Origin of the sequence: Rhodopseudomonas sp. BR0G17 (assembly GCF_010907025.1) — a bacterium.
GTDB lineage: Bacteria > Pseudomonadota > Alphaproteobacteria > Rhizobiales > Xanthobacteraceae > Rhodopseudomonas > Rhodopseudomonas palustris_H.
Window position 1 is genome coordinate 1 of record NZ_QUML01000022.1, and the last position, 89,245, is coordinate 89,245.

The following is an 89,245-nucleotide window of genomic DNA, read 5'->3' on the forward strand; positions in this document are numbered from 1 at the left end:
GGCCGCGGCGGCTCCCGCTCGGCCAGACCGACAGCCAGCGCGTGCTCGCCGCGTTGGAGCCCGCGGTGATCGCCACCGGCAGCCGTGCGCTCGCCGCTTCACTCGACGACCTCGGCAGCGCCACCTTCCGCGCCGACCTCGCCAGCCTGCGCCACGAGACCCAGTACACCCGGCTGTTTCGGTCGTAGGACCAGGTTGTCATTCCGGGGCGCGCAGCGGAGCTGCGCGAACCCGGAATCTCGAGGTTATTTGCGTGTCAGCTTCCAGGTTCGCGCCTGGCGGCGCGCCCCGGAATGACGCGGGGGGGTGATAAGAACTCGCCGCAGGACGGCGAGTGATCGAACTACCCAACCATCCGGTCGCGTCCCGCCCAGAAGCCGGCGCGCAGCACTTTCTTGTCGATCTTGCCGACGCCGGTCATCGGCAGTTCGGGGACGAACTTGACCTGCTTCGGCGCATGCGCCGAGCCCTTGCGGGTCTTCACCAGCTCGATCAGTTCGCGCTCATCGGGCTTGGTGCCGGGCTTGGCGACCACCACCGCGGTGACGGCTTCGCCCCATTTGTCGTCGGGGACGCCGACCACCGCGACCATCGCGACGTCCTGATGCGTCGACAACACGTCCTCGACCTCGCGCGGGAAGATGTTGAAGCCGCCGGACACGATCATGTCCTTCTTGCGGTCGAGAATGTACATGTAGCCGCGGTCGTCCTGCTTGGCGATATCGCCGGTGTGCAGCCAGCCGCTCTTCAGCGTTTCGGCGGTCTGCTCCGGGCGCTTCCAATATTCCGCCATCACGTGCGGCGCGCGCACGCAGATCTCGCCGGCCTCGCCGAGCGGCACTTCCTGATCGTTCTCGTCGAGAATCCGGGCATCGCAGGCCGCGATTGGGAAGCCGCACGACAAGAACAGCTCCGGCTGCTTCGGATCGTGATCGGCCTTGCGCAGCACCGACACCGGATAGCACTCGGTCTGGCCGTAGAGTTGCGAGAACACCGGGCCGATCCGCTCGATGCCTTCGACCAGCCGCGTCGGCGACATCGGCGAGGCGCCGTACAGCACTAGATCGAGCGACGACAGATCGGTCTTGGCGAGCGACGGATGATCGAGCAGCACATAGACCATCGTCGGCACGAACAGCGTGAAATTGATCTTCTCGCGCTCGATCGTCTGCAGCACCGCTTCGGGATCGAACCCCTTCATCATGTGGATGGTGCCGCCGCGGATCAGCGACGGCAGCACCTTGGTGCCGGCGACATGGCTGATCGGCGCCACCGTGAGATAGCGCGGATCGAACGGGATCTCGAAATCGGCCAGGATCGCATTGGCGAAGCCGGCGTTCTCGCGATGGTGGCGCAGCGCGCCCTTGGACTTGCCGGTGGTGCCGCCGGTGTAGTTCAGCACCGCGACGTCATCGAGCCGCGCAAAGTCGCGCGCCGTGGCGCTGCCGGCCTGATCCAGCGCGATCAGCAGATCGAGCCCGTAGTCGGCACGACCGACGGTGAAGACGTGCCGCAGGCCGGTCGCCTGGGCGGCAAGCTCGCCGCCGCGCTCCAGGAAGGCTGCGGCGTCGACGATCAGCACCGCGGCTTCGGAGTCCTCGATCTGATCGAGCTGATCCTGGCGCGAGCCGAGCGGATGCAGCCAGGTGATGGCGAAGCGGCAGAGCTGCGCCGCAACGCCGGCGCACCAGGTCTCGGCGCGATTGGCGGTGAGCAGCGCGACGCGCGTGCCGGGCTGCAGGCCGAGCCCCATGAACACCTTCTGGATGCTGCCGATCATGTCGGTGGCGCCGCGATAGCTCAAGCTGCCGCCGGGCCAGGCGAACGCGGTGCGCGACGGATAGCGCGCCAGCGCTCGCAACGTTTGCGTGCCTGCGGTCGGAAAAGCGTTGAGCTCGGCAGTCATGGCGTCGTGTCTCCCTTGTCTTTGTCATCGGCTGTTGGGCGTGCCAATGTTCGGCAACGACACTAGCACGGCAGACCCGTGCCGATGCAAACAGAGCAGGAGGAAACTGCCGTGAAATCATCCGACCGTCTGGCGCGCTTCGGCGATCGTCTCAGTTTGCCGCTGATTGCAGCACCGATGTTTCTGGTGTCGGGCGTCGATCTGGTGGCTGCGGCATGTAGTAGCGGCGTGATCGGTTCGTTTCCGACGGTGAATTGCCGCACGACGGAACAACTCGGCGATTGGCTCGGCGAGATCAACCGCCGAATCGCGGCGCACGAGCAGGCGAGCGGCCGGCGCGCCGCACCGTGGTGCCCCAACCTGATCGTCCACCGCTCCAACGTGCGGCTCGGCGACGATCTGAAACTGCTGCTGCAGCATCGGCCGGAAGTGGTGATCACCAGCGTCGGCTCGCCGCAGCCGGTGATCGCGCCGCTGCACGATGTCGGCGCGATGGTGCTGGCCGACGTTGCGAGCATTCGTCATGCCGAACGCGCGGCAGCGGCCGGCGTCGACGGCCTGGTGCTGCTCACCGCCGGTGCCGGCGGACAAACCGGGTGGCTCAATCCGTTCGCCTTCGTGCGTGCGGTGCGGCAATTCTTCGACGGCGTGATCGTGCTCGCCGGCGGCATCAGTGACGGCGTCGCGCTGCGCGCCGCGATGACGCTCGGTTGCGACCTCGGCTACATGGGCACCAAGTTCATCGCCACCGAAGAGAGCGTTGCCGATCCGCGCTACAAGGCGATGCTGGTGGAGGCGAGCGCCGATGACATCCTGCTCACCAAAGCGTTCACCGGGCTGCAGACTAACATGCTGCGGCCCTCGATCGTCGCCGCAGGGCTCGATCCAGACGATCTGCCGGAGCGCGGCGGCATTGATATCGGCAAGGACATCGATGTCGGCGCACGGGAGGATCGGCCGAAGCGGTGGCGCGACATTTGGAGCGCAGGCCATTCGGCGTCGGGCATCGGCGGCATCGTGCCGATCGCCGAGCTGGTGGCGCAGACCGCGGCCGAATTCCGCAACGCGGCGTAAGCTGCGCCGGCCATCGACGACCGTGCGGCGCCGTGGCATGCTTCGGCGATAAACAAAAACACTCTCGGGAGACTACGCCATGAGGAGCTTTCGCGTCACCGATTTCGGCAAACCGCTGAGCGAAGACAACCGGCCGACGCCGGAATTGACCGGCACGCAGGTGCTGGTGCGCGTCAAGGCCGCCGGCATCTGCCACAGCGATCTGCACATCTGGGAAGGCGGCTATGAACTCGGCCACGGCCGCAAGCGGCTGTCGCTGCAGGACCGCGGCGTCGCGCTGCCGCTGACGATGGGGCACGAGACCGTCGGTGAGATCGTCGCCGCCGGTCCTGATGCCAAGGACGCCAAGATCGGCGAGGTCGCGCTGGTGTATCCGTGGATCGGCTGCGGCGAATGCGACGTCTGCAAGGCCGGTGACGAGAACATGTGCCTGAAGCCGCGGTTTCTCGGCGTGTATTGCGACGGCGGCTATTCGGATGAGCTGATCGTGCCGCATCCGCGCTATCTGCTCAGCCTCGATGGTCTCGATCCGGTCACCGCGGCGCCCTATGCATGCTCCGGCATCACCACCTACAGCGCGCTGAAGAAGCTCGACTTCTGCCTCGACGGCCCGATCGTGATCTTCGGCGCCGGCGGACTCGGACTGATGGCGCTGGAGCTGCTCAAAGCAATGGGCGGCAAGGGCGCCATCATGGTCGATATCGACGCAGCCAAGCGCGACGCGGCACAGAAGGCCGGCGCGCTCGGCACCGTCGATGCTGCGGCCCCCGAGGCGCTGGCGCAGATCGCCGCCATCGCCAAAGGCCCGGTGCGCGGCGCGCTCGATCTGGTCGGCAATCCGCAGACCGCGCAGCTCGGCTTCGATTGTCTCACCAAGGGCGGCAAGCTGGTGATCGTCGGCCTGTTCGGCGGCGGCGCCCCATGGGCGCTGCCGTTCATCCCGATGCGCGCCATCACCATCCAGGGCAGCTACGTCGGCAATCTCGCCGAGACGCAGGAATTGCTCGACCTCGTGCGCGCCAAGAAGGTGTCGCCGATCCCGGTCACCAAGGTGGCCTTGCCGCAAGCCTATGACGCGCTGCTCGATCTGCAGAAGGGCAAGCTGGTCGGCCGCGCGGTGCTGACGCCGTAGCGACACGCACCGCTTCCGTCATTGCGAGCGAAGCGAAGCAATCCAGCCCAGTGCTCGGTGCTGGATTGCTTCGTCGCTACGCTCCTCGCAATAACGGGGAGATGGCCTGCTATTTACCGCCCGCCGCGATGCGTTCGGCTTCCGCGACATCCTCCGGCGTATTGGCATTGAAGAACGGATCGAATGGCGTCACCGGCCATTCCACCACGGCACGCGGATAACGTGCGGTGAAGCGTTCAACCTTGCGGATGTCCTCGTCGACCAAGGCGGTTCGCAGCGCCTCGCGCAGCGCGACCGGCCACAGCGCGATCACCGGATGCTGGTGGCCGCCGGATGCCGCCACGGCGATCTCGGCATTCTGAGCGAGTCGGGCCTGATCGAGCCGGGCCACCAGATTGCGCGGCAGAAACGGACAATCGCCCGGCACGGTCAACACGTGGGGCGCGTCCGGCTGCGCCGTCGCCGCCCAATCCATCGCTGCCAGCACGCCGGCGAGCGGGCCGGGGAAGTCGTGCACCGTATCGGCGATCACCGGCAGGCCGAACGGGCCGAACCGGCTCGGGTCGCCATTGGCGTTGAGCGCCAGCACGCCGCATTGCGGCTGCAGGCACTCGATCACATGAGCCAGCAGCGGCCGGCCGGCGATCGACTGCAGTGGTTTGTCGCCGCCGCCCATCCGGCGGGCAAGGCCGCCGGCCAGGATGACGGCGGGTGGTCGAACATCAGCCATTGCGCACTCCGCGCCACGTCGTCACTCGGCAATGCCCGTGGTTAGCTCACCATGGCGCGGCTCGGCAATAAGAACGAGGCCGAAGGCAATTGACCGCGCGCCGCGGCTTCGTCATCGTCCGCCGCCATGGCCAAGACTGTTCTCGATCTCACCGGGCTGAAATGCCCGCTGCCGGTGCTCAAGACCCGCAAGGCGCTGCCGCGTTTGCAGCCCGGCGATGTGTTGGAAGTCCGCTGCACCGATCCGATGGCGCTGATCGATATTCCGGTGCTGATCGGCGAGACCGGCGATCGCATCACCTCGAGTGAACGCAGCGACGAGATGATCGTGTTCGTCATCGAGAAGCTCGCCAGCGCACCGGCTGTGGACGGTGAGCAGGACTGATAGCTCCGCCAAGGAACCATCGCCGACCGGCATCATTGATCTTCGTTCCATAGGGAGGAGATTATGGCCCGGAAATATTCCAAGAAAGCGTCCGCCAAGGTCGGCCGCGCGATGAAGAAGCGCAAGGCCGGCACGCTGAAGAGCGGCGGCTCCGGCAGGAAGGTCAAGAGCCGCAAACAAGCGATCGCGATTGGTCTGTCGGAAGCCCGCGCCGAAGGCGCGAAGGTGCCAAAGAAGAAAACCGGCAAGAAGGCCGCAAAGACGTCGACCAAGAAGGCCACTAAGTCCGGCCGCAAGACAACCAAGAAGACGACGAAGAGGACGACGAAGTCCAGCAGCAAGCGGGCCGGGACGAAGAAGTCATCGGGGCGCAAGTCGTCGAAGTCATCCAGTACGCGAAAAACATCCACCGCGCGAAAATCGTCTAGCCGCAAATCGTCGTCGCGCAAGTCTGGCAAGAAGAAGTCGTCGGACTGAACACGTACCACTCAAGCACGGGTCATTCCGGGGCGCCGCGCAGCGGCGAACCCAGAATCTGGAGGTTCAGGGCGCTGACGGTTCGGCCGCGCAGCCGCAAACAACTTCGAGATTCCGGGTTCGCGAGCTGGCGCTCGCGCCCCGGAATGACGGTGTGGAGCAAAGCTTCAAGGCGTCCTAAGCTATCAGAGCAGCATGACGCGCCGCGCGAGCTGAGCCAACTCACCCCGCCTTGCGCTGCCTTGCGTTGGAGCGGCGGGCTTTGGTGGTGGTGCGGGAAGAGCGGGAGGCTTTGCGGCGGCTATGGGCCTTGCCGGTTTTGGTGCCGGATTTGCCGCCTTCAAGACTCTGCTTCAGCGCGTCCATCAGGCTGACGACGTTGCTCTCCTTCTCCTCGGGTTCGGGGAGCTTGATCGACTTGCCGGAGGCCTTGCGCTTGACCAGCGCCTTCAGCGCGGTTTCGTAGTCGTCCTTGAACTTCTTGGGATCGAAATGCGCCGCCTTGGTCTCGAGGATGTGGCCGGCGAGTTCGATCATGTCCTTGGAGATTTTCGGCGACTTGATGCCGTCGAAATACTCGTCCGCATCCCGCAGCTCGTAAGGGTAGCGCAGCGTGGTCGCCAGCAGTCCCTTGCCGAACGGCTCGATCGCCAGCACATGCTCGCGGTTGGTGAGCACGATGCGGCCGAGCGCGACGCGGCCTTTGTCCTTCATCGCGTCGCGGATCACCGCGAAGGCGTCGACGCCGGCCTTGCCGTCCGGTACGATGTAATACGGATGATTGAGAAAGCGCTGGTCGATTTCATCGGCCGGCACGAAGCTGTCGATGTCGATGGTGTGGGTGCTCTCGATCTGAACCGCTTCGAGTTCGTCCTTTTCGATCTCGATGTACTTGCCCTTGCGCACCTCGTAGCCGCGGGCCTTCTGATCCTTCTCCACCACCTCGCCGGTGTCTTCGTCGATCATCTGCTGCTTCAGCCGATTGCCGGTTTCCGCATTGATCATGTGGAAGCGGGTCTTCTCGACGCTGGTCGTCGCCGGATATAGCGCCACCGGGCAGGTGACGAGGGACAGCTTCAGCGTGCCCTTCCAGTAGGCGCGAGGCATGGGAATTCTCCAAGGGCTCGAGCAGTCGCGACCGGGCGGTCACGTCGATGCTATCATGGGTGGAACTTGAACGGGCATCCCGGGTTTTGGTTCCGACCAAGCCCAGCCTGTCGGCGGTGAGTAAGGAGCGACGGTGGCCAGCAACAAGCTCAGCATCTACCGCAAGAAACGCGATTTCGAGCAGACCGCGGAGCCGCGCGGCGACGCCAAGGTGGCGCCATCGAAACAGCGACGGTTCGTGATCCAGAAGCACGATGCCACCCGTCTGCACTACGACCTGCGCCTGGAATATGGCGGCGTCTTCAAGTCATGGGCGGTGACCAAGGGACCGTCGCTCGATCCGCACGACAAGCGCCTCGCCGTCGAGGTCGAAGATCACCCGCTCGACTACGGGGACTTCGAAGGCACGATCCCGAAGGGCCAGTATGGCGGCGGCACGGTGCAGGTCTGGGACCGCGGCTATTGGGAGTGCGACGATCCCGAGCGCGGCTTCAAAAAGGGCGACCTGAAGTTCACCCTGCACGGTGAGAAGCTGCATGGCAGCTGGGTGCTGGTGCGGATGCGGCACGACCGCAATGGCGGCAAGCGCACCAATTGGCTGCTGATCAAGCACCGCGACGATGACGCCCGCGAGGGCGCCGCCAACACCGTGCTGGACGACGACCGCTCGGTCGCCTCGGGACGCGCCATGGCGACGATCGCGGAAGGCAAAGGCAAGGCACCGAAGCCGTTCATGCTGCGCAAGGCGGCCGCGAAGGTGACGGCGGATGCAGTGTGGGATTCCAACACCGGGCTCGCGGCCGATCAGCGGGCGGAAACCGGCGCTGCGAAGAAGACCAAGGCCAAGCCGAAGACGCCTGCCAAAGCGAAACCTGCGAAGTCCGCGAAACCCGCGGTGCGGAGCAAGTCAGCTGCTCGTGGCACGCGCGCGGCCATGCCGGATTTCGTGCCGCCGCAGCTCTGCACCTCGGTGGAACGGCCGCCCGGCGGCGAAGGCTGGGGCCACGAGATCAAGTTCGATGGCTACCGGATTCAGCTCCGCATCGAGCACGGGCAAGCCAAGCTGCTGACACGCAAGGGCCTCGACTGGACGGGCAAATTCAGCGCGATCGCGGAAGAAGCGGCGTCGCTGCCGGACGCGATCATCGACACCGAGGTGGTGGCGCTGGATTCGCACGGCCAGCCGGATTTCGCCGCGCTGCAGGCGGCGCTCTCCGACGGAGATACCGACAACTTGATCTGCTTTGCGTTCGATCTGCTGTATGCGGAGGGCGAGGATCTGCGCCGGCTGCCGCTGTCCGAGCGCAAGGAGCGGCTCGCCGCTTTGCTGAAGGCCGGACGTGGCCGTCGCAAGGAAGGCCTGATCCGCTACGTCGAGCATTTCGAAACCGGCGGTGACGCCATTCTGCAGTCGGCCTGCAAGCTGTCGCTCGAAGGCATCGTGTCGAAGAAGCTCGATGCGCTGTATCGCTCCGGCCGCAGCGGCGCCTGGACCAAGGCGAAGTGCCGCGCCGGCCACGAGGTGGTGATCGGCGGTTGGAAGACCACGAACGGGAAATTCCGTTCGCTGCTGGTCGGCGTTCACCGCGGCGATGACCTCGCCTATGTGGGCATCGTCGGCACCGGGTTCGGCCAAGACGTCGTCAAGCGCATCCTGCCCGAGCTGAAGGCGCATGAAGCCGATCGCAATCCGTTCAGCGGCGCCAATGCGCCGAAGAAGACGCGCGACGTCCACTGGGTGACTCCAGAGCTGGTCGCCGAGATCGAATTCGCCGGCTTCACCGGCGGCGGCATGGTGCGTCAAGCGGCCTTCAAGGGGCTGCGCGCCGACAAGCCGGCTGCGGAGGTCGAAGCCGAGGAGCCGCAGCAGGTCGAGTTGGCCGAACCAAAGCCGAAGCGCCGGGCCGCCAAGACGGCGAAGCCGCGAAAGGCTGCGGGCAAGCGCGCCGCGCCCCGCCGCGCGGATGCAGCCCGCTCCGAGGTGATGGGCGTGGTGATCTCCAAGCCCGACAAGGAGCTGTGGCCGGAGAGCGACATCAGCGGCGCCGTGACCAAGCGCGATCTGGCCGATTACTTCGCCGAAGTGGGCGACTGGCTGATCCCGCACATCAAGGGACGGCCGTGTTCGATCGTGCGCGCGCCCGACGGCATCGGCGGCGAGCTGTTCTTTCAGCGGCACGCCATGCCTGGCATGTCGAACCTGATCGAACTGGCCAAGGTTTCCGGCGATCGCAAGCCGTATGTGCAGATCGACCGCCTGGAGGGCCTGATCGCCGTGGCGCAGATCGGCGGCGTCGAGTTGCATCCATGGAACTGCGCGCCGAACCGCTACGACGTGCCGGGACGGCTGGTGTTCGATCTCGATCCGGCGCCCGAGGTCGGGTTCGACGAGGTGATCGTGGCCGCCAAGGAAATGAAGCAGCGCCTCGAAGCGCTGGGGCTCGCGACGTTCTGCAAGACCACCGGCGGCAAGGGCTTGCACGTCGTGGTGCCGCTGAAGCCCGACGACAGTGTCGACTGGAAGGCGGCCAAGACGTTTGCCCAGACGGTGTGCGCGCAGATGGCTGAGGATAGTCCCGAGCAGTATCTGCTCAACATGTCGAAGCAGAAGCGCACGGGAAAGATTTTCCTCGATTACTTGCGCAACGACCGGATGTCGACGGCGGTCGCGGTGCTGTCGCCGCGGGCCCGCACCGGCGCCACCGTGTCGATCCCGGTGACGTGGTCGCAGGTGAAGGCCGGTCTCGACCCCAAGCGCTACACCATCGAGACGGTGCCCGCGTTGATGAAGCGGTCCAAGGCGTGGACCGACTACGACGAGGCGGCAGCCCCGCTGAAGCCGGCGATCAAGGCGCTGACGTCGGGCGCATCGTGAGCCCGGCGTGACGCTGCTCCGCGTCGCTGATCTACGCCTCATACGTGGATGCCCGGGACGAGCCCGGGCATGACAGCGTCGATCGGCAGATCGAAGTTAGGTTGCGTCAGATCTTGCCGAGCAGCAGCAGGATCAGCAGGATCACGATCACCAGACCGAGGCCGCCGCCGCCGTAATATCCGGTGCCGTAGAACGGTCCGCCGCCGACGCCGGTGAAGCCGCCCAGCAAGGCGATGATCAGAATGATGAGGATGATTGTGCCGATGGACATTTCCGCTCTCCTTATCGCGGCGGGTCGCCCGAGTGCTCCGCCTGCTGGGAGTGAGAACACGGCGTAACAACGAAGGTTCCGAAGCGGAAACTTGAGATGTGGCGCGCCGCCCTGTTGTTTTCGCAATGCTCACTTAGATAGGGGAGTAATCAACCCACGCAGTGACGAGGACGCCCCAATGTCAGCTCCGCTTGTCGTATCGATCCCTCATCGCCTCGGCCGCGACGAAGCGCGCCGCCGGCTGCAGACCGGCCTCAGCCGCGCAGCGATCAACGTGCCGATCCTGAAGGTGGATGAGGAGACCTGGCGCGGCGACCAGATGCTGTTCCGCGTCCGCGCGCTGGGCCAGGTCGCGGCGGGCCATGTCGATGTCGCCGAAGATCACGTCCGGCTCGAAGTGCGCCTGCCTTGGCTGCTGCAGAAATTCGCCGATGCGGCGCGCGTCGTGATCCAGAAGCGCGGACACCTGATGCTCGAGAAGAAGTAACAAGTTGCGTGCATCGCACCAAATTATGGCGCTGCAGCAAGTAGTTATCGGTAGATTGCATTAAGTTGTAAGTAACCGAATCTTGGAATCCTGGTCGTGCGGGTGAGGGAACCGATTTCCTGATCGGCACAAACCCCGTCAGGCCGTCCGGCTCCAGCTCCCGGGCGGCCTCGGTGTTTGTGGGAGGCCGCGATTGTTCGCCGCTGTCGATGCTGGAGTCTTGCACAGTCTCTCCCCGAGTCATTCCGGGGCGCGCGCAGCGCGAACCCGGAATCTCGCAGCGAGCAGGGCTTTGCGGGAGTCGGTGCCCGCGCCAGATTCCGGGTTTGCTCGCTACGCGAGCGCCCCGGAATGACGGCGTAGAGTTGGTGGGACTGCTCTTATGACCCGCGGTCTGCTCAGCCGCGCCGGATGCGCTTGGTACCTGTCAGGCGCGCGCGGTGAACGGCGACGGGGAGGTGGCGGAACAGGTCGCGGAGCTGCAGTTCGCCCGACGCGTTTTCGCCATCGCCGATTTCGACCGCGTAGCCTTTGGTATCGATCGCGCCATCATACGCATCGGCGGTCGGCCATTGCCGGCCATCATCGGACAACGCAGCGAGGCCCTTCGCCACAACGACGATCACCGCTTCGCTGCCGCGGGTGCGGGCGAATGCGACGATGCGGTCGCGGTGTGCGCCTTTCACGGCGAGCGGCCGATAGTCGCCGTCGGCGAACAGCTCGGCATGGTCGCGCCGCAGCCGCAGCAACTGATGCGTCCAGGCCAGCTTGACGCGGCCGTCGCTCCAATTCGCGGTGAGGGTTTCCCAGTCGGGCTGGCCGTGCAGAGACTCCAGCGCCGCGGAGCGCGCATCAAAATCGACCGGACGGCGGTTGTCGGGATCGACCAGCGAGAAATCCCAGAACTCGGTGCCCTGATAGAAATCCGGCACGCCGGGCATCATCGCCTTCAGCGTCACCTGACCGAGCCCGTTGAGCGCACCGAGCAGCGACAGCCGGCGGTGCAGCGTCTCGACCGACTCCAGGAACGCACCCGACAGTGCCGGATCGAGGATGCGGTCGATGAAAGTCCGCACGCCTTCCTCGTAAGCGAGGTTCGGATTGAGCCAGTTGGTTTCCTGCTTGCCCTCGCGGGCGGCCTTCAGCGCGAAGCCCTGGAAGCGATCGGCGAAATCCGGATCGGGCGTCAGCGGCCAGGCGCCGAGCAGCGCCTGATACAGCATGTATTCGAACGCGGGCGAGGGGGCGCGCATCTCGCCGTCGACGACGAGGTGCGGCGCGTTGAGCAGCTTCCACTTGCCGACGGCGCTCGCCCATTCGCCGGGGATTTCGGCGAGCGACAACAGTCGCGCACGCGCGTCTTCGCCGCGCTTGGCATCGTGGGTCATCGTCGCGGTCATGCCGTGCGGCCAATCCCGGGCGCGGCTCTGCATCGCGGCGTGGAATGCGGCGGTCGGCATCTCCGGCGCAGCCGGATCGCCGCCGACCTCGTTCAGGGCCAGCAGCCGGTGATAGCGATAGAACGCGGTGTCCTCGAGCGACTTCGCCATTGTCGGCCCGGTGAACTGCTGCACTTTGAGGGCGAAGCGGCGCACCCGCGGCTTGGAGTGTGGCGCGCGGCCCGGCTTCACCAAGTCCATCGTCAGCACGTCTTTGAGGAATTCGAAGATGCCGTCGTCGGCGCCGAACCAGTCGGCCCGCGCCTTGGCGATGGTGTCTTCGATCAGCCGGCGATCGAGCTGGGTCGGGCTGTTGCCGGTCAGATAGGTGCGATACACCGGGAAGTGCAGCACGTAGAGCTCGAACGCTTGCCGCAGATTGTCGGCGGAGAAATCGCGGGTCGAGTAATGACCTGATGCGATCCGCGCCAGCAGCCGGGTGAGCACGGTGAACTCGCTCAGCAGAAGCGTCTCCAGCACGCGGCGCTTGGCGGCCTTGAGCACCGGATCGAACGCCGGCGACAGATTGCTGGCCTGGCGCCAGGTCTCGTCGAGCGGCTTCAGGCCATTGCCGTCGAGCAGCACGCGGGTGATGACGTTGAGCCATTCATAGCCGGTGGTGCCGTGGACGCCGGCGAACCGATGCAGCGCCTCGCCTTCGCCGAGGATCTTCTCGATCACCGTGTAGAGCGGCGGAGCGTTAGCGCCTTGCGCCTCGCGGGCCAGCCGGCGGAGCCGCTGGAAGTATTGCGCCGGGTCGCGCAGGCCGTCGATGTGATCGAGCCGCAGGCCCTGCAGCTGGCCGTCGGCCAGCAGCTTCTTCACCCGGCTGTGGATCGCCTCGAAGGTGCCGGCGTCTTCGACCCGCAAGCCGGCGAGGGTGTTGACGTCGAAGAACCGCCGGTAGTTAATCTCGCTCGACGCCAGTTGCCAATGACCGAGCTTGTAGTGCTGGCGCTCCAGAAGGTTGTGCAGCGTCTGGATCTGCTGGGTGCGGCCTTCGCCGGCGCGGTAGGCCTCGAGCCCGCGCGCGATCACGTCCGCAGCGCCGGAGATCGTCTGCAGCGCCGCCTTGAATTCGGGCGCTTCCTTGCGCGTCGGACGGCGCAATCCGGTGTAGCGCGCCGCAAGCTCCAGGATCGCGCGGCCGGCGTCGGTCTCGGCGGCGTCCGCCTCGCGCACGATGGTGCGCAGGATTTCGCTGTAGCGCTGCGGCGCGATCGGCAGCCGGTGTTCGTAGTACCAGGCCGAGAAGCTGCCGTCGGCAGGATCATAGCGTAATTCGATCTCGCCGCCTTCCAGCGCTTTGCCGTAGGACGATCCGATGATCGGCAGCAGCACGCCGCCGCGGGCGCGGAACGGCAGCATCTCCCAGTCGATGTCGAACGACGCCGCATGCGGTGAGGCCGGGCCCCATTCCAGCACGTCGAGCCACCACGGGTTGTCGGCGTAGTGCACGCCGACGTGGTTGGGCACGAAGTCGAGGATCAGGCCGATGTCGTGCTGCTTCAGCGCCGCGCTCAGCCGGGCGAATCCTTCTTCGCCGCCGAGCTCGGGATTGAGTTGGGTGTGATCGACGATGTCGTAGCCGTGGGTCGAGCCCTTGCGCGCCTTCATGAACGGCGACGCGTAGAGATGCGAAATCCCGAGGCGCTTCAGATAGGGGACGATTGCGGCGGCGTGGTCGAAACCGAAATCGGCGGTGAGTTGCAGACGGTAGGTGGCAGTCGGAATGACAGGAGGCATTTAGGATTGCTCGAGGCGCCAGGTCACCGCCCACGGCGGAATGATCCGGTTCCAATCGTCGCCCCACAGAATCGTTCCAACGCCTGCGCCATCGGCGCCGGCCTCCAGCTCGCTGTTGGTCAGATTTGCCGTGAGCCGCAACGTCGATCCATCGCCGAGCCGCCACGTTGCGGTCAGCATCCCATCATCGGCAACCGCCGCTGTGTCGAACCGTGCACCCGCGAGCCGCGGCACGATCATGTTGCGGCGAATCTGCAGCAGCCGCGACACCAGCGCCAGCCGCTGCGCCCCAGCGCCGCCGTCGCGCTCGCGCCAATCGAGCACGGCGCTCTTGAACGCGTCCTCGCTCAGCGGATCGGGGACGTCATCGCCATACTTCTCGTAGGCGCCGGCGAACTCCTTGCGGCGGCCGGCACGGACCGCTTCGGCGAGTTCGCCGTGGAAATCGCAGAAGAACGGGAATGGTGCCTGCGATCCCCATTCCTCACCCATGAACAGCATCGGCACCATCGGTGCCAGCAGCGTGATCGCCAGCGCCGCTTCGATCGCTTCGGGCTTGGCGAGGCTCTCCAGCCGATCGCCGAGCGCGCGATTGCCGATCTGGTCGTGGTTCTGCAGGAAGTTGACGAAGGCCAGCGGCGGCAATTTGCCGCTCGGCTCACCGCGCGGCGTGCCGCCGCGATGCGCTGAAGGTTCGCCCTGATACGCAAAGCCGGAGCCGAGCGCGCGGCACAGATGACCGAGCGGCGCATCGGCATAATCGGAGTAGTAGCCCTGGCGCTCGCCGCTCAGCGCGACATGCCAGGCGTGGTGATAATCGTCGTTCCACTGCGCCCGATACTGCCCGCGCGGTGGATCGGTGACCGGATCGAGCACCGCGGCGATATTGTCATCGTTCTCCAGCACCAGATGGATGTGCCGGCCAGTCTCGGCCGCGAGCTTGCCGGCCTCGCGGGACAATTCGTGCAGCATCGGGATCTCGCCCTGATCCGGGATCGCATGCACGGCGTCGAGCCGTAGCCCGTCGAACCGATAGTCGCGCAGCCAGTGCAGCGCGTTCTCGATCGCGAATGCGCGGACTTCGGAAGCGTAGTAATTGATCGCGTTGCCCCAGGGCGTGTGCGAGTCCGAGAAAAAGCCCGGGGCATAGCCGCCGAGGTAATTCCCTTCCGGTCCGAAGTGATTGTAGACGACGTCGAGAAACACCATCAGGCCGCGCAGATGCGCTTCGTCGATCAGCGCCTTGAGATCCTCCGGGCGACCGTAGGCGCTGTCCGGCGCGTACCACAGCACGCCGTCGTAGCCCCAATTGCGCCGGCCCGGGAAATCCGCCAGCGGCATCAATTCCAGCGCGGTGATTCCGGTCGCGACCAGATGATCGAGCTTGTCGATCATGGCGCGGAAGCTGCCCTCCGGCGTGAAGGTGCCGACATGGGTCTCCAGCAGCACGGTCTCGGCCCACGGCCTGCCGCGCCAATCCGCGGCGCGCCAGGCGTAGGCGCCGTGGTCGATCACTTCGCTGGGCCCGGCGATATCCTCGGGCTGAAACAGTGAGCCGGGATCAGGGACCTCGAGATCGCTGTCGAGGCGGAAGCGATAGCGCGCGCCGGCGCCGATTCCGGCAATCTCGGTTTTGTGCCAGCCGTTGTCGTCGCGCTGCATCGGATGCGTCGCGCCGTCCAGCATCACTTCCACTTCTTTCGCGTTGGGCGCCCACAGCCGAAATTCGGCGCCGTTCGCAGTGAGACGCGGACCGAAGCTGCGTCCGGTCATGCGATCGTCCCGGCGAAGGCCAGCACCGAGCGGGGCGGCGCCGCACTCGCACTGCCGCACTTCAGCGGCGCGACCTGCACGGTGTCCTTGGTGGTGTCGAACAGCTGGTGCCAGACCGGATAGTCGCTTGTCTTCGGCAGGTGGAAATCGATCGCCTCGACGCCGGAGTTCAGCACGATGAAAATCGCATCGCCGCCAAGCTCGCTCGGGCTCAGCATGTAGGCCAGGAAGCGGCCGTCGGGAAACGCCCAGTCCTGCTCGGTCATCTCGGCGGCCGACGGCGTCAGCCACAACACGCCGTACGAGCCGTCCGCGCGGCGACCGTCGAGCCAGCGCCGCGAGCGCAATTGCGGGAAGCGGCGGCGGATGTCGGTCATCAGTCCGACGAACTCCACCATGTCGTCTTCGGTGTTGGCGCCGTCCCAGCCGACCCAGCCGATTTCGTTGTCCTGGCAATAGGCGTTGTTGTTGCCGGACTGCGAATTGCCGACCTCGTCGCCGGCGAGCAGCAGCGGTACGCCCTGCGCCAGGAACAGACAGGCGAGCTGGTTCTTGCGGAGCTGGCGACGCATCCCGAGAATCTTCGGATCGTCGGTCGGACCTTCGACACCGCAGTTGTTGCTGTGATTGTCGTTGGAGCCGTCGCGATTGTCCTCGCCGTTGGCGATGTTGTGCTTGTGCTCGTAGCTGAACAGGTCGGCGAGCGTGAAACCGTCGTGCACCGTCACGTGGTTGATGCTGGCGCGCGGCATCCGGCCATCGTGATTGAACATGTCGGACGAGCCGGTCATCCGCCGCGAGACTTCGCCGATCAGGCTGCCTTCGCCGCTCCAGTAGCGCCGCATCACGCTGCGATAGCGGTCGTTCCACTCCGACCATTGCGACGGAAACGCCCCGACCTGATAACCGCCCATGCCGAGATCCCATGGCTCGGCGACCAGCTTGACGCCTGCCAGGATCGGATCCTGGCGGATCGCGGTGAAGAAGCCGGAGTTGCGATCGAAGCCGTTCGGGCCGCGCGCCAGCGTGGTGGCGAGATCAAACCGGAAGCCGTCGACGTGGCAAACTTCGACCCAGTAGCGCAGGCTGTCCATCACCATCTGCAGCACCCGCGGATGGGTCAGGTTCATCGAATTGCCGCAGCCGGTGAAGTCGTCGTAGTAACGCGGATTGTCCGGCTTCAGCCAGTAGTATGAGGCATTGTCGATGCCGCGAAACGACAGCGTCGGGCCGAGATGATTGCCCTCGGCGGTGTGGTTATAGACGACGTCGAGCAGCACCTCGATCCCGGCATCGTGCAACCGCGCCACGGTGGTGCGGAACGAGTCCAGCGGATTGTCCTTGTCCGGCGCGTAGCGGACCTCGGGCGCGAAGAACGAGATCGTGTTGTAGCCCCAGTAATTCACCAGCTTCTTCTCGACCAGGATGCGGTCATCGACAAAGCCGTGAACTGGCAAAAGTTCAATTGTGGTGACGCCCAGCCGCTTGAAATGCGCGATCATCGACGGGCAGGCGAGGCCGCCGAATGTGCCGCGCAGCCCGGGCGGCACATCTTCGCGCTGCTGGGTCAGGCCTTTGACGTGAGCCTCGTACACGATGGTGTCTTCCCAGCGCACGCCGGGCCGGGTCTCGCGCCGGCCGCTGCCGACGGTCTCGTCGACCACCACCGCCTTCGGCATGCCGCGCGCGTTGTCGCGGCGGTCGAACGACAGGTCTTCGCGGGGCGAGCCGGTGCGATAGGCGAAGTGCGCCTCGCTCCACACCAGCCGGCCGTTCAGCCGCTTGGCGTAAGGGTCGAGCAGCAGCTTATGGGCGTTGAAGCGGTGGCCGCGATCGGGATCGTAGGGACCATGCACCCGATAGCCGTAGAGCTGGCCGGGCGAGACGTCGTTGAGGTAGCCGTGCCAGACGTCCTCGGTGCGTTCCGGCAGTTCGATCCGTTCCAGTTCGCGGCGGCCCTGGGCATCGAACAGGCAGAGCTCAACCTTGTGGGCATTGGCGGAGAACAGCGCGAAGTTCGTGCCGCGCCCGTCCCAGGTCGCTCCGAGACGGGAGTCGGTTCCGGCGGTGAGGCGCATAGCGAGTGTCCCGATCACGAAGTTCGCATAGCCTGCGACTGTCTTTGTTAGCGAACTTCGAAATCGAAGAACACTAGTAAATCTGCCATTCTGACGTGGCTTTGTGCAAAACGATGCCCGATCGCGCGGGCATCGCCAAACCGTCACACTTGCGCGTGCGGGATTTCACGAGACGGATACTCGCCAATCGTTGCCGGACCGCGCGCGAGCTTGGCGCCGCGCGCGGCACAGGCGTCAATCCTCCGGCGTCAAGAAGATCGCGGCCAGCGGCGGGATCGTCAGGCTGAGCTCCGGCACCAGACCTTCGAGGGTGCGGACCTCGCCGCCATTGCCGACATTGCTGCCGCCGTAGCCGGCCGCATCCGAATTGAACACCTCGCGCCAGCGACCGGGGAACGGCACGCGCACGCGATAGTCCTGGTAGACGTTGGGCGAGAAGTTGACGATCACCAGGCAGCGGGAGCGGGTATCGTTGCCCTTGCGCATCCAGGCGAACACGTTGCGATTGGCGTCTTCGGTGATCAGCCATTCGAAGCCGAACGGATCGCAATCGAGCTGATGCAGCGCCGGCAGCGACCGGTACAGCTGGTTGAGGTCACGCAGCAGCGCCTGGATGCCGGCGTATTTCGGGTATTCGAGCAGGTGCCAGTCGAGCGAGCGATCGTGGCTCCATTCGCGCTCCTGGCCGAACTCGCTGCCCATGAACAGCAGTTTCTTGCCGGGATGGCCGAACATAAAGGCGTAATACGCGCGCAAGTTTGCAAAGCGCTGCCACTCGTCGCCCGGCATCCGGCCAAGGATCGAGCGTTTGCCGTGGACCACCTCGTCGTGCGACAGCGGCAGAATGAAATTCTCCGAGAAGGCGTAATGCAAGCCGAACAGGATCTGGCCGTGGTGATATTTGCGGTGGATCGGATCCTTGCTGATGTAGTTCAGCGTGTCGTGCATCCACCCCATGTTCCACTTGTAGCCGAAGCCAAGCCCGCCGAATTCCACCGGGCGTGACACCTGCGGCCAGGCGGTGGATTCTTCCGCGGCGGTGGTGGCGTGCGGGAAATTGGCGAACACCTGGCTGTTGAAGCGGCGAATGAAATCGATCGCCTCGATATTCTCGCGGCCACCAAACTTATTCGGGATCCAGCCGCCGGCGGGGCGGCTGTAATCGAGATACAGCATCGACGCCACGGCATCGACGCGGAGGCCGTCGATCCCGTAACGCTCCAGCCAGAACAGCGCGTTGGCGGTGAGGAAATTGACGACTTCGGTGCGGCCGTAATTGTAGATCAGCGTGCCCCAATCGAGATGCCGCCCCTGCATCGGGTTGGCATGCTCGTACAGCGCGGTGCCGTCGAAATTGCCGAGGCCGTGCGGATCGTCCGGGAAATGGCCCGGTACCCAGTCGAGGATCACGCCGATGCCGGCGGCATGGCAGGCGTCGACCAGCGCGCAGAAATCTTCCGGCGAGCCAAACCGCGAGGTGGGGGCATAGAGACCGGTGGGCTGATAGCCCCACGAGCCATCGAACGGATGCTCGCTGACGGGGAGGAATTCGACGTGGGTGAAGCCCATGTCGCGAACGTAGGCCGGGAGCTGCTCGGCGAGCTCGCGGTAGGTCAGCCACTGATCGCCGTCCTTGCGGCGCCACGAGCCAAGATGCACCTCGTAGATCGACATCGGCGCCGACAGCGCGTTGATGTTCTCCGGGGCCGGCCGCGGCTTCGGCAGCTGGGTGGCATCGACCACGATCGAAGCGGTCTTCGGCCGTATCTCGGCGGCGAAGGCGAGGGGATCGGACTTCTGCGGCAGCTGCTCCCCATGCGGGCCGGAGAGGTCGAATTTGTAGTGATCGCCGGCGCAGGCGCCGGGGATGAACAGCTCCCAATAGCCGTTGCCGCGCACCCGCATCTGGTGGCGTAGCGGATTCCAATAGTTGAAGTCGCCGACCACGCTGACGCGGCGCGCATTCGGCGCCAGCACCACGAAGCCGACGCCGGCGACGCCTTCCAGCTCCATCGGATGGGCACCGAGCTTGTCGTACAGCCGCTGGTCGGTGCCTTCACCGAGCAGGTAAAGATCGAAGTCGGTCAGGATCGGCGGGAAGCGGTAGGGGTCCTGCAGCTCGATCGTCGCGTCGCCGAACCGGGCGCGCAACGTGTAGCGCGGCGAGCCGCCGGGCAGCTTGCCGGTGAACAGTCCGGCCGGATGCGCCTGCTCGAGCGGGGCGGATTCGCCGTTGTCGCCGACAACGTCCACCGCCGCCGCATCGGGCAACAGCACGCGCACCACGGTGCCGCCATCCTCCGGGTGTGCGCCGAGATAGCGAAACGGATCGGCGTGACGGCCTTCGAGAACTGCGTAGGCTTCGTCGCTCAGTTGCACGGTCATGGAAGCTCCTCGGGAGGCGGCGACAGGATGCGCAGGAGGCCGGCAAGCGGCACACGCACCCAGTCGGGACGATGTGCGATCTCGTAGTCGATCTCGTACAGCGCCTTTTCAATCAGGAAGAAGTCGAGCACGCGGTCCGCGGCTGCGGTATCCGCCGGCCACACCGGGCTGTCGCCCATGGTTCGGCGATAGCCATCGAGGAATGCCGCGGTGGCGCGAATCCGCCATAGATCCAGGGCCTCGGTGAGCCGGCCGGACTCTTCGGATGCGGCCTTCAGCGCGCGATCGAGCGCCGCGGTGGTCGAATAGTCGATCGAGCGCACCAGGCCGGCGACGTCGCGCGCGGCCGGCGCCTTGGCGCGGCGCTCGGCCATGGTCCGGCGCGGCTCGCCTTCGAAGTCGATGATGTAGATGTCGTCCTTGACGATCAGCATCTGACCCAGATGGAAGTCACCGTGATGGCGGATGTTGAGCCCGCCGTCGTCGCCAAGCAAGCCATGGATACGCGACATCAGCGTTTCGCGAGCTGCCAGCAGTTCATCGACCAGCGGCCGATCGGTATCTTTCAGCGTGTCCCGACGCCGGCGGAGTTCATCGAGCACGCGCTCGGCGGACGCCGCCACGGTCTCGGCCCAGCCGCGCGAGGCTTCGGCGCTGATCGGCTCCGGTGCGAAGTCGGCCACTTCCGGATGGCTGGCGAGCGCGATGTGCATCTCCGCCACCCGCTGGCCGGTCCGCTCCATGAAGTGCAGATAGGGCGTGAGCTGATCGCCCTCGGCCTTCTCTTCGCTTCTGACCAGCACCCGCTGCTCGTCGATGTAGCGATCGAGATAAGCGGAGGTGACGGTCCAACCGTCGCCCTGATTGCGGGCGAATTCGTGCACCACCGCCACCGCGCTGGTCTTGTCGCCTTCGATCAGCTCGACGCTGCCGAGCAACGCGGGAGTGTTGGTATAGCCGGCGACTTCAGTGAGGAAACGCCCCATCTCCAGCTCCGGATTGATGCCGGTCTGCAGGCGCCGATACAGCTTGACCACGTAATCACCGTCGACCAGCGCAGTCGAATTCGACTGCTCCGTCTCCACGGCACGGATGTTCTGGAACGGCCCGGCCGGCCGCTCTGCCAGCTTGGAGCCGGGCCGGAATTCCAGCCGGTCGCCGTTGTCGCCGGTCACGGTGAGGGAGGCGCGGACGTTCTCCAGCAGGAGAGCGATGAACGACGGATCGGCCGCGACATCGAGCAGGGTGCCCTCGCGGGCGCCCTGACGGACCGCGGCGTAGGCCCGCGGATTGTAGCGCTCGCGGTCGAACCGCACCCAGTCGATCTGCATCGGCAACAGATAGCGCGAGGTGGTGCCGCGTTGCGTCGCCTCGAAGAAGGCGAGCCACGGCCGGTTGTCGCCGTCATTGGCGAACGGGATCGCCGAAGTGAGCCGCGGATGGATCGCGCGCGGATTGCGCTCCGGAAACCAGCGGGTGCGGGACAGGAAGGTCGGCAGCACTTCGTGCTCGAACATCGAGCGGGTGCGGCCGAGCGTCATCCAGGTCGAGCCGAGCGGCACCACCAGCGTCACGAATTCCGGCACGGCCGACACCGGCGCGACGTGCGGCGCGGTGCCGGGCTCCTGCAGCTTGAACCAATAGAAACCGAACGGCGCCAGCGTGATCATGTAGGGCAGTTCGCCGATCGGCGGGAATTTAGTGCGGCCGAGCATTTCCTGCGGCACGCGCTCCTTCCACGGCGACAGATCGAGCTCGGTCGCCTGCGCGGCGCGCGACAGGTTGGCGACGCAGAGAATGACTTCGTCCTCGTACTGCCGGACATAGGCCAGCACCGCGCGGTTGCTCGGGCGGATGAACGTCATGCTGCCGCGGCCGAAGGCCAGCGTCGACTTGCGCACCGCGATCAGCCGCTTCATCGCGCTGAGCAGCGACGACAGGCTGCGCTGTTGCGCTTCGACGTTGACCGAGGCGTAGCCGTACACCGGGTCCATGATCGGCGGCGCATACAGCCGCGCCGGATCGGCGCGCGAGAAGCCGCCGTTGCGGTCGGGCGACCACTGCATCGGGGTGCGCACGCCGTTGCGGTCGCCGAGATAGATGTTGTCGCCCATCCCGATCTCGTCGCCGTAATAGATGATCGGCGTGCCGGGGAACGACAGCAGCAGCGAGTTCATCAGCTCGATCTTGCGGCGGTCATTGTCCATCAGCGGCGCGAGGCGGCGGCGAATGCCGACATTGATCCGCGCCCGCGGATCGGCCGCATAGGTCTTCCAGAGATAGTCGCGCTCGACGTCGGTGACCATTTCGAGCGTCAGCTCGTCGTGGTTGCGCAGGAACATCGCCCACTGACAGTTCGCCGGAATCTCCGGCGTCTGTCGCATGATGTCGGTGATCGGGAAGCGGTCTTCCTGCGCGATCGCCATGTAGATCCGCGGCATCAGCGGGAAGTGGTAGGCCATGTGGCATTCGTCGCTGTCGCCGAAATACTGCTGGACGTCCTCCGGCCACTGATTGGCTTCGGCAAGCAGCAGCTTGCCCTTGGCATAAGCGTCGAGCTCTGCGCGCAGCTGCTTGATGACCGCGTGGGTCTCGGGAAGATTCTCGTTATTGGTGCCGTCGCGTTCGCACAGATACGGAATCGCGTCGAGCCGGAATCCGTCGACGCCGGTGTCGAGCCAGCGCTTCATCACCTTGACGACGGCGCCGACCACGCGCGGATTGTCGAAGTTCAGATCCGGCTGGTGCGAGAAGAACCGGTGCCAATAATACTGGCCGGCTTCCGGATCCCAGGTCCAGTTCGACTTCTCGGTGTCGGTGAAGATGATCCGGGTGCCGAGATATTTCTGGTCGGTGTCGCTCCAGACGTACCAGTCGCGCGCGCTGGAATTCTTCGGGCTGCGCCGGGCCCGCTTGAACCAGGCATGCTGGTCCGAGGTGTGGTTGATGACCAGCTCGGTGATCACGCGCAGATTGCGCTTCTTGGCTTCGACGATGAAGCGGCGGAAATCCTTCATCGTGCCGAAGTCGGGATTGATCGAACCGTAGTCGGCGATGTCGTAGCCGTCGTCGCGCTGCGGCGACGGATAGAACGGCAGCAGCCACAGCGTGTTGACGCCGAGCTCCTGAAGATAATCGAGCTTTTCGGTCAGGCCGGCGAAGTCGCCGATGCCGTCATTGTTGCTGTCGGCGAACGCCTTGACGTGCAACTGATAGATGATGGCGTCTTTGTACCAGAGCTCGTCCGAGGTTTCCGCGTCAGATCCGTCGATCGTCGTGATCGGTGTCATTTCATTCATGGCTTCCGCACTCACGCCAGGCAGCGGAACAGCAGCGCCGGGTCCCGATGTGGATCCATCCGCAGGTTGATCCCGCCCCAATCGAGCGCGTGGCGTTCTCCCGTCACCAGGTTCTCGACCGCAGCGACCGGCCGGCGTTCGCCGGCGACCTCGATCTGAACGTCGCCGAGGGGCAGCCAGAATTCATGGTAGTCGCTGCTGAGCGCGATCGCGACCGCGACCGCATTGGTGCCGTCAACCGAGGTTTTGACGAAGCCGGTCACATTCGGGTCCTGCACGTCGAGGAAGCGGAGATTGCTGGTCTGCTGCAGTGCCGGATTGACGCTGCGGATGCGGTTGATGTCGCGAATGTAGGGCTTGATGTTGCCCGGCTTGTCCCAGTCGCGCACCTTGATCTCGTATTTTTCGGAATCGAGATACTCCTCCTTGCCGGGGATCGGTTCGTGCTCCAGCAGTTCGAAGCCGTTGTAGATGCCATAGGTCGATGACAACGTTGCGGCGAGAACGAGGCGCGACTTGAACATCCACTGCTCGCCACCCTGCAGATGGAAGGGCAGGATGTCGGGCGTGTTGGTGAAGAAGTTCGGCCGATAGAAGTCGCGCTCCGGATAGTCGGTGAGTTCGCGCAAATATTGCTCGATCTCCCATTTCTGAGTGCGCCAGGTGAAGTAAGTGTAGGACTGCGTGAAGCCGAGCTTGGCCAGTCCTTTCATCAGCTTCGGCCGGGTGAAGGCTTCGGCCAGGAAGATGACGTCGGGGTGACGAAGCTGCACCTCGCGGATCAGCCATTCCCAGAACCGCAGCGGCTTGGTGTGGGGATTGTCGACCCGGAAGATCTTCACGCCGTGATTGGCCCAGAACAGGATCATGTCGCGGAGCGCATTCCACAGCGAGCCGGCGTCTTCGCAGGAGAAATCCGGGTTGACGATGTCCTCGTATTTCTTCGGCGGATTCTCGGCGTATTTCATCGAGCCGTCCGGCCGGCGCTTGAACCAGTCCGGATGCTGCTTCAGCCACGGATGATCCGGCGAACACTGCACGGCGATGTCGAGTGCGACTTCGATGCCGACCACCTCGCAGGCGTCGACGAAGGCGCGGAAGTCCGCCAGCGTGCCGAGCTCCGGATGCACCGCATCGTGTCCGCCTTCCTCGGCGCCGATCGCATACGGGCTGCCGGGATCACCAGGCTCGGCCTTCAGCGCGTTGTTGCGGCCCTTGCGGTTGGTGTGGCCGATCGGATGGATCGGGGTGAAGTACACCACATCGAAGCCCATCGCGGCGACGTCGGGCAGCCGCGCGATGCAATCGCGGAAGGTGCCATGGCGGCCAGGCTCGGTGCTCTGGCTGCGCGGCACCATCTCGTACCACGCGCCGTAGCGGGCGCGCGGCCGGTCGATCATCAGCGGCAGCGGTTCGGTGCGGGTGAGGTCGTGCCGCGCCTGGCTGCTGGCCATGGCGTCGCGCAGGTCCGGCGACAGCAGCGGCGTGATATCGCCGGTCCGTAGATATTCCTCGCAGCGCTGCTGGATCAGCCGCAACACGTCAGGATCGTCGGTCTGCGCTTTGGTGAGCAGCCCTGCGCCCTCGAGGGCGTCGAGCGACAGTTCCTGGCCGGCTTTCAGCTTGAGTTCGGCACCATGTCGCCAGGTCGCAAACTCGTCGGTCCAGGCTTCGATCGCATAAACGTGACGGCCGATCTGCTGCGGCGTGAACGTCGCAGACCAGCGGTCATTGACGGCGTGCACCATCGGCTCCCGCTGCCAGGTGCTGTCCTGCTCACGCCGCCAGACCAAAGCCGCGGCAATGACTTCGTGGCCGTCGCGGTAGATGTCGGCCCACACCTCGATCGGCTCGCCGACAATGCGTTTCACCGGGAATCGTCCGCCGTCGATCAGCGGATAGATGTCTTCGATGTGAAAGGCGCCGCGAGTGGCGGCGGTTTGAAGCGCTTGTGTCGACTTGTTCACAATAGCCCACGATCGATTGAGTAAGGTGATGCCCACGATCTAGGACGCACGTCCCATAGTGAACCGGGCGGTTCTCGATTACAAAGCTTCCAGGACGCGCTGGTTCCAATGGAACTCACCCTACGCAATCGCGTTCGATATGACTATCCTGTCGGCGGACAGGCGGATTCGCGGCGCACCCCGCGCGGCGTGTAGACAGCGTGCCTTATGGATTTATTCACCAAAGCTGCTGAGCTGGGCATCCAGACCGAATTTTATGACGGTCAGGGCCGCCGCCACGTCACGCCGCCAGAAGCCCTGGGGCTGATCATCGACGCGATCCCGGAGGCGGCGGAGCGGCGATTGCTCGATCGGATCGTGGTGATCCGGCAGGGCGAGCAGAACCGTTCCGAGCTGGGGGCGGGCGCAGCCCTCCCGGTGCGCTGGGTGATCACGGCCGCGGCGGCGACGCTGGCCGAAGGCACCGCCGAAGATCGATCCATTGCATGGCCGCAAGATCTGCCGAGCGGCAGCTATCGGGTGCGGCTGACGGACGCATCAGGCCACGCCGAAGAGGTGCCGCTTTTGGTCGCGCCGCCGCATGCGTTCGGCGGCGCCTTCGATCGCTCCTGGCTGGTCGCCGTGCAGCTCTACAGCCTGCGATCGGCACGCAACTGGGGTATCGGTGACTTCACAGATCTGGCCAACCTGATCGAACTCGCCGCCAGCCTCGGCGCCGGCGGCATCGGCCTCAATCCGCTGCATGCGTTGTTCGACGATCGGCCCGGCGATTGCAGCCCGTATTCGCCGAACAGCCGGCTGTTTCTCAATCCGCTCTATGTCGACGTCGAAAGCCTGCCGGAGTTTTCCGGAAACGATCGGCCGGTCGATGCCCAGACGCTGGCGTCGCTGCGCGATGGCGAACTGATCGACTACGCTGCGGTGGCGGCGGTGAAGTGGCGCGGGCTGCGCGCCGCTTACGAGACGTTCCGCACCTCGGCGTCGGCCGCTCGGCGTGACGCGTTCGAGGCGTTTCGCCGCGAGCGCGCGCCCCTGCTGACGCGGTTCGCGTGTTTCGAAGTGCTCCGGCACAAATTCGGCCACCCGTGGTGGGAATGGCCGGAGGAGTGGCGACAGCCGGATGATACGCGCTGCGCGCAGTTGCGCGCCGGGACAGACGGCCCGGAGGTCGAATTCTTCGAATTCGCGCAGTGGTGCGCCGACGATCAGTTGCGCGGTTGCCGCGATCTCGCGGCCGCCCGCGGCATGAACGTCGGTCTTTATCTCGACGTCGCGGTCGGCGTGCAGAGCGACGGCTTCGATGCCTGGAATGAACCGGCCGCGATCTCGCGGCTGCTGTCGGTCGGCGCGCCGCCCGATCCGCTCAACACCGCGGGCCAAAATTGGGGCCTTGCCGGGTTCAACGCGCCGGGGCTGGAGCTGACCGGCTTCGCGCCGTTCCGCGACATGCTGCGCGCCTCGATGCGCTACGCCGGCGCGATCCGGCTCGATCACGTGCTCGGGCTGAACCGGCTGTATCTGGTCCCGCACGGCTTTGCCGCGAATCAGGGCGTCTATGTCCGGATGCCGCTCGAGGCCCTGCTGGCGGTCACCGCGCAGGAAAGCGTCGCGCATCGCTGCGTGGTGATCGGCGAAGACCTCGGCACGGTGCCGGACGGCTTCCGCGACCGGTTGGCCGCGTGGGGGATCTGGTCGTATCGGGTGATGATGTTCGAGCGCGACTTCCACCAGGGCTGGTTCTTCGGGCTCGATCACTATCTGCCGAACGCACTGGTCACCTTCAACACCCACGACCTCGCGACCTATTCGGGGTGGCGTGCCTCGACCGACCTGCATCTGAAGCGTTCGATCGGGGTCGATCCCGGCGAGAGCGACGACAGCCGCCGCCATGCACTGGCGATGCTCGGCGATGCGCTCCGCAATCAGGGAATCGAGCACGACGATATCTACGCGGTGCTGACGTTCCTGGCGCGCACGCCGTCGCGCCTGTTGGCGATCGCGCTGGAAGATCTGCTCGGTGTGCTCGATCAGCCGAACGTGCCGGGCACGGTGTCGGAACATCCGAACTGGCGGCGGCGGCTGCCGAAGGCGATCGAAGACATCCCCGCCGTGATCAACCGCCAAGCGCTGCTCGCGGCGACCGCCGACCGCCGCACCGCGGGGTGACGTTTTGCCGAATCCGATCGAAGACTACGCGCTGATCGGCGACTGCGAGACCGCGGCGCTGGTCGGCCGCGACGGCTCAATCGACTGGCTGTGCTGGCCGTCGTTCGATTCCGAAGCCTGTTTTGCCGCGCTGCTCGGAACCGAGAATAACGGCCGTTGGCGGATCGCGCCTGCGGGCGAGGTCGTGCGCTGCAGCCGGCGCTATCGCGGCGACAGCCTGATCCTGGAAACCACGTTCGAAACCGCGACCGGCAGTATCACGCTAATCGACTTCATGCCGCCGCGTGGCTCGGCATCCGACGTCGTCCGACTGGTGCGCGGCGATCGCGGCCGGGTCAAGGTGGCGATGCAGCTGGTGATCCGGTTCGGCTACGGCGCGGCGATCCCATGGGTGCGACGCGGCGACGACGGCGCGGTGCTGGCAGTCGGCGGTCCCGACATGCTGGTGCTGCGGACGCCGGTGGCGACGCACGGCAAGGACATGACCACGGTCGCCGAATTCGAGGTCGGCGAGGGCGATCAGATCCCGTTCGTGATGACTTACGGTCCGTCGCATCTGCCGGTGCCGGACTCGATCGATCCGATCGCGGCGCTGAAGGACACCGAGGAGTTCTGGGCCGAATGGTCCGGTCGCTGCACCTATCAGGGCGATCATCGCGATCTGGTGATGCGGTCGCTGATCACCCTGAAGGCGCTGACCTTCGCGCCATCGGGCGGCATCGTTGCGGCGCCGACCACGTCGCTGCCGGAGCAGCTCGGCGGCTCGCGCAACTGGGACTACAGATTCTGCTGGCTGCGCGACGCGACCTTCACGCTGTTCGCGCTGATGAACAACGGCTACACCGAAGAGGCTGCGGCCTGGCACGACTGGCTGCTGCGCGCGGTGGCGGGTGATCCGGCCGGCATGCAGATCATGTACGGCATTTACGGCGAACGCCGGCTGCTGGAATGGCAGGCGGATTGGCTGGCTGGTTATCAGGGCGCCCAGCCGGTGCGGATCGGCAACGCCGCGCACGCGCAGCTGCAGCTCGACGTCTATGGCGAACTGATCGACGCCTTCCACCAATGGCGCAACGCCGACCTCGCGCTCGACGGCGAGTCCTGGGCGCTGGAATGCAAGGTGCTGCAGCATCTCGCCAAGATCTGGGACCAACCCGACAGCGGCATCTGGGAGCTGCGCGGACCGCGCCAGCATTACGTCTCCTCCAAGGTGATGACCTGGGTGGCGTTCGATCGCGGCATCAAGAGCGCGGAGAAGTTCGGCCTCAAGGCGCCGGTCGCCGAGTGGCGCGCCTTACGCGAGAGGATTCACGCCGACGTCTGTGCCAACGGCTTCGATCCCGAGCAGAATGCCTTCGTCGAGCATTACGGCGCCAAGGTGCTGGACGCTTCGGTGCTGCTGATCCCAGCGGTCGGCTTCCTGCCGCCGGCTGATCCAAGGGTGCTGGGCACGCTCGAGGCGATCGAGCGCCATCTGATGAGCGATGGCTACGTGATGCGTCACGATCCGCGCGCCAGCAAGGACCCGAGCGTGCCGGCAGAGGGCGCGTTCCTCGCCTGCAGCCTGTGGCTCGCCGATGCCTATGTGCTGGCCGGCCAGATCGATCGGGCGAAGGCGCTGTTCAATCGTGTCGCCGGCATCGCCAACGATCTCGGCCTGCTCGCCGAGGAATACGACACGGTCGAAAAGCGTCAGACCGGCAACTTCCCGCAGGCGCTGACCCACATTGCGCTGATCAACACCGCCAACAACTTATCTGCCGCTAAAGCCGCCACCGAGAAGCCGGCGGTGCAGCGCTCGAAGCAGACTTAGCCGGCCAGACGCGAATTGCGCTCCAGGATGAAGTCGATCGCGGCGGCGAAGCCGTCGTCGTCGTTGCGGCCGGTGACGTGCGCGGCCTGCTGCTTGATCTCGTCGGCAGCGTTGCCCATTGCGATCGACAGGCCGCTGACGCCGAACATCGGCAGGTCGTTCTGCATGTCGCCGAGCGTGGCGATCGCGGCCGTCGGGATGCCGAGCCGCTCGGCCATCGCCGCGACGAACGTTCCCTTGCTGCGGCCCGGCGGGGTGACGTCGAGATAGTAATCCTGCGATCGCACCGCCAGCGCGCGGTCGCCGAGCGCAGCCTGCAGCTCCGGCTCGCAGCGCTTGAGCAGTGCGAAGTCGGCGCTGACGCCGACGATCTTGCAGGCCTTGCCGGCGAACGACGTCAGGTCCGCCTCCATGGTCGGCGAAAACCGGATGGTGCGCTCCTCATGGGCGACGTATTTGCCGTCGTCGCGGCGGATGTACCAATTGTCGTTGGTGAACAGCCAGATGTCGATGCCGCTGCGCTCGAACAGCTCGATGCTGGTCGTCACCGCGCTGTCCGGGATCAGATGCTGTTCGAGCACGTCGAGCGTCGGTGTGACGATCGAGCTGCCGTTGAACGGACCGAGCGGCAGCGTGATGCCGAGCGGATCGCTGTACATTCGCATCCCGACCGGGGGCCGGCTCGAGGTGAGGGTGAAGCCGACACCGCTGGCTTCCAGCCGCGCCACCGCATCACGGGCACGATCGGTAAGCCGCTTGTCGGTGGTGACCAGGGTGCCATCGACGTCGGAGATTACGAGCTGGATGCGGGTCATGGATCGAACCTCAAAGTGGAGCCTTCGTCATTGCGAGGAGCGAAGCGACGAAGCAATCCAGAAATCGTGCACGGAGCTTCTGGATTGCTTCGCTTCGCTCGCAATGACGGTGAGCATCGAATTATTCGCGGATGGGCGTCGGAAGCTGACCGACGATGTCGTCGACGATCGCCTCAACGGGCTCGTCGATCGAGGCAATGATTGGGCGCTCGTCTGGGCCGGGGCGCTCCAGCGTGGCGAACTGGCTGTCGAGCAGGCCGGCCGGCATGAAGTGGTTCTTGCGCGCCGCCATCCGGCCGCCGATCAGCTCGCGGCTGCCGTCGAGAAACACGATCCGAATGTCGTTGCGGCCGTGCACCAGCACGTCGCGATACGCCCGCTTCAGCGCCGAGCAGCCGAACACGATCGAGCCACCGTCCGCGATGACGCGGTCGATCTCGGCAGCGATCGCCTTGAGCCAGGGCCAGCGATCGTCATCGCTGAGCGGCTGGCCGGCGCTCATCTTGGAGACGTTGCTTGCAGGGTGGTAGGCGTCGGCGTCTTCGTAGCGCCAGCCGAGGCGCTGGCCTAGCGCTTCGCCCACCGTGCTCTTGCCCGAGCCGGAGACGCCCATCACGATCAGCGCGCGCGGCTGCGGCTCGGAAGTCATCGGCTCAGCCGACACCGGCATTCTCCGGCAGCGCATCCTGAGTCACCAGCCACACCGTCTCGCCCCGCGAGCGGGCGCGGGCGGACGGCAGATCCTCGCCGGCGAATACGCGGGCAAGGATGCCCCGCTTGGCAGCGCCGTGTACCAGGAAAAGCATCTCGGCGCAGGAGGCGAGCGCCGGCAGCGTGAGGGTGACGCGCGGCACCAGCGGCTCGACCGGGGCCGTGTCGACACCCGCGACCCAGCGGTCCTGGATTGCGAGCTGCGGTCGCCCCGGAAACAGCGACGCGGTGTGACCGTCCGGCCCGACACCGCCGAGCACCAGATCGAACAGCGGCCGGCCAGGTGTGAGCTGGTCGCTGCCGTAGAACGCTTTCAGCTCGGCCTCGTAACGGAGGGCCGCCTCGTCCGGTGTGGCTGCATCGGTGGGAATGGCGTGAACGTGTGGTAGCGGCGCGCGGCCGTCCAGAAACGCGCGCTTGGCCGCGCGGATATTGCTGAGCGGGTCGCTCTCCGGCACGAAACGTTCGTCGCTGATGAACCAGTGCACGCGTTGCCACGGGATCCGGTTCTCGAACTCGCCGGCGAGCAGTTCGAACATCTTCTGCGGCCCGGAGCCGCCGGTCAGGCAGATCGCCGGACGCTCGTGGTTGAGGTCGATCCGGGCAATCAGCCGCTGCGCGGCGAGGCGGGCCTGCGCATCGGCGTCGGCCGCGACCACGAGGTGATGATCGGTGCCGCGCATCGGTTAGCCTGGCTTGCGCCAGTCGCGGCCGTCGCGGGCCAGCAGCTCGTCGGCGTCTTCGGGGCCGTCGCTGCCGGCGCGATAAATCTGCAGGCCGTGGGCGCCGGCGTTCTTCCAGGCATCGAGGAACGGCTGCACCACGCGCCATCCGGCTTCGACGCCATCGGCGCGCTGGAACAGGATGTTGTCGCCGATCATGCAGTCGTGCAGCAGCGTCTCGTAGCCGTTGCTCGGCGCCACTTTGAAGTAATCCTTGTAGCGGAACGTCATCTCGACGCCGTCGATGGCGATCACCGGGCCGGGCACTTTGGTGTTGAACTGCAGCGAGATGCCTTCGACCGGCTCGATCCCGATCACCAGGTAGTTCTGCGACAATTCCTGCACCGGCGTGCAGCGGAACATCGAGAACGGCGCTTCCTTGAATTTGATCGCGACCTCGGTGCGCTTGCCCGACAGTGCCTTGCCGGTGCGCAGATAGAACGGCACGCCGGCCCAGCGCCAGTTGTCGATCGACAGCTTCAGCGCCGCGAACGTCTCGGTGGTGCTGTCGGTCGCGACATCCTTGGCGCTGCGATAGTCCGGGATATCGGTATCGCCGATCCTGCCCGAGGTATATTGGCCGCGCACCGAATTGCGCAGCGCTTCCTGTTCGGTCTGGATCTGGATCGCCGCGAGCACGTCGGCCTTTGCGGAGCGAACCGCGTGGGCGTTGAAATGCGCCGGCGGCTCCATTGCCACCAGCGACAGCAGTTGAAACAGATGGTTCGGCACCATGTCGCGCAGCGCGCCGGTCTTGTCGTAGAAGCTGCCGCGATGGCCGACGCCAAGCTTTTCCTCGACCGTGATCTGGATGTGGTCGATGTGCTCCCGGTTCCAGATCGGCTCGAACATGCCGTTGGAGAACCGCAGCACCAGGATGTTCTGCACCGTCTCTTTGCCGAGATAGTGATCGATCCGGTACAGCTCGTGTTCGGAGATGATGCTGAGCAGATGATCGTTCAGCGCCTTGGCCGAGGCGAGGTCGGTGCCGAACGGCTTCTCCACCACCAGCCGGCGCCAGGCGCCGCTGGTTTCTTCGAGCAGTCCGGCGCGGCCGAGCTCGCTCGCGATCGGTGCGAACGCATCCGGCGGGGTGGCGAGATAGAACAGCCGGTTGCCGCCGGTGTTACGGTTGGCTTCGAGCTTCTCCAGTCGCTCACGCAACTTGTCGAATGATTGGGGCTCGCTGGGATCGGCGCTGACCGCGGTGACGCAGTAGAGCAGCTGATCGGCGACTTTGTCGTCGACCGGGCGGGTGGCGTATTTGCGCAGTCCCTGCATCAAGCTGTCGCGCAGACCGTCGCTGGACATCTCCTTGCGGGTGACGCCGACGACGCAGAACTTCTCGGGCAGCAGCTTGGCTTCGGCGAGATTGTACAGCGCCGGAATCACCAGCCGATGGGTGAGGTCGCCGGTGACGCCGAAGATGACGAACGCGCAGCCCTCGGGGACCTGGTTGCTGTTGGCTTGCGTGGTCACGCGCGCTCCGATTTCGGTTTCAGTTTCTGCTGCGGAGCCGCCTGCTGCGCCGGCTCGGGATGCTGCTGCGGCTCCTTGTGGCCGCCAAAACCAGCTCGCATCGCCGAGAGAATTTTCTCCGCGAACGTATGTTCCCGGCGCGAACGGAAGCGCGCGAACAGCGCGGCGGTGAGGACTTCAGCAGGCACCGCTTCTTCGATCGCGGCATTGATGGTCCAGCGGCCTTCGCCAGAATCCTCGACGAAGCCCGAGTAGTTGTCGAGCTGATCGTTCTTTGCGAGAGCCGTTGCTGTGAGGTCGAGCAGCCATGACGGGATCACGCTGCCGCGCCGCCAGACTTCGGCTATGTCGGCGATGTCGAGATCGAAGCGGTGAGCGTCGGGCAGGACGTCGCTGTTGGCATTCTTGAGGATGTCGAAGCCCTCGGCATAGGCCTGCATCAGACCGTATTCGATGCCGTTGTGGACCATCTTGACGAAGTGGCCGGCGCCGACGGGACCGGCGTGGAGATAGCCTTGCTCGACACGCGGATCGCGCTCTTCGCGGCCGGGCGTGCGCGGAATATCGCCGATCCCCGGCGCCAGCGTCGCGAAGATCGGATCGAGCCGGTCGACGACGGCTTTGTCGCCGCCGATCATCATGCAGTAGCCGCGTTCAAAGCCCCAGATGCCGCCGGAGGTGCCGACATCGACGTAATCGATGCTGGTCTCCTTCAGCGTCTTGGCGCGGCGGATATCGTCCTGCCAGAAGGTGTTGCCGCCATCGATGACGACGTCACCGGCGGCGAGTAGCTTGGCGAGCTGTTCGATGGTGGTCTCGGTAATGTGGCCCGCCGGAAGCATCACCCACACGGCGCGCGGCGCGTCGAGCTTGCGCACTAGCTCCTCGAGACCGCCGGCCCCGGTCGCGCCTTCGCGCGTCAGCGCTTCGACCGCTTGCGGGTCCCGGTCGTACACCACGGCATGATGGCCATCCTTCATCAGGCGCCGGACGATGTTTCCGCCCATCCGGCCGAGGCCGATCATGCCGATCTGCATGCGCAAGTCTCCGTGATTTCTTCTGGGCTGTGCTCGGTGGCGCAGTCCCATTGTCGGTTAGTTACTCCTCGATCTCTCCGTCATCGCGAGGAGCGAAGCGACGAAGCAATCCAGATGCCTCGCTCGGAGCCTGGATTGCTTCGCTTCGCTCGCAATGACGGCGAGATGTCGTCTCACTCCAGCGCTTGTTTGATCGCCGCGCCGAGCGACTTCAGCCCGGCGCCGAGATCGCCCTTGAGGTGAACCCGCAGGGCGCGGCGGCCGCGTTCGGTGAGAACGTCGAAATCGCCGCGCGCCTGCGCCGCTTTGATGATGCCGAAGCTGGCGGTCTGGCCCGGCACCGGCAGGTCGGCAGCATCGTCGGCGGTGATCTGCAGGAAGACGCCGCTGTCGGGGCCGCCCTTGTAGGCCTGCCCGGTCGAGTGCAGGAACCGCGGGCCGAATTCGGCACAGGTCGCCACCCGGCGCTGGTCGCGGACGCGCAGCCGGATGTCTTGCAGCGCGTCGATATGCGCGGCGTTGCGCTCGATATAGGCGAGCAGGGCGAAATAGTCGCCGGCATTGACGCGCGACAGATGCGCCTTCAGCCAGGACGCGACCGTGCCGTCGGCACCCGCCTTGCGCAGCGCCGCGGCGTTGGCGGCGTCGGTGTAGAGATCGGCTTCGGCGGTCGACAGGGCAGGGGTCTCCGCGGGCAGCGCACCGGACTTCTCGAACGCCGCAGTGAGTTCGCGGGTCTTGATCTTGGCGCTTTCGACGTCGGGTTGATCGAACGGGTTGATACCAAGCACGGCCCCCGCGACGGCGGTCGCCAGTTCGAAGCGGAAGAACTCCTGGCCGATCGCCTCGGTCGATTTCAGCACGATCCGCACCACCGGATGGCCGGCCGCTTCCAGCGCCGCGAGCTTCGACTCATGGGCCGCATCGGTCTCGGCTTCGGTGCGCAGATCGATGAACAGCCGGTCGTTGCCATAGGCCGACGGCTCGGCCAGCGGCTCGCCGTCGATCGGGATCAGACCCTTGCCTTCCTTGCCGGTCGACTCGGCGATCAGCTGCTCGGCCCAGGCGCCGAAATCCGAGATCGCCTTCGACGACGTGGTCGTCACCTTGTCGCGGCCTGCGAGCCCGGCGCAGCCCATCACCAGACCGAGCTGCACCGCAGGGTTCTGCTGCGGCGGCACGTCGGTGCCGCAGGAGCGGACCATCGCCAGCGTGGTGTCGAGCAGCTTGGCAAGGTCGAGGCCCGCGGCCGCAGCCGGCACTAGGCCGAACGGGGACAGCACCGAGTAGCGTCCGCCGATGGTCGGATCGCCGTGGAAGATCTTGGCGAACTTCTGCTCAGTCGCGACCTTCTCCATCGACGAGCCGGGGTCGGTGACGGCGACGAAGTGGCGACCGACCTGATCGGCGCCGATCGCTTCGGTGACACGTGCGAAGAAGTAAGCCTTCATCACGTTCGGCTCGGTGGTGCCGCCGGACTTCGACGACACGATGAACAGCGTCGAGTCGAGCTTGACGCTGGCTTCGAGCGCGCGGACCTGCGCCGGATCGGTCGAGTCCAGCACGTGCAGCTTCGGGAAACCGTCCTGCCGCGGGAAGGTCTCGGCGATCACTTCGGGGCCGAGGCTGGAGCCGCCCATGCCGAGCACCACCGCATCTGTGAAGCCCTGGCTCTTCACCCATTTGGCGAAGTCCTGATATTCGGTGAGCTTGGTCTTGGCGACCGACGGCGCATGCAGCCAGCCGAGCCACTTGGCTTCGTCGTGATCGGTCCACACGGCTTCATCACGCGCCCAGATCTTGCGGATCTTGCCGGCGCTGCGCCACGCTTCGGTCTGCTGCTTGACGCTGTTGCCGAGTTCGCCGGGCAGCGACAGCGTCTGCTTGCCGACGCGGCCGGCCAGCACGGTCTCGCGCTTGAACGCCACCGCGCCGAGCAGCTTGTCGAACGCATCGGCAAACAGCTGCACGCCTTCGGTGACCAGCTTGTCGGTGATCGCATCGAGCGACACGCCGGCACTGGCGAGGCCCTTGATCACCGCGCGGGCGTCGTCGATGTCCTTCTCCAGGCTGTCCTTCGGCTTGCCGTGATCGCGGAAGGCGTCGAGCGTTGCCGGCGGGACGGTGTTGACGGTGTCCGGGCCGATCAGCTCTTCGATATACAGCACATCGCTGTAGGCCTTGTTCTTGGTGCCGGTGGAGGCCCACAGCAGCCGTTGCGGCTTGGCTCCGCAGGCTTCGAGCTTCGCCCAGCGGTCGCCGCTGAACAGCCGCTTGTAGTCCTGGTAAGCGAGCTTGGCGTTGGCGATCGCCACCTGGCCCTTCAGCTCTTCCAGCCGCTCCTTTTCGGACGGATCGTTCGCCTTGGCGATCTTGTCGTCGAGCGCGGCATCGACCGCGCTGTCGATCCGGCTGATGAAGAAGCTGGCGACGCTGGCGACATGCGCCGGATCACCGCCGGAGGCGATCAGCGCTTCGAGGCCGGCGATGTACGCCTCGGCGACCTGGACATAGACCTTCTGCGAGAACAGCAGCGTGACGTTGACGCTGATGCCCTTGGAGACGAGCTGCTTGATGGCGGGCAGGCCTTCGCGGGTCGCCGGCACCTTGATCATCAGGTTTTCGCGACCGACCGCGCGCCACAGCCTTTCGGCTTCCGCCAGCGTGCCTTTGGTGTCGAGCGCCAGATAGGGCGAGACTTCGAGGCTGACGAAGCCGTCGCGGTGCTCGAGTTTGTCGTAAACCGGACGTAGCACGTTGGCGGCGTTCTGGATGTCTTCGACGGCGAGCGTCTCGTAGAGATCGCCGACCGAGCGGTCGCCCTTCTTCAGCGCCTCGCCGATCGCGCCGTCATATTCGTCGGTCGCACCGATCGCCTTTTCGAAGATCGAGGGATTGGATGTGACCCCTTTCACCCCGTCGGTCTCGATCAGTTTCTTCAGGTCGCCCTTGGCGATAAAGCCGCGGGCCAGGAAATCCAGCCAGATCGCCTGGCCGTGTTTTTCGAGCGCTTTGACGGGATTCATGGTGCCTTGTCTGCTGGTTCGGTGCGATGACGGCCTCGCTCGCATTTCCGTCCGGGGATCGAGGCTTGTCAACACGTCCTGACCGGCGCCTTGCACGCCGGCCGATTACCGCCCAATGCGAAGATGACGTCTGAACCGGCAAACGGTTCCCTGACGCCAATCTATCGCAGGGATGTGATGCCAGGATTACAGGCAAAACCAGGCGAAATTCGCTCTTCAGCGATCGAGATCGGCCTTGGCCAAATCCCACAGCAGCGCATACGTCCCAGCCGCAATCAGCTCCGCGCCGGCGGCGGCAATCGCGGCCTCGAACCGGCTGGCAAGCGCCGCCTGGACAGCCGCAGCGCTGGTGCCGTCGATCAGCACGAACCAGTCTGACGCGCCCGGGCTGGTGACGCCGGGCGGATCGGTCAGCGGCTTCGACAGCGTCGGATCATTTTCGAGCAGGTGCATCGAAATGATGCCGTCGAGCGGTAACGGATCGAGCTTGGCCGACAGCCCGGTGCGCAAGGCGTCCTCCCGGCCCGCGACAGGACGGATGCGGACGAGACCAAGCACCGCACCGCGGCCCTGGCCGCGGCTCAGCGTGATCCGTGCGACTCCCCGGATCATGTTCTTGAATTTGGCGATATTGCGTTTCGACCACTCGGTCTGATTGGCCAGCGCCGTTCGATACGCATCGCTGCTCAGCACGTCGAACCGCTCGGTCGAATACAGCCCGAGATATTTCGGCGCTGCTTCGAGCGCGACGTAGCGGCGCGCCTCGACGAAGCCCTCGATCGCGACTCGCTCGGCGATGTGTTCGCGGTCGTACCAGCGATTGAAATCGGCTTCGTCCTCCGGCGCGATGTCCATCGAGGTCAGCAGCATGCCTTGTCCGGCAATCGGCATCACATAGTCCCTTGAGTTGCTATTGGGCGAGCTTGCGCCGCTTGCCCGGCTTGACGGCGTCGCGCGGCTTCAACGTGGTCTGGTGGGGCGCGAGCAGACGGCCGTCCTCGGCGTGAAGCTCGAGCTTCTTGACCGGCCTGCCGTGCTCGACGTCGACAAGGACGGTCGCGATCTCGGTGGGATGGGCGTCGAATTCTTCGCTCCATTGCCGCAGCGCGACCAGCACCGGAAACACACCGCGGCCTTTCGGGGTGAGCACATATTCGTGATATGCGCTGCCGTCCGATGCTGGCGCCAGCTCCAGGATGCCGTGTTCGATCAGCGCGCGTAGCCGCACCGACAGAATGTTCTTGGCGAGGCCGAGTCGCGCCTGAAATTCGTTGAATCGCCGCACGCCGAACAGCGCCTCGCGAATGATCAGCAGCGACCACCAGTCGCCGATCGCGTCCAGCGCGCGCGCCACCGGGCAGGCGTCGTTCTCGAAGCTGGTTCGCTTCACCATGGTGAGACCGTCCCGATCACGCTGTTGTGTGGTTGCATTATAAAACTATCCGGCGTAAGTGCCAATCAGTTTAAACATGCAACCAGACGAGGCGAGCATGACTGAGCGGCAAGACGGCCTTGATCACCGGCGGCAACAGCGGCATCGGTCTTGCGACTGCCAAGCTGTTCGTGGCCGAAGGCGCACGCGTGACGATCACCGGCCGTGATCGGGCGAGGCTGGATGCGGCCGCGCACGAGCTCGGCGCGCAGGCGCTCGCGGTCGAGGCCGACGTCACCGACATCGCGGCGATCGAGAACGCGGTCGCCCGCGCGGCGGAGCGGTTCGGCAAGCTCGACATCGTGTTCGCGAATGCGGGTATCCCCGGCGCGACGCCGCTCGGCGGCACCTCGCTGGCGGCGTTCGAGCAGGTGATCCGCACCAATCTGACGGCGGTGTTCTTCACTGTGCAGGCTGCGCTGCCGTATCTGAACGACGGTGCCTCGATCATTCTCAACGGTTCGGTGATCTCGGTGCTCGGCAATCCGGGCTTTGCGGCCTACGCGGCGAGCAAGGCCGGGCTGCGCGGAATGGCGCGGGTGATGGCTTCCGAACTGTCGCCGCGCAACATCCGCGTCAACGTGGTGGCGCCGGGCGGCGCGCGGACACCGATCTGGAAGGACGCCGCGCCGACCGATCAGGCGATGGCGGTGCTCGAACAACGCATCGCGGCGGCGACGCCGCTCGGCCGGATCGCCGAGCCGGAGCATATCGCCAAGACCGTGCTGTTTCTCGCCTCCGACGATGCCGCCCACATCCAGAGCGCCGAGATTTTCGTCGACGGCGGTGCCACCGGATCGCCCGCGGGCGTGCCGGCGTTTCGCGGCTGACGCGCGACCTCAGCCGGCGATCTTGGCCGCGACGTCGGAGATTCCGGCGATCACCGCGTCGCGGATGCCGGGGTCGTAGAGCAGGTGGCCGGCGGCATCGATGGTGCGCAGCTCGGCCTCCGGCCATCGCGCCGCGAGGCGCTGCGCGGTGGACGGTGGGCACAAGAGATCGTAGCGGCCCTGCACGATCACGCCTGGAATGACGGCGAGCTTTGGTGCATCGCGCAGCAGCTGGTCCGGCTCCAGGAAACAATCATGGGCGAAGTAGTGCGCCTCCATGAACGGCGTCATCGGGAGCGGCCCGTTGCCTGTCAGCGCAGCGCGGTCGAGCCGGGTCCGCCGTGGCGAAATGGTCGAGAGAATGCCTTCGGTCTCTCCCCAGGCGCGCGCCGCGGGCGCATGCACGGCGGGATCGGGGTCGAGGATCCGGCGCCAATAGGCGCCGAGCGGATCGGCGCGCTCGGCTTCGGGAAGCATGCTCAGGAAGTCGTCATTGAGCGCCGGATAGAACCGCGGCAGCGTCGACAAAAACGCGGTTTCGAGCTCCGCGCGGGTGCCCAAAAACGTCGCGCGCAGCACCAGGCCGGTGACGCGCTCTGGATGCGTCTCGGCATAGGCCAGCGCCAGCGTGGCGCCCCACGAGCCGCCGACCACCAGCCAGCGTTCGAAGCCGTAGTGGCGGCGGATCGCCTCCATGTCGGCGATCAGATGCGGCAGCGTGTTGGCGTCGCGCCCGCCTTTGGGGCGGCTGCGGCCGGCGCCGCGCTGATCGAACAGCACGGCATGAAAGCGTTGCGGATCGAACAGCCGGCGATGATCGACCTGAGAGCCGCTGCCGGGGCCGCCGTGCAGATACACCGCGGGGATGCCGTCGGCGCGGCCGTTGCTTTCGACATAGAGTTCGTGGCCGTCGCCGACCGCGAGCATCTGCGAGGACAGCGGTGCGTCAGCGCCGGGGCGCTGGCTGGACGGAGCTTCAGCTTCCGGATCGAGCGGCATCCGAACCTGTTAGCGCGAAACCGCCCGGTTTGCGAGCACCGCACGGCGCAGCGCGCGAAGGGCAGGGCTGCGCCACGAGGGTTGCGGATCGGCGCCGTGATGGCCACCTGTCAGAGGTGTTCAATCGGGAGCCGGAATGCCGCGATATTTCTTCAACACCCGGATCGGCGAGGAACTGATTCCGGATCCGGAGGGCGAGGAGCTGCGCGACGCCGACCACGCCTGGGAAGTGGCGCGTGCCACCATCCGCGAAATCGTCAAGACCGAGAGCGCGCAGCTCGACCTGATCCGCGCCAGCCTCGAAGTCACCGACGAGGAGGGCGATGTGCTGCTCGAATTTCCCTTCAGCGAGGCGATGCTCGATCTGCCGGAGTCGCCGCGGAACAGGCATTGAGCGGCTGCTGAATTGGCGGTGGCGCGCCGGATCCTGCCACGCTATCACATCTGTCTCGCAACGGAGTGATCATGCAGGACATCTGGCGCCTTCCCGCGACTGAACTGGCCGATCTCGTCCGCAGCCGCCGCGTCTCGGCGCGCGAAGTGGCCGAGGCCGCGCTGCACCGGCTCGACGCCGTCAATCCTGCGATCAACGCGGTGGTCGATCACAAGGCAGAAGACGCGCTGGCGCAGGCCGATGCGGTCGATGCCGCGCTCGCCAAAGGCGAGGCGCCCGGCGTGCTCGCCGGTGTGCCGGTGACCGTGAAGGTCAATGTCGATCAGCAGGGCTTTGCCACCACCAATGGCGTGACGCTGCAGCGCGACTGGATCGCCAAGACCAACAATCCGGTGGTCGACAATCTGCGCAAGGCCGGGGCGGTGATCATCGGCCGCACCAACACGCCGGCGTTTTCTTATCGCTGGTTCACCTCCAACAAGCTGCACGGCGAGACGCTGAACCCGCGCGATTCCTCGATCACGCCGGGGGGCTCCTCCGGCGGCGCCGCTGCTGCGGTTGCAGCCGGGATCGGCGCGATCGCGCACGGCACCGACATCGCCGGCTCGGTACGCTATCCGGCCTATGCCTGCGGCGTGCACGGACTGCGCCCGACCATCGGCCGCGTCGCTGCTTACAACGCGTCGTCGCCCGAACGGCCGATCTGCCCGCAGATCAGCGCCGTCTCTGGTCCGTTGGCGCGGACGATCGCCGATGTGCGGCTTGGGCTGCAGGCGCTGGCGCAGCCAGACGCGCGCGATCCGTGGTGGGTTCCGGCGCCGCTCGAAGGCCCGCCGCGCGACAAACGCGCCGCGCTTTGCATCGCGCCGGACGATCTTGCGGTGGTGCCGGAAGTCCGCGAAGCGCTGAAAGATGCCGCGCGCCGGCTCGAAGCCGCCGGCTGGATCGTCGAGGAGATCGCTAACACGCCGCCGCTGCGCGAGGCTGCCGAGCTGCAGGCGCAGTTCTGGCTCGGCGACGGGTATCAGGCGATGCTGGATGCGGCCGAGCGCGAGGGCGACGAAGGCGCGCTGGCGTGTCTGCACGGCAATCGCGACAAGGCGATCGGCGACCTCGCCAGCTACTCGAAGCTGCTCACCCGTCGCGCCACGCTGACGCGCGACTGGCAGACCTTGTTCGAGACCTATGCGGTGCTGCTGATGCCGGTGTGCGGCGAACTGCCGTTCCCGCAGCGGCTCGATTTGAAGGACGAGGAGTCGTTCAAGCGGGTGTGGGCGGCGCAGATGCCGCAGGTCGGCTTGCCGTTCATGGGCCTGCCCGGCCTCACCGTGTCGACCGGGATGGTCGGCCGCGTGCCGGTCGGCGTGCAGGTGGTGTCGGGGCGCTATCGCGAGGATTTGTGCCTGCTCGCGGGTGAAGCGATCGAGGCCGGCGGCGCGCCGCCGTCGCCGATCGATCCGATGGCTTGAGACGGAAGCGAGGGGACAATGGCGTCGATCTATGATTTCACCGCCAAATCGCTGGCGGGCAAAGACGTCGCGCTGAAACAGTTCGAAGGACAGGTGCTGCTGATCGTCAACACCGCCAGCGCCTGCGGCTTCACTCCGCAATACAAGGGCCTTGAAGCGCTGCAGCAGAAATACGGCCCGCGCGGCTTTTCGGTGCTCGGCTTTCCCTGCAACCAGTTCGGCGCCCAGGAGCCCGGCGACGAAGCCCAGATTGCGCAGTTCTGCTCGACCAATTACGGCGTCAGCTTCCCGATGTTCGCCAAGATCGACGTCAATGGCGCAGGCGCGCATCCGCTGTACAAGTTTCTGAAGGACGAAAAGGGCGGCTTGCTCGGCTCGGCGATCAAATGGAATTTCACCAAGTTCCTGGTCGATCGGTCCGGGCGCGTGGTATCGCGGCATGCGCCGACCACCACGCCGGAGGCGCTTTCGAAAGAGATCGAGACCTTGCTATGACCGACACTCAGAACATTGAACTGCCCGATCGTCTGTCGATCGAGCCCTCCAGCCCTTACTACAACGCCGATCTGCTCGAGCTCGACGTCGGCGTCCGCTTCAAGGGGCAGGACAAGACCAACGTGATCGAATACTGCGTCAGCGAGGGCTGGATCCGCGTTGCCGCTGGCACTGCCAAGGATCGCTTCGGCAATCAGCTCGCCATCAAGGTCCACGGCCCGGTCGAGCCGTATATCCGCCCGCGCAGCTGAGCTTCGCGTCCCGGCTGGCGCTCCGCGTTCGGCCGGCCTTTTCTCGCCATCTCGCAGCAATGCCGCCCGCTGGTGCGCTTCCGCGCGCCGGCGTGCGTTGGCGCGTCCGGTTTGTGCTTGGACGTTAACGATGTGGAGGCGCGGATGATCTCTCGCGAGAACATCGCCGCACAGATGTTGCGCGCATATGCGATGGCGGGCGGCAAGATCTGGTGTCGGCACTGCGCGAGCACCTGATTCGCGCTGATTCGTCGGTGCTTTGTTCCGCCCGCGTTCCAAAGCTTAAGATCGAGCACGGCGAGTGTCGCATCCGGGGACAACGCCGGTGAGGATGCACGCACGCACTCGGTGACGATCTATGCAACGCCGGCAAACGACGTTCGCCGTGCACCGCTCGGCCGCGCGTTAAGGACTTTTGCCGCGATCAGCGCGATCACGTGAACACGCGCGCGCAGGTGTTGTGCCGGATCGTCTCGGCGTCGCCGATATGTAGTGAACTCGCAACCGTAAATGCTGATTCGCAGTGATTCGGGCTGGCTTCGTTCTACCCACGTTCGAAACGTTAAGGTCGTGCAGGCGCGGTGTCGCATTCGGGGACACGCGATCCGGCCGATTGCTCGTGCGTCGTCGCGTGCAGCCTCGACGAGGAGGTCGGCTGAGGTCGAGCGCACGAGCGCGAGTATTAACCCATTTGGCCCTAGTCGCGGCTTCGCGCGCTAACAGTCGCAGCAGGTGTTGTGCCGTCGCTATGCTAGCTCGCACGAGATCTGGTGCGGAGTTCGTGTCGCAAGCTGATTCGCAGTGATTCGGGCCCGCTTCGTTCAGGCCGCGTTCCAAAGGTTAAGATCGGTCACGCGTCTTGTTACGCGCTGGGACAGCTTTGCGGGCTTTCGGCACCTTAGCGACACGCGCTTGTGCTTCGGCGGCGAGGCGGCGGCGGAAGGCGCGGTCGCGCTTGAGATGCCACTCGCGACTCATCGCGTCGCGGCGGCAGGTGAAGCGCTCTGAATGGATCAGCACCCAGGCGCGGCCGCGGGTCGATCGCGCGCCGGTGCCGGCATTGTGCTGGGCGAGGCGGCGGTCGAGATCGAGCGTCCAGCCGACATAGGTGAGATAGCGGCCGGCGCTGGCGCAGCCGAGCACATAGACGAAGCACTCTTCTTCGGCGGAAGCCTCCTGCATGGCGCGAACCTCGCACGGCTGGCCTGGGTCCGGCAATCCGCCGCGGGATGGAGCGGTTGACGGCCGGTGCGCCAGCGGCTTCGCTGCCACCTGACGCAAACGAAGGAGACGACGATGGCCGGCAAACCGATGATCGCACTGGCGCTGCTGGCGCCGCTGCTGTTGAGCCCGGCCGCGACTGCCCAGGACGTGCCGGGCATCGAGATCTGCACCGTGGAGAAAACCATGGAGCGGCGCACCAGCTGCCTGCAGAGCAATGTCGACTTCCTGCACAAGAGCCTCGACAAGGCGCGGCTCGATCAGCAACAGAAGCTCGATGCGGCCCGTGCGCAGATCGCCGCGCTGAGTGCCGCGGTAGCGGCGCTGCAGAAGCAGCTCGCCGAACTACAAGCCGCGCAGAAGCCTGCCAAAAGCGAGCCTGCACCGGCCAAGGATGCGACGCCGTCCAAGGATGCAGTGCCGTCGAAGGACGCGACGCCGCCGAAGGCCGACGCGAAGTAGTTCCGCGCCGTCTTCTCCGGCGCCTGCCGCTCGGTGGAATTATCGCGCTTGCTTGGCAAGCCGCGACGACATGACTTACAACTCGTTCCCGAGACAATAAGCGCTGGGAGTCATCTCCCGCGCACAACAAACATCTCGGGAGAAAACCATGTCCAACGTCCGTGTTCTTGCCACCGATCTGGCGTTTCCCGAAGGTCCGGTGGTGATGCCGGACGGCTCGGTGGTGCTGGTCGAGATCCGCGCCCAGCAACTGACGCGGGTGTGGCCGGACGGGCGCAAGGAAGTCGTCGCCAAGGTGCCGGGCGGGCCGAACGGCGCGGCGCTCGGCCCTGACGGCAAGATGTACATCTGCAACAACGGCGGGTTCGGCTGGTTTCCGTCGCGCGGCACGATGATGCCCGGCGCGCCGGCGCCGCACGAATACATCGGCGGCTCGATTCAGCGGGTCGATCTGCAGAGCGGCCAGGTCGAGACGCTGTTCGACAAATGCGGCGAGCACCCGCTGAAGGGGCCGAACGATCTGGTGTTTGATCAGCACGGCGGCCTCTGGTTCACCGATCTCGGCAAGCGCCGCGCCCGCGATATGGACGTCGGCGCCGCCTACTACATCAAGCCCGGCATGACCGAGATCACCGAGCAGGTGTTCGGCACGCTGCCGCTGAACGGCATCGGCCTGTCGCCGGACGAGGCGACGATGTATGCGGCCGAAACCCCGACCGGCCGGTTGTGGGCGTTCGATCTGTCGGCGCCGGGCGAGGTAAAGCCGCGCGACGTGATCTATCGCGGCGAGAAGGGCAAGCCGATCTGCGGGCTTGGCGGCTATCAGATGTTCGATTCGCTTGCAGTCGAGGCCGGCGGCAACGTCTGCGTTGCCACGCTGGTGTCCGGTTGCATCTCGGTGATCGCACCGGACGGCACGCTGGTCGAGCAGGTGCTGACCGGCGACCGCGTCACCACCAATATCGCGTTCGGCGGCCCCGATCTGAAGACCGCCTACATCACCCTGTCCGGCAAGGGCGAACTGATCGCGATGGATTGGTCGCGGCCCGGTCTTCCGCTGAATTTTCTGAACAAGTAGCGAGTCGTCGTCATTGCGAGCCACGGGGTTTGGCCTTTCCGGCCCGATGACAGGCTCCGCGAAGCAATCCAGCGCTGCGCACGGAGCTGGATTGCTTCGTCGCTTCGCTCTTTGCAATGACGTATGAAAGGCATCGCTGCCAATTCTTGAAGAGGACCTGACATGCCCTGGCTCAAACCGGTTACCCTCAGCGGCCCGCACGCGACCTTGGTGCCGCTGGAGCCGGCGCATTGCGACGGTCTGACCGAGGCGGTGCGAGACGGTGAGCTGTGGAAGCTCTGGTACACGTTCGTGCCCGCTCCGGAGAAGATGGAAGCGGAGATCGCGCGGCGGCTGGCGCTGCAGGCGCAGGGCGCGATGCTGCCGTGGACGGTCAAGGATGCGGCCGGCAAGATCGCCGGGATGACCACCTACATGAACGTGGATGCCGGCAATCGCCGCGTCGAGATCGGTTCCACCTGGTACGCGTCCCGCGTGCAGCGGACCGGACTCAACACGCAATGCAAGTTGCTCCTGCTGCAGCACGCGTTCGAGAAACTGGACTGTATCGCGGTCGAGTTCCGTACACACTTCTTCAACCATCAATCCCGGCGCGGGATCGAGCGGCTCGGCGCCAAGCAGGACGGCATCCTGCGCAATCACCAGATCGCACCGAATGGAACGCTACGTGATACCGTGGTGTATTCGATCATCGCCGCGGAATGGCCGACCGTGAAGGCGCATCTGAACTATCAACTGTTCGACAAGCCTGGCCGCTGAGCCCGCGGGGCGCGGGTTCCCTTGATTTTTATCAAGATTCTGCTTGCTAATCGGCTGATGATCAAAAGAATAGCGCCCCCAATGGGTCTCGTTTGATCTGCGTCATTTTGCGAGGCCTTCGCCGACGCCATTCTACTGCTATGCCGTTCTATCGATTTCATGTCCGCGATCCGATCAACCGCGTCGATGGCCCGGGCCACGACGGCGCGGCGCTCGCCGACGATATCGATGCGACGCTGTTCGCCGCCGGGGTGATCCAGCGGCTGGTCCAGGTGCATCCGGAAGTGCCGCGGACCTGGTCCATCGAAATCATGCAGGATCAGCGCCGCGTTGGACTGCTGCCGTTCGACAAAGGCTGCCAGGTGATGCTGCGACCGGATTGGGTCTGTGATCAGCCGATCGACGTCCACGAAGGCTGGCGCTGAGTCTCAGGTCGGCGGTTCTCGTCGTTGCGAGCCGAAGGCGAAGCAATCCAGGGGCTCCATGCACGGGGCTCCTGGATTGCTTCGTCGCTTCGTCTCCTCGCACTGACGCGAGAGATGCGCTGCTACGCAGCCCCCGGCAACTGATCCGGCCGGTACAAGGTGTCGATCGTCACCGTGCCGCGGGCGCGGGAGACGCAGGCGCACATTTTGCCGCTGTCGTGCTTCTGATGTTCGCTGAAGAACACGTCGCGGTGGTCGATCTCGCCGTCGACGGCGGTGACATCGACGGCGCAGATGCCGCATTCGCCACGTTCGCAATCGGAGATGACCTCGAAGCCGGCGGCGTTGAGCGCGTCCAGCATCGAGCGGTCGCGCGGCACCACGATCTCGCTGCCGGTGGCGGCGATGCGGACGCGGAATTCGCTGGTCGGCAGCCGGCCGCTGGAGCCGAAGGTCTCGAAGCACAGATCGCTCGCCGGGCGGCCGGCCTGATGCCAGGCGTGGCGGGCCGCCTCCAGCATCCGCAGCGGGCCGCACAGCACCGCCACCGCGCCCTCGGGAAGCGTGCGGAAGGTGGCGTCGAGGTCGAGCCGGGCGCCTTCGTCGCCGGCATGGAGCCGCAGCCGGTCGCCAAGCAGGCTGCGCAGTTCGTCGTGGAGCGCGGCGTCGCTGCGCGATTTCACCGCGTAGTGCATCGTCAGCGCAGTGCCACGCCGGGCAAGCGCCGCTGCGACCCCTAGCATCGGTGTGACGCCGATGCCGCCGGCGATCAGCGTGTAGTGCTTGCGGCTCCAATCGATTTCGAACAGCGAGGTCGGATGGGTGATGTCGATCCGCTGACCCGGCTTCAGCGCCCACATCGCTTGCGATCCGCCGCGGCTGTCACCGGCGAGCCGCACCGCGATCCGCAGCCGTCCTTGCTCCGGCGCGCCGACCAGCGAGTAGCTGCGCTTGTCGGGCTGGCCGTCGATCAGCAGCGCGACGTTGATATGGCTGCCGGGCGCGCAGGTGGTGACTGCGACGTCGGGCTCGAGCACGATCTCACGGATCGACGGCGTCAGGTCGCGGGTCGAAACAACGGTGCTGCTGGTCCACTGTTCGGCGAAGCGCATCGCGGGCTCCTGTCGATAAGGGGTAAGCTGATTATTTGTCGGCGGCCTGCGTCACCAGCGTCAGCGCCGGCAGCAGGTCGAGATGGGTGCGGCTCCTCAGCGCCAGCCGCAAATTGCGCACCGCGAGCCGGGCGTGCTCGCGCATCACCGCTTCGGCGCGTGCGCCTTCGCGGTTCTCGATCGCGTCGATCACGGCGCGGTGGTGATCCTGCGCAATCAGCAGGATCTGGTGCGCCTCCGGCAGCCCCGATTGCGCCATCACGAAAGCGCTCGGCGAGGCGAAGGGCAAGGCGGCGACGCGATCGATCTGCCGCATCACCGGCGCCGAACCGCACAGCTCGTTGAGCAGCGCGTGAAACCGCGCATTCAGCGCCACATAGGCCGAGAATGCGTCGACCGAGATCGGGTCCTGCCGCACTAGGTCGTCGATATCGCCGAGGCATTGCTTCAGCGGCTCGAGCTGCCGGACGCTGGCGCCGCGCTCGGCGGCGAGTCGCGCGGCGAGGCCTTCCATGGTGCCGCGCAGTTCGATCGAGTCGAGGATGTCGCGTTCGGAGAACGCTTTCACCATGAAGCCGCCGGATGGGATCGCCTGCAGCAGGCCTTCGTCCTCCAGTCGCACCAGCGCCATCCGCACAGGCGTGCGCGACACCCCGGTGATATCGACCGCCTGCAGCTCGGAGATCCGCTCGCCGGCGCGGAGCTGGCCGGACAGCACCATGTCGCGCAGCGCGAGCTGCGCGCGCACGGTCTGCGACATCGAGCGGTCGGCGGCCTTGTCGTTCATCGCTTACTCCGCCGCCTGCAGTTTCGGCGCGTTCTCCTGTGCGACCATGCGGTCGATCAGCTTACGTGACCACATCGCGCCGGCGTCGATGTTCAGGTTGTAAAACACTCGGTCCGGGTTCTCGAGCATCGCGCGCTGCTGCGCTTCGAGGATGATCTCGTCCTCACGGAAGATGCCGGAGACGCCTTCGCGGATCTCGGTGGTGAGCCGCTGTTCGGTGAGCCGGTAGTTGCGCACGAAGGCCCAGAAGTAGTGGCAGGTGGTGTCGGTCTCCGGCGTCATGGTGTTGAGCACGAAGCCGTTGACGCCCTGCGAGCGATCGCCCTCCGGTGCGCCGGTGCCGGCCGGCGCCACGCCGACGTCGATCGTCACCGTGCCCGGCGCTTCGAACCGGATGATCTGCCAACGATCGACCGGGCCCGGCTTGCCGAGCTGCGCGGCCCAGAACGGCGGCGGTTCGATGCCGTGCATCCAGCGCGTCACGGTGACAGTGCGGTCGCCATGGGTGACATCGAACGGCGCCTCGGCCACCGCCTCGTTGCCGATCGACGAGCCGTGCACATAGGTCTCGTGGGTGAGGTCCATCAGATTGTCGACGACGAGGCGCCAGTCGCATTTGGCGTAGATCGTCTTGCCGTCGCCGGCCCAGGCTGGATCGTTATTCCAGTGCATGTCGGGGACGAGTGCCGGATCGGCCAGCGTCGGATCGCCCATCCACAGCCAGACGAAGCGATGCCGCTCGACCACCGGATAGGAGCGCACGCAGGCCGACGGATTGATCGTCTCCTGCGACGGCATGTAGGTGCAGCGACCCTGCGGATTAAACTTCAAGCCGTGATAGCCGCAGACCACGGTGTCGCCCTCGAGCCGGCCTTTCGATAGCGGCACCAGACGGTGCCAACAGGCGTCCTCCAGCGCGGCGACGCTGCCGTCCGCCTTTCGATACATCACGACATGCTTGCCGCAGATCGTACGCGGAAACAGCGCGTGCTTGATGTCGGCGTCCCAGGCCGCCGCATACCAGGCGTTGAGCGGAAAGGCGGGCATCGTGGCCTCCCTGTGCATTATTGATTGGGTTCAGATTGTATACAGGAAAGGTCGGATGACAAGGACAAGATACAAAATCCGCCGCGTATTGGGTGATTGATGTATACAGAAGGCCAGTCGGGGGGCGTTGCTCGGCTGCGCTGGCAAGGCGGTAAAGGACTGAGCCGACAACTAAAATGGCCGGGACAAGCCCGGCCATGACGCAAATTCTGATGGATTGATCTTGAGTCTGCCGCCTCAGACCGCGCGCCGGCTCAGCGCGTCGTAGCCCGCGTGAGCATGGCGATATGCGGGGCCGCCCGAGACCCGCATGTCGCGATGCTCATGCGGGCTACCTGTTCGGGGGACCGCTGCGCGCAGGCCATCTCGGGATTCCGGGCTCGCGCTACGCGCGCCCCGGAATGACGGAGCGAGGAACAAGCTCTCTCTTGTCATTCCGGGATGCGCCGCGCAGCGGCGCAGGCCCGGAATCCATACTCCGTGGACTCTCGATAGGCGGGACCGTCGCGACCTCCTGCCCAACAACGGGCGCAGGGCTTATGGATTCCGGGTTCGCGCTGCGCGCGCCCAGGAATGACGACGGGAGAGGTTGCTACACTTCCCGCCGGCTGAGGAACGCCAGTCGTTCGAACAGATGCACATCCTGCTCGTTCTTGAGCAGCGCGCCGTGCAGTGGCGGGATCAGTTTGCGCGGGTCGCGTTCCTTGAGCTGCTCCGGCGTCATTTCCTCGTTGAGCAGCAGCTTCAGCCAGTCGAGCAGTTCGGAGGTCGACGGCTTCTTCTTCAGGCCGGGCACGTCGCGGACTTCGAAGAAAATCTTCAACGCTTCGGCGACCAGGCGCTGCTTGATGCCGGGGAAGTGGACGTCGACGATCGCCTGCATGGTGTCGGCGTCCGGGAACTTGATGTAGTGGAAGAAGCAGCGGCGCAGGAAGGCGTCCGGCAGTTCTTTTTCGTTGTTCGAGGTGATCACCACGATCGGGCGCTTGGCGGCCTTGATGGTTTCGCCGGTCTCGTAGACGTGGAATTCCATCCGGTCGAGTTCGAGCAGCAGGTCGTTCGGGAATTCGATGTCGGCCTTGTCGATCTCGTCGATCAGCAGCACCGGGCGGTGCTCGGCGGTGAACGCCTCCCACAGCTTGCCGCGCTTGATGTAGTTCTTGATGTCGGAGACGCGCGGATCGCCGAGCTGACTGTCGCGCAGGCGGGACACCGCGTCGTATTCATACAGGCCCTGCTGCGCCTTGGTGGTCGACTTGATGTGCCAGGTCAGCAGCGGCGCGTTCAGCGCCTTGGATACTTCCTCCGCCAGCACCGTCTTGCCGGTGCCGGGCTCGCCCTTCACCAGGAGCGGCCGTTCGAGCACGATCGCCGCATTGACGGCAACCTTGAGGTCGTCGGTCGCCACATAATCCTTGGTGCCGGTGAACTTCATGCGTTTCAGCCTCGTCTGATCCGGCGCGCGCGCCGTTGTTGTTGTTTGTTGATTGGTGGTGGTTGGAGGAGAGGGAGCGGCCGCAGGCGGCGACCGCTGACAGGCGGTGTCGGTATCAGGCTCTGCGGATCATCGCCAGCAGCACCAGCACGATCACGGCGCCGATTGCGGAATTGATGATCGCGCGGAAAATGCCGACGCCGAGATTGACGCCGAGGAACGGCAGCAGCCAGCCCGCGACCACGGCGCCGACGATGCCGATCACGACATTGCCGACCAGTCCGAATCCGCCGCCGCGAACGATCAGTCCCGCGAGCCAGCCGGCGACCGCGCCGACCAGAAGCCAGACCAGAATGGAATCGATCCCCATTGCGCTCCTCGTCCTTGTTCGTCTCGCTGCCGGCGCCATGCACCGGCAACAGGCGCGACTTTAGCGCGCATCCTGCGGGACAGGCTACCGATTTTGCAGGCTGCGGCAAGCGGCGGGCTGCGCGCGCTGATTGCAGTGATCGCTGGTGGCCGCGCTACGAGGTCGCGTCGGCGTTGGCCGAGTCATGATCCGGCTGCAGCGGTGCGGCGTCCTCGACGAAGGCGGCAGCCGCGGTGACGCAACAGTCGCGGCCGCGCCGCTTGGCTTCATACAGCGCGATGTCGGCGTCGCGCAGCAGCACGGTGGAGTCGCACGGGGCGGCGCCGCAGGCGATGCCGACGCTCACCGTGACGCAGCCTCGGGCCGACGCTGGATTCCGGATCGCGAGCGCGCGCACTGCGGCCTGCAGGGTCTCGGCGAAGTCCATCGCAGCGGCCGCATCGGTGCCCGGCAGCACGATGGTGAATTCCTCGCCGCCGTAACGTGCCGCGAAGCCGTGCACCCCCGCGACCAGGCCGGCGAACAGATGGCCGAGCTGCCGCAGCGCGTCGTCGCCGCCCTGGTGGCCGAAATGATCGTTGAAGCCTTTGAAGTCGTCGACATCGATCATCAGCACCGACAGCGTCGGCGCCGACGTGATGACACGGCCGACGAAGCCGTCGAGCGATCGGCGGTTGGGGAGGCCGGTGAGGCCGTCCGTCCGCGCCAATTCCGCCAGGCGGGTATTGAGGTCTTCGACTTCTTTTTCGATCGCCTTGCGCCGCGTGACGTCCCGCAAGGTGCTGACGACGCAATCGGTGGGGCCGTCCTCGTTCCGGGTATAGGCGAAGTTGGCTTCGAGCCAGACCAGCCGTCCCTCGGGACAGCGCATCCGGAACTCGACGCACAATCCGGCCGGCGTATCCGGCAACTGGGCGCCGACCGCCTCGACTAACGGCACATCGTCAGGGTGCACCAGCACGGTCCAATACCGGCCGACCAGCTGATCGGGCTTCAGGCCGAGGACGGTCTCGACCGACATCGATACGAACCGCAGGATGCCGACCTCGTCGCTGAGCACGATGACGTCGCCCATGTTGGCGTCGATCAGCCGATAATGCGCGTCGCGTTCGCGCAGCAGGTTCTGCACTTCCTGGCGGGTGCGCAGTTGCGCCGCAAGGCCGGCCGCGAGCAGCACGACGCAGGCCAGCATCGCAGTTGCGACCGCAGCGTCCGAACGCACCGCCTCGCGCCATCCCGCCAGCACTGCCTCTTCGGTGCGCGCTACCGTCACCACCAGCGGATAGCGGGTGATCTGCCGGTAGGCGAGATATTTGGACAGGCCATCGAACGGCGAGACCGTGAGATAGAAGCCGTCGGGACTGTGGGGGAGCGCCTTCTGGAACAGCACCGAATTCGACATGTCGCGGCCGCTCTGCAGCGACGGCCACTGGATCAGCAGTCGTCCGTCGCTGTGCAGCAGGCTGATGCTGCCGCCGATGCCGAGATCGATGGACTTGTAGAAATCGCGGAAGTAATCGCCCGCGATGGTCGCCACCACCACACCGGCAAAGCGGCCGTGCTCGGTCTCCAGCCGGCGGCTGACGGCGAAAATCGAGTGCCCCGAGGTGCGCGACTGGATCGGGCCTGTGATCAGCAGCTGATTGTCGTCATGATCGAGGTGGTAGCGGAAGTAGCTGCGATCGGCATTGTTGAGCTGCGGCACCGGCGTGACGGAGGCGTATTTGATGTTGCCGGCGGCATCGGTGATCGCGACGTCAGTGAGTTGCGGCAGGTTGTCGACGAGGGCGCGCAGCCGTTCGTTGAAGGCCTCGCCCGGATTCGGCCGCCACTTCAGGAACGAGACGATGTCGTCGAGCACCACGTCGGCGCCCTGAAAGGTGTGGGTGGCGTGCTCGGCGAGCGAGTGCGCTAAATTCCGTATCTCGGTTTCATTCTGCGCCAGCGCAATCTTACGGGAGTCGTAGCCCTTCCACACCACCAGCCCGAGCACGCTGGCGCTGAGCGCGATCACGAATATCGCGACGACCAGCGTCGCGGTGGAGACGCGGCCGATCCAGCTTCGGAACAGGAGAGGGCGAGGGGACATCGACAAGGCCATTCGTAAGGCGCCTGTGCTTGCACCTCGGATGCTTTACTGAGTCATAATTCCATTGCTCGGATTTGCGCCTATCGGGCGCATCCGGGCGAGTTTTCAACAGTCGCAACGGAGGTATTCTGTCTTGACGGGGCTGCAGGGTCGGGCAATCTGTCGTTCATGTTCCTGCAATTCTTCACGTCGCTGCGCGACGCCCAGGTTCCGGTCACGCTCCGCGAATATCTGACGCTGATGGAGGCGCTCGACGCCGACCTCGCCGATCAGAGCGTGGAGAATTTTTACTACCTGTCGCGCGCCGCGCTGGTGAAGGACGAGCGCAATCTCGACAAGTTCGACCGGGTGTTCGGGGCCACCTTCAAGGGCCTGGAAAACCTGCTCGACGCGATGGAGAAGGCGGAGATCCCGGCCGAATGGCTGAAGAAGCTCGCCGAGAAGTATCTCAGCGAGGAGGAGAAGAAGCAGATCGAGGCGATGGGCTGGGACAAGCTCATGGAAACGCTGAAGAAGCGCCTCGAGGAGCAGAAGAAGCGCCACCAGGGCGGCAACAAGTGGATCGGCACCGCCGGCACCTCGCCGTTCGGCGCGGAGGGCTACAATCCCGAAGGCGTGCGGATCGGCCAGGAGAAGAGCCGGCATCAGCGCGCCGTGAAGGTGTGGGACAAGCGCGAGTTCAAAGATCTCGACGGCAACGTCGAACTCGGCATCCGCAACATCAAGGTGGCGCTGCGCCGCCTGCGAAAATTCGCCCGCACCGGGGCGCCGGACGAACTCGATCTCGACACCACGATCCGCGAGACCGCCAATCACGGCTATCTCGACGTGCACATGCGCCCCGAGCGCCGCAATGCGGTGAAGGTGCTGGTGTTCTTCGATATCGGCGGCTCGATGGACAGCCACGTCGCTCAGGTCGAGGAGTTGTTCTCGGCGGCGAAGAGCGAATTCAAGCACATGGAATATTTTTACTTCCACAACTGCCTGTACGAAGGCGTGTGGAAGCAGAACAAGCGCCGGTTCACCGACCGCACGCCGACCTGGGACGTGCTGCACAAGTTCCCGCACGACTACAAAGTGGTGTTCGTCGGCGACGCGTCGATGTCGCCTTACGAGATCATGGTGCCGGGCGGCTCAGTCGAGCACGTCAACGAAGAGGCCGGTCACGTCTGGCTGGAGCGGGTGCTCCGCACTTATCCGCACGCGGTGTGGCTGAACCCGGTGGCGCAGCGGCACTGGGACTATTCGGAATCCACCACCATTATCCGCCGCCTGTTCTCCGAGCGGATGTATCCGATCACGATCGAGGGCCTCGAAGGCGCGATGCGCGAGCTGGTGCGCTAGGATTCGATTGCGCCGCCATTCCGGGGCACGAGCGACAGCTCGCGACCCGGAATCTCCCGGATCTACACAGCGAGATTCCGGGTTCGCGCTGCGCGCGTCCCGGCATACCAACCAAAACTGATAAGAAACGAAAACAAGGAACGACCATGCCCCAGACCATCACCCGCGGTATCAAGACGATGCTCGACGAGGCCAATTCGTCGATCGAGACGCTGACGACCGCGGACGCGATCGCGTTGCACAAGTCCGGCGCCAGCGACGTAGTGATCGTCGACATCCGCGATCCGCGCGAGATCGAGCGCGACGGCAAGATTCCGGGCTCGTTCTCCTGCACCCGCGGCATGCTGGAATTCTGGATCGATCCGCAGAGCCCGTACGCCAAGCCGATCTTCCAGGAAGACAAGAAGTTCGTGTTCTATTGCGCCGGAGGCTTGCGCTCGGCGCTCGCCGCCAAGACCGCGCAAGACATGGGACTGAAGCCGGTGGCGCATATCGAGGGCGGTTTCGGCGCCTGGCGCGACGCCGGCGGTCCGATCGAAGCCTGGGCGCCCAAGAAGAAGTGAGCGCGGCGCATTGGGAGTCGATCTCCGCTGTCGGATCGTCACACGCGGGCTTGACCCGCGTGTCGCTTGCTTTCTTCGTCATTGCGAGCGAAGCGAAGCAATCCAGCTTCGTGCACTGAGCTGGATTGCTTCGTCGCTGCGCTCCTCGCAATGACGGGGTGGGCTTGATTTCCTTCGACCTCTCCGAGGCCCTCCCATGACCACTCACACCGATCCCTTGGTCTCCACTGATTGGCTCGCTGCGCGGCTCGGCGATCCGACCGTCAAGATCATCGACGCCAGCTTCAAGATGCCCGGCGTGCTGCCGTTGCCGGCGGACGACTATCTCGCCGCGCACATTCCGGGCGCGGTGTTCTTCGACGTCGATGCGGTATCGGATCACAGCAGTTCGCTGCCGCATATGTATCCGAGCGCCGACCAGTTCGCGCGCGATGTCGAAGCGCTCGGCATCTCATCCGGCGACACCGTGGTCGCTTACGATGCGGGCGGCTGGGTCGCGGCGCCGCGGGCGTGGTGGATGTTCCTGTCGTTCGGCCATGCCGACATCCGGATCCTCGACGGCGGTCTGAAGAAATGGGTGGCCGAGGGCCGGCCGACCGAGGCGGGCAAGCCGACGATTACGCCCGGCCGGTTCAGCGCCAAGCTCAATGCGTCGTTCATCCGCAGCCGCGATCAGCTCGTTGCCAATCTCGATAGCGGGGCCGAGCAGGTGATCGACGCCCGCGCCGCGCCGCGATTCGAGGGCAGCGTCGCCGAGCCGCGTCCCGGCCTGCGCGCCGGCCACATCCCGGGCAGCCGCAATCTGCCCTACAACGAGCTGTTCGACGCCGCGACCGGCACGATGAAGCCGCTGGCCGATCTGCGGCAGGCGTTCGAGCGGGCAGGGCTCGATCTCGGCCGGCCGGTGGTCACAAGCTGCGGCTCCGGTGTTTCGGCGGCGGTGCTGACGCTGGCGCTGTATCGGCTCGGCGTGCGCGGCTCGGCGCTGTACGACGGCTCGTGGTCGGAGTGGGGCCTTCAGGACGGTCCGCCGGTCGCAACCGGTCCAGCGGCGTAACCGCAGCTTCTCTTACAGACCGGTACCCGATCCCGACTGCGGCTGCTCGGCGCGCGGCGTACGCCACCGCGCCACTGGCGGCGCTTCTTCAGCGGGCGCCGGACCACCGGCTTCGGGCGGGCCACCGGCAGCGGCGTCGCGTCCGGCGGCGGCAGGGTTTCGCCGATCGATCCAGTGACATCGGTGGTCGGAGTGTCTGCGGCAGGGGCCGCAGGCGTGGCCGCGCTGGGTGCTGTGGTGGTGTTGGCGGCGGTCTTGGTCCTGTCGCGCGGGTCGCGGCGCGGCGTCGGGATTGGCCCGGACAGGGGTGCAACCTCCGGCAGCGCCTCGGCGGCAGGTTCGGTCGCCGCCGGAGCGGCCGGTGCCGCGGGCGCCGACGTCTCGGTTGCGGCGGTTTGCGTGAGCGCCGCCGGAGTGGTGGGTTTCTCGGCGCCGGCCTGCGGCTTGTCGTCGGGCTTTGGCGCGTCGGCTGAAGTCGTCGCAGTCGTGGTGGCCGGCGGCGCCGCCGGAGCCACAGCGTCAGGCGTGGCGGCCGGCTGCTGCTGCTGGGTCGAACTGGTTTGCGGCGCCGGGTCCGGGGCGGCCGGTGTCGGTTCAGCTTGCGGCGGCTGTGCTGCCGGTGCGGCGGGGGTGTCGGCCGCAGCAGGCTGCAGCGCGGCGGTCTGCGCCGGCTCGGGGGCTTTGGTTTCGGGTTTCGCGCCTTCGTTGCCGAGAGCCGCGACGTCTGCTGCGGCCGGATCGATTGCACTCGGGCTTTGGCTGGCGGTCGCAGCCGGCGGTTCAGCGGTGGGTGCCGGCGGATCGACCCGGAGCATGCTCAGGCTCGGCGTCGGAGCCTCGGGTGCCCGCGCCAGCAGCGTGATGGCCGGCGGACGCACCGTGTGGACGTTCACGAATTGCTCGTGCGCAGCCCGGAGCAGGGCGGCGGCACCGAGACCGAACACCAACAACGAGACCGCAAGCGTCATCGCCGCGAACAGAAACCGGAAACCGGGAAGCATTTCGGATGTATTCCGTCGTCGCACATCGGATCGCGACGACACTTATGACCCACACCAACGCGGCGACCACTACGACATCGGTTCGCGGCGCACTCAAAACCAGCCGCGAATCAAGCCATCTGAGAATAGCGCAAAACGAGTCGCATCACGCGCCGCGAAACGACTCAGCGACTCGATCGCCGCATATTGCGGCCGAAGGTTGCTGGCGGACGGTCGCAGTCGCGCAGCGCGTGCGCCGAGAGGGTTCGGGCATCCGCACGCGGCAGTCTCCAAGGCCCTCTCGGGCTGCAAACCCTTCGCGGGCGGCAAATATCGCCAAAATTCGCGTGATTGTGCCGGCCTCGTCTTGAATGCGCCGTGATCCTCCGGCATTTCCGGCCCCGTTAACGGTCCGGTTGCCGCTCCGACTTACAAACGGGTTATGATGAACAAGCGCTTACTGACGTTGCTGGCGTCCGCTGCCGTGGTCGCCGCGGGAACCTCCGCCGCGCTCGCGCAGAGCTATCCCTCGACCCCCGGCGCTTATATCGGGCAAGCCGGCGAGGACCGTCCCGGCCTGCCGAATTTCGACAGCATCGACGATGAGGACGCGCCCACCGCGCGCCAGTCCGCAACGCTGCCGCCGCCCGGTCCGGTAACCTCGCCGGGCGACCCGCGCTACGGCGGTTCAGCCGCGCCGACCTATTCCAATGCCGCCCCGCAAGGCCCGGTGCTGTCGCCGGACGATCCGCGCTATGGCCGCCCGATGGGCGCCCCGACCTATTCCAACGCGGCACCGGCCGTCGGCCCGCAGGGGCCGGTGATGTCGCCGGACGATCCGCGTTACGGCCGCCCGACGGGCGCCACGAGCTATTCGAATGCGGCACCGGGCGCCGCGCCGCAGGGACCGGTGATGTCGCCGGATGATCCCCGCTACGGCCGTCCGATGGGGCCGCCGTCGGTGATCTATTCCGATCGTGGCGACGGTGGAATGCGTCCGCCGGCTGGTGTCGGCGGCGGAGCGCCGTCGGCTCAGCCCGGCGCCGATGGCCGGCCGATGCAGGTCTCGGCGTTGCCGCCGGAAGAACAGCCGGACGTCGATCAGACCGTGCAACTGCCGCCCAATCTGCGCCGGCAGGAGGTCGACTTCGCCACCAAGGAGCCGGCCGGCACCATCGTGGTCGATACCGCTAACACTCATCTCTATTACGTGCTCGGCAATGGGCGTGCGATCCGCTACGGCGTACGCGTCGGCCGCGACGGCTTCACTTGGAACGGCGTGCAGAAGATCACCCGCAAGGCGGAGTGGCCGGATTGGCATCCGCCGGCCGAGATGATCGAGCGCCAGCCCTATCTGCCGCGCTTCATGGCCGGCGGTCCGGGCAACCCGATGGGCGCCCGCGCGATGTATCTCGGCTCGACCGTGTACCGCATCCATGGCACCAACCAGCCGTCGACGATCGGCAAGTTCGTGTCCTCGGGCTGCATCGGCATGCTGAACGACGACGTCAGCGATCTGTTCGAGCGCGCCAAGGTCGGCACCCGCGTGGTGGTGCTGCCGGGCTCGCCGCCGAAGAACACCGCAACCGCTCAGGCGCAGCCCGCCATGGCGCCGGGTGCGCAGTCCCCGGCGTTGCCGCCGGCGCCGCTGCCGGGTGCGCAGCCGACGTCGGTAGCCCCGCTGCCGGCACCGGTCACGATCCGCTAAGCGCGACCGATTCCAGATTTGAAACGCCCGCTGGTGGTTCACCGGCGGGCGTTTTGCTTTTGCGATGATGGTTCGAGACTTAGTGCCGCGTCGGCTTGTGGCCGTGCTTGGCGTGCCAAGCCGGGCCGGGGCCGCGCATGTAGTACATCTCCGGCCGGTAGGGATTGAACGCCTGGACGAAGAACTGCCGCCAGAACAGCCGGATCTCGCTCAGCAGGCTGGTGTCCGGGCCGGCCTGCTCGTCGTGATGCACTTCGGTGGTCGTGGTGAGGCTCGCCATGCTGATCGCCCCAAGGGTCGGCGCCGCGCCGACTCGGCGGCGCATCCGTCGCCGCTGTGAGGAGACGAGTGTTGGACGAGGTCGTTAAAATTGTCTTCGAATCGTTTGTGCCTCGGAAACGCACGAGAACAGGCTTAATCGCCTCTTAACGTCGCGCGTCCTCGGGTTGCCCTTTGCGGGCCGCACCGTTACATCAGCGGCAACCGATTTTCCCCGCACGCACCGCGTTCAAGGACCACGATGGCTCGCCAGTTCGTCTATTTCATGCAGGGTCTGACCAAGGCCTATCCGACCCGCAAGGTGCTGGATAACGTTCATCTGTCGTTCTACCCGGACGCCAAGATCGGCGTGCTCGGCGTCAACGGCGCCGGTAAATCGACCCTGCTGAAGATCATGGCGGGGATCGACAAGGAATATACCGGTGAAGCCTGGGTCGCCGAAGGCGCCCGCGTCGGCTACCTCGAACAGGAGCCGAAGCTCGATCCGGCACTCTCGGTTCGTGAAAACGTCATGCTCGGCGTCGCCAAGCAGAAGGCGATCCTCGATCGCTACAACGAGCTGGCGATGAACTACTCCGAGGAGACCGCCGACGAGATGACGGCGCTGCAGGACCAGATCGAGTCCGCAGGGCTGTGGGATCTCGACAGCAAGGTCGATCAGGCGATGGACGCGCTGCGCTGCCCGCCGGACGACGCCGACGTCTCCAAGCTGTCGGGCGGCGAGCGTCGCCGCGTCGCGCTGTGCAAGCTGCTGCTCGATCAGCCCGACCTGCTGCTGCTCGACGAACCGACCAACCATCTCGACGCCGAGAGCGTGTCGTGGCTGGAAAGCCATCTGCGCAATTATCCGGGCGCCATCCTGATCGTCACCCACGATCGCTACTTCCTCGACAACGTCACGAGCTGGATCCTCGAGCTCGATCGCGGCCGCGGCATTCCCTACGAGGGCAACTACTCGTCCTGGCTGGTGCAGAAGCAGAAGCGGCTGCTGCAGGAAGGCCGCGAGGATGCGGCCCATCAGAAGACCCTCGAGCGCGAGCAGGAGTGGATTGCGTCGTCGCCCAAGGCCCGGCAGGCCAAATCCAAGGCGCGCTATCAGCGCTACGAGGAGCTGCTCGCCAAGGCCTCGGAGAAGCAGACCCAGACCGCGCAGATCATCATTCCGGTGGCGGAGCGGCTCGGCAACAACGTGGTCGATTTCGAGCACCTCACCAAGGGCTTCGGCGATCGGCTGCTGATCGACGATCTCACCTTCAAGCTGCCGCCGGGCGGCATCGTCGGCGTGATCGGCCCGAACGGCGCCGGCAAGACCACGCTGTTCCGGATGATCACCGGGCAGGAGAAGCCTGACTCCGGCACCATCACGGTCGGCGAGACGGTGCGGCTCGGCTATGTCGATCAGTCGCGCGACGCGCTCGATCCGAAGAAGACCGTCTGGGAGGAAATCTCCGAAGGCAACGAGCTGATCCTGCTCGGCAAGAAGGAAGTCAATTCGCGCGGCTACTGCTCGGCGTTCAACTTCAAGGGCGGCGACCAGCAGAAGAAGGTCGGCTCGCTGTCGGGCGGTGAGCGCAACCGCGTCCACCTCGCCAAGATGCTGAAGTCGGGCGCCAACGTGCTGCTGCTCGACGAACCGACCAACGACCTCGACGTCGACACGCTGCGCGCGCTCGAAGAGGCGCTGGAGGATTTCGCCGGCTGCGCCGTGATCATCAGCCACGACCGCTGGTTCCTCGACCGTATCGCGACTCACATCCTGGCCTTCGAAGACGACAGCCACGTCGAGTGGTTCGAAGGCAACTTCCAGGACTACGAGAAGGACAAGATGCGCCGGCTGGGTCAGGATGCCATCATCCCGCACCGCGCCAAGTACAAGAAGCTGACGCGGTAATTCAGCGGCGCCGGGACACCCGGCTTCATCAGGCGGCGGAGGGCATCGATGGCCTCCGGACTATCAGGCGGAAACTTCGCATGGCGCGCCAGTTGGCGCGTGGCGGTGTTTTTGCTCTTGATGTTCGGTGTGCCTCTGACGCTCTACACACTCGATCGCTTCGCCGGCAATGTTGACGTCTCACTGGCGGAAGCGATCCGGCTGACCACCGGCACCATCGTCGGGTCGTTTCTGTATCTGCTGTTCGCTCTGGCGTTGGTCTCCCCATGCTTGCAGCGCGTCGCCACGCTTGGTCTGCCGCGCTTGCTCGGCCTGTTCGTTCCGCTGCTGATCCTGCTCGACTTTCCATTTGTCGTGGCCGGCGATGCGCCGACGCCGTTCGGCAGTTCGATGGGCTGGCCGGGCGGCACCGTACCGATTTATCTGATCACGGCGTTCGGACTGATCGCCACGATGGCTTTGGCTCATCCTATCCTACTTCCCTTGCGTCCCCTGCAGCGATGGCTCGGCGCTGCCGCGCTCGGGATCGCAATCATTGTCGTTCTGGAATTCGGATTAGTGGTCGGCATCGCCAGCTGGATGGCCTCGATCGTGGCGAATTTGCCGGCTGACGAAGCGCCGCCTGCGGCGTTTGTGCCGCTGCTGATCGCGAGCGGCTGGGTGCCGTGGAGCACGCCGCTGTTGTGCGTGGCTTTGCTCGGGCTGGCGACGTGGTGGGGTGTGGCTTCGCGCCGGATGGAGAGACCCGCGGTCTGAGCATCGGCCGCGCGACGAACCGCCTGGGGATTGCAAAATCCAGCAGGATCAATAGCTTTTCCCTCGCAGACTCGGGGGCGCAAGGGACGCTGGATGGCTGACTGGAATGCCGAGCAATATCTGAAATTCGAAGACGAGCGGACCCGTCCGGCGCGGGATCTGCTGGCGCAGGTGCCGACCACGGCGCCGCGCAAGGTCGCCGACATCGGTTGCGGGCCGGGCAATTCAACCGCGCTGCTTGTCGAGCGCTGGCCCGAGGCGTCGGTGATCGGCGTCGATACCTCTGCCGACATGCTGCGCCAGGCCCGCGAGCGGCTGCCGCAGCACAAGTTCATTGAGGCCAATGTCGCGCATTGGGCGCCGCCGGCTGGCACCGACGTGCTGTTCGCCAATGCGGTGTTCCAATGGGTGCCCGACCATCTCAAGCAGCTCAAGCGCCTGCTGTCGGCTCTCGACAGCGGCGGCGTGCTCGCGGTGCAGATGCCGGACAATCTCGACGAGCCATCGCACATCATGATGCGTGAGGTGGCGCTGCAGGAGCCGTGGCGGCATCAGCTCTCCAAGGCCGCCGAATTGCGCGACACGCTGCCGAAGCCGAGCGTGTACTACGATGCGCTGAAGCCGTTGTGCAGCCGGCTGGAGATCTGGCACACGGTCTACAACCACGCGCTCGACGGTCCCGAAGCGATCGTCGAGTGGGTCAAGGGCACCGGGCTGCGGCCGTTCATCGATCCGCTCGAGCTGCCGGAACGTAAGACCTATCTGGCGGCCTATACGGCGCGCATCGCCGCGGCCTATCCGGCGCAGGCCGACGGCAAGGTGCTGCTGCGATTTCCGCGGATCTTCATCGTCGCGGTGAAGTAACTGCCGAGAAGCAGCGTCATGGCGGCTCCACGCAGGCGCGTGGTGTTATGCTGCCGTTCCGTTCCGTTCGCTGCCACGAACTGCGGTTAAACGCCGCTCCTCTGCGTCTCGACAGAATCGGAGGGAGTTCCCAAGTGACTGTTCGCCCAATTCAGCTGTTCGGAGCTTTCCTACATGTCGATGACACCCGAGACGCCGCTGCCGCCGAAAGGACTGGGGCTGCGGCCGATCCCCATGCTGATCTTCGGTTCGCGCTGGCTGCAATTGCCGCTGTATGTCGGCCTGATCGTCGCGCAGGGCATCTACGTCATTCTGTTCCTGAAGGAGCTGTGGCATCTGTTCCAGCATTCCTTCGACTTCAGCGAGCAGCAGATCATGCTGGCGGTGCTGGGGCTGATCGATGTGGTGATGATCTCGAACCTGCTGGTGATGGTGATCGTCGGCGGCTACGAGACCTTTGTGTCGCGGCTCAACCTGCGCGGGCACCCCGACGAGCCGGAGTGGCTCAGCCACGTCAATGCCAGCGTGCTGAAGATCAAGCTGGCGATGGCGATCATCGGCATCTCGTCGATCCATCTGCTGCGCACCTTCATCGAAGCTGGCAACCTCGGCGCGGTCGGCAAGGTGAGCGGCTACACCGAGACCGGTGTGATGTGGCAGACCATCATCCACACCGTGTTCATCCTGTCGGCGATCGGCATCGCCTGGGTCGACCGGATTTCGAATCTGGCGACCGAAGAAGAGAAGGCCAAGGGGCATCATTGATGCGCCGCCTGGCCGCGCTGGCAGGTACCGTCGTCGCAGCCGCATGGCTGACGCTCGGTGCCGCGCCGGCGCGAGCGGCGGATGCCGGCTTCGATCGCTTCCTCGCCGAGCTGTGGCCGGAGGCGCGCGAAGCTGGTGTGTCGCGCGCGACGTTCGACGCCGTCACTGCCGGGCTCGAGCCGGACTACAAGCTGCCCGACCTGATCCTGCCCGGCCGACCGAAGACCGGCGCGCCGCGGCAGGCCGAATTCGTCCAGGTCCCGGCGGACTATCTGAAGGAAGCGCGGATCGAGAGCCTGGCCGCGCATGGCCGCACGTTGCTGCAGCGTTATCGGCCGACACTGGATGCAATCGAGCGCAAGTTCGGCGTGCCTGCCACGGTGGTGCTGGCGATCTGGGGCCGCGAGACCGACTACGGCCGCTACAAGTTGCCCTACGACGCGGTGCGGGTGATGGCGACGCAGGCCTATGTCGGCCGCCGCAAGGACCAGTATCGAACCGAATTCATCTTGGCGATGAAGATCATCGGCGAGGGTGCGGTGACGCGGCAGGGGATGCGTTCGTCCTGGGCCGGCGCCACCGGCCTGACGCAGTTTCTACCGTCCGAGTACTACAAGCACGGCGTCGACTTCGACGGCGATGGACGTGTCGATATCTGGCATTCGGTGCCGGACGCGTTGGCGTCGGCCGCACAGCAGCTCGTCAACAAGGGCTGGCAGAGCGGGCTGCGCTGGGCCTACGAGGTCAAGGCGCCGGCGCGCGTCGACTGCACCGAAGGCGTGCCTGAAGTCACCAAGCCGATCGGGCAATGGCTGCGTGAAGGCTTCACGCTCGCCCGCTCGGATCGTCTGAGCGCGGCCGAGCGCGAGCAGCCGGCGTCATTGCTGCAGCCCGAAGGCATTTACGGTCCGGCGTTCCTGACCACGAAGAACTACTTCGTCATCAAGGAATACAATTTCTCAGATCTGTATGTGCTGTTCGTCGGCCATCTCGCCGACCGGATGACTGATCCGCGCCCGTTCGCCACCCCATGGTCGGCCACCAAGCAGCTTCGCACCACCGACGTCGAGGCGATGCAGCGCGGATTGGAGCGGCTCGGCATCTATCGCGACAAGATCGATGGCAAGGCCGGGATGCTGACCCGTGCGGCGCTCGGCGCTTACCAGAAGCGCGCCGGACTGCAGGTCGATTGTTGGCCGAGCGAGACGGTGCTGCGATCGATCCAGGCGGCTCGCTGAGGGCAAACAAAAACCCGGCCGATTGCTCGGCCGGGTTCAGCATTCAGACGGGCGCGGGCTGTGCGCCGCGACAGGATCAATCGCAAACGCGGACGCGGCGCGAACGCCACACGCCAGCGTAGTCGTCCCAGAAGCGCTCGCGGACCCAGTGGCAGTCCGGCTCTTCGACATAGACCGGGGCAGGGGCGGCATAGGCGGGGCGGCTGGCGGCGATCGCGCCACCCAGCAGGGCGCCGCCGATCAGGCCACCCGCAACGCCGGCGGCGATCCGGCCGCCATCGGCCTTCGCGGCCGGGGCGACGCCGACCAGCGAACCGGCGATGGTCGCGGCCGCAAGCAGGACGGTGACAGTCTTCTTCATTTGAGAGGCTCTCCTGAGATCGCGCCGCGCCCGGCGCTGTTGAACGAACCGGTAGTCCCCGACGGCACAGCATCAAAAAAGCGCAATGTCGTCAATTGTCGCGTATCGGCTGGCGGATCAGTGTCGCGCAAAAACGGTGTTTTTCGGGCGATACCGTCGACGCCCGGAATCCGGGCGTTCAGGCTGTTGGTTGGTCGGACGCGGCGGTGAAAGGTTCACCGTCAGTCGCAGACTCGGATCCGGCGGATTCGCCAGCCGTAGCCGTCCCAGAACCGCTGCCGCTGCCAGTAGCAGCCGCCGTAATAGCCCGGCGACACGACATAGGCCGGAGCCGGCGCGTAGCCGTAATAGCGCGGGCCATAGCTGTAGTAGCGCGGGCCGTAGCCATAGCCGCCGCCGTAATAGTAGCCGCCGGGGCCGTAATACGGCGAGGACAGCGCGCCGCCGATGAGCGCACCGCCGATCAGACCGGCGGCGATTCCGGCGCCGAAGCCGTCATGCGCCTGGGCCGGCGCGGTGGACCCGACGGCCGTCACGGCCATCGCAGCGGCCGCGGCCAACGCCATCATCGACTTTCTCATGGCATCACCTCTCGAACGAGCACCGGACCCGATGGGCCGCGGGCGCGACCCCGCCATGGTCCAGCACCCGTAACCTTTCACCAATCGATTGAACGATCCATGAATGCCGCCGCCGCAGTGCTGCCATGGTCGGTTCCGCGCGGGCGGATCGTGCCGTTGGAGGCGCGGGTAGGGGCGTGGCTCTCGGACGTCTGTGCGACGTCCTGCGGTTTTAGATCAGCGCGGAGATGCCCCGTTTTCCCCGCCGTAAGGGGCGTGCAAGTCGGGGACGCGCGATCTCGATTGAGCAAAATCAAACGGCCAGTTGCAGATTGGAATAGCTTGAAGTTGCACGTTTTCCTTTTGCGTCTGCGAGTGCATCTCACTATCCAAAAGCTTGTTACTGCTGGATCGAGACCGATGATCGTTTGTTCTTGCAACGTCCTGAGCGACCACGATGTGCGGGCCACTATGCACAGTGAAGGTGGTCCCGCGCGGAACCCCGGTGAGGTTCACCGCTGCCTCGGCTGCAGCCGAAAGTGCGGCCGCTGCATGCACACCATCAAGAACATCATGAACGAAGCGCTGTGCGGCGCGGCAGAGCGTCGCGCCGGCTCCTAAGTGTTTTGATGGGCTGTTGATCGGGTGAGCCGGGATTGCATCTCACCCGCGTTATGATCTAGAATTATTCTAATTCTAAAGCGGCCAGCCCTGGCCGCCGATTGCAGGAGTGACGGATTCACATGAAGGGCGATGCCAAGGTCATCGAATATCTCAACCGCGGTCTGCGCAGCGAACTGACGGCCATCAATCAGTACTGGCTGCACTATCGCCTGCTCGACAATTGGGGTCTGAAGGATCTCGCCAAGACCTGGCGCAAGGAATCCATCGAAGAGATGGTCCACGCCGACAAGCTCACAGATCGAATCATCTTCCTCGACGGCTTCCCGAACATGCAGGTGCTCGATCCGCTGCGGATCGGCCAGAACGTCAAGGAAGTGCTGAACGCCGACCTGCAGGCCGAGATCGACGCGCGCGCGCTGTATCAGGAAGCCGCAACCTACTGCCACAGCGTCAAGGACTACGTGTCGCGTGACCTGTTCGAGCAGCTGATGAAGGATGAGGAACATCACATCGATTTCCTCGAGACCCAGCTCGATCTGGTGAACCGGATCGGCGTCGAGCTGTATCAGCAGCACCACATCGGCGAACTCGATCACGACTGATCGGTTCGTGCCGCGCACTCCGTCGGCCGGTTCGGCCGACGACCCGCGCGGGTCCTCACGTCGTCCGGCGCTGCTGTTGCGCCGGCGACAGCGGGCAGTCCCGATAGGCTGCCTCGATTGCCGGCTCCGAGCCGTCGACCTTGAACAAAGCCGTGCTGGTGCCGGCGTTCAATGATCTGATCCGCACAACAAGCTGGGTCGACTCGCGCAGGTCGGCGATGAACTGCTGCAGCGCCGCGGGCTCTTCGACGACGATCACCTGATGTCCCAGCAGTACCCGCGACTCCACCGCATCGCGCCCCGGCTTATCGTCGAACCGATACCCCAGGCTGGTGTTGCGGTCGCTGCCGATCTTGAAGCCGAAACCGACCTTCACGATCGGCCGCTTCTCGAAGCAAGTGAGCTGGAGCGTCGCCAGCGAGACCAGCAGCGGATCGGTGCTGTTCGACGCCCGGTTGGTCAGGGTAATGGCGCCGGCCACCGGCGCGCCAGTGATCAGGTCTGGCCTCTGATCGATTCGCCAGCTGCCGGATTTCAGCGACCCGTCGCTGACGCATCCGGCCAACACCACGGCGATGACGCAACTCGCAACACGCACTGCAACCTCCCCCGGCCGCAGTTTTAGTCTGCAACTTAGACGTGCGTAATGCAAGCGCGACGCGTACGGTCGAAATGCGAAGGCCCGGCTTCGGGTGAAGCCGGGCCTTCGCCTTAGGTGAGGGTGAGGCGGTGTTACGCCGCGCGCACCGAGCTGAGGAAGCGCGCCACTTCGGTCTTGAGCTGCGCGCTGTCGGTCGACAGCGACCGCGCCGCCGCCAGCACCTGCGACGACGACATCCCGGTCTCGGCCGCGCCGCGCTCGACGTCGGCGATGTTGGCGCTGACCTGCATCGTGCCCTGGGCGGCCTGCTGGACGTTGCGCGAGATCTCCTGGGTCGCCGAGCCCTGCTGCTCGACCGCCGAGGCGATCGCGGACGAGATTTCCGACATCTGGCCGATCGTGGTGCCGATCTCCTTGATCGCCGACACCGACTCTTCGGTCGCAGCCTGCATGCCGGAAATCTGCTGGCTGATTTCGTCAGTCGCCTTCGCGGTCTGCTCGGCGAGCGCCTTCACTTCCGCCGCGACCACCGCGAAGCCGCGGCCGGCTTCACCGGCGCGTGCCGCTTCGATCGTGGCGTTGAGCGCCAGCAGGTTGGTCTGGCCGGCGATGGTGTTGATCAGGTCGACCACGTCGCCGATCCGCTGCGCCGCAGTGGCGAGCTGATTGATACGGTCGTTGGTCTTGTTGGCCTGCTGCACGGCCGAACTGGCGATCCGCGAGGAGTCCTGCACCTGGCGGCTGATCTCGTGGATCGAGGATGCCATTTCCTCGGTGGCCGAGGCGACCGACTGCACATTGCTGGTGGCGATCTCCGAGGCGCCGGCGACGGCGGCGGTGAGCTTCTCGGCCTCCTCGGCGGTGTGCGCCATCTTGCTGGCGGAAGCCTCCAGTTCGGTCGATGCGCTCGACACCGCTTCGACGATACGGCCGACCGCGCCCTCGAAGGCATCGGCGAGCTTCTGCATTTCCTGCTTGCGCTGCTGTGCCGCCACTTCGTCCTGATGCGCCTTCTGCTCGGCTTCCTCGCGGGCGCGATGATCGGCATTCTCGCGGATCACCACCACGGTCTTGGCCATGTCGCCGATCTCGTCGCCGCGCGCGGCGCCGGGGATTTCGACGTCGAGCTGGCCGCCGGCCATCTTGTCCAACGCCCCGTTCAGCCGCATCAGCGGCCGCGAGATGCCGAAGAAGGTGAACACCATCGAGATTACCAGCGAGATCATCACCACCATGCCGAGGGCGAAGTTGATCCGGTTGGCGCTGGACAACTCGTCCGCGGCCTGGGTCTTGGTCGCCTTGGCGGCCTTCTCGGCGCGCTCCACCGCTTCGCCCATCAGACCGAGCGCCTGCGTCGCGACCGAGTGGGCCTGGCTGATGAGCTGATCGCGCTTGGCCTTGTCGGCATCGCTGGCGCCGCCTGACTGGCCGGATTTGGCCAGCTTGCCGACTTCGGTCATCGCGCCATCGTATTGCGTCGTCAGCGCGCCGATCGAACGCAGGCGTTCCTTGTCGGCGCCGTCTGCGATCTGTGCCACCGCGGTGCTGATCCCACGATCGATCGTTTCCCGCGCGTCGTGCAGCCCGGTGAGGGCGCTGTCGACCTGCGCCGGCGTTGAGGCGAGGCGGAGCTCGGCTGCGGCAAGCTGCATCCGGCGCAGTGCGACGTTGGCTTCGAGACCGTGATCGGCGACCATCTGCTGCGCATCGGCGCGAGCGTTGACGGCGTTGATCGACCGCTCAGTGGTCAACTGATTGGCCGCCATACCGAGCGACAGCGCGATACTGGTCAAGCTCGCGAGGCCGAGCTTCATTCCGATACTGTTCAGTCTCATGTCGAGAACCTTCGCGTTGGGGGCGGTTCGCCTTCTTTTGGGCCGCGCTGAAATCGTCAGGTGCGCCTCGGGCGCATCGCCGGCAGCACTACGCCTCACCTCGTGAAACCACGGTTAACACTGGGGTTCTGGAATTACCCCGCGCGGCAAATAGTTACCTGTAATCAGGCAGATACGACGCAAGTCGTGTGCTGAGATGCCTTACGTAGTTGTCCGGATGTCGTCCGCGGGTGCTCGGCCACCGTGCGCCTGGCCGCCGACGAAGCCACGCTGTCGCCACCATGTATTCAGCGGCGGTTCAGCAGCCCGGCGCGCATCATCCCGGCACCACACGATCAAGCGGGATGCGGCGATGCGAACCAACACGGCCGGACGGTGGAACGCACGAGGATCGGCAATCCTGGTGATCGGCATCGCCGCCATCATCACCGGCGCGGCGGCTCAGGCTGCTGAGATCTCACCCCACGATCTGGCGCTGATCGATCGGCTGACCTGGGGCATCAACGGCTCCAGCGTCGCGCAATTCCAGAAGCTCGGCGCGGCGCGCTGGGTGGATCAGCAACTGCACCCTGCGGCGGACAGTGCGCTGCCGCAGCCGATCGTCGCGCAGATCGAGGCGATGCCTGATGCGGCCGGCCTGACACCGGCGGCAATCAACGCGTTTCAGGCGCAGGGCAAGGATGCCGATCAACTCACCGACCCGGAGGCGCGCAAGACTGCGAAGCAGGCGTACCAGCAGGCGCTCAACGACCGCGCCAAGCAGGCGGCGAGCCGGTCGATCCTGCGCGCGCTCTATGCCCCCGATCAGCTCCGCGAGCGGATGACCTGGTTCTGGCTGAACCATTTCAACGTCCACCAGAGCAAGGCCGAGCTTCGCCTGCTGGTCGGCGACTATGAGGACCGGGCGATCCGCGCCCATGCGCTCGGCAAGTTCGGCGATCTGTTACGCGCGACGCTGCGGCACCCGGCAATGCTGCGCTATCTCGACAATGCCGGCAATGCCAATGGCCATCTCAATGAGAACTACGCCCGGGAGATCATGGAGCTGCACACCATGGGAGTCGGCAGCGGCTACACCCAGGCCGATGTGGAGTCGCTGGCCAAGATCCTGACCGGCGTCGGCATCGACTTGAAGCCCGAGGACCCGAAGCTGAAGCCCGCGCTGGCTCCGCAGCTGGTCCGCGACGGCGCGTTCGAGTTCAACCCGGCGCGCCATGATTACTCCGACAAGACCTTCCTCGGCCACACCATCCGCGGCAGCGGCTTTGCCGAAGTCGACGAGGCGCTTGACCTGATCGTGCACAATCCGGCGACCGCGCAGCATGTGTCGCGCAAGCTCGCGACCTACTTCGTGTCGGACGAGCCACCGCAATCGCTGATCGACAAGATGGCGAAAGCCTTCATCGCCTCCGACGGCGATATCGCCCAGGTGCTGGCCGCGATGATCGCTGCGCCTGAATTCGATGCGTCGCTGAAGACCGCGGAACGCTTCAAGGATCCGGTCGGCTATGTGTACTCGGCAGTGCGGCTCGCTTATGACGACAAGGTCGTGCTCAACACCGTGCCGATCCAGCGCTGGCTCGGCCGGCTCGGCGAAGGGCTGTATCAGCGCCAGACCCCGGACGGCTATCCGCTGACAGCGAGCGCCTGGAATGGCCCGGGCCAGATGATGCTGCGGTTCGAGATCGCACGGCAGATTGGTTCCGGCTCGGCGGGATTGTTCAAGCCGGAGCAGGCCGACGCCAAGGATCGCCCGGCGTTTCCGCTGCTGCAGAACGCGCTGTATTTCGGCGGGCTCAGCCGGACGCTGAGTTCGACCACGCGCGGCGCGCTCGATCAGGCAATCTCGCCACAGGATTGGAACACGCTGTTTCTGTCCTCGCCCGAATTCATGGTTCGTCAACGCGCGGAGGCTCCGCATGAACCGTCGTGATCTGCTGAAAGCCGTCGCGGCCCTCGCTCCGGCCGCACTGACCACCACGATCGCCGGCCGTGTCTGGGCTGCGCCGGCCACCGATGCCAAGCTGCTGGTCGTGTTCCTGCGCGGCGCTTACGACGCAGCCAACGTGCTCGTACCGGTATCGAGCAGCTTCTACTACGAGTCCCGGCCGAACCTTGCGATCGCCAAGCCGGACGTCGGCAATCCGAACTCGGCGGTCGCGCTCGATGCCGATTGGGGACTGCATCCGGCGTTGCGCGACAGCCTGGCGCCGCTATGGACGAGCCGCGAGATCGCGTTCGTGCCATTCGCCGGCACCAGCGACGACACCACCCGGAGTCACTTCGAGACCCAGGACACGATCGAACTCGGGCAATCGACCAAAGGCTCGCGTGACTATCGCTCCGGCTTCATGAGCCGGCTTGCGGCTGAATTGACGCGGGTGAAGCCGATCGCCTTCACCGAACAGCTGCCGCTGATCTTTCGCGGGCAGGCGGAGATTCCGAATATCGCACTCGGCAATGTCGGTAAGCCCGGCGTCGATGACCGCCAGGCCGAGCTGATCAAGCAGATGTACGCCAAGACCAAGCTCGCGTCCGCGGTGGCCGAAGGTTTTCGGGTGCGCGACGAGGTGGTGAAGTCGATCGCCGACGAGATGACAGAAGCTAATCGCGGCGCGGTGTCGCCGCGCGGCTTCGAGCTGTCGGCGCGCCGGATCGGCCGGCTGATGCGCGAGCAGTTCAACCTCGGCTTCGTCGATGTCGGCGGCTGGGACACCCACGTCAATCAAGGTGCGGCGACCGGTTATCTCGCCGATCGGCTCGGCGAGCTCGGCCGGGCGCTCGCCGGTTTCCGCGAGGAGATCGGGCCTGCGGCTTGGCGCGACAGCGTGGTGGTGGTGATTTCGGAATTCGGCCGCACCTTCCGCGAGAACGGCGATCGCGGCACGGATCATGGCCATGGCAGCGTGTACTGGGTGCTCGGCGGCGGGCTCAATGGCGGCCGCATCGCCGGCGAGCAGATCAAGGTGGCGCAGCCGTCGCTGTTCGAGAACCGCGATTATCCGGTGCTGACCGATTATCGCGCGCTGTTCGCCGGTCTGGTGCAGCGCATGTACGGGCTGGATGCCGCGGCGCTGCAACGGGTCTTCGCCGGCGTGCGTCCGGCCGATCTTGGTCTCGTCTGACTAGCGGGTTCGTTTGATCAGCGCTTCGCGACTTCCACCGCCGCTTCATTGCGGCGGACGAAGGGAAGCGTGAACGGCGCATCGTAGAATAGGCCGTAGGGCGCGCCGACCGGCTGCCATTGCGTCTTGGTGAGCGCGGCGATCAGTTGCTGCTCGCGCTCGCGCAGGTCGCGCCCGGTGCCGGAGAAGCGTAGCGTCGCGATGGTCTGCTCCGGTACGGTGACGATCTGCACCCGCGCGTCATCGGGCTTCGGCGCAGTCTCGGCCGAGAAGGCGGCCGGCAGGAAGAAACGCATCCGCGTCATGCGGTCCTGCGTCGCGGTTTCGACTGGCGCGGTCATCGCGATCTTCTCCGGCCGTGCGACGTCGACGGGCACCGTCATGGCCACGCGTTCGGACGCGCCCGAGCCGCCGAGATTGGCGCCGGCGATGTAGTTGAACAGCAGCGTGAAGGCTTGGCCGTTGGCATTGCCGCGGCGTTCGAGATCGACCTCGGCAGCGACTCTCGGCGCGTATCGCCTGATCTCGATTGTGTCGCTCGGCCGGTCGAGCACGGTGTAGGCCGGCTCCTCGTACAGCCGCAGCCCGACGATGCCGAGGACGGATTCGGCGACCAGAACCGTGTAGTACCAGATCGCCGAAGCCATGCTGCCGTCTCCGCGCCGCGCTGTGTTGCGCTCCCTGACGTCAGCTAATCATCGCACGGCCATCGGCAAGGTTTTATGTCGCGCGGTTCCGTGTTGTATCGCGGGTGGATGCGATTACCATCGGCGGTCTGTCGAAGCCGAAAGGTGCCGCTGCATGTGCCGGAACATCAAGACGCTGTTCAACTTCGAACCGCCGGCAACCGACGACGAAGTTCGCGCCGCCGCGCTGCAGTTCGTCCGCAAGCTGTCGGGGTTCAATGCGCCGTCCCAGGCCAACGCCGCCGCGTTCGATCGCGCGGTGAGCGAGATCACCGACGTGGCCCGCACGCTGCTGATATCGCTACAGACCCAGGCCGCGCCGCGCGACCGCGAGGTCGAGGCGGCGAAGGCGAGGGAACGATCGCGCGCGCGGTTCGGCTGACCGCGCGGGCTCATCGAACGAGACGGATCACGCTGTGGCGCGATCAGTCCTTGTGCTTGCGCTTCTTCTTTTTCTTGCCGCCCTCGGCATGGGCCTCGTCGTCGAGCGCGATCTCGGCCTCGGCATTCGCTGCTTCGATCGCGGCAGCGACTTCACGCTCGGCAGCTTCGCGCGCCGCCTGCTCGAGAGCTTCGGCGGCAAGACGCTCTTCGAGCTCGCGGGCTTCGCGGGCGCGCTGCGCCTTGTAGTCTTCGTAGGCGTCGAAGATCAGGTGCAGCCAGGGCATCACCTGCTCGATCGAGGGGAGCGCACCGGCGGGGCCGGGCTCGCCGCGCGGGCCCTGTTCGCCGCGTGGACCTTGCGGGCCTTGCTCGCCACGAGGACCTTGCTCGCCGCGCGCGCCTTGTTCACCACGGGGACCTTGGGGGCCGGGCTTGCCTTGCGGGCCGATCGGACCGGGCTTGCCATCGGGGCCCGGCTTGCCGGCGACGCCGGGTTTACCTTGCGGACCAGCCTTGCCCTGCGGGCCGGGTTTGCCGACCGGGCCTTGCTTGCCGCGGGGGCCCTTTGGGGCCGGGACGGCCCGGATGTCCTTGTGGTCCTGGTCGGCCCGGTTCACCGGGACGTCCGCGCGGGCCCTGCGGCCCCGGACGTCCGCGGCGGGTGGATTCAGCTTCAGCCACGCAACGCCCCCAAACGATTCCTGACGGCGTGACTTTACCAGAGCTTGCGTGACGGCTTCAATTCCGCGGCGGTGCAGCGGTGCTTCGCACGAACGTGTGTCGCACGCAGCGAAACAGCGCTACTCGGCGGCGTCGCTCCGCGCCACGCTGTCGCTCGGCGCAGCCTTCGGGGCCGCTGCCGCCGGAGCCGGCGATGCTGATTGCGCCGAAGCGGGGGCAGCGTGCGAGGCGGGGCCGGCCGCAGACGAGAACACCAGACCGTCGTCCTTGCGGCAGATGCCGTAGGTGCCGGCGCTGTTCGAGGTCAGCGTGATGACCGGCTCGTTGCACTTCTCGCACACCAGCGTGCCTGCGCCGTTGACATGGCCGGGCAGGCGATCCTGCTTGCTGAGCAGGGTGCATTGCTGGCCGAGCGGATCGATCGAGACCTTGGCGCCGCAGGAGAAGCAGTAGCGCGTCTCCGAATGTTGCTTGCCCTGATCGATATTCGCCGGAATTTTGCTGGCGCATACCGGGCAATTCACCGACACCGCGCGGGTGAACTGCGAGGCGCCCGGCATCCGTAGGAAGATGTTGCCGCTGGTCGAGCGGTGGGCGTGGAAGCGCTGGCCGCAATGCGGGCAGGTCGGCTTGGCGCTGTCGCCGGGCAGGCTGCCGACCTGGAATTCGACCTGCTTTTTGCAGGCCGGGCAGTTCTCGGTCTCGGTGACCAGCTTGCGCTCCGGGGTGCGGCCGTCGGTGATCCGCGCCTCGATCTGCAGCGTATCGCGTGCGGTCAGCATCTCGATCACGTCGAACGGCAATTGCCGGCCGGTGATCTCGCCGAGCTCGTGGGTGACACCGATCAGATTGTCGATGCACTGCTCGATCTGCGCCAAATACACGGCGGCGGGAATCGACTCGTCGCGGCCGCCCTTCACCGATTTGTGGATCTGGCTGATCGAAGTCTCGAGCTGGCGCGCCAGCACGTTGAGGTTGGCGGCCATCCGCGCTTCGGCGGCGCGCTGGCGCAGCGTCCACACCACGGCAAGGGTCGCGAGGCTGGCGCCGCAGATCGCCGACACCTGACCCCAGAACCAGATCCAGCCCGATTGGGTGCCGAGCGCGAAACCGAGCACGATCATGAACAGACCGGTGCAGGCGGCAATCGTCTCGACCGGATGGGCCGAAAACACTTTCATGAAAGCTTTGCGCAGCACCGCCTAATCCTCGGAAACCTATTGCCTCAACCTATCGTCAATTCCGCCGCGCCGGAAGCCGGACCCCGTAAAATGGCAGGGTTTTACCCATCGAACCGGCCTCGACCATGGTCGGTATCAGGTGAGCGGCGCTGCATGTGAGTTGCATGAAGCTTATCGCTGCCTCGCGGATCGCTGGCGTCGCGCATCATCCAAGACTGGAAAGCCTGCCTTGGAGGCTTCATCGGTATTCCCGCATTGGTTGTGTTGAGTTGAATCTCAACTATGATCCGCCGCCGTGCATCTGCAACGGCACATGGAGAACAACCATGCGTAAAGCTCTGGTGTTCGGTGTGTTCGGGGTCTTCGCAGTTCTGCTGGCGGCAGTTTCGCCCGCGCGTGCGCAAGCGGAAGTCCTTCTTCCTTATCCTGCTCTCACGATCTTCTTCAGAACGGCCAATCTCGAACCTCTGTCTCAGAGCCAGTTCGTTCTGAATCTCGCGGCGCAAAGTTCGACGAAGGAGCCGCAAGCCAACGTCAACCTGTTCGACGATTTCTATCTGATCAACGGTCAGTGGAGCGGATCGCCCGACAATCTGATCGTCCACTTCAACGGCAGCCTGCAGAACCTCGGACAGCGCGTGATCCCGACATGGATCGGCGTCGCGCAGTTCTCGAACCATGCCATCACCTACGACCTGCAGGCCGGCTTGCAGCAGGTCAAAGCCAAGTACGGCATGCCGGCCGCGCGGGCCACCAGCGTCGTGGTGTACCGCACGATCAACACCGGTCAGATCGTGTACGACTACCGGATTCCGATCGCAGGCGGGCGCTGCCAGGAGTATCTGTTCATACCGGATAGCGGCGGCTTCCAGCTCGGCATGCAGGGCGGCTGCTACATCTCGCTCGCGGCGGCGGGGCGCAGCCGCGCCGGACATCGCTGAGCGTGCCGATGATGGATGCGGCGCGGCCGCATCCATCACATAAACGCCGATCGCATGCGGCGCGGCGCTTCACCGATTCAGTTCGGCCCGCGCCGTACCGTCGAGGAAATCCGATCGACCGACCGAGCCGTGGTCGGCCTCTCAGAAGCCTGCGCCGCGATTGTAGGAGTCGACCAGCTGATTGTAGTCGCGCAGCAGGCGCGGCGGCGAGCCTTCCACCATCCATCCCGAGCCGGCGTTGCTCAGCATCATCTTCTCGCCGCTCGAATACGGCGTCTTGTCGCGCTGGCGGCGCATCAATTGCTTGGCGGTGACGAGAAACGACTTGGCGTTCGACATGAACATCGAGCCGATCTTGGCGTTTCGCTCGCCCTCGGTGAAAGCCTCGTTCGCCGCGACGGTCTTGCCATAAGCGTCGATGGCCGCTGTCAGCGCCGCCAGATCGGGCTTGTCGGCCTCGGCCGCGCGGATCACGCGCTTGGCGTCGATCATGGTGGCTTCGATCTGGTAGCGCGCCTTGCGGCCTTCGCTGCGTTCGATTGCCGCCAGCTTCTCGGCTGACTGACGGTCCTTGATGACCTCGACGCCGCCGCGCAACTTGCGGTCGGCGTCCGCGAACGCATCCCAGGCGGCGACCAGACGGGGATGCAGGGCTTTGCCTTTCGCCATCTTGTCGTCCTTGTAGTTCTCCTGCGTGTAGTAGTCGTCGGTTTCCTTCAGCAGCGGCTCGAGCTTGCCGACCGCGTCCGCATAGGCAGAGGCCGCGGCTTCGAGCTCGGGTTCGTGCGGCTCGATCGCGTTGGCCTTCTCGACGGCGGCGCGGCAGTCCTTGGTGTCGTAGATCGTGTAGGTGCCGTAGACGATCCGTTCCTTGCCGGTCGGGCCGGTCTTGGCGGCCCAGGAGAAGTAGCGCGCGCGGGAATCGAATGCGCGCGCCGACAGCCGATTGAGGCAGCCGATATAGGCATTGAGCTTTTCGGTGAGAGCGTCCGACGAGTTCGGAGTTTCGGCCGCGAGTGCGGGTGCCACGACGACAAGACACATCAGACTGCCGACGAGCAGTCTGACAGCGGATCGGCGGGTGGCAACCATTCGATTCTCCTTATTGTTGTATCGGTACAGCGTCGCGGTTCGTTGTCGCCGCGAGCGATGCACCGGTTCAGCACAAGCTGCAGGTCCGGTGTCGCCGCCGTGGTGGTTTCACCGTCATGGCGCCCGAATCGCGATGGTAGTGCTAGACGGGAATGATGATGCCCGTAAGGGGCGAGCGATAAAGGAGAGCGGGATGCGTGGATTGCTGGGGACCGTGATTGCCGTGCTGATCGGCCTCTTTGCACTGGGCGCGCCCGCCCAGGCGGACGAAGGACGGATCACGCTGACGATCTACAAAGGCGGCTGGGTGATCGGCGGGTCCGGCGGCTCGGGCACGTTGAACTTCCACGGCAAGCGCTATCCGTTGTCGATCGGCGGCCTGTCCTACGGCCTGGTGTTCGGCGGCTCGAAGGCGCAGCTCGCCGGGCGCGTCAGCAACATCCGCTCGCCGCGCGACGTCGCCGGCGTCTACGGCGCGGTCGGGGCCGGCGCGGCGGTGGGTGTCGGTGCCCGCGCCATCGTGCTGCGCAACGAGAAGGGCGCGGTGCTGGAACTGAGCGGCTCGCAGGTCGGCCTGATCGCCGATCTCGATCTGTCGGGCCTGGCAATCGGGTTCAAATAGTCCGGCCACGGCGCGCTCCTGAACAACCGCGCCGCGACGCCAGCTTGCGGCGCTCGGTCTGCGCGCCGCAGTGCCCGCAAGGCGCCGGCGCGTCGAACAGCTCGGCGAGCCGCGCATCCTGCAGCGCGATCGCGTCGTACAACGCGAAGGCCTCCGCGGCGCGCGGCGTGCCGATGATGTCGTCGCGCCGCAGTGCGCGCGCCGCCAGCCGGTCGAGACCGTCGGCGAGGCTGGCATCCTGAACCATCACCCACGGTCCGGTCGCGGCGATGAAGTGATGCAGGCGCACGACGAAGCGGTCGGACGGGCTGGCGCCGTCGCCCCAGCGCCCGCAGATCAGGTCGATCTCTGCGCCGTGTTCGGCGATATGGCCGACCGTCCACCACACCTGATAGGCCGCGACCGCGGCGCCCTCCGTCGAGATCGTGCCCGAGACACGGCGGCTGATCCGGCCGCAGCAATCGCAGCGGCCTGTGACGTGATCGGCTTCCGGGCTGACCTGGAGCGCGTCCGGGGTGGTGGCGACGCCTTCCTCCGGACTAATCACGACCGGGCATCCTGTCGGGGGCGGGCAGGGCGGCGATCCGCTGCGCTGAAGGCCAGGAAACCACACCGCATCGACGCCTCCCACCGCAACCCGGCCGATCGCTCCGCAATTTCTGATTGCAGAATGGTCCTGATATGTTCGATTTCGTCAAGCGGCATCGTCGCGGCGAAAGCCGAATACCGGTCGCGCCGAGCCCGCACCCTGTCGGCCGCCCTTGCTTGCCTCGCCGGGCGTTGCTGGCTACAGCAAGTCGCAATCACAAGCGGGTAGGACGTCCTTCTCATGAGCGACAGAGTCATCATCGCCGGCGGCGGCATTGGCGGGCTTGCGGCGGCGTTGACGCTGCATCAGATCGGCGTGCCTTGCGTGGTCTATGAGGCGGCGCGCGAGATGCGCCCCCTCGGCGTCGGCATCAATCTGCAGCCGAACGCGGTGCGCGAACTGCTCGACCTCGGCATCACCGAAGCCGATCTCGACGGCGTAGGCCTTCCGGCGAAGGAATGGGCGCTGGTCGGACTCAACGGCAACGACATCTATGCGGAGCCGCGCGGCAAGGCCGCCGGCTATCGCTGGCCGCAATATGCGGTGCATCGCGGCCGCTTCCACATGCTGCTGCACGCGCGCGTGGTCGAGCGGCTCGGCGCCGACGCCGTCCAGCTCGGCCGCCGCGTCACCTCCTATCGCAAGACAGCGGATGGCGTCACGGCGACGCTGGAGCATGCCGATGGCGGCAGCTCGGAAGTGACCGGCGCGCTGCTGGTCGGCGCCGACGGCATTCACTCCGCGGTGCGGGCGCAGATGCATCCGAACCAGCCGCCGATCCATTGGGGCGGCGCGGTGATGTGGCGCGGCACGACTTGGGGCAAGCCGACCCGCAGCGGCGCTTCGTTCATCGGCCTTGGTACGCATCGCCACCGCGTGGTGATCTATCCGATCTCGCATCCGGATCCGGCGACCGGACTGTCGATGCTGAACTGGATCGCCGAGGTCACGCTCGACAATGCCGAAGGCTGGAAGCAGCAGGGCTGGTTCCGGCAGGTGCCGACCTCCGAGTTCGCGCATCATTTCGACGGCTGGGTGTGGGACTGGCTCGACGTGCCGGCGATGATCCGCGAGGCCGACTCCGCCTACGAGAATCCGATGATCGACCGCGATCCGGTCGAGACCTGGCGCGACGGCCCGGTGGTGTTGATCGGCGACGCCGCGCACGCGATGTATCCGACCGGCTCGAACGGCGGCACCCAGGCGATCGTCGACGCGCGCGAACTCGGCGCCGCGATGGTCGCGCATGGCGCCACCGAAGCCGCGCTGGCGGCGTTCGACGCCAAGCTGTGCGGCCCGATCTCGCAGCTGATCCTGCGCAATCGCGGCGCCGGCCCGTTCGGCCTGCTCAACTTGGTCGACGAGCGCTGCGGCGGCACCTTCGACAACATCGACGACGTGATCCCGCCGGCCGAGCGCGCCGCCTTCATGGCCGGCTACAAGGCCGCCGCCGGTTTCGCGATCGATCACCTCAACGCCGCGCCGCCGACGATTCAGCCCGGCGCGCGGGTGAAGGAGCCGGCCGCAGCGTAAGCTGCGGCGCGACGGACTCAGCCTTCGCGGGCGCGATCATCCGTCGCGTGATCGTCATTTGCCGCAGGCGGTGATGAGGTCACAGCCGTCGGCCGCGCCATTGGACGGCGGACGCGGCTGTTGATCTGAAACAGCGTGTGCACCTTGCCATTGGCGGTGGCGCAGCCGCCGCGCATGTTCGGAAGTATCAACGTCGCTTCGCTCATCGCATCTCTCCATTGCTGTGATGCGATACTAATCGCGACGACAATTGTCTGGTTCGCGTCAGCGTTTTGGTATCGTTAAGCGATCGTTAACGCCGTCCGTCCGGGGCCGCAGCGGCGCGCATCGCTGCCGTAGTCTTCGGTTCGCGTGCGCGCCGTGCCGCCGCCGCCGGCTTAGCCGCCCCAGTTGATGCCGCAGCCGTGAGTGTCCGACGCGCAGCGGCTGATCGAGGCGACGTGGAAGTACTCCGGCCCCTGCGTGCCGGTGACCGTCACCTTGGTGGCGAGATAGGGCCGCAGCTTCGGCTCGTCGTTGAACGGACGGGCATCGATCGCGATGCGCTGCTCGCTGTCGTCGAAATGCTGCAGATAGTAGATCGGCGTTTCGCTCTTTGAGCCGATCGCGGCGAGCTTGGCGAACAGAAAACCATGCAAGGTCTGTACGTCGGATGCGGGCATGACCAACGTTCCTTCAGGTTGTTAGTTCGTCGCCGAGCTTAGGCGCCTGCCGGCGCGCAGCATTGATCGGGCACAATCTGAAGCTGAGTGTGCGCCGAAATCGCGCCAGCGGTGCGTTCGACAATGATGACGAATGCACCGTTTGTTGCACATGCCGGTATGATGGAGCGTCGTTCGGCACGAGGGCGCGCCACGCTTCGGCCGGCCCGATGACAGGCTCTGCACGAGCCCGGAGTCCATAACCACCGCACCTGCGGCGGAGTGAGAACGCCGATCCGAAAGACCGAGACATTGCAAGGCTGCGTCTCGGATTTCGCGGCGCTCCATCCAGCCGGGCAGTGACCGTGTCGCTGGCGCGATCGCCGCATCTAACTTCGCTGCTCGATGTCAGTCTCGCGAGCGATCACTTTGCGGGTTGGGTTGGCGAAACGATCCGTCCTGCACGACGACGCTTAGCACCGCGAGGTTCGCTGACGGGACGCAGGCAAATCACTTTGTGTCAGGAATAAAATCCAAAGAATGTTGCGATAGGAAAAAATGCAGATATGATGAATTTGACGAAGCGCGGAGCTGATGAGCAATGTCGTTGTTATTCGAACAATGGAATCTGTCGCGGTGGAGAGCCGAACTTGCGGCGATCAGAGTCGAACTGAGAGAACGGCGGCTTTCCCGTTCCACGATCAAAGCCGGCTTCAGAGAGGAGCAGCCTCGTAACGAACTTGGCAGATGGACGCTCGAGAGTGGTGTCGAGGTGTCGACCTCGACCGGATTCTTCACTGGCATCGCGGAGATTGATGAAACATCGGTGGCGCTGAGTGATACGCTCGCTCGCGTCATGGGGGCGTTGGAATACTTACCGAAAATGTCGCCTGCGTTGTACGGCACCGCCGTCCACATTGCGTTCGGGGTAGCGTTAAGGCTCCAGGGGCTTCCAGGCGTGGGAGACATCGAACGGAGTTTCAGTCTCGACACCGTTGATCCCTACTACGGGCTCGCCGGAACGATCAGAACCGATGCAACGCTCCGTAATGTGCAAGGGGATATTATCGCGATCTATGATGTCAAAACCGGTGCCCAGACGATATCGCGGGCCCGAGCGGACGAACTTCGGGCGAAGACGCGGGCCGCGCCGGACACGCCCGTCTTCGAACTGAATGTCGTCCGAGGAATCTCGCGAAAGCAGATTGTTCTAAGCATTTTCAGGTCGCGTTTGCGGGCGCGCCCGATTACCCGAGGGATTTGACATGTCGATGGAAATCTACGTGCTGTCGGACCAGAAGCTGAACTCGATGGCGGACTGGCAGAGTGTCATCGACGCAAAGGGTTTCCCGCTACGGCTGTCGGCCGCGACCCCGTTTGCAAGCAGCCACGGCGCGTTGCCCGTCGTGCTTCGCGATCGGCCGTCGGCGTTCGAGTGCGATCATTGGGACGCGAAGGTCCTGATGTCCGAGACGCCGAAGGTGACGTTCGAGCGGTACTGGCGATACGCGCTCGCGTTTCGCTGGGGCGGCGACATCGACGCTGGAGTGTCCGCCTATCTCGCCGCAGCCGCCTACGCCGAGGCGACGGCCGGCCTCGTGCTCGATTGCGCGGAGGGCAAGCTGATCTCGCCGGCCCGCGCCGCCGAGGTTGCCGCTGAGCTGGAGAAGAGCCGGGCGTTGATCGAGGAAGCCGTTCGGCGGGCGCTTGAAGGCTTTCGAAAGCCGTGACAGGCGAGGGCGAGGATCTCGCGAGCGGCGGTTGGCGAGGGGCACGCAGCTCGCAGACGCGGCTTTGCCGATCCGGTCCCCTCAGGCGAACCGATATCAGCGCGGAGCGGATAGCTCGTCGGACGGCTTGAGCGCTGCGAACGCTGCGGTTGGGGGAGGGCGTCGTGTCGATGCGGCCTGCGCCCGATCCGGCGCGCTTGGGCCATCCACGCGAGGCCCTGCGACCTTCGGCGATCGTGCGCTCAGATCAATGCTGCGCTCGGCGGCCTTGGTAGGTTGCCCCTGTTGTTCTGCACTGGAGGTTGCCATGATCGCGCGTCGTCGTCTTGCTGGTTTGGCTGTCGCGTTGCCCGCGCTCGCCGCGGCGGCGTTGGCGCCGCCGTCGCAGGCGCGCGCCGGGGACGGGCTGGAGCCGTACGCGCCGCTGCTGGTCGAGCTGCCGGGCTGGAAAGCCGGCAAGCTCGGCGGCCTGGCGATGCAGGACGGCGGCAGCCGCATCGTCGTGGCGCAGCGCGGCTATGAGCGCGGCGAGATCCATGTCAGCGTCCAGCTGCTCGCCGGCGCGCCGGCACAAAGCCGGCTGGCGGCCGGCGGCACCGGGATGAAGACCGAGGCCAGCCACGGCCCGGCCACGACCACCACCATCGACGGTTTCAAGGTGACGCGGACGTTCCAGGCCAGCGACAAGTCCGGCACCATCCTGATCGCGCTCGGCCCCGCCGCCGCGCTATCGCTGTCGTTCAAGGGCCTCGGCGAAGACGAAGCGCTGGCGACGGCGAAAGGCTTCGACTGGAAAGCGATGCGGGCGGCGGTGAAGTAGCTGCGCCCAATCGTAGGGCAGGTTAGCCGAAGGCGTAATCCACCGGGCCAACGTGACGGGTGCCTTGGCGCAATGGGGGGTACGCTACGCTAATCCGCCCTACGGCTGCGTGATCCCAGTAGATCATGAGTTGCAGGGCAAATCGGTGTGGAGGTGGAACTGCTTCGGCTTTGCGGGATCATCATACGGATGGCGTCGCGCGACTGAGCGAAGCGTCATCCGCCATGTTCAAATAGGATGATCCGATGACCCCCGCCGAACTCTCCGAGATCTACCGCGGTTACATCGCCTGCCTGAACCGGCAGGATTGGCCGAAGCTCGACCAATTCGTCGGCGAGGATGTGTCCTACAACGGCGAGCGGGTCGGGCTGACGGGCTATCGCGATCTGCTGCAGCTGGATTTTCGCGCGATCCCCGACCTTCATTTCGACATCCAATGGCTGGTGTCCGAACCGCCGCGGGTCGCGAGCCGGCTGTGGTTCGACTGCACCCCATCGGGTGAGCTGTTCGGCCTTGCCGTCAATGGCAGACGAATCCGCTTCGCCGAAAACGTGTTCTACGCGTTTTCCGACCGCCGCATCGTGGAAGTCTGGTCGATCATCGACAAAGCCGCCGTCGCAGCGCAGCTCCCATCCAGGCCGTAGAGCTGGAGGGCGCGGAAGGGCACGTAACACCGGTGTGCGACCGTAGGGCGGGTTAGCCGAAGGCGTAACCCGCCGCGCGGCAGTTGGGCTTGTGTCGAAGGAACGGTGGATTACGCTACGCTAATCCGCTCAACCGGCTGGGAGATCGAGGATGGAATTCGACACCGGCAAGATTGACGATGCGACGCTGGCACTGCTGTATCTGACATTGCATGACGGCACCCGCGCCTGGAAAGGCCACGACTGGAATACGCTGGACCGGCTGCACGACAAGGGCCTGATCGAAAACCCGGCCGGCAAGGTGCAGTCGGTCGTATTCACCGACGAAGGCCTTCGGCGTGCCAAAGAGTTGTTCGAGACGATGTTTGCGAAGAAGGGCGCGTAACGCAGGTTGTGAGCGTAGGGCGGGTTAGCCGAAGGCGTAACCCGCCGGGAGGCGGCTGGGCTTGCGTCCGTGTGGTGGCGGATTACGCTTCGCTAATCCGCCCTACGGGCTGTCCAGCCCGCGCGCTTCCTATTCGGTCCTACGTACGAGCTTCTTCACCCTGACCGTGAATTCACGGCCAAAGATGACGGCGCGAATAAGCCAGTTAGGCATGCCGAGGTGGGCCAGTGCTTCGACGCCGCCCGACACGTACCGCGCCTCGAGTCGGCAATCGCTGAATTCATCGGAGTTCGCGTACCAACTGAGGGTCTTCTCGATTTCGTCGCGTAGTTTGTCTTGATCCGGCAGTCGCGCAATGAATGCCAGCTCTCGTCTGAAGCAGATGGCTTCAATTCGTGCGCGTCGATCTTCCTCATATGCAATTCCGTAGCGCTCGATCCTTGCATGAGTTGCTTCATGCACGATAGTCGATGCGATTTGCTCGGTCGTCGTGACAGGGTCAGCCAAGAAGCGTTCATCGAGCACGCACGCTTTGAGCGAGTGCACGTATTCGGCGAGGCCATGGAATGACAGGTTTACCCAGATGCGGTCGAGTTCTCTGACGATCCGAGCATGATCCAGCGGACTATGCTTCTTGATCAGATTCAGCGCTCGCTCTGCTTCATCGAATAATTCGGAGTTTCGACTCCAGCCTCCGATCAAAACGCCATCAACTTGCCGCCATACCGATAGCGCCATTCCAAGTCTGTCGACAATGCGAGGTCGGAGGCGTTCGGGTCGTGCGCGTCGCATCGGCTTTCACAGCAATCGCTTCCGCTAAGCTCGATCGAACCTCCATCGTTGGCAAGTAAAATCGGCCGGGCTTTCGCCCGGCCGCTTCTTTTCCGATGGATGCCCGGGTCGAGCCTGGGCATGACGTTGTGCTTGGGGAGCGCGCGCTGCCTTACGACAGCGCTTTGTTGCTCTCTTTCACCTTGTCCGCGTCGAGATACACGCTGCTTCCCATCTCTTTGAACTTGGCGCTCATCTGGGCCATGCCGTCTTCGATGGTGCCGGAGATGGTCATGCCGGCGTGGCCGACCGGGTAGAGGGCGGCTTTCTCGTTGTCGCCCAATCCCGCGGCGTAGTCGCGGACGTCCTGCGTGATCTTCATCGAGCAGAATTTCGGGCCGCACATCGAGCAGAAATGCGCGACCTTGTGGGCGTCCTTCGGCAGGGTCTCGTCGTGGAAGGCTTGCGCCGTATCCGGATCGAGGCCGAGGTTGAACTGATCCTGCCAGCGGAATTCGAACCGGGCGCGGGACAGCGCGTCGTCGCGGAGCTGCGCGGCGGGGTGGCCCTTGGCCAGATCAGCCGCGTGGGCGGCGATCTTGTAGGTGATCACGCCGGTCTTGACGTCGTTGCGGTCGGGCAGGCCGAGATGCTCCTTCGGCGTGACGTAGCACAGCATCGCGCAGCCGAACCAGCCGATCATCGCGGCGCCGATGCCGCTGGTGATGTGATCATAGCCCGGCGCGATGTCGGTGGTCAGCGGCCCGAGGGTGTAGAACGGCGCCTCGCCGCACTCCTTGAGCTGCTTGTCCATGTTGATCTTGATCTTGTGCATCGGCACGTGGCCGGGGCCTTCGATCATCACCTGGCAGCCCTTGTCCCAGGCGATCTTGGTGAGCTCGCCGAGCGTCTCCAGTTCGGCGAACTGGGCGCGGTCGTTGGCGTCCGCGATCGAGCCCGGCCGCAGGCCGTCGCCGAGTGAGAACGACACGTCGTACTTGCGCATCAGGTCGCAGATCTCGTCGAAATGCGTGTAGAGGAAGCTCTCCTTGTGATGCGCCAGGCACCACTTCGCCATGATCGAGCCGCCGCGCGACACGATGCCGGTGACGCGGCTGGCGGTGAGGTGGATGTATTGCAGCCGCACGCCGGCGTGGATGGTGAAGTAATCGACGCCCTGTTCGGCCTGCTCGATCAGCGTGTCCTTGTACAGCTCCCAGGTCAGCTTGACCGGATCGCCTTCGCACTTCTCCAGCGCCTGATAGATCGGCACGGTGCCGATCGGCACCGGCGAGTTGCGCAGGATCCATTCGCGGGTGGTGTGGATGTTGCGCCCGGTCGAGAGGTCCATCACGGTGTCGGCGCCCCAGCGGATCGCCCACACCATCTTGTCGACTTCCTCCTCGACCGACGAGGTCACCGCCGAGTTGCCGATATTGGCGTTGATCTTGGTGAGGAAGTTGCGGCCGATGATCATCGGCTCGAGTTCGCCGTGGTTGATGTTGGCCGGGATGATCGCGCGGCCGCGGGCGATTTCGTCGCGGACGAATTCCGGGGTGATGAACGCCGGCACCGCGGCGCCGAACGATTCACCGTCGGCGAGCGCCGCTTCGGCGCGCTCGAGCTGCTGCTTGCGGCCCAGGTTCTCGCGCTCGGCGACGTAGATCATCTCCTTGGTGATGATGCCGCGGCGGGCGAATTCATATTGCGTGATCGGCGCATCACTGAGCCCGCGCAGCGGCTGGTGATGCGCGGTGAAGGTCTTGGCGGCATGGGCGGCGCCGACATTGCCGTTGTCTTCCGGCTTGATGTCGCGACCTTCATACTGTTCGACGCCGCCGCGCTCCTTGACCCATTCGGTGCGCGGCCGCGGCAGGCCCTTGTTGACGTCGATCACCACGCTCGGATCGGTGTAGGGGCCACTCGTGTCGTACACCGGCAGGTTCGGCTCGCCGGCACCTTCGCTCAGGATGATCTCGCGCAGCGGCACGCGCAGATCCGGCGCGCTTACCGGCGTGGCGTAGATCTTCTTGGAGGAGGGCAGGGCGCCGGTGGTCACGGCGGCGCGGGTGGTCTCGGGATTGGAGCGGATATTCATGCCATCCTCCTGTTATCGGTTGTTATTCGGGCCGCTTTGTTCGGTCGTGTTGTCGGTCGGAGTGGCGAGGGCACGTTGCGTGTCGCCCTCACCCCGACCCTCTCCCGCAAGCGGGAGAGGGGGAGTCATCGGCTGGGTCGCGGCGGCGCCTCACGCACGGCCTGCTCCCTCTCCCGCTTGCGGGAGAGGGCTGGGGTGAGGGTGCCGCGCGTCGCAGCGGTCGCGTTCGTCATCACGCCTTCTCGGCGACGAAGTCGAGCCAGGCGCGGACGCGGGCGTCTGGATCGGGGTTTTGCGTCACATCGCTGACCACCGCGATCGAGTCGGCGCCGGCGGCGAAGATTTCTTCGGCCTGCTCCAGCTTGATGCCGCCGATCGCGACCAGCGGGATGTTGCCGACGCGCTTCTTCCATTCGGTGATCTTCGGAATGCCCTGCGGGGCAAACCGCATCGATTTCAGCGTGGTCGGGAAGATCGGGCCGAGCGCGATGTAGTCCGGCTCGGCGGCGAGCGCGGTTTCGAGTTCGGCGTCGTCGTGGGTGGAGAGGCCGAGCGTCAGCCCGGCGCTGCGGATCTCGGCGAGGTCCGCCTCGGCGAGGTCTTCCTGGCCGAGATGCAGATGCTGGGCGCCGGCGACGATCGCGGCGCGCCAGTAATCGTTGATGATCAGCTTGACGCTGGTGTCCTTCACCGCCGCGAGCGCGTCGGTGACGAGCTGCAGTGCGGCGCCGTCGTCGAGGTCCTTGGCGCGGAGCTGCACGGTGCCGACGCCGAGCGTGGCGAGGCGTTTGACCCACGCGATGCTGTCGACGACGGGATAGAAACGGTCAGGATACGGCATGCCAGAACGGTGTCCCGATCACAGGGGTGGAGGGCGAAGCGAAATCGCGGGCGCCCATCAGCCCCGCTTCGAATCCGGTGCGGCCGGCCTCGACCGCGAGCTTGAAGCCGCGCGCCATCGCCACCGGGTCTTCGGCCTTGGCGATCGCGGTGTTGAGCAGCACGGCGTCGTAGCCGAGCTCCATCGCTTCGGCGGCGTGGCTCGGCGCGCCGAGGCCGGCATCGACCACCAGCGTGATATCGGGCAGGCGGTCGCGCAGCAGCTTCAGCGCATCGCGATTGGTGATGCCGCGCGCGCTGCCGATCGGCGCCGCCCACGGCATGATCACCCGGCAGCCGGCATCGACCAGCCGCAGCGCGACCGACAGATCCTCGGTGCAATAGGGAAACACCTCGAAGCCATCCTTGATCAGGATCGAAGCGGCTTCGACCAGGCCGACGACATCCGGCTGCAGCGTGTCGTTGTCGGCGATGACTTCGAGCTTGATCCAGTTCGTGCCGAACAATTCGCGCGCCAGCTTGGCGGTGGTCACCGCGTCGCGCACGCCGCGACAGCCGGCGGTGTTCGGCAACACGGTGACGCCGAGTTCGCGGATCAGCGACCAGAACTGATCGCCGGCCTTGCCGCCCGCTGTCTCGCGCCGCAGCGACACCGTGACGATCTCGGCACCGGACTCGCGGATCGAGTCCTGCATGATCGCCGGCGACGGATACAGCGCGCTGCCGATCAGCAGCCGGGAGCCGAATTCGCGGTCGTAGAATTTCACCATGTTGTCAGCTCCGAGCACAGCCTGCTCCCTCTCCCGCTTGCGGGAGAGGGCCGGGGTGAGGGCGACGCGAGGATTCACCCTCCCCTGGAGGGGGAGGGTCGCTCGCGCAGCGAGCGGGGTGGGGTGGCGA

The 89,245-nt window shown here is 65.5% G+C and carries 82 protein-coding genes and 1 pseudogene; 40 read left to right on the forward strand and 43 right to left on the reverse strand.

The genetic code is table 11. The annotated features are described in order from the left end of the window. Positions 1-188: pseudogene (locus DY467_RS16765) on the forward strand (urease accessory protein UreF); the annotation flags it as partial. Between the two features lie 155 nt (positions 189-343). On the opposite strand, the gene DY467_RS16770 reads toward DY467_RS16765, so the two are convergent. Beyond that, entirely contained in the window at positions 344-1,906 is a 1,563-nt protein-coding gene (locus DY467_RS16770; RefSeq protein ID WP_164637606.1) for an AMP-binding protein, read from the reverse strand. 84 nt (positions 1,907-1,990) lie between these two features. Here DY467_RS16770 and DY467_RS16775 point away from each other — a divergent pair, with 84 nt between their 5' ends. Both DY467_RS16775 and DY467_RS16780 read left to right on the forward strand, forming a co-directional pair. Further along, entirely contained in the window at positions 1,991-2,980 is a 990-nt protein-coding gene (locus DY467_RS16775; protein WP_205502476.1) for an NAD(P)H-dependent flavin oxidoreductase, read from the forward strand. A gap of 79 nt (positions 2,981-3,059) precedes the next feature. After that, entirely contained in the window at positions 3,060-4,112 is a 1,053-nt protein-coding gene (locus DY467_RS16780) for an alcohol dehydrogenase (protein WP_164637610.1), read from the forward strand. Positions 4,113-4,221: 109 nt separating this feature from the next. Here DY467_RS16780 and mobA read toward each other — a convergent pair whose 3' ends face one another. After that, positions 4,222-4,842: a molybdenum cofactor guanylyltransferase MobA gene (gene mobA, locus DY467_RS16785; protein WP_164637612.1), complete on the reverse strand. Its 621-nt coding sequence runs from the start codon at positions 4,840-4,842 to the stop codon at positions 4,222-4,224. Between the two features lie 126 nt (positions 4,843-4,968). On the opposite strand from mobA, the gene DY467_RS16790 reads away from it, so the two are divergent. Both DY467_RS16790 and DY467_RS26545 read left to right on the forward strand, forming a co-directional pair. Further along, positions 4,969-5,226 carry a sulfurtransferase TusA family protein gene (locus DY467_RS16790; protein ID WP_164637614.1) on the forward strand — a complete coding sequence of 86 codons (258 nt, stop codon included), beginning with the start codon at positions 4,969-4,971 and terminating at the stop codon, positions 5,224-5,226. Between the two features lie 111 nt (positions 5,227-5,337). Then, entirely contained in the window at positions 5,338-5,703 is a 366-nt protein-coding gene (locus DY467_RS26545; protein ID WP_246701561.1) for a DUF6496 domain-containing protein, read from the forward strand. Between the two features lie 222 nt (positions 5,704-5,925). Here DY467_RS26545 and ku read toward each other — a convergent pair whose 3' ends face one another. After that, positions 5,926-6,810, reverse strand: a complete 885-nt coding sequence (ku, locus tag DY467_RS16800) for a non-homologous end joining protein Ku (protein ID WP_107345407.1) — start codon at positions 6,808-6,810, stop codon at positions 5,926-5,928. A gap of 133 nt (positions 6,811-6,943) precedes the next feature. On the opposite strand from ku, the gene ligD reads away from it, so the two are divergent. Continuing rightward, positions 6,944-9,685: a DNA ligase D gene (gene ligD / locus DY467_RS16805; protein ID WP_164637618.1), complete on the forward strand. Its 2,742-nt coding sequence runs from the start codon at positions 6,944-6,946 to the stop codon at positions 9,683-9,685. Positions 9,686-9,791: 106 nt separating this feature from the next. On the opposite strand, the gene DY467_RS16810 is transcribed toward ligD, so the two are convergent. Continuing rightward, a complete protein-coding gene (locus DY467_RS16810) occupies positions 9,792-9,956 on the reverse strand; it encodes a DUF3309 family protein (RefSeq protein ID WP_013501467.1) in 165 nt (54 codons plus the stop codon). Positions 9,957-10,134: 178 nt separating this feature from the next. Here DY467_RS16810 and DY467_RS16815 point away from each other — a divergent pair, with 178 nt between their 5' ends. After that, positions 10,135-10,443: a polyhydroxyalkanoic acid system family protein gene (locus tag DY467_RS16815; protein WP_164571258.1), complete on the forward strand. Its 309-nt coding sequence runs from the start codon at positions 10,135-10,137 to the stop codon at positions 10,441-10,443. Positions 10,444-10,841: 398 nt separating this feature from the next. Here DY467_RS16815 and treY read toward each other — a convergent pair whose 3' ends face one another. The 6 genes from treY to DY467_RS16845 all read right to left on the reverse strand — a co-directional run bounded on the left by treY (position 10,842) and on the right by DY467_RS16845 (position 25,130). Next, positions 10,842-13,628 (reverse strand): malto-oligosyltrehalose synthase, encoded by a 2,787-nt coding sequence (gene treY, locus DY467_RS16820; RefSeq protein ID WP_164637620.1) that lies wholly within the window; start codon positions 13,626-13,628, stop codon positions 10,842-10,844. Further along, entirely contained in the window at positions 13,629-15,401 is a 1,773-nt protein-coding gene (treZ, locus tag DY467_RS16825) for a malto-oligosyltrehalose trehalohydrolase (protein ID WP_164637622.1), read from the reverse strand. Next, on the reverse strand, positions 15,398-17,479 hold the full coding sequence (gene glgX / locus DY467_RS16830) for a glycogen debranching protein GlgX (RefSeq protein WP_164637624.1): 2,082 nt from the start codon (positions 17,477-17,479) through the stop codon (positions 15,398-15,400). The genes treZ and glgX overlap by 4 nt, the downstream gene beginning before the upstream one ends. 234 nt (positions 17,480-17,713) lie before the next feature. Continuing rightward, positions 17,714-19,864, reverse strand: a complete 2,151-nt coding sequence (gene glgB, locus DY467_RS16835; protein ID WP_164637626.1) for a 1,4-alpha-glucan branching protein GlgB — start codon at positions 19,862-19,864, stop codon at positions 17,714-17,716. After that, positions 19,861-23,163: a maltose alpha-D-glucosyltransferase gene (gene treS, locus DY467_RS16840; RefSeq protein WP_164637628.1), complete on the reverse strand. Its 3,303-nt coding sequence runs from the start codon at positions 23,161-23,163 to the stop codon at positions 19,861-19,863. The genes glgB and treS overlap by 4 nt, the downstream gene beginning before the upstream one ends. A gap of 11 nt (positions 23,164-23,174) precedes the next feature. Beyond that, entirely contained in the window at positions 23,175-25,130 is a 1,956-nt protein-coding gene (locus tag DY467_RS16845; RefSeq protein WP_164637630.1) for an alpha-1,4-glucan--maltose-1-phosphate maltosyltransferase, read from the reverse strand. A 207-nt stretch (positions 25,131-25,337) separates the two neighbouring features. Between DY467_RS16845 and malQ the strand changes: the two genes are divergently transcribed. Together malQ and DY467_RS16855 are read left to right on the forward strand one after the other, a co-directional pair. After that, positions 25,338-27,296, forward strand: coding sequence for a 4-alpha-glucanotransferase (malQ, locus tag DY467_RS16850; protein WP_164637632.1), 1,959 nt, complete (start codon positions 25,338-25,340; stop codon positions 27,294-27,296). A gap of 4 nt (positions 27,297-27,300) precedes the next feature. Then, positions 27,301-29,109, forward strand: coding sequence for a glycoside hydrolase family 15 protein (locus DY467_RS16855; protein ID WP_164637634.1), 1,809 nt, complete (start codon positions 27,301-27,303; stop codon positions 29,107-29,109). On the opposite strand, the gene DY467_RS16860 is transcribed toward DY467_RS16855, so the two are convergent. The 8 genes from DY467_RS16860 to DY467_RS16895 all read right to left on the reverse strand — a co-directional run bounded on the left by DY467_RS16860 (position 29,106) and on the right by DY467_RS16895 (position 38,292). Further along, on the reverse strand, positions 29,106-29,924 hold the full coding sequence (locus DY467_RS16860; RefSeq protein ID WP_164637636.1) for a Cof-type HAD-IIB family hydrolase: 819 nt from the start codon (positions 29,922-29,924) through the stop codon (positions 29,106-29,108). The genes DY467_RS16855 and DY467_RS16860 overlap by 4 nt on opposite strands. Positions 29,925-30,045: 121 nt before the next feature. After that, positions 30,046-30,594: a gluconokinase gene (locus DY467_RS16865; protein ID WP_164637638.1), complete on the reverse strand. Its 549-nt coding sequence runs from the start codon at positions 30,592-30,594 to the stop codon at positions 30,046-30,048. Further along, complete coding sequence (gene pgl, locus DY467_RS16870; RefSeq protein ID WP_164637640.1) at positions 30,578-31,318, reverse strand: 6-phosphogluconolactonase; 741 nt, start codon at positions 31,316-31,318, stop codon at positions 30,578-30,580. The genes DY467_RS16865 and pgl overlap by 17 nt, the downstream gene beginning before the upstream one ends. 3 nt (positions 31,319-31,321) lie before the next feature. Further along, the gene (gene zwf / locus DY467_RS16875) at positions 31,322-32,836 is read right to left on the reverse strand and encodes a glucose-6-phosphate dehydrogenase (protein ID WP_164574213.1); all 1,515 of its coding nucleotides are present in this window, start codon (positions 32,834-32,836) and stop codon (positions 31,322-31,324) included. Continuing rightward, positions 32,833-33,873, reverse strand: a complete 1,041-nt coding sequence (gene gnd, locus DY467_RS16880) for a phosphogluconate dehydrogenase (NAD(+)-dependent, decarboxylating) (RefSeq protein ID WP_164637642.1) — start codon at positions 33,871-33,873, stop codon at positions 32,833-32,835. Before gnd ends, zwf begins: the two co-directional genes overlap by 4 nt. A gap of 173 nt (positions 33,874-34,046) precedes the next feature. After that, a complete protein-coding gene (locus tag DY467_RS16885; protein WP_164637643.1) occupies positions 34,047-36,899 on the reverse strand; it encodes a bifunctional transaldolase/phosoglucose isomerase in 2,853 nt (950 codons plus the stop codon). A gap of 216 nt (positions 36,900-37,115) precedes the next feature. Then, the gene (locus DY467_RS16890; RefSeq protein WP_164637645.1) at positions 37,116-37,790 is read right to left on the reverse strand and encodes a DUF4286 family protein; all 675 of its coding nucleotides are present in this window, start codon (positions 37,788-37,790) and stop codon (positions 37,116-37,118) included. A gap of 19 nt (positions 37,791-37,809) precedes the next feature. Next, positions 37,810-38,292: a winged helix-turn-helix transcriptional regulator gene (locus DY467_RS16895; RefSeq protein ID WP_164637647.1), complete on the reverse strand. Its 483-nt coding sequence runs from the start codon at positions 38,290-38,292 to the stop codon at positions 37,810-37,812. Positions 38,293-38,393: 101 nt separating this feature from the next. On the opposite strand from DY467_RS16895, the gene DY467_RS16900 reads away from it, so the two are divergent. Further along, positions 38,394-39,161 carry an SDR family oxidoreductase gene (locus DY467_RS16900; protein WP_164637723.1) on the forward strand — a complete coding sequence of 256 codons (768 nt, stop codon included), beginning with the start codon at positions 38,394-38,396 and terminating at the stop codon, positions 39,159-39,161. Between the two features lie 9 nt (positions 39,162-39,170). Here the strand turns inward: DY467_RS16900 and pip are convergent, their stop codons facing one another. Beyond that, positions 39,171-40,160, reverse strand: a complete 990-nt coding sequence (gene pip, locus DY467_RS16905; RefSeq protein ID WP_164637650.1) for a prolyl aminopeptidase — start codon at positions 40,158-40,160, stop codon at positions 39,171-39,173. A 136-nt stretch (positions 40,161-40,296) separates the two neighbouring features. Between pip and DY467_RS16910 the strand changes: the two genes are divergently transcribed. From DY467_RS16910 to DY467_RS16925, 4 genes are all read left to right on the forward strand, one after another. After that, entirely contained in the window at positions 40,297-40,554 is a 258-nt protein-coding gene (locus DY467_RS16910; RefSeq protein ID WP_107345387.1) for a DUF6894 family protein, read from the forward strand. Positions 40,555-40,625: 71 nt separating this feature from the next. Then, entirely contained in the window at positions 40,626-42,023 is a 1,398-nt protein-coding gene (locus DY467_RS16915) for an amidase family protein (RefSeq protein ID WP_164637652.1), read from the forward strand. A gap of 18 nt (positions 42,024-42,041) precedes the next feature. After that, on the forward strand, positions 42,042-42,518 hold the full coding sequence (locus DY467_RS16920; protein ID WP_164637653.1) for a glutathione peroxidase: 477 nt from the start codon (positions 42,042-42,044) through the stop codon (positions 42,516-42,518). Next, positions 42,515-42,769 (forward strand): DUF3297 family protein, encoded by a 255-nt coding sequence (locus DY467_RS16925; RefSeq protein ID WP_012497047.1) that lies wholly within the window; start codon positions 42,515-42,517, stop codon positions 42,767-42,769. Before DY467_RS16920 ends, DY467_RS16925 begins: the two co-directional genes overlap by 4 nt. A gap of 840 nt (positions 42,770-43,609) precedes the next feature. On the opposite strand, the gene DY467_RS16930 is transcribed toward DY467_RS16925, so the two are convergent. Further along, a complete protein-coding gene (locus tag DY467_RS16930; protein ID WP_164637655.1) occupies positions 43,610-43,951 on the reverse strand; it encodes a GIY-YIG nuclease family protein in 342 nt (113 codons plus the stop codon). Positions 43,952-44,065: 114 nt separating this feature from the next. Here DY467_RS16930 and DY467_RS16935 point away from each other — a divergent pair, with 114 nt between their 5' ends. The 4 genes from DY467_RS16935 (at position 44,066) to DY467_RS16950 (ending at position 46,714) form a co-directional block, all read left to right on the forward strand. Then, positions 44,066-44,452 (forward strand): hypothetical protein, encoded by a 387-nt coding sequence (locus tag DY467_RS16935; protein ID WP_164637657.1) that lies wholly within the window; start codon positions 44,066-44,068, stop codon positions 44,450-44,452. Positions 44,453-44,600: 148 nt separating this feature from the next. Further along, positions 44,601-45,530: an SMP-30/gluconolactonase/LRE family protein gene (locus DY467_RS16940; RefSeq protein WP_164637659.1), complete on the forward strand. Its 930-nt coding sequence runs from the start codon at positions 44,601-44,603 to the stop codon at positions 45,528-45,530. Between the two features lie 162 nt (positions 45,531-45,692). Continuing rightward, positions 45,693-46,289: a GNAT family N-acetyltransferase gene (locus DY467_RS16945; protein ID WP_164637661.1), complete on the forward strand. Its 597-nt coding sequence runs from the start codon at positions 45,693-45,695 to the stop codon at positions 46,287-46,289. 140 nt (positions 46,290-46,429) lie between these two features. Then, entirely contained in the window at positions 46,430-46,714 is a 285-nt protein-coding gene (locus tag DY467_RS16950) for a hypothetical protein (protein ID WP_107345380.1), read from the forward strand. A gap of 122 nt (positions 46,715-46,836) precedes the next feature. Here the strand turns inward: DY467_RS16950 and DY467_RS16955 are convergent, their stop codons facing one another. The 6 genes from DY467_RS16955 to DY467_RS16980 form a co-directional block, all read right to left on the reverse strand. After that, on the reverse strand, positions 46,837-47,826 hold the full coding sequence (locus tag DY467_RS16955) for a PDR/VanB family oxidoreductase (RefSeq protein WP_164637663.1): 990 nt from the start codon (positions 47,824-47,826) through the stop codon (positions 46,837-46,839). Positions 47,827-47,857: 31 nt separating this feature from the next. After that, entirely contained in the window at positions 47,858-48,613 is a 756-nt protein-coding gene (locus DY467_RS16960) for a GntR family transcriptional regulator (protein ID WP_164605823.1), read from the reverse strand. A gap of 3 nt (positions 48,614-48,616) precedes the next feature. Next, positions 48,617-49,660: an aromatic ring-hydroxylating dioxygenase subunit alpha gene (locus DY467_RS16965; RefSeq protein ID WP_164637665.1), complete on the reverse strand. Its 1,044-nt coding sequence runs from the start codon at positions 49,658-49,660 to the stop codon at positions 48,617-48,619. A 592-nt stretch (positions 49,661-50,252) separates the two neighbouring features. Next, complete coding sequence (locus tag DY467_RS16970) at positions 50,253-51,095, reverse strand: AAA family ATPase (RefSeq protein ID WP_164573131.1); 843 nt, start codon at positions 51,093-51,095, stop codon at positions 50,253-50,255. 115 nt (positions 51,096-51,210) lie between these two features. Further along, on the reverse strand, positions 51,211-51,465 hold the full coding sequence (locus DY467_RS16975) for a GlsB/YeaQ/YmgE family stress response membrane protein (RefSeq protein ID WP_013501497.1): 255 nt from the start codon (positions 51,463-51,465) through the stop codon (positions 51,211-51,213). Positions 51,466-51,619: 154 nt separating this feature from the next. Next, positions 51,620-53,554 (reverse strand): diguanylate cyclase, encoded by a 1,935-nt coding sequence (locus DY467_RS16980; RefSeq protein ID WP_164637667.1) that lies wholly within the window; start codon positions 53,552-53,554, stop codon positions 51,620-51,622. A 168-nt stretch (positions 53,555-53,722) separates the two neighbouring features. Here DY467_RS16980 and DY467_RS16985 point away from each other — a divergent pair, with 168 nt between their 5' ends. The 3 genes from DY467_RS16985 to sseA all read left to right on the forward strand — a co-directional run bounded on the left by DY467_RS16985 (position 53,723) and on the right by sseA (position 56,518). After that, the gene (locus DY467_RS16985) at positions 53,723-54,898 is read left to right on the forward strand and encodes a vWA domain-containing protein (protein ID WP_013501499.1); all 1,176 of its coding nucleotides are present in this window, start codon (positions 53,723-53,725) and stop codon (positions 54,896-54,898) included. A gap of 146 nt (positions 54,899-55,044) precedes the next feature. Next, positions 55,045-55,461, forward strand: coding sequence for a rhodanese-like domain-containing protein (locus DY467_RS16990; protein ID WP_107345374.1), 417 nt, complete (start codon positions 55,045-55,047; stop codon positions 55,459-55,461). Between the two features lie 196 nt (positions 55,462-55,657). Continuing rightward, the gene (sseA, locus tag DY467_RS16995; protein WP_164637669.1) at positions 55,658-56,518 is read left to right on the forward strand and encodes a 3-mercaptopyruvate sulfurtransferase; all 861 of its coding nucleotides are present in this window, start codon (positions 55,658-55,660) and stop codon (positions 56,516-56,518) included. Here sseA and DY467_RS17000 read toward each other — a convergent pair. Continuing rightward, positions 56,479-57,519 (reverse strand): hypothetical protein, encoded by a 1,041-nt coding sequence (locus DY467_RS17000; RefSeq protein WP_246701563.1) that lies wholly within the window; start codon positions 57,517-57,519, stop codon positions 56,479-56,481. The two genes, sseA and DY467_RS17000, sit on opposite strands and share 40 nt — an antisense overlap. Before the next feature lie 421 nt (positions 57,520-57,940). On the opposite strand from DY467_RS17000, the gene DY467_RS17005 reads away from it, so the two are divergent. Continuing rightward, positions 57,941-59,206 carry a L,D-transpeptidase family protein gene (locus DY467_RS17005; protein ID WP_164637671.1) on the forward strand — a complete coding sequence of 422 codons (1,266 nt, stop codon included), beginning with the start codon at positions 57,941-57,943 and terminating at the stop codon, positions 59,204-59,206. 79 nt (positions 59,207-59,285) lie between these two features. Here the strand turns inward: DY467_RS17005 and DY467_RS17010 are convergent, their stop codons facing one another. Continuing rightward, a complete protein-coding gene (locus DY467_RS17010) occupies positions 59,286-59,486 on the reverse strand; it encodes a hypothetical protein (protein ID WP_011159149.1) in 201 nt (66 codons plus the stop codon). A gap of 240 nt (positions 59,487-59,726) precedes the next feature. Between DY467_RS17010 and ettA the strand changes: the two genes are divergently transcribed. The 5 genes from ettA (at position 59,727) to DY467_RS17035 (ending at position 64,999) form a co-directional block, all read left to right on the forward strand. Then, a complete protein-coding gene (ettA, locus tag DY467_RS17015; RefSeq protein ID WP_164573463.1) occupies positions 59,727-61,376 on the forward strand; it encodes an energy-dependent translational throttle protein EttA in 1,650 nt (549 codons plus the stop codon). Between the two features lie 120 nt (positions 61,377-61,496). Beyond that, complete coding sequence (locus tag DY467_RS17020; RefSeq protein WP_164637673.1) at positions 61,497-62,132, forward strand: hypothetical protein; 636 nt, start codon at positions 61,497-61,499, stop codon at positions 62,130-62,132. Positions 62,133-62,225: 93 nt separating this feature from the next. Continuing rightward, positions 62,226-62,996, forward strand: coding sequence for a trans-aconitate 2-methyltransferase (tam, locus tag DY467_RS17025; RefSeq protein WP_164637675.1), 771 nt, complete (start codon positions 62,226-62,228; stop codon positions 62,994-62,996). A gap of 174 nt (positions 62,997-63,170) precedes the next feature. Further along, positions 63,171-63,761: a TIGR00645 family protein gene (locus DY467_RS17030; RefSeq protein ID WP_107345367.1), complete on the forward strand. Its 591-nt coding sequence runs from the start codon at positions 63,171-63,173 to the stop codon at positions 63,759-63,761. Continuing rightward, entirely contained in the window at positions 63,761-64,999 is a 1,239-nt protein-coding gene (locus tag DY467_RS17035) for a lytic murein transglycosylase (RefSeq protein WP_164637677.1), read from the forward strand. Before DY467_RS17030 ends, DY467_RS17035 begins: the two co-directional genes overlap by 1 nt. Positions 65,000-65,075: 76 nt before the next feature. On the opposite strand, the gene DY467_RS17040 is transcribed toward DY467_RS17035, so the two are convergent. Then, complete coding sequence (locus DY467_RS17040; RefSeq protein ID WP_011159141.1) at positions 65,076-65,360, reverse strand: hypothetical protein; 285 nt, start codon at positions 65,358-65,360, stop codon at positions 65,076-65,078. A gap of 221 nt (positions 65,361-65,581) precedes the next feature. Beyond that, the gene (locus tag DY467_RS17045; RefSeq protein WP_107356393.1) at positions 65,582-65,941 is read right to left on the reverse strand and encodes a hypothetical protein; all 360 of its coding nucleotides are present in this window, start codon (positions 65,939-65,941) and stop codon (positions 65,582-65,584) included. Positions 65,942-66,340: 399 nt separating this feature from the next. Here DY467_RS17045 and DY467_RS17050 point away from each other — a divergent pair, with 399 nt between their 5' ends. Then, complete coding sequence (locus DY467_RS17050; protein WP_012497028.1) at positions 66,341-66,541, forward strand: (2Fe-2S)-binding protein; 201 nt, start codon at positions 66,341-66,343, stop codon at positions 66,539-66,541. Positions 66,542-66,663: 122 nt separating this feature from the next. Further along, complete coding sequence (gene bfr, locus DY467_RS17055) at positions 66,664-67,146, forward strand: bacterioferritin (protein ID WP_012497027.1); 483 nt, start codon at positions 66,664-66,666, stop codon at positions 67,144-67,146. A gap of 55 nt (positions 67,147-67,201) precedes the next feature. Here bfr and DY467_RS17060 read toward each other — a convergent pair whose 3' ends face one another. Then, the gene (locus tag DY467_RS17060; RefSeq protein ID WP_164637679.1) at positions 67,202-67,744 is read right to left on the reverse strand and encodes a hypothetical protein; all 543 of its coding nucleotides are present in this window, start codon (positions 67,742-67,744) and stop codon (positions 67,202-67,204) included. Positions 67,745-67,878: 134 nt separating this feature from the next. Beyond that, complete coding sequence (locus DY467_RS17065) at positions 67,879-69,582, reverse strand: methyl-accepting chemotaxis protein (protein ID WP_107345363.1); 1,704 nt, start codon at positions 69,580-69,582, stop codon at positions 67,879-67,881. A gap of 352 nt (positions 69,583-69,934) precedes the next feature. Here DY467_RS17065 and DY467_RS17070 point away from each other — a divergent pair, with 352 nt between their 5' ends. Further along, on the forward strand, positions 69,935-71,515 hold the full coding sequence (locus DY467_RS17070; protein WP_164637681.1) for a DUF1800 domain-containing protein: 1,581 nt from the start codon (positions 69,935-69,937) through the stop codon (positions 71,513-71,515). Further along, positions 71,502-72,707 carry a DUF1501 domain-containing protein gene (locus DY467_RS17075; protein ID WP_164637683.1) on the forward strand — a complete coding sequence of 402 codons (1,206 nt, stop codon included), beginning with the start codon at positions 71,502-71,504 and terminating at the stop codon, positions 72,705-72,707. The genes DY467_RS17070 and DY467_RS17075 overlap by 14 nt, the downstream gene beginning before the upstream one ends. 17 nt (positions 72,708-72,724) lie before the next feature. On the opposite strand, the gene DY467_RS17080 is transcribed toward DY467_RS17075, so the two are convergent. Then, positions 72,725-73,354: an SOUL family heme-binding protein gene (locus tag DY467_RS17080; protein WP_164637686.1), complete on the reverse strand. Its 630-nt coding sequence runs from the start codon at positions 73,352-73,354 to the stop codon at positions 72,725-72,727. A gap of 154 nt (positions 73,355-73,508) precedes the next feature. Here DY467_RS17080 and DY467_RS17085 point away from each other — a divergent pair, with 154 nt between their 5' ends. Continuing rightward, positions 73,509-73,775, forward strand: a complete 267-nt coding sequence (locus DY467_RS17085) for a DUF2277 domain-containing protein (RefSeq protein ID WP_164637688.1) — start codon at positions 73,509-73,511, stop codon at positions 73,773-73,775. Positions 73,776-73,818: 43 nt separating this feature from the next. Here the strand turns inward: DY467_RS17085 and DY467_RS17090 are convergent, their stop codons facing one another. Together DY467_RS17090 and DY467_RS17095 are read right to left on the reverse strand one after the other, a co-directional pair. Beyond that, the gene (locus tag DY467_RS17090) at positions 73,819-74,394 is read right to left on the reverse strand and encodes a collagen-like protein (RefSeq protein ID WP_502706447.1); all 576 of its coding nucleotides are present in this window, start codon (positions 74,392-74,394) and stop codon (positions 73,819-73,821) included. A 183-nt stretch (positions 74,395-74,577) separates the two neighbouring features. Next, positions 74,578-75,657 (reverse strand): zinc ribbon domain-containing protein, encoded by a 1,080-nt coding sequence (locus tag DY467_RS17095; protein ID WP_107345357.1) that lies wholly within the window; start codon positions 75,655-75,657, stop codon positions 74,578-74,580. A 146-nt stretch (positions 75,658-75,803) separates the two neighbouring features. Between DY467_RS17095 and DY467_RS17100 the strand changes: the two genes are divergently transcribed. Then, complete coding sequence (locus DY467_RS17100; RefSeq protein WP_164637690.1) at positions 75,804-76,580, forward strand: hypothetical protein; 777 nt, start codon at positions 75,804-75,806, stop codon at positions 76,578-76,580. A 141-nt stretch (positions 76,581-76,721) separates the two neighbouring features. Here the strand turns inward: DY467_RS17100 and DY467_RS17105 are convergent, their stop codons facing one another. Further along, positions 76,722-77,672, reverse strand: coding sequence for a YiiG family protein (locus DY467_RS17105; RefSeq protein ID WP_164637692.1), 951 nt, complete (start codon positions 77,670-77,672; stop codon positions 76,722-76,724). A gap of 193 nt (positions 77,673-77,865) precedes the next feature. Between DY467_RS17105 and DY467_RS17110 the strand changes: the two genes are divergently transcribed. Further along, positions 77,866-78,294, forward strand: coding sequence for a hypothetical protein (locus DY467_RS17110; protein WP_164637694.1), 429 nt, complete (start codon positions 77,866-77,868; stop codon positions 78,292-78,294). Here the strand turns inward: DY467_RS17110 and DY467_RS17115 are convergent. Next, entirely contained in the window at positions 78,287-78,841 is a 555-nt protein-coding gene (locus DY467_RS17115) for a hypothetical protein (RefSeq protein ID WP_164637696.1), read from the reverse strand. The two genes, DY467_RS17110 and DY467_RS17115, sit on opposite strands and share 8 nt — an antisense overlap. A gap of 282 nt (positions 78,842-79,123) precedes the next feature. On the opposite strand from DY467_RS17115, the gene DY467_RS17120 reads away from it, so the two are divergent. Beyond that, positions 79,124-80,416 carry a flavin-dependent oxidoreductase gene (locus DY467_RS17120; protein WP_164637698.1) on the forward strand — a complete coding sequence of 431 codons (1,293 nt, stop codon included), beginning with the start codon at positions 79,124-79,126 and terminating at the stop codon, positions 80,414-80,416. Positions 80,417-80,433: 17 nt separating this feature from the next. Here DY467_RS17120 and DY467_RS17125 read toward each other — a convergent pair whose 3' ends face one another. Together DY467_RS17125 and DY467_RS17130 are read right to left on the reverse strand one after the other, a co-directional pair. Beyond that, positions 80,434-80,622, reverse strand: a complete 189-nt coding sequence (locus DY467_RS17125) for a hypothetical protein (protein WP_164637701.1) — start codon at positions 80,620-80,622, stop codon at positions 80,434-80,436. Positions 80,623-80,793: 171 nt separating this feature from the next. After that, positions 80,794-81,078: a hypothetical protein gene (locus DY467_RS17130; RefSeq protein WP_164637703.1), complete on the reverse strand. Its 285-nt coding sequence runs from the start codon at positions 81,076-81,078 to the stop codon at positions 80,794-80,796. Between the two features lie 580 nt (positions 81,079-81,658). Between DY467_RS17130 and DY467_RS17135 the strand changes: the two genes are divergently transcribed. The 5 genes from DY467_RS17135 to DY467_RS17155 all read left to right on the forward strand — a co-directional run bounded on the left by DY467_RS17135 (position 81,659) and on the right by DY467_RS17155 (position 84,636). Further along, positions 81,659-82,321, forward strand: a complete 663-nt coding sequence (locus tag DY467_RS17135; protein WP_164637705.1) for a hypothetical protein — start codon at positions 81,659-81,661, stop codon at positions 82,319-82,321. Position 82,322: 1 nt separating this feature from the next. Next, on the forward strand, positions 82,323-82,787 hold the full coding sequence (locus DY467_RS17140; RefSeq protein ID WP_164637707.1) for a hypothetical protein: 465 nt from the start codon (positions 82,323-82,325) through the stop codon (positions 82,785-82,787). Positions 82,788-83,094: 307 nt separating this feature from the next. Further along, complete coding sequence (locus DY467_RS17145; protein WP_164637709.1) at positions 83,095-83,607, forward strand: hypothetical protein; 513 nt, start codon at positions 83,095-83,097, stop codon at positions 83,605-83,607. Between the two features lie 245 nt (positions 83,608-83,852). Continuing rightward, positions 83,853-84,251, forward strand: a complete 399-nt coding sequence (locus DY467_RS17150; protein ID WP_164637711.1) for an ester cyclase — start codon at positions 83,853-83,855, stop codon at positions 84,249-84,251. Positions 84,252-84,402: 151 nt separating this feature from the next. Next, complete coding sequence (locus DY467_RS17155; RefSeq protein ID WP_164637713.1) at positions 84,403-84,636, forward strand: DUF6429 family protein; 234 nt, start codon at positions 84,403-84,405, stop codon at positions 84,634-84,636. Positions 84,637-84,765: 129 nt separating this feature from the next. On the opposite strand, the gene DY467_RS17160 is transcribed toward DY467_RS17155, so the two are convergent. The 4 genes from DY467_RS17160 to DY467_RS17175 form a co-directional block, all read right to left on the reverse strand. Beyond that, entirely contained in the window at positions 84,766-85,374 is a 609-nt protein-coding gene (locus DY467_RS17160) for a hypothetical protein (protein WP_164637715.1), read from the reverse strand. 205 nt (positions 85,375-85,579) lie between these two features. Then, positions 85,580-87,505: a phosphomethylpyrimidine synthase ThiC gene (thiC, locus tag DY467_RS17165; protein ID WP_164637717.1), complete on the reverse strand. Its 1,926-nt coding sequence runs from the start codon at positions 87,503-87,505 to the stop codon at positions 85,580-85,582. A gap of 232 nt (positions 87,506-87,737) precedes the next feature. After that, positions 87,738-88,346 carry a thiamine phosphate synthase gene (locus DY467_RS17170; protein ID WP_164637719.1) on the reverse strand — a complete coding sequence of 203 codons (609 nt, stop codon included), beginning with the start codon at positions 88,344-88,346 and terminating at the stop codon, positions 87,738-87,740. Beyond that, a complete protein-coding gene (locus tag DY467_RS17175) occupies positions 88,333-89,115 on the reverse strand; it encodes a thiazole synthase (protein ID WP_164637721.1) in 783 nt (260 codons plus the stop codon). The genes DY467_RS17170 and DY467_RS17175 overlap by 14 nt, the downstream gene beginning before the upstream one ends. Positions 89,116-89,245 lie beyond the last annotated feature (130 nt).

Excerpts from the sequence above, each read along its gene's own strand:
- DY467_RS16770 (WP_164637606.1), bottom strand. The coding sequence starts at position 1,906 with ATGACTGCCGAGCTCAACGCTTTTCCGACCGCAGGCACGCAAACGTTG.
- DY467_RS16775 (WP_205502476.1), top strand. The coding sequence starts at position 1,991 with ATGCAAACAGAGCAGGAGGAAACTGCCGTGAAATCATCCGACCGTCTG.
- DY467_RS16780 (WP_164637610.1), top strand. The coding sequence starts at position 3,060 with ATGAGGAGCTTTCGCGTCACCGATTTCGGCAAACCGCTGAGCGAAGAC.
- mobA (WP_164637612.1), bottom strand. The coding sequence starts at position 4,842 with ATGGCTGATGTTCGACCACCCGCCGTCATCCTGGCCGGCGGCCTTGCC.
- DY467_RS16790 (WP_164637614.1), top strand. The coding sequence starts at position 4,969 with ATGGCCAAGACTGTTCTCGATCTCACCGGGCTGAAATGCCCGCTGCCG.
- DY467_RS26545 (WP_246701561.1), top strand. The coding sequence starts at position 5,338 with ATGAAGAAGCGCAAGGCCGGCACGCTGAAGAGCGGCGGCTCCGGCAGG.
- ku (WP_107345407.1), bottom strand. The coding sequence starts at position 6,810 with ATGCCTCGCGCCTACTGGAAGGGCACGCTGAAGCTGTCCCTCGTCACC.
- DY467_RS16810 (WP_013501467.1), bottom strand. The coding sequence starts at position 9,956 with ATGTCCATCGGCACAATCATCCTCATCATTCTGATCATCGCCTTGCTG.
- DY467_RS16815 (WP_164571258.1), top strand. The coding sequence starts at position 10,135 with ATGTCAGCTCCGCTTGTCGTATCGATCCCTCATCGCCTCGGCCGCGAC.
- treY (WP_164637620.1), bottom strand. The coding sequence starts at position 13,628 with ATGCCTCCTGTCATTCCGACTGCCACCTACCGTCTGCAACTCACCGCC.
- treZ (WP_164637622.1), bottom strand. The coding sequence starts at position 15,401 with ATGACCGGACGCAGCTTCGGTCCGCGTCTCACTGCGAACGGCGCCGAA.
- glgX (WP_164637624.1), bottom strand. The coding sequence starts at position 17,479 with ATGCGCCTCACCGCCGGAACCGACTCCCGTCTCGGAGCGACCTGGGAC.
- glgB (WP_164637626.1), bottom strand. The coding sequence starts at position 19,864 with ATGACCGTGCAACTGAGCGACGAAGCCTACGCAGTTCTCGAAGGCCGT.
- treS (WP_164637628.1), bottom strand. The coding sequence starts at position 23,163 with ATGAATGAAATGACACCGATCACGACGATCGACGGATCTGACGCGGAA.
- malQ (WP_164637632.1), top strand. The coding sequence starts at position 25,338 with ATGGATTTATTCACCAAAGCTGCTGAGCTGGGCATCCAGACCGAATTT.
- DY467_RS16860 (WP_164637636.1), bottom strand. The coding sequence starts at position 29,924 with ATGACCCGCATCCAGCTCGTAATCTCCGACGTCGATGGCACCCTGGTC.
- DY467_RS16865 (WP_164637638.1), bottom strand. The coding sequence starts at position 30,594 with ATGCCGGTGTCGGCTGAGCCGATGACTTCCGAGCCGCAGCCGCGCGCG.
- pgl (WP_164637640.1), bottom strand. The coding sequence starts at position 31,318 with ATGCGCGGCACCGATCATCACCTCGTGGTCGCGGCCGACGCCGATGCG.
- gnd (WP_164637642.1), bottom strand. The coding sequence starts at position 33,873 with ATGCAGATCGGCATGATCGGCCTCGGCCGGATGGGCGGAAACATCGTC.
- DY467_RS16885 (WP_164637643.1), bottom strand. The coding sequence starts at position 36,899 with ATGAATCCCGTCAAAGCGCTCGAAAAACACGGCCAGGCGATCTGGCTG.
- DY467_RS16890 (WP_164637645.1), bottom strand. The coding sequence starts at position 37,790 with ATGCCGATTGCCGGACAAGGCATGCTGCTGACCTCGATGGACATCGCG.
- DY467_RS16895 (WP_164637647.1), bottom strand. The coding sequence starts at position 38,292 with ATGGTGAAGCGAACCAGCTTCGAGAACGACGCCTGCCCGGTGGCGCGC.
- pip (WP_164637650.1), bottom strand. The coding sequence starts at position 40,160 with ATGCCGCTCGATCCGGAAGCTGAAGCTCCGTCCAGCCAGCGCCCCGGC.
- DY467_RS16910 (WP_107345387.1), top strand. The coding sequence starts at position 40,297 with ATGCCGCGATATTTCTTCAACACCCGGATCGGCGAGGAACTGATTCCG.
- DY467_RS16915 (WP_164637652.1), top strand. The coding sequence starts at position 40,626 with ATGCAGGACATCTGGCGCCTTCCCGCGACTGAACTGGCCGATCTCGTC.
- DY467_RS16920 (WP_164637653.1), top strand. The coding sequence starts at position 42,042 with ATGGCGTCGATCTATGATTTCACCGCCAAATCGCTGGCGGGCAAAGAC.
- DY467_RS16925 (WP_012497047.1), top strand. The coding sequence starts at position 42,515 with ATGACCGACACTCAGAACATTGAACTGCCCGATCGTCTGTCGATCGAG.
- DY467_RS16930 (WP_164637655.1), bottom strand. The coding sequence starts at position 43,951 with ATGCAGGAGGCTTCCGCCGAAGAAGAGTGCTTCGTCTATGTGCTCGGC.
- DY467_RS16935 (WP_164637657.1), top strand. The coding sequence starts at position 44,066 with ATGGCCGGCAAACCGATGATCGCACTGGCGCTGCTGGCGCCGCTGCTG.
- DY467_RS16940 (WP_164637659.1), top strand. The coding sequence starts at position 44,601 with ATGTCCAACGTCCGTGTTCTTGCCACCGATCTGGCGTTTCCCGAAGGT.
- DY467_RS16945 (WP_164637661.1), top strand. The coding sequence starts at position 45,693 with ATGCCCTGGCTCAAACCGGTTACCCTCAGCGGCCCGCACGCGACCTTG.
- DY467_RS16950 (WP_107345380.1), top strand. The coding sequence starts at position 46,430 with ATGCCGTTCTATCGATTTCATGTCCGCGATCCGATCAACCGCGTCGAT.
- DY467_RS16955 (WP_164637663.1), bottom strand. The coding sequence starts at position 47,826 with ATGCGCTTCGCCGAACAGTGGACCAGCAGCACCGTTGTTTCGACCCGC.
- DY467_RS16960 (WP_164605823.1), bottom strand. The coding sequence starts at position 48,613 with ATGAACGACAAGGCCGCCGACCGCTCGATGTCGCAGACCGTGCGCGCG.
- DY467_RS16965 (WP_164637665.1), bottom strand. The coding sequence starts at position 49,660 with ATGCCCGCCTTTCCGCTCAACGCCTGGTATGCGGCGGCCTGGGACGCC.
- DY467_RS16970 (WP_164573131.1), bottom strand. The coding sequence starts at position 51,095 with ATGAAGTTCACCGGCACCAAGGATTATGTGGCGACCGACGACCTCAAG.
- DY467_RS16975 (WP_013501497.1), bottom strand. The coding sequence starts at position 51,465 with ATGGGGATCGATTCCATTCTGGTCTGGCTTCTGGTCGGCGCGGTCGCC.
- DY467_RS16980 (WP_164637667.1), bottom strand. The coding sequence starts at position 53,554 with ATGTCCCCTCGCCCTCTCCTGTTCCGAAGCTGGATCGGCCGCGTCTCC.
- DY467_RS16985 (WP_013501499.1), top strand. The coding sequence starts at position 53,723 with ATGTTCCTGCAATTCTTCACGTCGCTGCGCGACGCCCAGGTTCCGGTC.
- DY467_RS16990 (WP_107345374.1), top strand. The coding sequence starts at position 55,045 with ATGCCCCAGACCATCACCCGCGGTATCAAGACGATGCTCGACGAGGCC.
- sseA (WP_164637669.1), top strand. The coding sequence starts at position 55,658 with ATGACCACTCACACCGATCCCTTGGTCTCCACTGATTGGCTCGCTGCG.
- DY467_RS17000 (WP_246701563.1), bottom strand. The coding sequence starts at position 57,519 with ATGCTTCCCGGTTTCCGGTTTCTGTTCGCGGCGATGACGCTTGCGGTC.
- DY467_RS17005 (WP_164637671.1), top strand. The coding sequence starts at position 57,941 with ATGATGAACAAGCGCTTACTGACGTTGCTGGCGTCCGCTGCCGTGGTC.
- DY467_RS17010 (WP_011159149.1), bottom strand. The coding sequence starts at position 59,486 with ATGGCGAGCCTCACCACGACCACCGAAGTGCATCACGACGAGCAGGCC.
- ettA (WP_164573463.1), top strand. The coding sequence starts at position 59,727 with ATGGCTCGCCAGTTCGTCTATTTCATGCAGGGTCTGACCAAGGCCTAT.
- DY467_RS17020 (WP_164637673.1), top strand. The coding sequence starts at position 61,497 with ATGTTCGGTGTGCCTCTGACGCTCTACACACTCGATCGCTTCGCCGGC.
- tam (WP_164637675.1), top strand. The coding sequence starts at position 62,226 with ATGGCTGACTGGAATGCCGAGCAATATCTGAAATTCGAAGACGAGCGG.
- DY467_RS17030 (WP_107345367.1), top strand. The coding sequence starts at position 63,171 with ATGTCGATGACACCCGAGACGCCGCTGCCGCCGAAAGGACTGGGGCTG.
- DY467_RS17035 (WP_164637677.1), top strand. The coding sequence starts at position 63,761 with ATGCGCCGCCTGGCCGCGCTGGCAGGTACCGTCGTCGCAGCCGCATGG.
- DY467_RS17040 (WP_011159141.1), bottom strand. The coding sequence starts at position 65,360 with ATGAAGAAGACTGTCACCGTCCTGCTTGCGGCCGCGACCATCGCCGGT.
- DY467_RS17045 (WP_107356393.1), bottom strand. The coding sequence starts at position 65,941 with ATGAGAAAGTCGATGATGGCGTTGGCCGCGGCCGCTGCGATGGCCGTG.
- DY467_RS17050 (WP_012497028.1), top strand. The coding sequence starts at position 66,341 with ATGATCGTTTGTTCTTGCAACGTCCTGAGCGACCACGATGTGCGGGCC.
- bfr (WP_012497027.1), top strand. The coding sequence starts at position 66,664 with ATGAAGGGCGATGCCAAGGTCATCGAATATCTCAACCGCGGTCTGCGC.
- DY467_RS17065 (WP_107345363.1), bottom strand. The coding sequence starts at position 69,582 with ATGAGACTGAACAGTATCGGAATGAAGCTCGGCCTCGCGAGCTTGACC.
- DY467_RS17070 (WP_164637681.1), top strand. The coding sequence starts at position 69,935 with ATGCGAACCAACACGGCCGGACGGTGGAACGCACGAGGATCGGCAATC.
- DY467_RS17075 (WP_164637683.1), top strand. The coding sequence starts at position 71,502 with ATGAACCGTCGTGATCTGCTGAAAGCCGTCGCGGCCCTCGCTCCGGCC.
- DY467_RS17080 (WP_164637686.1), bottom strand. The coding sequence starts at position 73,354 with ATGGCTTCGGCGATCTGGTACTACACGGTTCTGGTCGCCGAATCCGTC.
- DY467_RS17085 (WP_164637688.1), top strand. The coding sequence starts at position 73,509 with ATGTGCCGGAACATCAAGACGCTGTTCAACTTCGAACCGCCGGCAACC.
- DY467_RS17100 (WP_164637690.1), top strand. The coding sequence starts at position 75,804 with ATGAAGCTTATCGCTGCCTCGCGGATCGCTGGCGTCGCGCATCATCCA.
- DY467_RS17105 (WP_164637692.1), bottom strand. The coding sequence starts at position 77,672 with ATGGTTGCCACCCGCCGATCCGCTGTCAGACTGCTCGTCGGCAGTCTG.
- DY467_RS17110 (WP_164637694.1), top strand. The coding sequence starts at position 77,866 with ATGCGTGGATTGCTGGGGACCGTGATTGCCGTGCTGATCGGCCTCTTT.
- DY467_RS17120 (WP_164637698.1), top strand. The coding sequence starts at position 79,124 with ATGAGCGACAGAGTCATCATCGCCGGCGGCGGCATTGGCGGGCTTGCG.
- DY467_RS17125 (WP_164637701.1), bottom strand. The coding sequence starts at position 80,622 with ATGAGCGAAGCGACGTTGATACTTCCGAACATGCGCGGCGGCTGCGCC.
- DY467_RS17130 (WP_164637703.1), bottom strand. The coding sequence starts at position 81,078 with ATGCCCGCATCCGACGTACAGACCTTGCATGGTTTTCTGTTCGCCAAG.
- DY467_RS17135 (WP_164637705.1), top strand. The coding sequence starts at position 81,659 with ATGTCGTTGTTATTCGAACAATGGAATCTGTCGCGGTGGAGAGCCGAA.
- DY467_RS17140 (WP_164637707.1), top strand. The coding sequence starts at position 82,323 with ATGTCGATGGAAATCTACGTGCTGTCGGACCAGAAGCTGAACTCGATG.
- DY467_RS17145 (WP_164637709.1), top strand. The coding sequence starts at position 83,095 with ATGATCGCGCGTCGTCGTCTTGCTGGTTTGGCTGTCGCGTTGCCCGCG.
- DY467_RS17150 (WP_164637711.1), top strand. The coding sequence starts at position 83,853 with ATGACCCCCGCCGAACTCTCCGAGATCTACCGCGGTTACATCGCCTGC.
- DY467_RS17155 (WP_164637713.1), top strand. The coding sequence starts at position 84,403 with ATGGAATTCGACACCGGCAAGATTGACGATGCGACGCTGGCACTGCTG.
- DY467_RS17160 (WP_164637715.1), bottom strand. The coding sequence starts at position 85,374 with ATGGCGCTATCGGTATGGCGGCAAGTTGATGGCGTTTTGATCGGAGGC.
- thiC (WP_164637717.1), bottom strand. The coding sequence starts at position 87,505 with ATGAATATCCGCTCCAATCCCGAGACCACCCGCGCCGCCGTGACCACC.
- DY467_RS17170 (WP_164637719.1), bottom strand. The coding sequence starts at position 88,346 with ATGCCGTATCCTGACCGTTTCTATCCCGTCGTCGACAGCATCGCGTGG.
- DY467_RS17175 (WP_164637721.1), bottom strand. The coding sequence starts at position 89,115 with ATGGTGAAATTCTACGACCGCGAATTCGGCTCCCGGCTGCTGATCGGC.